The sequence below is a fragment of the Alteromonas gracilis genome (assembly GCF_043642145.1).
GTDB classification, from domain to species: domain Bacteria; phylum Pseudomonadota; class Gammaproteobacteria; order Enterobacterales; family Alteromonadaceae; genus Alteromonas; species Alteromonas gracilis_B.
In genome coordinates this window covers 230,687-346,029 of sequence record NZ_JBHZRZ010000002.1, presented here as the reverse complement: position 1 = coordinate 346,029, position 115,343 = coordinate 230,687, and the positions used below count along the sequence as shown (strand labels likewise).

Genomic DNA, 115,343 nt, shown 5'->3' with positions numbered 1-115,343 from the left:
AGCCAAACAGGAAATGATTAGCATACGTGCCGAAATTACTAAAATAACCACTGAAATGGAGCAAATAGCGGCGGCCAGCATTCAAAACAAACAGGCTATTAAAGAAGTGGATGCTGCTATTTCAGAAGCAAAGCTTGCAACAAGTCATATAAGCGAAAATGCTACGCAAACCTTTGAAAGCGTGGATGGTGTTCAGCATAGAGTAAGAGAGTTCAGATCTATCACGTCTGCGTTTGATGACAATGACTAGGTAAAAAAGCGAGGAAAGCAGTATTCATGTTTTTGCCAATAGCACACGAATACTGCTTTATCTTATTGAGAAGTTTAAATACTAAATTCCAGCAAAACCTACCCAATACTCAGGCAGTAGATTTCTGCATAAAATGCCCGATATAGTCTGTCATTAGTCGAGCTTGTTCCAGCATGGTGTTTGCCTCCTCGTGGCCTTTTTTTACATCACCTAGAAATTGCACCGAGCTATCATTAATAGAATTTGTGTTTCTATTTATCTCTTCGGTTACCAATGACTGTTGCTCTACCGCCGTTGCAATTTGGGTTGCCATATCTGAGATGGCGTCAACAGAGGCCGCAATTTCTTTAAAACTATCCGTGGCTTTTTTAGCATCTGATACACTAATATTGGCTAATTCATGACAGCCGTCCATGGTTTCTACGGCAGACTGTGTACTCGACTGCAAAGCCGTGATCATTGCGGTGATTTCTTCAGTTGAACTGTGAGTGCGTTTTGATAGCACGCGCACTTCATCAGCCACTACAGCAAAACCTCGACCTTGTTCACCAGCTCTGGCCGCTTCTATTGCTGCATTCAATGCCAGTAAATTGGTTTGTTCTGCAATACCACTAATGGTTTGCACAATGCTGCTAATTTCATGACTGTTTTTGTCTAATTCAGATATTATTTTGGTCGCCTGCTCAACCTGTTGGGCAAGCTTTATAATAGATTGTTGGCATGTCTCGGCAATCTCACCACCCGTGTTACTTGTGGTAACAGTTGTGTTAGAGGCATGCGCTGTTTTCTCTGCACTTTCTGCTATTTGCAAGGTTGCTGCCGACATTTCGTTAACCGCACTAGCCACTTGGCTTACTTCACTTTGTTGGTCGCTGGCCCTTTGTGTTCTTTGTAAGCTTGCATCAATGGTCTGCGTTGCATTACTCGTAAGCGTTTTCGCCACTTTACCAATTTGCGCGAAGGTTTTATGAAGCCGTTCAAGGAATTCATTAACATGCTCGATAAGCTCAGAATTCGCTTCTTCATTACTAATTCGAGTGGTTAAGTCGCCGTTCGCGGCTTTCTCAACAGCAATTATCACCAAATTTGATTCTACAAATTTTACGTTGCCTTCATAAATATAATAAGTAGATATAAGCAGCGCCAGCACCGCAAAAACAACGTGGTATATAAATGGTGCAAGTAGCCCTAAATCGGTTTGTCCTCCCCAAGAAAAAATCAACAAAGGCCTTCCCCACAGCTCCACTCCTATGCTCTGGCAATAAGTAAATGTGACATGGTGCACTACTGTTAGGCCAACAAATACCAAAAGGGGAGCAATATCGCGATAACGGATCAGTATTGTAAACCCTAAAAAGAATAGGAAATGCCCTTCGCCCAGGCCGTTAGACTGCTGAACCGTAATAACTAAAAGAACGGTAAGTGCGCTGGCCATAATAATGCGGCAAATTGGTGTGCCCGCTAGTGTTTTATAAGCAAACACGCACACAGCAGCAACAATTCCGCCGCCCACCAAACCCAAAGTGAAGTAACCATGTTGCCAAGGCGTAACTAGCGCCACAATGACGCAACCGGCAAGTATAGAGAAGAGTAAAATCTTGTCTGCGGTTTTAAAATCTTCCATGAATTGTTGGCGGAGTCCTTCCGACAGATGTGATTGATAACAAATAAATAGGACTTTTAGCATGGTAGCTCTCTTAAAATCGCGTATTTTCGGGCTTAAATATCGTTATTGTGTGTTGTTAAATATCGGTGTAACGAGTCATGTGAAAAGTTAGACGGCTGGTATGCACGAACAATTTTCCACTGTTCTTCAAAGCGGCGTAAAAGGTAGGTTTTACCTATATGCGAAATTTGGGTATCCGATTGCTTTATCTGAAGACCAAAATCGAAGCTGTATAGAGCGAGTTGTTCAGAGTTCACGTGAACTCCCTTAATGGCACTGTGAAATTGCTTTGCGTAGTAACTTGCCTCTTCGTCACTACTGTTTGCATCTATATCCACGAATAGGACATGTGGTTGACTGTCTTTAGAAGGCCAGCCTTCTAACATGGTTGCAAACTCTGAAAGGGTTACCGGGCATACGTTACTGCAGCCTTTGAATCCGAAGAAAACCAAAGCTGTATCACTGCCTTTTTGCTCTAAATGCTTAAACTCAATGTCTTTGCTTACAAATTGGGACATAACGGGAACACAAAAAATAAGCGCAACTAAAATTGTCAAAAGCAGACAACCAAATAATACCCTTGCCATTGATACTACTAGCCATTGTGGAACCGAGTTGAAACTAATGTTAGTAGAACTTCTTGATTTTTCCATATTGTTGAAAAAGTCACATTTCAAATGGGGTTGTAAAATTTGCTGCTTTTTCTGTTATTCATTACTGCAAAATGTGGTTTTTGAAGGTTTTCGTTTTGAATGCACTATGTGGTGATTATTGCTGTCATAATTTTATTGTCGCTTTGTCGTTTTTGCTTCACTATGAAAGCAATACAATTCAGACCAACATTGGCGTTTCACCATAGAAGGGCAATGTAGTAGGGCAGCAAGGACAATTATGAAAGGGATAGCAACGTTAAGTTTAAGTGCACAGTGGCTTTTTAATATTATAAAAATTACCGCCATACTTTTTACATTGCCGGTATCGGCGCAAAGTTTAAACCCCGGTCAAGCAGAGCTAGACAATTACCTCACCAGTCTTAGCACCAATAATAAAATGATGACTGCGGTATACGTGTCAAAAAATGGTACTCCGCTTTATGAACATTACGCAGGTTTCGCGTCGGTTGAAAAAGTTGTTCCCATTACTGCTCAAACTCGTTTTAGAATTGGCTCTATAAGTAAAACTTTCACCGCCGTATTAGTAATGCGTTTGATAGAGAAAAATAAGCTTAGCTTGAACACAAAGCTCGATCAGTTCTTTCCTGATATTCCAAACGCATCAGATATCAGCATTAAACACTTACTCAGTCACCGCTCGGGCATTTTTAGCTACACAAACGACCCTGAGTACATGAGATATAGAACAACGCCACAAACAAAAGCGCAAATGCTATCGCGCATTCAAGCGTTTCAACCTGAGTTTAAACCTGGCACTAAGTATAATTATTCTAATTCTAACTATGCGATTTTAAGCTATATCGTTGAATCTCTTCATAACAAATCACTGGCAGAAGTGATTACTGACGAAATTACCAACCCCTTAAACCTTAACAACACTTACGTTGGTAATAACACTGAAACTGAAGAGCATGAGGCGTTTTCGTACCGCTTTAATAATCTTTGGATCAAGCAACCCGAAACACACATGAGCGTGCCGCACGGAGCAGGTTCTATAGTTTCTACGGCAAAAGACACAAATCAATTTTTCTCTGCTTTATTCACAGGCAAATTAGTTTCAACCAGTTCGCTTACGGCCATGATGGCGCTTGAAAACGGTTATGGTTTAGGTTTAGCTGGAGAACCTTTCGGTGAAAAGAGGTTTTACGGGCATTTTGGTGGTATTGATGGGTTTGTTTCGGCTGCGGGTTACAATACAGAAGATGGCCTGAACATAACCGTGCTTAGTAATGCCGTAAATTATAATTTTAACGATGTGCTGATAACCGTTTTGCAGTCTATGTATGGATTGCCAATCGATAAAAAATTATGAACGCTAAACAACTGAACGCGCTCAATAAGTAAAAACAAAAAACCTTATGCTATTTAATTTGCAAGTTGCGTTGCTGCTAATTCTTCTAACGTGGCTTTTCATCTATTTAAGTGAAAAACGCAATGTTTTTAAGCAGTGGGGAATGCCGTTTAAGCAGCGTTGTAAACAATTTATCGCTGGTTTTATTGCTATTGGGGGGCTTAGTTTACTGTCTCAAGCTTTTTTCACATTTATGTTTGAGATTCATTGGACAATCTCTGAATATGCAACATTCGGTAAATTGCTCCATTCCAGCGCTTTAGATTTTATTTCGGTGTTAATTGAAGAACTAGTGTTTCGAGGGGTTCTTCTGTACTTCTTAATGAAATACGTAGGAAGCATTAAGGCATTGGCTATATCTGCTGTCGCATTTGGAATTTATCATTGGTTTACTTTTAACGTGTTAGGTAATGCGGTGGGAATGGCTTTAGTATTTATTTCTACTGGGTTTATCGGCTACGCTTTTGCCGTGGCATTTGTTAAGACTAAATCCGTTATACTTCCAATTGCGCTGCACTTTGGTTGCAATTGGGTCAATAATAGTTTGTTTTCAAATGGGCCAAACGGCACTGGCCTTTTCATCCCTCATCGATTTGCACCTGAAGACACTAGCTTCTATATAGTTTCGTTTATATGGTATTTATTAGTGCCATTACTAATTTTGTTGTTTCTAAAAAGCGGCGCGCTTCGCAATTTCGCGCTACAAAGCAAATGCTCTTAAATGGTTCGTCGGTTATGCAAATTTGTGATGCCGTTGCAGTTAACCGTTAGCCTCAAAAGTATCAATAGATTGATAAAGCTGGCTAATAGCCTCGCGCTCGTCTGCGTCTAAATCTGGGTGCCAAATGTCGAAAATAAGAATATCGCGTTTTTCTTGGCTATGGTTCCATGCTTCATGCTCAATACTGTCATCGAACACCACTAGCTGACCCTTTTGCCATTCGTGGGTTTCGTTACCCACGCGTAATTTACAGTTTTTAGGTACTACCAATGGCAAATGGCAAATTAATCGCGTGTTAAAAAAGCCGTTATGAGGGGCAATGTGTCCGCCAGCATTTAGCCGTGAAAACAGGGCCATGGGGCCGCGGCCGGAAATTGCAGCCAACGGCACTTTTGAAATAATGTCTAGCGTACCGCTACAAGCATCAGCGTAGGGCGCTATGCGCTCTCCATCTTTAAGAAGAAACAATGCCTGCCACTGGTCGCTGTCTAGCAGCGAGTGCACTCGGCCTTTTGGGCCTTGCTGGTGGCGCTGCATGTAAGGCTCGAAACCTTCGCTGTTGGTTATCGACTGCAGTTCACCCAATATGGTTGATGTACCTTGCATTACATCGTCTGCCCAGTCGAAAAGACTATTAGGGTAGAATTGACGATGCGGTAAACCCGGGAAGTAAAACGCTCTGGGTCGCGAGTAGTACATGTCTGCTTCGCCGCGCATAAGCTTCATTGCTTCTTGAAAGCGTGGTAGGTTTTTTGTTTCAGGCGATGAGGTAAGTGCACCGTTGATGTGTTGATTCATGGCCGTTGCTACTTCGTGGTAGCGGCTGTCTATGCGGGGTAATGCACTTTGAATCTCTGCTGGAAGTTGCGTTGCTGACGCCACTATCTTTAGTACGTTGGCATAACACTGCATGGCCAAGCGTTTGCGCTTCGTGTCGTAGTAAATGTCGCCTTTTAAAATTAGGGCCGACAAGTCATGAGGGGAATAGGTAAGCGCTGCATCTAACGCCTCTAAAGCCGCGTCGGCGTCACCGCATCCTCTGCATGCAACCGCTAATGCTAAACCTACCGATAAATCAGGAACGGTTCCTTGGAATCGCTCGTGAATGACCTGACGGGCATTGTTAAAGTGCCCCGCTTGAAGCAGGCGGATAATATCGGCAGGTATAGAGCTTGGCATAGCTGTTAACGCATAAAAGAATTGTTAAAGTATCTTATAAAATAAAAAGAGCAGAGTACATAATTAAAACAGAGGGTTACATTTCACTTTTTGAGTGCACAAAGCACCGTGCTTAGCCTTGAATTTCCATTTTGAGCTTATCGGGGTAAAGCAACGTAGTTACCTTTAATATTAATGCTTTGCGTGGCACATCTTTGTGTTAAGCAGTACGCGAACCTTGAATAAGGTTAACCACCCTCATGCAATTCACTAGAACAACAATACCTACAGCATTTAAAACCGTAACGCGTAAAAAACTGGCTATTGCCGCGGCGGTATTAGCCACTTCATTTACTGCATGGGCGCAGTCGGGCTCAACCATGCAAGTTGAGATGAAAGGTAGCAAAGGCACAATGTTAACGGGCGATGTGCGTTCAACCTTCGATAGCCCTTGGGCGATGACCTTTTTGCCTGACGGGCATAGCTTGGTTACCGAAAAGTCAGGCACGCTTTGGCTTTTAGATAAAAACCAACAAAAGCGTTTTGAAGTGAGCAATGTGCCACGCGTAACAGCCATGGGGCAGGGCGGCTTAGGTGATGTGATTATTCACCCTGAGTTTGCTACCAACGATACAATTTATATTTCATATATTGAGCGCGACAAGCAAAATAATGAGTTTAGCGGCGCGGTAATTGAACGAGCAACGCTTGCGATTACTGATACTGGTGCAAGTTTGTCTGATAGAAAGCTTATTTGGCGCCAGTCACCCAAAATGATAGGCAACGGGCATTATTCTCACCGTATGGCGTTTTCGCCAGATGGCCATTTGTTTATTACATCGGGAGAACGGCAAAAATTTACGCCAGCGCAAAATATGGCAATGAATTTGGGCAAAATTGTGCGTTTAAATGCCGACGGAAGCGTACCTGAAGACAACCCCTTTTATGGCCAAGGCAAGGTTACTGAACAAATATGGACCTTGGGGCACAGAAATCCACTGGGTATTGATTTTGATGAGCAGGGTAATTTATGGGCGCACGAGATGGGCCCCGCCCATGGCGATGAATTAAACAATATTGAACGAGGTCGTAACTATGGCTATCCGGCAGTGTCGCAGGGCGATCATTATTCAGGTGTTAAAATACCGAACCATGAAGACTACCCTGTTTTCAAAGCGCCAGAGCTTGCTTGGGTACCTGCGATAAGCCCTGCTGGTTTCATCATCTATAAAGGCAATAAGTTTGGCGATTGGAAAGGAAATGGGTTTATTGGCGGATTGTCGTCAAAAGCGTTGGTACGTGTAGCCTTTAATAAAGATGAAAAAGGCAAATGGAGTTTAGAAGAAGCTGAACGCTATGAATGGGGCAAGCGTGTTCGCGAGGTCGAGCAAGATGGCGTGGGTAATATTTATGTACTTGAAGACAAAGAAGGTGGGCGCCTGATAAAGCTTAATGAATGAACAGTGGTGCATTAAGAGTGATATAAAACCATTGAGCGGTATGGTACGTTGTGCTAAATATTTAAGTGAGGTTTATTTATACAAACCCTAGGAAACCTATGACTCGGCTTGTCCCAAACTTTAACTTCGAACGTTGCGAAGACGAACTCATACATGTGCCCGAAAGCATTCAAAGTTATGGTTTCCTTATTGCGTTCAACTATGAGGATTTGAAAATCGCAGTTGTAAGTGAAAATTGCGATTCGGTATTTGCCGAGAAGATTATTGGTAAGAACTTTCTAGATATTCTGTCTTCCGATTCAAGTGAGCGCACGTTTCTTGAAGAAACGTTTGATAGAGTGGCTCAAAACAAGATTAGACTGCCCATTAAGCTACACTTGAAAGCACCAATGTTAAAGGACGGGGCGGCAATAGATTACTTAGCGGTTGTCTACGATTCTGGCAATCATTATGTGGTTGAGCTTGAGCCTGCCACTGAATTCAGAGACGCCTACAGCGCAGAGCAGTTTATTAAACTTTATGCCATGTCTATCGCTCCGCGCTTCAAGGAAATGTCGTCGTTAAGAGAAATGGCGCAAGAGATGGTATCCACCATCAGGTATCTGACAAACATGGATAGGGTAGTACTTTATAAGTTCAATGAAGACTACTCGGGGAAGGTGATAGCAGAAGCTAAATCTGACGATATGGACTCTTATCAAGATTTGTATTTCCCTGCATCAGACATACCTAAGCAAGCCAGAGCACTGTATAAAACCAATTGGGTAAGGCTTACGCCAGATACAGAACTACCCGCTGCCAGATTAATTCCTTCTGCCGAGGAATCGGGAAGAGAGCCACTAGATCTCACTCGCTCACTGCTACGAACGTTTTCGCCCATTCACCTTCAGTATATTAGAAATCAGGGGTTACGCGCTTCGTTTTCTATATCGTTGGTGACAGACGGCGAGCTCTATGGGCTTATTTCTTGTCATCACCGAGAGCCATGTTACATTCCGCAAGATGTGAGGCTGCAATGTGAAAACTTAAGCCAGCTGTTTAGTTGGCATTTATTGGCCAAAGAAGAAGAAATTGCCAAGCGAAAGAAAAATGTGACTGACAAAGCCGTTGATGCGATGCTAGACAAAATAGGCCCGGCAAACCCCATTAGTCGCGTGGTTAAAAGCGGTGAGCGGGCATTTTTAGAAGCGCTTAAAAGCTCAGGCTTCGTATATTTTTCGCAGTATGAAACCATCACCCTTGGTGACACCTTACCAATAGACCTTATTAAAACTATCTTTTCCAAAGTGAGCGAAGGGAGTGGCTTCCCGTATACCAACGATTCCCTTTACGACGATTACCCTGAAGCGCGAGAATATGGTATTGCGGGTATCATGGTCATCCCACTGTTTGAAAAAAAGCAGTACTTTACGGCGTGGTTTAGGAAAGAAACCCATCGAATTCAAAAGTGGATTGGTGCAGAAGACGAGAAGTCGGAAGATGCACCGAAGGCTGAACGCCTTAAACCTCGCTCATCATTTACCATTCACACCCGAACTATAAAAGGGCACTCGACCACCTTTGATAAGACAGACGTAGATACCGCCAATCGATTAAATAGAATGTTTCTTGTTTACGCCCTTGATGTACAAGAGCGTATGCATACCAGTATTCAAGAACTTGAAAAGCAAGATAATTATAGGAATGAATTCTTAGCTACACTGGCTCATGAATTGCGCAATCCTTTAGGGCCAATTATGTCAGGGGCAAGTATTCTAGAAACGGTTGATGATGATAAAACACGAAAAAAAGTCACCGCAATCATTAACCGCCAAGCTGAATATATGTCTAAACTGATTAACGATTTAATGGATGTATCTCGTATCACGCGAGGCAAGGTTAAGCTTGAATTTGAAAGATTGAGCATTCAAGACGTGCTGTCTGATTCTCTTGAAATTGTTGAGCAGCAGGTAAAAGCGAAAAAGCACGACATAAGCGTAAATTATCTTGGGGAAGACGTGACGGTTTACGGAGACAAAGCCCGCCTAAGTCAGATTTTCTCCAATATTATTCACAACGCCACCAAGTATACCAACGAGTCGGGTAAGATTGTTGTCGATATCAAGAAAGACGGCGTAATGATCGTTGTTTCTGTTTCAGATGATGGCATGGGCATACCTGAAGATAGGCTTAAAGATGTGTTCAATATGTTCACTCAAATTGAAGCGCACTCTACGCACACAAAAGGGGGCCTTGGTATAGGCTTGACGTTAGTGAGTAAACTGGTGCTTTTGCATCATGGTGAAGTGTCTGTGAAAAGCGAGGGGCTAGGTAAAGGAAGCACGTTTGAAGTGAGGTTGCCTATCTCAAAAACCGCGTATGAGCAGTCTGAAAATAAAGAGATGGAGTCGGTGATTCAAAACAAAACGAAAGTGATGTTTGTTGACGACAACGCAGATCTTATTGATGCTTACTGTTTGTTGACAGAGGCAATGGGCGCGACTTGCTTGGGGGTTACCTCCCCGAAAGAAGCGGTTGCCGAATTCAAAGCTTTTAAACCCGATTTTGTGTTTCTTGATATAGGCATGCCTGAAATAGACGGCTACCAATTAGTTAAAATGCTTAAGCTTTTACCCGAAGCAGACAATGTTAAGTTCTACTCTCAAAGCGGGTGGGGCTCTGAAAAATACGTGGAAGACTCGAAAGCTGCAGGGTTCGACAAGCATTTTGTAAAACCGCTTTCAAAAGAAACGATTCAGTCAGTGATTAGCTAAGAAAATCTTATATGCCTTAAAGGCTAATAGACACCAGAGCCCAAACGCTAAAAAGCTGATGTGTCGATTTAGCCCTTATTTTCGAGGCGAATTTAACCACGTTAAGATACCCAGCGTTCTTGACCGCCAGCTTGGTTCATCGTGGGTGCCGCCTTTTATTACTTGGTAGCGCACGTTTTCAGGCGCAAAACCTGCGGCAAGTAGCGCGTCGTGTACCTCTTGGGTTTCATCTAAAATGTCGTCGCCAAACAAACCAAATTCATTGTCGCCCATGTCCATATGAAAGCGCACCGGGTGGCGTTTAGGCGTGGTGTTTATATAGTCTATCCATTCGTCACCCACTAACTGTTTCACAAAGGCCGATGAGTAACAGGCGGCTTTTGAAAAGGTTTGTTGGTGGCGCAGCGCCGTGTAACAGGCAATCAGCCCGCCCATAGAGCTTCCCATAATAGTGGTGTGCTCGCGTTCAGGCAGTGTGCGGTAGGTTGTATCGATGTGCTGTTTCAAATCATTAGCTAACCAGTCGGCGAATTGCTTGCCTTTGCCTAGCTTTCCTTTATTCCAGTCGAATAATGACCAGCTTGCGCCACCATAGCGAAACGGCAGATATTCCATGGTGCGGTTGTCGCCTGCGTGATCGATAGCTACCACTATCGACAGCAACGCCGAGTTTTGTGCCGCCAGCGACTCCATAAGCTCGTCCATCTGCCATTCACCGGCATTGGCTGTTTTATTGTCAAATACGTTTTGCGCATCGCTCATGTAAATCACAGGGTAGTGCTTACTGCCTGTTGCATAATCGGGCGGAAGGTAAATGCGTAATTGCCTCACGCCAGGGAAGGTAGGTAACTCAATGTCTTGCATAACCACATTGCCGACAATGGTGCTAGGGGCCTCTTTTGTCGACATGTCGGCCCACTCGGCCACGGTAAGTTCATGTTGTTGCACTTCGCGAGTAACGGCAATATTACGGTTATCGCGATTGGCGCCCGAGTCTGCAATTTCTACGGTCTCCCAGCTGCCACGAGTTACTTTAAAATTCAGTACTTTACCCTGCGCAATATTGCTAAACACATAGCGAAAGCGGCCGTCACCCAGCTTAACCATTTGATAGTCGCTAGCTTGTGGGTTCCACCCATTAAAGTCGCCCCCAAGCGTAAGGGTTGCGTCGCATGGCGTATGTTCAGGCACTGTGACTATCAGTTCAACAGTGGCGGCAACAGCATTTGCGCATAGCATACTCCCGCTAATCAACATGGCCATGGCTGCGATTACGGTTTTCATTAGGGCTTTCCTTTATGCAATGTTAAGCATGTCATTATTATTTTCTTACCCTATCAGAGTTGGAAAAATAATCACTCTATTGCATACGTATGATACCGATTTGCAATTTATTCTTTTAAAAAGGGGAAAGCGTCGTACACGCTATTTAGCTTTAATGTGCCGTTTAGCAAATGAACTGCAGCGGTTGCGCGAGCAATGTAGAGAAAAGGCAGCCCACGGCGCTGTGGTAAAAACGGGCGGGTTATCTAGGTGATTATCTAGCAGATTGCGTCAAAGAATCGAGTACACATTTAAATATTAGCCGTGAAACACGTTATAATAATGGGCAAATGAAATTAGGAATTAATATGAAAGTTTGTGGTGTAGATTTAAAAGGTAACGAAGCCATTGTTAGTTTGTTGTCTCTGGCTGATGGTTTGTTTCACATTCCCGAGTGCCGTACTCGCAGGTTAACACTTGCCGATACTAGTGCCAAAGGGCTGAAGAGCTTTCAAAGTACGTTTGCTAAACTTGTCGCCGACTATAAGATTGATGCTGTAATAATTCGTCAGCGCCAAAGCAAAGGAAAGTTTGCTGGCAGTGCTATTGGTTTCAAGCTTGAAGCGGCTATCGAGTTAATCGATGATTTAGACGTTATTGTGTTTAGCCCAACCGATATCAAAGAGTCGTTGCGCCGAAACCCTCTTGCTGTGCCTTTTTCTGAAACGGGGCTGAAGCAATTCCAAGAAACCGCATTTACCACTGCGTATGCATGGTTAATGAAGCAAGAGCACACTTCGCAAGACCATACTTCTCAAGAGTAAAAGACTTCACTCAAATAAAAAGCCTGTGTTTTCAGCAAGTGCAGGCTTTAGCTGCAACTTTTCAAAAGACCTTCAACCTTCGCGTTTATCTCGGTAAGCGCTTCGAACATTGCTGCTAACTTCTTGTTAAAATCATCCATCGCATCATGCTGGTTATGTTTAATCGTTAGCTCTATTGAACTGGTTAACTCGGCCAGGGCGTTAGCGCCAATGTATTTAAGGGATGTGGTGTAAATGTGAGTAATTCTAACAATAGTCGGGTAGTCTTTTTCGTCTATCGCTTTGCGAAGGGTGCTTAGCTCGTCCTCAAGAGCCACGAAATCGCTCAGTAGCTCGTTGTACAACGCTTCATCGTTGAGCAGCGTTTGCATGGCTTTCGGTTTGTCTATAAAAGTGAGTGGCATGGTGGCGGAAAGCTGCGGATTTACCACTGCTGAAGTTGCCGTTTTACCCTTATTGAGTACCTCAACAAGCACATCAAAAAAGCGATTGGGATCTACCGGCTTGTTAATGTGACCATCCATACCCGCTTTTATACTTTTATCAATATCCTGCTGCATAGCATGGGCGGTCATCGCAATGATTGGCAGTGTTAGCCGTAACTCTTCTCTAATACTTTTCGCCGCAGTAAGCCCGTCCATCACCGGCATTTGAATATCCATTAATACCACGTCATATGAATTATCTTTGCGAAGGGTATTCAGGGCTTCTAAGCCATTGTTAACCACTTTAATGGTAGCATGCGTGTCGTTTAACAAACCAAGCGTTACCTTTTGGTTTAAAGTGTTGTCTTCCGCAAAGAGTATTTTAGTGCCGCGAAGGTTGGGAACTGGCGCCGCTTCTGCCGTCGAGCTTTTAGTATTTACGTTTAAGCAAAGTTCTTGAAGCTTATCAACTAGCTCACTTGTGCTAAATGGTTTTTTAATAAAAGTTTGAATGCCAAGTTGTTTGGCCTGTTCTCGCATATGGGGCGATTCAAACGCATACAGCATGATCACCTTGGGCTGTTTAATTAACAATTCCTGATTCATAATGGCTACTACTTCCAAGCCATCGATATCGGGCATGTTCCAGTCTAGAATAAGCACATCATAAGGGCTGCTATTGCCTGCAGCGCTGCGCATTTTAGCAACGGCTTGTTTCCCACCTGTTGCTATATCTGCTTGAATATTGGCAACAGATAGCGATTCACAGATAGCGTCTCGCGAAACGCTAATGTCATCAGCAATAAGCACTTTAAGCGAAGAAAGCTGTTTCGATGGCGACACAATTTGCTGTGAAGGGTCTTCATTTACAACCACAGTGAAATGAAAGCTGGCGCCTTTGCCTAGCTGGCTTTCAACCCAAATTTCACCGCCCATGAGGGTTACTAGCTGCTTACAAATGGCAAGGCCTAACCCGGTTCCGCCATAACGACGAGATATCGATTCATCGCCCTGATTAAAGGGTTGAAACAGCAATGCTTTTTGTGTGCTACTTAAGCCAATGCCGCTATCTTTTACCTCGAACTCAAGCTGTATGTTGTCGGCATTTCTATTACACCGTACGCTCACGGAGATAAGCCCATCTTCAGTAAATTTTAAGGCGTTGCTTACTAAATTACTGAGTACTTGTTGAATGCGAAGTGGGTCGCCAATGAGGTTTAACGGCACTTCTCGAGATATGTGCTGAATCAGCTCTATGTGCTTTTCTTCAGCGCGCCCTAGGTGAAGGCGAATGGTTTGGTTAACAAGGTGGTCTAGGTTAAATTGGGTAGACTCAATATCTAATTTACCCGCTTCAATCTTCGAAAAGTCGAGAATGTCGTTAATTATACTAAGCAGAGTTTGCGACGCGCCTTCAATCTGAATAAGGTTTGTTTGTTGGTCTTTGTCTTCAGCGGCGCGTTGCGACAGCTTGGTTAAGCCAATAATAGCGTTAAGCGGTGTTCGAATCTCGTGGCTCATCCGGGCAAGAAAGTCAGACTTTGCTTTAGTGGCTCTTTGTAAATCTTGGGTAAGATCATCTAACGTCTTTCGTTGTTTTCGCGTTCTAAGCCATAGCCCTATCACTAAACCTAAGCTTAGAATAACAAACACTATGAAATAAAGCTGAAAGGTATTTTGCTTCTTCTGTATGAGGTTTTGTTGCTCTTTTAACTGGTTGTCTTTTTCGAGCAACTTAATGGTTTCTTCTTTCTCGGATATGGCCAGTCGAACGCGATTTAGTGCTAGCAATCTCGATTGCTGTTCATTGAAACTCTCTTCGTAAGTGGTTTTGTAGAGCTTTGAATAATCAAGAGCAGCTTGCCATTTGTTGGCGGTTTCAAGAAGCGAAATTAACTTTTCTAGAAGGTTCAGAACTACCGCTTTATCATTTTTAACCGTATCTTTTTCTAGGCCTGCTTCAAGCTCGCTGATAGCAAGGTCAACCTCTCCCCGCATCACATAAATATCAGCCAAAAGAAGAAGCTTCGACCCCTCGTTATATTTAAACCCTACTTTTCGATCAGATTCTGCCGCGCGATTTAGCATGGTTAGCGCTTCTGTTAAATTTTCTTGAGCAATGTGAAGCTCTGCCATCTTGGTATAAACAATACCTATGAATGGGTAGTTAACCTCTTTAAATATCTCTTCGGCAAGTAAAAGACTTACCTTTGCGTCTTGATTATTACCAAGCTCTGATTGCGCATAACCTTGGTAAAAATAAGCAACGCCTTTGCTCTCCTGATTACCCAGACGCTGCGCCGTGGCAAGATAGCTTTGGCCCATTGCCAATAACATTTCAAAATTTTGAAGCGACATGTACACATTACCCATCGCACTGTACACATGAAGCGCTCGGTCACTATTTACTTCATTGAAAGCTTCAAGCGCCGTGTTCATGGCGGCCAACGCGCGTGCGTGTTCGCCTGAAAAATCTAAAATAAGCCCTTCTAAGCGAAAAGACTCGGCTAGCGCAATTGTGTTGCTGCTGGCCTTCGCGAACTTCCTCGCCTCTAGTAGAGTTTCATAACCGGCAATAAGATCTTGCTCTAGAATGTGTTTGTAAGATTTAAGATTAAGGAAGCGGGCTTGTTCGAAAGCGTTGGGGTTAACATCAAAAAAATAACCCAACTCTGCGATAGTGGCGTCTACCGTATCATCATTGTTCTTTATGCGTTTTTTTAATTCGTCTAGTGACGTAAGTGAGGATGAGGCATTAAGTGGGTCGTTGTGTAGAGCAAAAGTAGGAAGCGCCATCGTAAGACAGACGATAGCGATAAGATATCTTAGACAGCGCTTCATATCTTTGCTTCAATCAGCGTTGATAATTACAAATTTGCGAATTAACACTAATAGTCGATTACGCGAATGGCTTTACTTGTATCATCGAATTGCTTTGCAACGTCATCCCATTTTTTATCTTTAATTAACTGAAGATCTTCTCCAGATAATCCGTATTGTTCAGCTGTGCCAACTGGGTCTTTTTTGTATGCTTCCATTAGTTTGCTGTTGCTGTCTAGCTCTACTAAGAAATCTACAATTGTTTTCTTCGCCATATCGTTTTTTTCCTTTTTAGTTTACGGTTGGAGACCTAAATTTAATGACTTGTTCTTCTGTTAAACCAAGCTTAGCCAGTCTATCTTCACGATAGGCGGGCATGCCAAGTGAGGGTACAACGAGGGTTGAAATTAATGTTGGCTTGGCGTGTTCAAGTTCACATAGCAATATTTTTTGAATTCTGGGTTCGCAAAGGGGCAGGGTAGCTGCTTCGTAAATAATGAGCTCGTGGTCATCAGGGTAGTGCTCGCCTAATACATCGGCCAACATGGCTAGCCCCGACTGGCTGTGACTGGCATCAAGAACGCTTAGCGTTGCTTCTCCTGCCAAGCCAATTTGCCAGATAATCTGCGTCATATGAGGGTCAATACGATAATCGCGAAACAAAAACTGAGTCGCTTCATACGACTGACAACCAAAGCGAGAGGGGTCTATACCTAAATCTGCAATTAAGCAGTCTTCAGCCGACACGCCAGGAAGCATTTGTGCATCTAAGCCTAGTTCTCGAACTCTTCGAATAGCTTCATGAGAAGGCGTAACAAAAACGCCGGGATGACCATAGAAAGCAACGCAAACTCTGTTGCCTTCCTCAACGGCTTGCACAATACGGTCGGCCATTTGAGTATAGGTAAGAGCGCGAGATTTACCTTCTTTATAAAGGTCGTCTAAAGAAATGCTGTTTGGATTAAGGTTGGAAACCACATGTTCGCCAATCTTATTCATAATGCCCATGAAAACGATATCGGCGTTTTCAATGTAGCTTCTTGCTGCAATGGTCATTTGACCCGCAACGCTGATACCCGTGCCAACCACAACTAGCGATCCCTTTTTCGTGGTGTCCATACTTCCTTTACCATTCTCGACACTAAACAGTTGCTAACTATAAAGGAGAATTGAGGTATTTGCTATAATCAAGAATGGTCTCATTGAACGCTAACCTTTTATTTAGTCAAAATTTTGTTAATTTTAAGGTAGCATCTAGTTATCAGAAACAAGCCCGAGCGTTGAGTAGGAACTAAGATGTTTTCAATTCATGTTGAGCGAACTATTAATAAACCGATACAGGACGTTTTCGCGATAATTAGCGACCACGCGAACTATTCACAATTTAAAGCTATCGAACAGTCAAATTTGATTAAAGAAGGCACGCATGAAAAAAACGGGCTTGGTGCAGTTCGCGAGATAATATCAGGCGGTGCTAATCTGCATGAAGAAATTGTTGCTTACGAACCACCTTACAAACTTGGCTACAAAGTTATTAAGTCTAAGCCGGTGCCCTACGACCACCAGTTGGGCGAAATAACGCTTAAGGAAAAAGACGGGAAAACCCACGTAACATGGCGATCTGAAGGCCATATTACCATTTTTCTTTTGGGCAGCCTGTACTTCGATAAGCAAATTCAAAGTGTTGGTAGCCGTGCCTTTGGCAGCATTTTAAAGCAAATTGAAAGCATGGCTTAGTTAGGTACTAGGCGATTAGTTGTTGAGCATTGGGGGCAGGCGCCACGCCCTAATCCCCTAGCCCGAAGCCTCTTGCCCAAAGCCCTTAGTTAGAAGGGAAAATAAACGTAATTTGTGTTTGGATTAATCAACCCCCATTTGTTTGTTAGTTATTTCAATCCAATAGGGCCTCAACAAGAGTTTTGACATCGCCGTACCGACAGTGTTCACAGCTTCCAAAGCCACTTACCTGCCTTACTTTAAGGCGCGTAAATAAAGGCATTGTCATGCCAGTTAAAAAGCGGCAGAAAATAGATGTGGTTAGAGGGCCGTCGACCTTTCCTTCTAAGTGTGCGCGAAGTGCATTCATAGATTCAGAAACTTGCGCCCGGTCGGGCATGGGAATAGGGTTGGAATAGTTTAGTTTGGCAGGGTGTCCGCTACAAACGCTGCAGTGGCCGCACTGTTCAGGCGCTTGCGTATCGTCAAAATAAGCCGACAAACTGTGGCTTAGGCACGACTGGTTTTCGAAAAAGCTGACAAGCGCAGCAATGCGCTCAATTTCTTTGCGTTCGTTTTCTGCAAAGTAGTGGGCTAAGGTATCAGCTAAGTCGTTTTGTTTTAGCAACGCGTAATTTACGCTGTACACGTCGGTGATTAAGCGTGACGCAAGTTCGATATGGTTGTGCTCGTGCAAGTACTCTAGCGCTGCAACTACTCTTGAGCGTTCAGCGCCGTATTGCGAATAAATACTATCGAAATTCACGGTTCCCCACACTTTTTTCATATTTGAGTGGGTAAACACCGCTTCTAAAAATGTTTGTCTTTCGCTTGAAAATAAATTGAGTATGTCGGCTTTATTGGTAATAAACCGGAATTTATACTCTGCAAAATAGGCGTACAAAGGGCGAATAACATTGGCCAATTCAAGTTGTACTAGCAGAGTTTTTAAAGGTAGCTGACGAATATTACTTGCACTACTTAGGCTATTTATCTGCGTTTCCCACTGATAAGACGTGTTGGCGGTCGCAGAGCCAGAATGAAAATTAGCGTTGCTATTGTCGTTCGTTTTTAGTGGTGCTGGTGCTTGCGCTGCAATATCGTCAATCACGCGAGCAATGGCGTTTTTGTCTGGCGTATCACCGTACACGAAGTTTTCAATGGTTACCAAGCCGTCTAAATTTGCCAGCACCGTGCAGTTAGCTGTGTTACCGTCGCGTCCACCTCTACCAATTTCTTGGCTGTAGTTTTCTATCGACTTGGGCAAGTCGTAATGAATAACAAAGCGAATATCTGACTTATCGATACCCATACCAAAGGCAATGGTTGCGACAACAACTTGCAGCTTGTTATCCATAAAATCTTGTTGAATAGCTTGCCTGGTATCACTGCCTAACCCCGCATGGTAAGCGCTTGCGGCAATGCCTTCTTGTTGTAACTGCTGTGCAACGTTTTCAGCGGTTTTTTGAAGCGTTACATACACAATGCCTGCACCTTGTTGGCGCTGAATTTCTTCAAGTAATGCATGTGGTTTATTGGCTTCAGTTACAGGTAGAACATGCAAATTTAAATTAGGGCGATAGAAGCCCGTTTGTATAATGTTGCTAGGTGCGATATTGAAGCGGGCTGCCATGTCTTCTTTCACCATTTTTGTGGCAGTGGCGGTTAAAAGCAGCACAAGCGGAATATTCAGCTCTTTCTTATAAACTGGAAGTTTCAAATAATCAGGCCGGAAATTGTGCCCCCATTCGGAAATACAATGCGCTTCATCTACCACTAGCATGCTTACTTGAACAGACTCTATAAACTGCCTGAAACGTTCGTTCTTAAAGCGCTCTACCGACACCATTAGAATTTTACAGCGACCCGAACGCACATCATTCATGACCTGCTTATTTTGTTCGGCAGTCAGGGTAGAGTCGATGCTAGCGGCAGCAATGCCTTTGCTATGCAAAAACGCTAACTGATCTTTCATCAACGCCAGTAGCGGCGACACTACTAAGGTTAAGTGTGGTAGTTGCGTAGCGACAAATTGGTAGCACAGCGACTTACCAGAGCCAGTAGGAAAAATAGCCAGCGTTGAACACCCACCAAGCAGCGATTCCACCACATCTTGTTGACCCTCCCGAAACGCCGAGAAACCAAACAGCCGCTGTAAAATATTGGGGTCAGAGTACATTTATTAATTCCAGTTGAAGGTGGGTGACTAAAAATTAGGGTCAGAGTACATTTATTTCGTTCAAGTTAGATAACGACTGAAGCTTTACTGCTTAAAAGCGGCCGGCCTACTCTTTCGCTTTTTAATTTGCGGCCAATTAAGCTTTCAATCTGCTGTCTGAATGCTTCGCTACCCAACACTATTCCCTTTCGCGTGCTTGTTTGTATTTTTTTACAACCGAATCCGTCAGCTCATTTTCAAATAAGTCACGATAGACCTTTAGTCGCCGATTTTCTGATTTTCCCAAAGCCAAATACACATCGTGAGGGCTGCATAGCGTTGAGACGGTACCTAATGCATTTATTCGATAGCTAGACCATTTGTATTCAACGGGGCTTAGCACCATGTTTGCTCTAATTGGGTTAAGCTCTATATAACGGTAGACGGTAAGAAGGTATTCGTCGCTGCACACTAGGCTGGAATGAAACCTTCCTTCCCACAGCGTTCCAGAGCGCTCATACTTATAGTTAAAGTAACGAACGTACATGCGCCCCAAAGCTTGCATCATCCTACTTACGCCAAGGTTATCAAGGTTGGGCGTGCAAAGTAAATGAACATGATTGGTCATTAGAACCCACGCATGAATGCTTACATTGAACTTCACAGAGAACTTTTTAAGCCACTTGATGTACGCCATGTAATCACTTTCACAGGCAAAGCAAACCGAGCGATTGTTGCCTCTTTGTATAACGTGTTGCGCAATGCCAGCTGGGCCTAAACGTGGTTTTCGTGCCATATTAATTTGAATACTCTTCTAGTTCTTTTCCCTAAAATGAGCAAGTTCAGCAGCAGTCGCAACCCTGTACCCATCGAATCTGGCCCAAAATGTAGGTAAACAGGGTGGTGCGAACTTTGTTTTTAGAAAAAGTACTCTGACCCCAATTTACCCCAATTTTTGTGACCCCAATTTTTGTGGGTAGGTTAAATGGCACCTAGTACGTTGATGATCCTTGGAGTCCACATCATCATTACTGCTGCAAATACACCAATTAAGGTAATAAGTGCGCCGCTGGTGATAGCAGCTGTGCTTATCCATATTCTTGATACAATCCGTTGCTTTTGCGCCCAGAAATAGAGCTCTGCAATTAGCATTGGCAATAGATAACACGCAAAGGACAAAAATATATCCATAGGACCATCTATATTTGAAGTATTACCATTGGGGCCTTGGTTGACGAAATACCAGCCCATTAAATACAACCTAAAAGTCCATACGCCGTTTACTAGGAAAAAAGCATGCACGGCCGCACGTTTATGTAATTCAAAACGTTTCTTAACGGCAAATCGCCATGCAAAAGCAACTGCAACAATTATCAGTAACCCGTTAAGTGTTATTCCCAAAGACGCGGCGGTATTCGTTTGCCAGCCTTTCGACCACTGCAAATATAAACCTGTAAGTGCGCCAGTTAAGCCGAATAATAAAAACAACCTGCCGTTGATTCGGTGAAAGCGCGGATACTTGTTGCGTATGTTCGGTACAAGTTGAAGCGCACCAAACATCGACAGGTAAACGGCGGGAAGTACGTGGGCAAAAAAGACTAATAACACATGCCCCGTCGCATGCTTTAGGTTAGGCGATGGGCTAAATTTAGTAACATCTAAATTGTAAAATGCGGTTAACGTATAAATAGTTAGTACATAGAGCGCAAATGCCCACTGACCAAATAAAGCCACGATAAACCAGCTTTTTACGCCCAAATTCAGCGCTTTTTTTGCATTAGGTAACACCAATGTAGCACTGCTTACTATCGATTCACTCATTGTTATTCCTTGTATGAAGAATGTGAGTGAAGTGTGCAGTCAATAGAGCAGGGCTTCTCGCCGAATTCGGAATTCGGCGCACAAAAAGTGGTGTGTTTTTAAAAGATTAGGCCGATTCTGTTTGACTGAGACGCTGACGGTACTGATTGGGCGTAAAGCCAGTTGCCGCTTTAAACGCACGCGTAAACGGCCCTACAGATGCGAATCCACTCTCTAAGCCAACAACTAAAACCGTCCACTTTTGCTTGTCTTCATCAGCTAGTAACTTTTTTGCATGTTGAATGCGAAGCGCGTTCACATGTTGATTGAAGTTGCGCGCTTTAAGATTATGACGCAACGCATTGCTAACCCGATACTCAGGGACACCAAGCTTTTGTGCAATATCTGCAATTTTAAGGTTGGCTTTCAAATATAATGCGTCGTTCAAAAGCAATGTCTTTATTTGTTCGGCCAAGACACTTTCATCTAAACTGGCAGTGTTTTCTAGCGGTGGTTTTATTTGTTGTTGGTGTAGTAACGCCTTAGTTGATGCAGAAGTTGCAGCTTCGCTATCGTGGTTTCGGGTTTTATCTTGCCACAGAATTTGCAGTTGCGTGCTTGCTACCACAACGAAAGTGATGCTTGCTAAAGCAAAGTCTTTTGCCATTGGCGTGTCGATAAAGAGGCCCTGGAGTACCTTGCTGCTAGCCACTGCACCACCGAATGTGGCCAAAAACAAAAAACGCTGTGCTTTTTCAGTGTTATTAGCATGCTTGAAACCACGCAAACCCTCCCAAAACGACAGCACAAGAATAGATGATGACAATAAAACGGTTAGTTCTCTAAGCACATGCTTGAACATACTTGTGTCATTGGTTTGAATAAAGCCACTATTGCTGGCAAACAGAAAACCTTGATTTAGCATGATCAATAGTGCGATTGCCCCAGCAAATAGTAAGTGGGGTAATTTGATTGCATTTTCTTTTCTGAATAAAGCACGAGATAACAACCAGTAACCATTACAGGTTATGCACGCTGCCATGCCAATTAAATACTGATAAGTGCCAATGACGTTACCTGATAAGCCTTTGGCAAGTGACATTGCAACCGAGCCACAAAAAATGGCAAAGAGAATGTGAGTGGCGCGTTTATCTTTTACCAGTATTTGGGCAATCATTAACCCTAGACAGGTTAATAAGACGGTTATTTGTAAGCTTTGTAGTTCCATGTTGATTGCACCTATAACTAACTAGTTAAAGTGTAGCGATGCTTAAAAACGGCTTCAAGCAAGAAGATGTTTCAAAACTTTTTAGCGGTCACTAAAAAAAAGCGCCATAGTCCACTTACTGCTTCAGTGAAATTTGGGTAGATCATCAATGATACTGCGCAACGAATCATTGTAGGTAAAGCGGAGCGGAAATCTATCTGCCTCACCCTCATAGGTCTTTTTTCAGATTAGTCTCCGTATCCCCAAGGAGCGCTTGGTGTGTCAATGGGGCTTTCTAAATTGAAATCGACCTGAACTTCTCGTGCTGGTCGAATTAATCGGTAACTAAAGCGATTGGGGTAGATCATTATCTGCCACACGTTATCTGTAGATGCTGCGATACCAGATTCTATGAACAGTTTTTTTGAATACGCATCGGCCGGAAATGATTGTACCTGGGCGTAGCCCTCGTCCACAGTGTGCCCTCCGTACATGGTAGAAGTGTGAAAGCTACCATCTTCATTTCTATGATCGTGCTTAAGCATAAGGCCAGAGCCAGTTTTGGTTAGGATCCAAGTGCGCGATGCATCATCACCTACATGAAAAGGTATCTGAATTTCATTCTCTGAACAGTAACGTACGTGCATCACAAGCGCGGCGCCCCCAAACGTATTTCCCACGTTGTCTTTACTCACCGTTCCTTTAAATGCCTTACCGCAGTGGGCTTTTATCGCATTAAAGAAAGCGTCATGAGTAGGAATTGAAACTAAGGGGGCGCTTTTGCTCAGCGCAGAATGGCTTGTTAAGAGTAGCCCCAAACACAAATAGACATAGCGTATTTTCATTTTTTTAATTCGCTTTTTTATGAGTAGTTACCATGGAGTGTAACTCGAATGCGTTAACCCCTCACCGAATATTGGGGTCAGAGTACATTAATTCGAAAATTAGGGTCAGAGTACATTAATTACTGTCCTAACCGTCTTTAGATAAGCTTTAGTTATAGCAGTTATTGGTGACACGAAAAAAAGTACTCTGACCCCAAAATTCAGGGAAATGTACTCTGACCCCAATTTTTGGTGGTCTATAAGTCATCGGTACGCATATATATTCGCAATATAAATATTACTGATAGTGTTGGCATGTTAGCTTAGCTACACATTCCGTATTTAATCATCAGGGCGAAACACCAATATGAATAAATCAAATCAACTATTTACGTTAATCACGTCAGAGGGTGAACTTCAGGTATCTCTAAAAGAGGTTGATGTACCAGAGCCTAAGCCACACGAAGTTATTGTTCGTATGGAAGCGTCGCCCATTAACCCCTCAGATATGTGGCCAATGTTTGGCCCAGCAAGTCTAGATAAAGCAACCTATGATGCAGACCAACGTGCGTTAGTTGCGCCAGTGCATAAACCTTTGCTTAACCGTATAAAGTCGCGCCTAGATCAAACTCTGCCAATTGGCAATGAAGGCGCTGGCACTGTGGTCGCCGCAGGTGACAGTAAAGAAGCGCAAGCATTAATGGGGAAAACCGTTTCTATTCTTACGGGGGCGTCTTACACAGAGTTTGCGTGTGTGCCTGTACAGGCTTGTCTACCTCATATGGACAGCACCACGCCGCAACAGGCCGCGTCTTCTTTTGTTAACCCATTAACTGCACTAGGCATGGTTGAAACCATGCGCATGGAAGGGCACAAAGCCTTAGTGCACACAGCCGCAGCGTCTAACCTTGGGCAAATGCTAAATAAAATTTGTTTAGAAGAAGGTGTAGAGTTAGTAAATATTGTACGCAGCCAAAAACAAGTGGATATCCTTAAAGGAATTGGCGCAAAAATAGTGCTCGATTCTTCTAGTGAAAATTTTAAAGCCGAGCTATACCAAGCTATCGACAGCACTGGCGCTACCCTAGCGTTTGATGCAATTGGTGGCGGCGAATTAGTAAGCGACATTCTTACCATGATGGAAGCGTCTGGCAGCAAAGACGCTAAAGGCTTTAATACCTACGGTTCAGACACGAATAAGCAGGTGTATATTTACGGTGGCCTAGATTTTTCTCCAACAATTCTAAACCGGGCCTACGGCATGACCTGGGGAATTGGTGGCTGGTTGCTAATGCGTTTCTTAGGCAAGCTTGATAAAAAGCGCGTTGGTGAGCTTTACCAAAAAGTTGCTTCTGAAATTAACACTACGTTTGCGTCGTCATACACTAAAGAGCTGGGCTTAGAAGAAGCCCTGCAGCCTGAGAATGTGGCGATGTACAACGCGAAAAAGACTGGCGAGAAGTATCTGATTGTGCCTAACAAAAGCCAGTAACGTTATTAAGGTGAACGGAGCAATGCTTTGAAGCTGTAACGACTCGAGTTCGCATTAATAAGCAAGGCCTGCTGATCTTTGCTGTACATACTTCGTTTTAAGTGCACATCTTGGATTCGCAGGCCTTTTTGTATTAACCACATAAACGCGGCTGCTACACCAAGGTTCATTTTCGAACTAGTAATAGCTTACCAATAAGCTACAGCAAAAAGATTACAGCAAAGAAGAATGCCTGAAGGTCCTGAAATTCGCCGTGCTGCTGATAAAGTAGAATCGGTTTTAAAAGATACTCCACTTGAAAAAGTGGAATTTGGCTTAGCGCCACTTATCCCATATGCACGCCAGCTAGAGGGCGAGCGTGTGCTTAATATGGAGACGCTCGGAAAAGCGCTTATCACCCATTTTAGCAACGCGCTGTCGATGTATTCTCATAATCAACTTTATGGCGTTTGGCACACCTGTAAACGTAACAATATTCCCGACACAAAGCGCCAACTGCGCGTGGGGCTTCACACCGCTTCCCACAGCGCTATTTTGTATAGCGCCTCAGACATCAGCATTTGGCCAACGCAAACCATACACGAACATCCGTTCCTACAGAGAGTAGGGCCCGATGTTCTGAACAACGCTGTAACGGAAGTGCAGGTGTTAAAACGCCTTCGTTCAAAAGCATTCAATAATCGTGCATTAAGTGCGCTGTATCTTGATCAACGTTTTATGGCGGGCCTCGGTAACTACCTTCGTAGTGAAATATTGTTTGCCGCTGGCGTTCACCCTTCGCTTAAACCTTCGCAATTAAATGACGAAAAGCTAAGTGCGCTTGCACATCACACATTGGCTATTTGCAAGCGCAGTTACGAAACGGGGGGCTACACTGTTTACACCGAGCTGCGTGAAGTGCTAGAAGCACAGGGCAATAGCTATGAAGGTACGCGTTTTATGGTGTTCGATCGTGAAGAGCAGCCGTGCAGAGTATGCGCCACACCCATTCGCAGGCAAACATCTAATGGTCGACGCCTTTATTGGTGCAGCCAATGCCAGACGAAGTGACTAAACTCTCTTATTCTTGATGACTAATTAATAATCTATTTGACTTATTTTCAAAACCGAATAATTATATCCGTAACTGGTTACGGAGTTGGTAAAATGAAAGCATTTAATGAGTTGGGGCACATTGCATTAGGCACTGCTTTACGGCAATTGGCGGCGCAGGTGTCGAAAGATGCAGAGTATACCTACGAGAAATTTGGGTTTGATATAGAGCCTAAATGGTTCCCAGTATTTTATGTGCTTGCCGCTAAAGGCGCTGATTCGGTTGTAAACATTGCCAAAGAGATAAACCACTCTCATGTGTCGGTAAGTAAAATCGTGAAGGAAATGAAAGCCCGCGACTTAATTGAAAGCTATAGATCAAGCGACGATTCACGGGTTACGTTGGTGGCGCTAAACGAAAAAGCGAAGGCTATGGTGCCCCAAATGGAAAAGCAGTGCGACGTCATAGACAAAGCCATGCGTGAGTTGAGGGAAGAAACCGGTATCGATTTATGGGAGGCGGTTAGCGTAGTCGAAAGACATCTGCGTTATCGCCCGATAAGTGCAAGAGTTGATAGTGATACTTCAGATATTAAAGTAGTAGATTTTGCGCCTAAATATCGCGAGGCATTTAAATCGCTCAATGTAGAGTGGATCAGTAAATATTGGGAATTGGAAGCGCCCGATCTAAAAGCGCTGGACAACCCTGAAGGCTACATTTTAAATAGGTCAGGCGTAATTCTAATTGCGTTAGAAAAGGGCGAGCCCATTGGCTGCTGCGCGCTCATCAAGCAAACAGCCGATACATTTGAACTTGCCAAAATGGCGGTTTCACCTAAAGCCCAAGGTAAAGGGGTAGGGCTGCTTTTGGGAAAGAGTATTGTCGAAAGGGCGCAGCTTATGGGGTTGAAGCGACTTTATTTAGAAAGCAATTCATTGTTAACCCCCGCAATTAGCCTTTACAAAAAGATAGGGTTTCAGCACATAAAAGGTGCTTCATCGCCTTATGCGAGATGTGATGTGCAAATGGAACTTTATTTAAACAAGTAATTTTTAAACAGAAGCAACAATAAGCTGTGTCTCATTGCTGCCTCTGTTTTAAAGCTTCTACAAAAAGCTAGCAATCTCGGTTAAAGACTTCTTTTGCATCGCGTGCGCTGGAATTGTGGCGTCTTCAGCTGGGTACCCAGCAATAATAAGCATGTATGCGCGTTCATTGTCTGGTCGCTGGCACACTTCTGTTAAGAAGTTCATGGGCTTCGGCGTGTGTGTTAGCGTTGCCAAGCCCGCATTGTGAAGCGATGTAATCAGCATACCTACGGCTATACCTACCGATTCATGCACGTAATAATTCTGGCTTTTCTCTCCGCTTTCCGTTTCACCAAACTTCTGGCTGAAAACGGCAATCAACCACGGCGCTGTTTCTAAATAGGGCTTACTTGCATCGGTGCCCAATGGTTTTAAATCATCCAACCACTGTTGGCCTGCACGCCCACTATAAAAGCCTCGTTCGTGGGCTTCTGCTTGTTCGCGTATTTGCTGTTTAACGCTACTCGATTGTATAGCCGCAAAATGCCAGGGTTGATGATTTGCCCCGCTTGGCGCGGTGCCGGCGGTAAGGATACAGTTTTCAATAACGGCCTTGTCTACAGGCCTATCGCTAAAGTGACGGATACTGTGACGACGCTGCATTGTTTTTAAAAAATCGGCGCTTCTAGAAAGCATTTCCTGTTCAGGGTGTTCAATGAAGTCGCTAAGCGGTGAGTGGTCGTGAGGTTGCATTTGTTATCTCTTTTCTTATTGGCACTTTACGTCACTGTATCGCTTGTAGGCTTTTATTGAAAATAAAAAAGCGGCTCACTTTGGCAAAAGTGAGCCGCTTTATCGTATTAAATGGCGAATGATTAGTGACGCTTAAACGGTGGGCGTTTACCACGTTTTTGCGTGTCGCTTTGCTCTTCTAATGCTTCAAGCTGAGCAACATCGTACACTGGCATCATAGTCGTCACTCTGCGATAAGGAGGTTTACCGCGCATAACAACCTCTTTTACCTTAACGTATTCAACCGCTTCTTGGCCTACCGACTCTAGTTGCGCAACATCGCTTACCGATAGGCTGACCACTTTGCGTTTAAATGGAGGCTTACCTGAATAGTCAACAACTTGCACATCAACCGTTTCTTCAGTAGATGCAGACATAGCCTGAGCTGCATTAGCGGTAAAGCCAAGTGAAACTGCCGTAATTAATGAACCCAATACATAGCGTAATTTCATGTCGTGTCCTCTTTTTGACAATCTAATATTTATACATTGTATGAGCGAAAAAGTTCGAAACAATGACGATTGGTGATAGGTGTTTGCTATCACGTTGTGGAATATGAGTGATTTGAGCAATCAAGCGAGTAAGCAAGCCTTCAGGCGAAGGGTTAGTTGCGTTGCAAAAAGGTGCTCAAGCGTGGTGCGATTGGCGCTATTTGTTGCACTGGGATGGTGCCGCTGAAAAGAGGAAGTGAACAGAGCTTGCGTAAAATCAATCGCTTACTGTTTGGCTTTTATCTTGCTGCTTAGCTACACCTATTGAAATCAGATGCGCTTTGCGTGGACGGTGTAATTAACAATGAGAACGTCTTTATCAACTTTGCTTTTACTCACGTTGACGTTTGCAGCATCTGTGTCGGCAATAGAACAAAATATTCCACTTTCACAAAGTAGAGGCGGTACCCTTTACCTTGAGGCTACGCTTGAGTCGAATGTGAACGCATCATTTTTACTCGATACTGGCTCTAGCTTGTTAACACTTAATCAAGCCACGTTTGATGCACTTACTCGAAATCAGAAGTTGTTAGCTACACGTACGTCAGCGGCAAGAATGGCAAACGGAAAAATCCTTAAAGTGTCACAGTATCAGCTAAACTCAGTTCGCATTGGCAATACCTGCGAGGTAGGGCCTGTAGAAGTCGCCGTTTTGCCGAAAGGCAATAATATTCTTGGTATCAACACATTATTACGCGTTGCGCCTTTAACGATCACTTCAGACTCTGTGATTTTGGCTGGATGTGAGTAAAACCAGATTTAGGTTGGTGCGGGCTTCAGATAAAAAAGCGAGCCGCTAAGCTCGCTTTAAACATCTAGGCTAAACGGCGTTTAGTTATCGCACTCGCTAACGTCACCACCCATTTGTTCTTTCATTTTCACGCAGGCTTCGTGGGCTTTTTTCGCCGCCGCATCTTTTAACTCACCGGCTTTTTCAGCAGTTGCGTCATACGCATCAGAGGCCATTTTTTTACCGTCTTCATAAGCGTCCGAGGCCATTTCTTTGCTTTCTTCGTAAGCTTCGCTCGTTGCGTTTTTCGTTTTGTCCCACGATTCAGCTGCGTTTTCTTTCGCGCTGTCGTAGGCGTCAGCGGTTGCTTCGCCCGCCTTTTCCATCTCTTTCTTTACTTCGTTTTTAGATTCTTCGCTAGACTCACTGCAGCCCATTAAAGACAGAAGTAGTGCTAACGCCATTGCTTTGGTTTTCATTGTGAAGCTCCTTTTGCAGGAAAAGTGACAGGTTAAACATTGACCAGCCTCAGTCTAACCCACTTATTTTGTAAAGGGTAACTAGACTTTATGAGGAAAGAGGCGTTTTACGCCTCCGGACCTTCGGTTGTAAACACAAGGTGTCTGCGCATATCCTTCAAAACAACGCCTTTCTTAAGAAGTGCTGCGCTTAAACGCCTTTGCCACTTTTTAAGCTCTGGCTCGGCCAGCGCCAGCGCTTCTTCATTTTCAAACTGAAAGCGAAGTAATAATGAACCTGGGAATTGATGATACTGAACGTCAAACCAGCATTGCTGCATGCCATCAAGCTCTTTAAGGCCTTGTGCTTCCAAATTGTCAGCTACGCTAAATACCAGTGCTTGTTGTTTTAGTTGAACGGCAGAAAGCTTTTTCATTACATTAACTTCTCAATAGTAATTTCAACGCTTTCAGTTACGTCGGCCCCTTCAATAGTTAGCCACATTTGCCCATCTTGAATAGTTACCTGAATTTGCATAGAGCGGTGTACGGCGTTTGCGAGCGTTGAAGCAAGCGACTCGGGTAAGGTATAAACCGACAAATTTTTTCTTGTGTGCAGTTTGTTGTGTTCTTTCTTCCACCACACGTCAAAGCTGTTGTCAGCATATGAGTAAATCATCATTTGCTGGCTTTGGTTGCAGCCCTTTTTGATGCGTTGCTCAGACGGCTGACCCAGTTCAATCCACAGATCTATTTCATCGCTGAAACTTTTTTGCCACAAATCAGGCTCGTCGTCATCGGATAAACCTTTAGTGAACTGCAAACGTTCGTGAGCATTCGCGATAAAAGCAACCACGCGCAGCATCATTCGCTCATCGTTTTCAGAAGGGTGACGAGCAATAGTTAAATTATGGTCGTTATAATAATTGCGATCCATATCGGTTATCGATATGTCAGCTTTAAAAATGGTCGCTTTTAGTGCCATGGTTTTCTCATCAATTCAAATTTTGCGTGCTAAACAGTAATTAACGTTAGAGTACAACGACTGCTAGCAATTCTGAGCGCATAGTAACAGTTTGCCAATAGAACACCTCATAAAATTACAGTAGCCTTTTGCTTTGCGTACGAAAATTGAATGAGCATGTCGACGAAGTATTGTTATTAACATTCCTTTACATGCTTTATAAAGGTATGAAATTTTTGCTCTAGTGTCGCGGTCCTTTTAGGGGCGCGCTTTGCGCGAATGGAAAAAATACGAACAATTATTGGAAAACACCATGAAAAAACTTTTCGTTATGGCCGCTTTTGTACTGTCTAGTATTGTTTGCGTTACCTACGCGGCATCGCTAGAACGTGGCGCTATTGCACAAGATGCCAGCTCAGTAACCCCTCTTTTAAATGGGCAACTTGCTCCTAAAACAACCCTTAAAATGGCCGACGGTTCGCCAGTAAGTTTACAAGCGCTTACCATGCAAAAGCCTACCATTGTGCTTTTTTACCGAGGTGGTTGGTGCCCATACTGTAATGAGCAGCTTGCACAGCTTAAAGATATAGAAAACGACCTAGTGGACTTGGGCTACCAAATTCTGGCGATTTCACCTGAAACGCCAAAGCGTTTACAAGAGCAAAAATTGGAAACAGAGTTTCTCGTTACGCTTTTGTCTGATGAAAAGTTAGACACTATTCGTGAGTTTGGCGTTGGGTTTTATTTAGACTCGGCAACAGAAGAGAAATACAAAAAGTACGGCATAAACCTTACTGTAGATAACAACGGTAAGAGCGTGTTGCCTGCACCGAGTATTTTTATGCTTAATAAGAAAGGGCAGGTATTGTTCAGCTATGTGAACCCTGATTTTAAAGTGCGCCCGTCGGCAGACTTGGTGTTAGCGGTTGCGAAAACACTTAAAGAAGAGATGTAAGTAACCGAAAAACCTTATCGCTTTTTTCATTATCGATAAGGCTTTTTGTAGTTTCAAAGTACTTACAATACGCCCAAAACCCATTCAAACGGCACTCAATAAGCAGCAGAATAACGCCTTAAAAACAGCTACGAGGGTTTGAGTTCAACCACCAGTCTCAAGCTATTTTCTTGAGCAATTGTATGAAACGGATAGCAGGTAACTAAATACAGCTTCTGTTCGTTAAGCGTAAGCTGTAGTGCACTCTCTTCTATATCAACAATGCGTTTCGCAGCGACTTTATATGGGTGCCATAGCCCGTTACGGGTTTGCAGTTGTAACGCGTCATCTATATTCACATCGGCGAGAAAGGCAAAGTGCGTATCTTTGTGCCCGCCAATAACGCTAGTAGCACTGCCGAGTTCTCCTGAATTTGCATGTCTGCCAGGCCCAAAGGCTAGCGAGTTCCCTTGCGCGCCCTCAAGCACGTAAAGATCAGTATTGCTATTGGGGTGAACAAGTCTGCCAACAGGCCATGTGTCTGCCCATTGCCATGGCTTAACGTTCTTACCACTTTCTAGGGTTTCTGCCCACGCCTGCTTTATAAGTATTTGTGCCAACTCTGCCTTCACCGCTATCCACCCTGCACGACCAAAGCTTACGATTGCCCCCATCACTAGTAGCAAACCAGCCAGTGTTTTCATTTTAATCATTCCGGCTTGCCCCAGTGAACTGCTGGCTTACTACTTGAAAGTGGCCGCGTGCCCCTTTGGCGCTCGTTTTTGAGTAAATAGGTAACTAAGAGCTCGGCCTTACCTGCGTACATAAGCAGTAAAAGCAAAAGGGCAGTGCTGCCGAAAACAAGGAGAAGGTGTATACCAGCTGATGTTTGCGGGAAACTCACTGCGCGCATTTGAGTACCATCTGGCATCACGTTTTTTAAGTGCTCAAGGCTAGCATCAGCAGATTGAGGTTTTGATACCGACTGTTCAACAGCAGCAAAGCTGGTGTAGGCTGTAATTAGCTTGTGCGATAAGGCAACGTTGAGAATATCGCGTATGACATCTTCTTCATTTCTCCCCAGTGCTTTTTGATCCATTAACGCGGCAACTTTCTTGCGTGCCCACGCAGTTGCAATACCCGAAGACTGCACCGAATCTTTTTCTGTGAGTTGTGCTTGTTCTTGCCCTTGTCCTGAATCTTGCCCAGTAAACACAGCTTGAATACTGCGCTGCCACTTGTGAACATTCCCGTCTTTGTCGTTTAAAACTCCGCTTAACACTACATTGTGATTTAGTTCGCCCTTTTCATCTGCACTGGTAGCACGGTTTTCTATTTCAATAACATGAGGTATTTTTAAATTAATAAGCAACGGCTCACCAGCATATAAATCGGGTAGGCGTTTGGGGTAAGTTTCTATATTTTCTATGTGTTGTACGCTATCAGGTAGCGTTAGCGTAAGGTTACTGAGTACAGGGCTTTCAAGTTTGGTGAATAAACGCTGCATTTCGGTTTGAATATTATTGCTGTTATTAATAAAAACGTAACTGCCTCGCCCAAATTGTGCCGCTCGAGTCATAAAATAGCTGTTAGGGGCGCTGCCAATACCCACGGTAAAAAGCCTAGCGGTATTAAGTTCTTTTTCAATTAAAGAGAAAAGCGCCGGTTCATTCCCTACCGCACCGTCGGTAATGAACACCACTTGTTTAATATGATTTTCATCGGGCGTAGTGGCTAATGCTTCAGCCAGTGCCCCAGCCATTTCCGTGCCTCCATTGGCATTAAGCCCCGCTATAAAATACATGGCGGTGTTTATGTTATGCGCTTGGGTATTAGTTGGTTGGGCAAACAGCTTGGTGAAACCTGAATTAAAGGCAATAACGTTAAATCTGTCTTTTGCATCTAGCCTTTTAATGGCCAGTTTTAACGCCGACTTTGCGTCTTCAATTGGCCGACCTGCCATTGAACCAGAGGTGTCAATTACGAAGGTGACCTCTCTGGGGAAATCTTGAAGATCTTTAGGGTTCACTTGCGGTGGCGTAAGCATCACCAAAGCGTAGTGATCGCCCCCAAAATTCTCTGAAAAATAGCCGGCGTGCGGTGTCATGCTTTGTTGCGGTTGCCAACTTATCCATAAATCTCTATCCATTGTTGTGTAATCACCCTCCAAAGAAACGCTGTATTGGTACTTACTGTTTTCAACCGACTGCCAGTTGAGTTGATGGCTTTTACTTACAATTGATTTAAGCGCCATCCCAGCTTTTAGCGTGGCACTGAAGAAAAGCTTGTTGTTGTTGGTTGGTGTGTTTCGCCAAGTGTCTAGCATGAGCGGCGTAATTTTATCGGCGTCAACCACTTCATTTGTGGGAAAAGCCCAACCTGTGACGGCGGCAGTGTGACCTGTTTTTTCTGAAGCTGTAACGGTTTTGGTATCAGCGTTGTTCGCTACGCGTGAATAAGCACGTTCTTCTAATGCTGTGTCGTTTAAATTTTTTAGAGGAATGCCTGGAATGTACCGAGGGGTTAACGTGGTGGGTAGATGAAAGCTGAATTCACCGTTTTCATACGTAACCTGCTGGATATACTGCAACGTTACTGTTATCTGCTCACCGGGGGCGATATTTGCTAAATGTTGAGTGAATAAGTTAGGCCGCTGTTGCTCTGTAAGGCTGGCTTTTTTACCCGCTTTTTTCGCTGCATTGAAAACTTTTTCAGCGTCGGGCTTAGCTTTCAATTGACCACGAATAATCCTGTCGCCAATGCGCATTTCCATACTATTAATTGCGGCGTTTTCATTAAACGGAAAGGTATACACGGCGTGCTTCCACTCTTGGCTGTTGTTGGTAAATTCTTGCGAGTAGGTAACATGTGCAATCATACCGTTCACATGAAGCTCAACATGGGTGGCGTGTAATAGGGCAGGTGTAGCCTCGCCGTCTTCATTTTGAAGCATAAGTTCGCCAGACTCGGCGCGACTCAGCGGGCTTACCACCACACCAAGTAAAAAACACAGTAAAGAAACAAGAATTAGCAATGTACGATTGCGAGGGCGAGCAGTAGCTTGCCGCTCTTTAAACCATGGTTTGTGAGTGTTGGTAGGCGTGAAGTAATCGCGCTTTGGCGTTCTGGAAAATAACATAATGTAAGCTCGTTATCAGTGACGATACTTACTATTAAACGCCGTAAATAAGGCGAACTATGAACGCCAATTATGGCGAATTAATGAGAAATTATGGCGTTGTTCAAGGAAAAGGGGCGAGAGGTTGATAAATAGCTATCGCCCCAATTGTTGGGTCAGTGCTTTACATCGTCGGGTGTATTGTCGGCTACAAAGGCGTTTCTTTCACCCATGGGCTTGTCTTCACCTACGGTGCTGTCTGCGGTGGTTTGCAGCTCTATGGCTGAATTAACTTCGGCGCCAATTAGAATGATGTAAGCCGTTAAATACAGCCACATCAGCAAAATGATAATACCTCCTACTGAGCCATAAGTTTTGTTGTAGCTTGCGAATTCGTTAAGGTAAAACGAAAAGCCGTAAGACGCCACTACCCATAAAATAGTGGCTAATACAGAGCCTGGCGTAACCCATCGCCACTGTGGCTCTCGGCGGTGAGGAGCATATCGATACAGCGCTGATAGCGCTATGTTAAAAAGCACCAGCATAAACGGCCACGTTATCCACATGGCTTGCTCGGTGCTTATGGAGTTTACTGTCATCCACGCAATTGCCTCTGGTAAAATAGTAATGCATGCAAGAGCCACAATGACGGTTAAAATCATGAATATTGTGCAGGTAACGCGCGCTACAATTCCTTTAAAAAAGTTTCTTCCTTCCGCTTCACTGTAAGTGATGTTGCAGGCCTTTATGAGTGCATTGGCGCCTTTACTGCTGCTCCAGAGCGACAATAGCAACGTGAACAAAAAACTCCACCCCAATGCGGTATTCGATTTTTCAGTAAGGTTTTTAAGCTGTTCTTCAATAATGTAGCGGCTGTCGCTTGGTACAACATTTACCAGTAATGCCATATGGTTTTGTAGCTCAGAGGGCGACACCGCTAGCCCATAAAGCGCAATGGTTGCCGCCAAAAGTGGAAAAATAGCCAGCAAACAATAAAAAGCTACGCCAGCAGAAATAAGTGGAATATTGTCTTTTTGAAGGCTAGTAAAAATACGCTTCAAAATACTCCACCAACTTTTCAAAGAAAGTTCCATTGCAGATTTGGCGTGATCAAAACGTTCCTTGCTCATATGTCCTCGTGTCTTGCCTAATATGAAAAACCTCTACAAGTTGATACATAAAATTCCGTAAGTCGGCTTACATCGTCGGCTAAAAACAGGTTCGTCACTTCTATTACAAGTCATAGGGAATAATAAGCTAAGCGTTCAACCGCTGCATAAACACGATAGCAAACTAAATCAGCCTTTAGAAACTGGCTGAAAGTGCATTGCAGCTAGCTATGTAAATCATTCACACGGTTTGAAGATGTGTACGAGGTTTAACCATGAAGTAACTGTCTTTTGATGTTAAAGCTCAATAAAAGCAATAGGTTATTGAATTTGGGTTTGATGGTTTACAACTTGCAACCTTCACCACAACGCAAACACTGTATGCCAACTGGTTACAGAACGAGTGAATTAATTGTCAGATGTGCTCCAAGGCTTAAATACTTCATGTATTAAGACTACATGTCGGAGCGGGGCACTGATTGACTTTAATTTACGTCTTCAAGAAAGGAGTGAAAACATGAGCAGCACACAAAACCTTAAGGGTAAAAAAGTGGCTATTCTTGCAACGAATGGTTTTGAGCAAAGTGAACTTATTCAGCCTAAAGATATATTAATTGAGCAAGGCGCAGACGTTGAAATTCTGTCAATCGATGATCAGTCAACCATAAAAGCGTGGGACGAAGATGATTGGGGTAAAACCGTAGATGTTGATAAACAAGTTACTGCGGCAAATCCAGAAGACTACGATGCGCTTGTACTGCCAGGCGGTCAGATAAACCCCGACGTGCTGCGCACAAACAAAGACGCGGTGGCATTTATTAAAAGCGCAAACAATACGGCGCGTATTAAAGCAATTGGAGCCATTTGTCATGGCCCATGGCTGTTGGTGGAATCTGGTTTGGCGAAAGGCGCTACGCTTACGTCGTTCCCCAGTATTCAAACCGACCTTAAAAATGCTGGCGCAAACTGGGTAGATGAAGAAGTGGTAGCACATTCGAAATTAGTAACCAGTAGAAACCCAAATGATATTCCTGCGTTCGTGAACAAAATAAGCGAGATGATAGCCTAGCGCTTTCCAAACTAATTTTTAAAGCGGGAACTTTCACGTTTTTTCTTTGATAAATGCGATGTTAAAAAGAAATGAAACAAACTGTGATTTATCGCGTTGAATAAAAGTTTAAAACACAGCGTAGCTAACCGTTGCCGCTGATGATAAGAAGGAGGATTTATGTCTAGTACAAACAACAGTAAAAAGGTTATTGCTATTACAGGTGCGTCAAGCGGTATTGGTAAAGAGACGGCAAAGCAGCTGGTTAATGAAGGCTTTAAGGTCGCGCTTCTAGCCAGAAGTGAGGATAAGCTAAGCTCGCTTGTTGAAGAGTTAGGTAACGAAAATGCGTTTGCTGTGAAGGCCGATGTAAGTAACTATGACGAGGTAAAAACGGCTTTTAAGAAAGTGAATGACCACTTTGGCCGTGTTGACGGCATTTTTGCAAATGCGGGGCGTGGCGCAAAAGCCGCAGGAATAGAAAAGGGCGATGTAGAAGACTGGAACGGAATGCTTGGTGCAAACGTCAACGGGCTACTTTACACAGCGAAAGCTGGGCTTCCTTACCTACACAATACAAAAGGTCACTTTATTATTACGTCGTCGGTGGCAGGTCGTATTGCGCTTAAAGGCTCAGTTTACGGTGCAAGCAAGTGGTTTGCCTATGGCTTTGGGCAAAACTTGGCTGAAGAAATGCGTGAATGGGGCGGCCGATGCACAACTATATGCCCAGGTATGGTCAATACGCCATTTTTTGATGAACCCAAGGAAGACAAGCTTCAACCGGCAGACATTGCTAAATCTGTGCTGTTCGCGCTTAACGCCGACGAATCGGCCTGTATTCGAGAAGTCTACGTTATGCCTGCGAAATAGGCTGGTAACGTCTACTCAAGGCGCTTTACCGAAACGGTTTTGATTCCAACTTAAACAACCTCAAGGGGCAGAATAGTTTTCTGCCCTTTTTTGTATCCACGTTTAAAACAATGAATGGAACTAGCTTATTTGTGCTGTGCATCAAGGATAAGCAGGTACTAGCCCACACCAATTCAATTCAACCAATTAATTTCATGAAGCTATTTAAATTAGCCAAATAAATTATTTTCCTTAGTGCTATCGCTCTACTCTGATTATGTTCAAAAAAACGCTATGTTTTAGCAAACCTCAAACAAGAACAACGCGGTGCTAATTGAATACCCGCGCAGTGTTAAATCGACAGCCGCGATACATTAAAAATAGCGCAGCGGTACAACAATAATAGGAGAGTTGGATGTCTAATGAATTTGCAGGTAAAACCGCCATCATTTCGGGTGCCGCTGGTGGAATAGGGCTAGCATTGGCTGAAGCGTTAGCAACCCAGGGCATGAATATCGTAATGGGGGACATTGATAATACTGCCCTTGTAGAGTCGGGTAATGCACTGCGCGAAAAAGGATTTAACGTATTAACCTGCGCCTTAGATGTAACTGACTATGCCCAATGGGAAGATATTGTTGCTAACGCAAAAGAGCAATTTGGCAAGGTTCATATGGTAATCAACAATGCTGGCGTGGGCGGCACACCAGGGAAAGTGGAAGACTCAGAACATGAAACCTGGCGCTGGGTACTAGACGTTAACGTTATGGGGGTGCTTTACGGGGCCCAAGCTTGTGTGCCTGCAATTAAGGAACACAAAGAGGGCGGCTGGGTTTTAAATGTGGCGTCTATGGCTGGCATGATGGGAATGCCATACGCGGGGGCTTACTGCGCGTCGAAGGCAGCAGTTGTGTCTATGACAGAAAGCTGGGTAGCTGAACTTCAACCGTTTAGCATACACACCTCGGTGTTATGCCCCGCGTTTGTTAAAACGCGCATTCACGAGTCGTATAGAAACCGACAGCAAAAGTATGCGGTAGCGACTGAAAAGCGCATTGATAAAGATAAGCTTAAAGCGGGCGCGCAGGCCGCGACTATGGCGGTAGAGTCGGGCATTCCCGCGTCGATGCTTGCTGAGCGCGTTATTGAAGCGCTTAAATCTAAACAAACCTATATTTACACGCACCCCAATTATCGCAAGGTAACTAAAGGGCGCTTTAAGGCCATTGACAGTGCGTTCGCGGATGCAGAGCAAAGCCCTGTCGTGGGTCAATTGATTAATGACGACATTGTCACCTTTTAATTTAGCACATTAATTCTGGTGTTCTCCGTTTTTAGAGTTATGCAAATGAATGAGTTAAAAATAATGGTATGTTGAATAGGTCTCATGTTTTCGCTAAAACTCAGAATTATCACATGCTCATTATTTTTAACTTTCGTATTGGGCTGTTGGTCGTGCGTTACATTGTAACTTTTTGCATTTGCAAGTAAGTCTATAGAGTTGTAATACTACAAACTCAACTGAGCCTTGCGCTCTTACAAACACACTGGATAACAATAATGAAAAAGCTTTTAAAAGCGGCAGTTGCTGTATCGGTTGCACTTTCGTGCACGGCCTCATTTGCAGATAAAGATGATAAAGCTGACATCTTTAGCAGCTCAACATTTAAAGCCATGGAGCTTAGAAGCATTGGACCTGCATACATGTCTGGGCGAATTGCTGATATCGCAATTGATCAGAATAATCCTTCTACGTGGTACACAGCTGTAGGCTCGGGCGGCGTATGGAAAACGACCAACGCGGGCACGACGTGGACACCTATTTTCGACGACCAACCTGTTTACTCCATTGGCGATGTCACTATTGCGCCAAGTAATTCGAACATTATTTGGGTAGGAACTGGTGAGAACAACGGTGGTCGCCACATAAGCTTTGGCGACGGCGTTTATAAGTCTGTTGATGGCGGACAAACCTGGAAGAACATGGGTTTGTCTAAATCAGAACACGTTTCAGACATTATTATTCACCCAACAAATCCAGACATCGTATGGGTGTCGGCGCAAGGTCCACTATGGACTGGCGGTGGCGAACGCGGGTTGTATAAAACTACCGACGGTGGCAAGACGTGGAAACAAGTTCTTAAACCTGCCGACGAATGGACAGGTGTAACATCGCTACTTATTGACCCGCGCAACCCAGACAAATTATACGCAGCAACTTGGGCTCGCCAGCGCACTATTGCAGCCTATGTAGGCACAAATGAAGGCGCAGGCATTCACACCTCTAACGATGGCGGTGAGACTTGGACAGAGCTTAAAACAGGCTTGCCAACAGGCAATCTTGGCAAAATTGGTATGGCGATATCGCCAATGAACCCAGATGTGATTTACGCCACTATCGAAACAGACAATCGCGGCGGCGGCTTTTATCGCTCAGCCGATCAAGGCGCAAGCTGGAGCAAAATGTCTGACGAAGTAGGCGGCGGCACGGGACCTCACTACTACCAAGAGATTTTTGCTGATCAACATCAGTTTGACCGTGTGTATATTGCCAGTAACTACAGCAAGGTGTCAGACGATGGCGGTAAGACGTGGACGCCAATTAATACCAAGCGCAAACACGTTGATGACCACGCAATTGCGTTTCACCCTACCGATCCTGACTTTGTGTTAATGGGGTCGGATGGCGGCATTTACATGTCGCACGACAGAATGGACAACTGGCGTTTTATGGCTAACTTGCCACTTACGCAGTTCTACAAAGTGGCGCCTGACGATGCTACACCGTTTTACAATGTTTATGCGGGTGCACAGGATAACTCTACACAGGGCGGCCCTTCGCGCACTATGCGTAAAGAAGGGATTAAGAATAAAGACTGGTTCTTGACTTTAGGTGGCGACGGGCACCAGCCGGCTGTTGAGCCTGGCAACCCTGACATTATGTACTCGCAATGGCAGCAAGGTAACTTGGTTCGCGTTGATATGAAAACCCGTGAAGGCGTTTACGTAAAACCACAGCCATTGCCAGGCGACCCAGCAGAGCGATTCAATTGGGATGCACCAATTAATGTATCGGCTCACGACCCTGCGCGAATTTATTTTGCATCGCAGCGCGTTTGGCGAAGCGACAATCGCGGCGATAGCTGGACTGCGATTTCAGGCGACCTGACCAAAAACGAAAACCGCATGCATAAGCCGATGATGGGGCGCACTTGGTCAGTGGAAGCTGGCTGGGACTTATACGCCATGTCAGAATTTCACACCATCGCTAACTTTGCTGAAAGCCCAGTTGATGAAAACATTCTATGGGCAGGCACCGATGACGGTATTATTCAGGTAACCACCAACGGCGGTGAATCTTGGAAGAAAATTGAGCTGGACGATATTAGAGGTATTCCTGAAAATGCGTATATCAACGATATTCGTGCCGACTTGTTCGACCCTAATACGGTGTACGTAGCGCTTGATAATCACAAATATGGTGACTATAAACCTTATCTTATTAAATCGACAAACCTAGGTAAAAGCTGGACTTCACTAGCCGATGACTTACCAGAAAAGCACTTAGTTTGGCGTATAGTTCAAGACCACGTAAATAAAGATTTATTGTTTATTGGTACTGAGTTTGGCGTATTCTTCTCGGTAGATGGCGGTGAAGACTGGGTAGAGTTAGACGGTGGTATGCCAACTATTTCAACCCGCGATGTGAAAATTCAGCGCCGTGAAAATGACCTGGTAGCAGGCACGTTCGGCCGTGGTATTTACATTCTTGATGACTACGCGCCGCTTCGCTCTTTAACAGCAAAATCGATGCAGCAAGAAGCTATTTTGTTTGCACCGAGTCGCCCAGTTAAATGGTTCCAGTTAGATGACAACCACACCGATTCTGACGGTGATGATCGTTTTGTGGCTGAAAACCCAGAACATGGCGCAACGTTTACTTATTACCTTAAAGACAGCTTGCTAACGGCCAAGGAAAAGCGCCAAGAGGCAGATAAAAAAGCTGTTGAAAAGAAAAAGTATCCTAAGTACCCAAGTTGGGAAGCCGTTGAAGCTGAAAACAATAAAGCTGCGCCTGCAGTGTACATTGAAGTGCGCGATAGCGAGGGTGATATGGTTAAGCGTGTTGAAGGCAGCACGAAGAAAGGCCTGCATCGTTTAACGTGGGATATGAAATACACGTTGACCAGCCCGCTTACTGATAAAGACAGCAAAGACAAAGGCCTAATGGCGCTGCCTGGTAACTACACCGCAACACTGTTTAAGCGCGAGGGCACTACGGTAACGGCGTTGTCAGAACCTACGCCATTTGAGCTAGCGTCTATTTACGAAGGTGCGCTTGAAGGTGCGACGTCTGATGAAATTACGGCTTACGGAGAAGCGGTAACCGAAGCTCAAAAGCGTGCAATTTCATCGTCTGCGGTATTGAAGCAGCTTAAAGAAACCTTAGCACTGCTACGCACGGCCATTGACCGCACGCCTAGCGATGTTAAAAATCTTGAAGCGCAATACGCGGCTATTCAAGACGAACTTAACGCTGTGAACGTGGTGTTGTTTGGCTTAGAGTCACGTGAAAAAATGGGCATTAAGCCAGCAAACGTAATGAGCCGTTTAAGCTACGCTCGCTCTGCATTAGGTTCTACCTATGGCCCAACGCAGCAGCACAAAGATCAGCTTGGCTATGCCAAAGAAAGCTTAAATAGTGTCGTTACTCGTGTTAGCACATTGCAGCAAAATACAGTGCCAGCACTGCAGCAAGCTGTTGTTGACGCAGGCGGCCCATGGACGGTGGGACTACCTGTTATTGCGAAATAGCTTTTGCTAAAGCATTAGCATGCTAATTACGCGGCAGTTAAATACTGCCGCGTTTTTTATTGTAATAATCAACCATGATTACCGCTTTCAACTACAATTCACGATGCTTTCTCACTGGCGAGACTGACTTTGTTGTCTTTTGAGTTTGGTTCAATGCCATTTAATCTTTTAAAAATATCTCCACGTGTAGCGATGAGCATTGTCGCTTTTCTACCGCCTGTTTGTTTTGCGCAAAGTGTTTACATTGCTCAAAGCGCGGAAACTGCCCAGAGCGCTGAAAACCCCCAGAGCGATGAAGAACCCCAAAGCGCCAAAACTTCCCAGAATATTCAAAATAACAATGTAGAGCGCTATACCGTTACTGCCACTCGACCTTACTATGACGAAACCTTATCGCGTATTTTTCCGCAGTATCAGTTCGATAAAGCTAATCTGGTATCGCCACTTCACACCAACGATATATTGCTTCAATCTCCATCGGTGTCGCTAAATGGGCAAAGTGGGCAAATTCAAAGTATTAATATTCGCGGCTATTCCAGATGGCGTATTCAAACTTTGTTGGACGGCGTACCTATAGTGAGCGACAGGCGAGCGGGCTCCAGCATTGGTTTTGTCCCCCCAGATTTCATTTCATCGGTTTCGGTTTTGCCTGGTGCCGCATCAACTTATTTAGGTTCAGGTGCATTGGGTGGCGCGGTTAACCTTCTTCTTTCAGACACGCCAACCCCCTATGTAAGAATGGGGTACAGCAGTAATCAACAAATGAAAGCATTGAGCTATGCCGACACATCAAACGATAAAGGAAAGACCGATTGGAATATGTCGCTGCGCAGTGCAAATAATGGAGAGGATGCAAACGGCAATACGCTTTTCGATGAGTTTGAGCAAACTGCACTGTTTGTTCGCCATCAGCCCAAAAGCGGCGTAATTAAAGAAGTATGGACACTGTATACTGATAACAAAGATATTGGAAAATCGAGTAGCGACTTTCCAGAAAGCCGAGTTACCACTTACCCGAAAAATACGCACTGGCTTGGCAAGCTTTCTTTTGCAGCTAAGCAACTATCTGGGGGAATATGGTGGCACCAGTCAAGCCTAGACACTACCGTGTTGCGACCACAAACGCGTATTAATGAAAGTGAAAATTCTGCCTTTGATTACGGTTTCGACATTAAAACGCAAAGTGAATGGCAAGATTGGCTAGTGAACTGGCAACTGCAGGTTTCAGGGCGTGAGGGTATAGTGGCAGATGAAGCTGAGTTTAGCTTAATGCCATCATCAACTGGCTTACTAAACACGTTGCCTGCACGCTCTTTCAACCCTGAATTGGCTTTTGAAACCCGTACGTTGAATGCCAGCGAAATTAACACCGCAGGTATTGTTGATGCTTCAAACCAGTGGGGGCGTTTTTCGATAGCCGTTGGCGGCAGAGTGGACTGGCAACGCCAGTCAAACAACGATGTTACAATTACAGGTGCTAATACAAGCGCCACCGCCACCTCCAAGGCTACAAACCTGAGTGGATATATAGGCACTAACTATCAGCTGTCGAATCACTGGGCCGTAAGCGTGTATGTATCGAGCGCATTTAGAAACCCGTCTTTGACCGAGCGTTTTTTTGCCGGTGAAACGCCGCGAGGCAAAGTGTTAGGCAGCACGGCTCTTGAAACGGAGCAAGCGATAAATACGCAAGCAAGTTTGGCTTACAGTAATAAATATGTGCAGGGCTCTGTTGATATGTTTTACCAGCACATTAACGACTATATTGAACGTATTTCAATAGCCGACGACGTACTTCAATACGCAAACTTAAACAGCGCCACAATAAAGGGCGTAAGCTACCAGCTAAATTGGCAATCGAGAGAGGGGATGCTTGATGCTCGATTAAGCGGCATGTGGATGCAGGGGGAAGACAATAAAAATATGGCCATTGCCGATATACCTGCAAATAATCAGCGCCTTGATGTGGGCTTACGTTGGCATGATACTCGATTCTTCACCGTATTGGCTTATCGGGCAAGCAAATCAGATATAGCCGACGGAGAGCGCGCCCTTGATGACCTCTTTACACTAGATGTAGGGGCCAGTTGGCAGTTCAATGAACGTACTCAATTTCAGGTAAGCTGGAGTAACCTAACCAATCAACATTTTTATACCAGTGCGGATGACAAAGCGGCGTTTGCTCAAGGAGAAAGCGTGCAGCTAGCACTGACTTATTTGCTTTAAGTTTACGAAGCTGGGCAAACTTCAGTTACCAGAATACTTATACCAAAATGCTTTACCAGATTGCTTTTACCAGAACAGTTATACCCGAATATTTTTACCAGAACACTTATACCAAAATACTTAGCTGCGCTGCTTCTGAAATTTATTTTTTCGGTATTTGCTTTTAAGCGTGGTGATTAACATCACCAAACCCGTAAGCCAAAGAATAAACAGCAATATAGCGGCAGGTAGGAAAAGCCACAGTTTTGCGCCTTCAAAAAACCAACTACCGTCGTGAATCGCTTCTATGGTATCTGCGCGTCGGTAGGCCACTTGCAGTACATCACCGGTTTGCGCGTTTAGCTGAACTTCCCAGTGGTTTTTGCCACGCACTTTTATAATGCCTTTGCCTGGGCGCACGTCTAACCGGTCTATGTCATCCCACGTGTTTAGGTTGGCCTGAGGGGCTTTGTTCACGGCATCTAAGACTTGCTCAAACGACAACGTGGGAATGCGGTTTTGCGCTTTTTGAGTAGGAGGCTGAATCCAGTCGACTTCTTTTTTAACCTGCAATAACAGGCCGCTACCAATAACAATGATCACAGGAATAAAAATAACAAGGGACAGCCACAAATGAATACTACGGCTGTACTTGCGAAGGGTAACCGACATGACTAAGCACTTAAAAAAAGAAAAGGTGAAAACGCCCGTTATTATACGTGAAACCTGATATGCAGTAAAAACACCCCACCGTGACGATTGCGCGTTTAAACGGAATCTGTTTCGGGCTCAAGCAGTCGTCGCAAGTGGAAGAGGATAACATCTCATTCAATTATTGGGTGGTTAAAGTGAAGCTTGGTATCGCAAGTAAGTGAAACCACCGATTCTGTTAGTGTAAGCTCGCCAATTTCCTGCCACGTGGCTTTATCTATGCCCTTCTTATGGAAAGGGGCTGCCGATAATATCCAAGTTAACGTGTGATTTGGATAGTGCTGAAGTGACAGCTCATCGCGAAAATCGTCTTTGTCTACCAAAGGTGTACCTGGTTTATGCGATGCTTTCAGCCAGTATGGGCCATTACTGTTTTTAGATGATGTATTTCGCGTGTTATCACTTGCTTTTGAAGCGTTACTTGTCTTTGTTTCTTTAGCTTGTTTTTCGGCGCCTAGGCTCTTTTTAGTTAAGGTAACTACATTTGCTAACTGAGACACTGGCCTAAACCGGGCGTTCGCTTTATTACCGCTGAATGCTTTATCTGCCTCCTCCAAATCACTTTCCAAACGGTATGCAGTAAGCAGCTGGCTAAAAGGTGGAAGTTCGCCAAGCGCTGGTTCATTTGTCATAGGTAAATTAGCGACATATTTTGTTTTGGTGCCGCCTAGCGAGTGCATAAGAAATATGTTTTCAGTGACTTCACTTGTGAGGTCAGGAAAGAGCTTAATAGCAATGCCAAAAGCGCGCTTATCACGCTGCTTAGTGCCGCTTAAGCTAACTGAGGCTCTTACTATTACCGGAACTTCAGTTTGCGCAAGATAAAGCCCAGAATAGGGGCTGTGTCGATTTATTTTCCATGTGCCTGAAAAACAAATTCCGTTTGCCTGCAACAGTTTATGTTCAGTGCCTAAGTCTATAAAGTTTGCGTGTGATAAAAGCGTTCTTTTGGCGTGCTTTAACAGTACGTTTTCATCGTTACTGTCAAAATTATCACGGGTTACTTTGTATTGGGGAAGATAAGGGTAGGGGTCTGAAAATACGCTGCTTTTAACCGTGTCAAATACGTCTTTTTGAGCAGAAGTAGCGAGCGTGTTGATACTAGCCGAGGCGGCCTTTAGCAAGACAAGATGCAAAACCAGAAGCACAAAAAAACAACGCACGTTGAAAGTATTTTTCACGGTGCAGGGTCTTAGTTGATACTGTGAAGTTCTAATAAGGCGCATAACGATGGCGTGCTCCCCTGGTAACACTAGAAATCAACAACTTGCTTTTACTCAAAAGCGCATGGGTGAACACTTCACGCCAAATCAGCTTCTAGGGCGTACCCATACCATCGGCTGTGTAGCTGTTGAAATCACGCAAAAGTGTAATCTTGACTGCACCTTATGCTATTTGTCAGAACATTCGCAAGCAGTTCGTGATATTCCTATTCAAGAAGTATTCAGACGACTAGACAATGTGTTACGGCATTACGGCCCGGGCACAAGCGTTCAAATTACAGGGGGCGACCCCACGCTAAGAAAGCACCGCGAGCTAATTGAAATTGTTGAATATGCCAACAAAATTGGCTTGCACACCGCACTTTTTACCAACGGAATAGCAGCAACGCGAGATTTACTTTCAGCGCTAGCCAAAGTGGGTTTAAACGATGTGGCGTTTCATGTCGATACCACTCAAGAGCGTAGCGGCTTTAAAGGTGAAAAAGCGCTAAATGAAATTCGAAGCGAATATATACAACGCGCTAAAGGCTTGGGCTTGATGGTTATTTTCAATACCACCGTTCACACTGAAAACTTTCATGAACTTCCAATGCTGGTAGACTTTTTTGTGAAAAATGCCGATGCCGTCAGTTTCGCTTCGTTTCAGCTACAAGCGGAAACAGGCCGAGGTGAATGGGGTGCGCGAACCGATGTTGTCGACGCTGTTACTGTGAAAGCCGCCATAGAGCAAACGATCAGCAAAGCGTTACCGTGGGAGAAAGTTCGTATAGGACACAGTGACTGTCATAGCTACATGCCTACCTTAGTTACAGACAACCAAGTTTTCTCGGTTGTTGATGACGAAAAAATGTTTGCGCAATTCATTGAAGATTTCAAGCACATTCAAACCACTCGGCAAAACGGTAAAACAAAAATAGTGTGGGATTACGCGAAAGCTTTGGTTAAGCAGCCGCGCTGGATTTGGAAGCTTACCAAAGCCACATCTATCAAGTTAACTGAAATGCGCGCAAGTTTGCTTAAAAGTAAAGGGCGAGTGCACAAGCTTTCATTTTTCGTACAAAACTTTATGGATGCGAAAAACCTTCAGCAAGACCGAATTGGCGCCTGCTCGTTTATGGTGATGACCACCGACGGCCCAGTTTCTATGTGCAAACACAATGCAGAGCGTGACGAGCACATCTCAAAGCCAATTAGTTATACCAACCACCGTGGCCAGGTTAAGCAATATCAACCTCTTGGTGAGCGCTATAAACAAGATAATGTAATTCCAATTCGCCACATCGATGACACTTCAGCGAACCCAGAGCAAGTTATTAAACGTGTATAAGGACACTGCCGTGCAGAAGATTCAAATTCCCCAATTTAAAAGCGTTTTCACGGTTTTGCTGTCGGTTCTTGTGCTCTCTAGTTGGCCCGTTTCAAAACCTACGCACGCCATTGAAAACCCAACAATACGCAGTACAGAAAAAGCCGATGCCAGCAAGCTGGTGCTTGCTTATCGCAAAGCGCTGCAAGATTGGTCGTATGTGTTGGAAAATTATGTAGATGAACAGGGGAGAACTGACTTTAAAGAACTTTCAAAAGAGATAGCTCCCCTTGAAAACGTTGTTTCATTTATCGGGTTTGCCAGCCCTTCAATGACGCCCGAACTTTTCGATTCGCCACAAAAAGTAATGGCTTACCATATCAACGCTTACAACGCGTTAGCCATGTACGGCGTAATAGAAGAAGGCATCCCCGATGGCTTCACTAACTTCTTTTCTCGTGCGGGTTTTTTTAAGTTTCGCGATGTAGTTATTGGTGGAAAAGTAACGAATTTATATGACTACGAAAATGAGGTTATTCGACCGCTTAACGAGCCCCGCGCCCACTTCGCACTAAACTGCATGGTGAAAGATTGCCCTCGGTTACCACAACAACCTTTCTACTCTGACACCTTGGATGAAACATTAGAACAAGCCACTTACGAGTTCTTTTCTAAAAAGCGGCATTTTTACTTAGATAACGAGAAAAAACGCGCGTATGTTTCGGAAATTCTCGACTTCTACACCGAAGATTTTGTGCCTTCTGGGAAAGCTAAAGACCTACCGCAATACATAAACCAATACCTTAAAACGCCCATTCCAAAGGGATACAAACTTCGTTTTATAGATTATGATTGGAGGATAAATGCGCAACTAGACTAGTCACAGTATGGCCGTTTATCGTTTTTAAGAGTGCGGCCACTAAGGGCCGCTTTCCAGATAGCTAGCCTTGAATTATTTTGTCCATAGTAATAGGAAACGCCCGAACCCGAACACCCGTGGCATCAAATATTGCATTGGCAATAGCAGCGCCAGCGCCAGTTATGCCTAGCTCCCCTATACCTTTTGCGCCAACTGGCGAAGCTGCATAGTCAGGCTCTTCAAGAAAATCCAAGCTTACCTCGGCGATGTCTCGGTTTACTGCAATATGATATTCTCCAAAATCTGGGTTTATAAAACTTGCTGTATCTTCATGGTGGTGAATCCCTTCGGTCAGGGCATATCCTGCACCCCACACCATTCCCCCCTTTATTTGAGAAGAGGCAGTTTTTACATTTAAGATTTGACCAGCGCTAAACATTCCGTATTGACGAAGTAGGCGAACCTCGCCTGTATATTCATCGACTTCAACTTCAGCAAAGTGTGCGCCACAGGAATATTGCTCATCATCGCTGCTATCATCTTCAGATATCTTTCCCGTAGCTGCCAACGGGAACGCAGTGTCTGGTATATAGTCTAAAACGGAAAAGTAGCGCTCGACGTTATTCGTATTACTTGAATCGGCACTGTCGCCTTGATCAGCCTCTGTGTTCGCTCTAGCCTTCAGCTCACCTTCCTCGATAGACAAATTAGCATTACTAAGCTCACTTGGAAGCCTACTACGAATGGTATCGATGAGTGCTTCACATGCTCGCTTAACCGCAGAGCCCGTGCTCGCTGCTCCGAACGAACCTCCTGAACCACATGAGGCAGGATCGCGGCTGTCGCCTAGTTTAACAGTAATGCTATCCACCGAAGTACTCAGCGTGTCGGCCGCAATTTGCGCAAGTATGGTATAAGTGCCGGTACCAATATCGGTCATATCAGTGCGCACAGTAACAGCTCCGTGAGCATCAACTTCAACTTGTGCCGCGCTTTCAACTAAAACATTCATTCGCATGGCACTGGCAACGCCATGACCAATACGTTTTCCAGAGCTTGGTTGCGGCTTATGCTGCCAGTTGAAACGTTGTGCACCTTGGCGAAGGCACTCTCCTAAATTGTGGGTAGTGAAAGGCACGCCTTTCATGGGGTGAACTATAGGTAAATTTTTAATACGGAAGGTAAGAGGATCTACTCCGGCTTTGTGGGCAAGTTCATCTATTGCAGACTCGAATGCTAAAGAGCCAATGGCATCACCAGGTGAACGTGTAGAATCAATAAGTGGTAAGTCTACGTCTTTTACTTTGTGCGAGCTTTCAATATATTGAGACTTATACGTAACACGAGCCCCAGCCCCCGTAGCCTCTGCGAACTCATAGCCTTTCGCCTTTGGCATCGCACTTTTATGAATAATGCTTAAAAGCATGTTTTCGCTATTGGCGGCAAGTTTAATTTTTTGCGTGCTGTGACCTCTATGAGGCGTGTTGTAAAATACTTGTCGTCGACTAAGAACGACTTTTACGGCACGCTTTAAATACCGCGCCCCGATACAAGCAAGAATAGCATCGTAGTGTAATCCAAGCTTAGAACCAAAACCTCCTCCTACAAATGGACTTTTAACTACAATATTATCAGCATCCATTTCTAGCGTAATCGCCAATGCTTCAACGGCAGATGCGACAATTTGCACACTACAAAAGACTTCAAGTTTATCACCGTTAAACTGTGCAATTGTGGCGTGAGTCTCCATAGCGGCAGATATCTGAGACGGGGTAGAGTAGGTACTATCTATAGCATAAGCGATATCATTGGAAGTGGGCGGCTCGCCAGAAGTTGCATCTGGTTCGAAACCTCCATCTAAAGAATCTGGTGTTAGTGTTGCTTCGTCAAAATGTTTCAGCAAATCTGGGGTTTCACTGTCGATAGTGAATTTAACTAAACTTGCCGCATAACGCGCTTGCTCCAGAGTATCTGCAACAACCAATGCCACAGGGGCGCCGAAATGACGAACATATGGCTCATTTAATACCGCGCGGCTTTGGGTGAATCGACTTTCATTTGCTGGCTTACTGAAAGGTTTCAGCGGCCCTGCATTTTTGTATGTAATAACAGCGTGAACACCTTCGGCCTGCTCGGCGTTGCTGGGGTCAAGTGAAGTAATTTTGCCCACGGCAGTGTCGCTTGCCACTAACCATCCAACTAGCGGTTTTCGTTCGCTCAGGTGTTCTGCGGCATATTTTGCTTGGCCTGTAACTTTCTGTGTACCGTCAATACGGTTTACTGCTGTTCCAACAGTGTGTGAGTTAGGCGTTGCCATGCAAAGCTCCTTCGTGATTTGGGTTCTTTCGCTGATACGCTGAAAGTTCAGTGAGCACTTTTACTAACGTGCGGCGCAGAAGCTCTGGCTTGAAGTCGTTACTACCAAAGGTTTTTGCTTGAGACAGTTCAGCTTCAGCTGCCTGTAATATGACATCAGGTGTAACCTCCGCGCCCTCAAGTATGCGTATAGCTTTTTCTGGATACCAAGGTTTGGTACCCACGCCACCAAAGGCAAGATTTATAGTTTTAACTCGGCCACCTTGCACTGTGAGCGCCGCCGCTACTGAAACTAGCGCAAAGGCGTAAGAGGAACGGTCACGCACTTTGTGATAATACTGGGTGCCAATGTTGGCTTTCTTAATACTCACGTGCGTTATAAGTTCGCCGTCGGCCAGAACGCTTTCTTTGTCTGGTGTATCTTTAGGCTCTTTGTAGAATTCTCTTAACGGTATTTGACGGTTATTGCCGTCTGGCTGCTGAGTATTTACAACAGCGTCAAGCGCTATCATGGCAACGGCCATGTCTGATGGGTGAGTCGCTATACAATGTTCACTTGTGCCAAAAATTGCGTGAATACGGTTCATGCTAGTTAATGCCGCGCAACCTGAGCCAGGTTCTCGTTTGTTGCAGCATTTAGTCGTATCGTAAAAGTAATAGCATCGAGTGCGCTGTAACAAATTGCCCGCAGTAGTTGCCCTATTTCGAAGTTGCACGGTTGCTCCACTTAACAGAGCTTGAGCAAGAACGGATAGAGTAGGCTGGGAATGAGCAAACTTTGCTAACGTTGAATTGCTCACCATAGCGCCTATATGGAAGTGTGAGTCGTCTTCAGAGATAGTATTTGCACTTTTCCACTTAGCTAAGTTAATTAAGGTTTTTGGCGTTTCAACCTGAAGCTTCATCAGGTCTATCAAGTTAGTGCCTCCAGCCAAAAAACGGGTTGATTTGTTAAATGGGAAGCTATTAAGCGGTGTATTTTCATTAAAATGATGAAGGTCAAAAGGCCGCATTATTGTTTCTCCAGTGCAATAACATCTGTGATTGCATCAACAATATTAGGGTAAGCTCCGCAGCGACAGAGGTTGCCACTCATACGTTCGCTGATGTCTTCTTTTATTGAAGCGCTACCGCTGTAAGTCACAGCGCTTGGCTCGCCGTTGGCTATTTCTTGAAGTAGCGATACACCTGAACATATTTGTCCAGAGGTACAGTAACCACATTGAAATGCGTCCCTTTCGATAAAGGCTTGCTGCAGAGGGTGAAGGGCGTCGCTTTTACTTATGCCTTCTATTGTTGTCACCTCACAACCTTCAAGTTGGAACGCAAATACTAAGCAAGCGTTCACGCGCTCACCGTCGACGATAACGGTGCAAGCACCGCATTGTCCGTGATCGCATCCTTTTTTTGTTCCAAACATCGCTAAATGCTGGTGAAGAAAGTCGAGAAGTGTGGTTCGTGGATCTTGAGGAAGACTGACGTCTTTCCCGTTTAGGTTGAGTGTTGTCATGGAAGTGTCCTTCTACCAATAAGCGCAATTTCAATACTCCATAGAAATAAGCGCGACGAGATAAAGGTTCCTACGACTAAGTGGCTAGTTTGGTTTTCAATTACGTGCTGATTTAACCCGAGACAACACCTTGAGATAGATGCTGGTGACCAAGTGGTGTAAAATGTTCAAGCAAAGCACAAGAGGCGCAGTTTTACAGTGCAGTTTGCTTAAAGCGATTTCACCGCGTCATTTTTATATTTTTACACTTCAGGCCCACTTACATGATCCACAACGATGTTTTACGTCGCCTTCGCTATGCGTTAGCTATTAACGACACAGCAGCAATCAGCATTTTCAAATTAGTAAATTACGACATGGAGATTGAATATTTACACGCTGTGATGAAGCGAGAAGGTGAGGAGGGGTATTTGCCCTGTCGTGATAAGATTATCGCGCTGTTTCTCGATGGGTTAGTTATAAAAAATCGTGGTCGCCAAGAAGGGCAAGAACCTAAGGAGTTGGGGCCAAAAGAGCGTTTAAGCAATAATGAAGTGCTGCGCAAAATTCGCATAGCCATGAGTTACAAAGACGACGATATGATTGCCGTGTTAAAGCTGGCAGATTTCAGAATCAGTAAAGGTGAATTGTCCGCGTTTTTTAGAAAGCCAGATCACCGCAACTTTAAGCCTGCGGGCGATCAGGTCGTGCGTAATTTGCTACAAGGCATGGTAAAAAAATATCGCCCAGAATCTACACGACAGTCTTCTCAGAAAGCACCTCAGAAAACGTCTCAGAAAGCGTCTAGTGCAGGAAAACCTGCTGGTGCTAAGCCAAGCTCGTTGAATAAAGCGCCTAATAAACCAAGGCCAGCAGATTCAAAAGCGCAAGGCACAAGAAGCAACGCGAAAGCATCGCCTGAAAAAGCGACTCCTTCAAACTCGGTATGGGGAAAGCTTCCCAAAAAGCAGTAACGTACATTCTGCCTGAACGAATCTGCGGTTAAATGCATAGTAGGGGAGACTGAGTGCTGTTGTAGTTAAGCATATCACCCTCACTTTGATGTATTCATGCTGAAGATAGCCACGTTCGTGTACCTTCAGTTGTATTTACGCTAAAGCAAAGCCACAACGCAAAGGATGACTATTATGAGCCGACACTTCGAGCAAGCCGGAGGCCTCTACGAAGAAAAAGATGCTGAGACACAAGGTTTTGTGTTTAACCAAACCATGCTGCGCATTGCCGATCCCAAGCGCTCTCTAGATTTTTATACGCGAGTTATGGGCATGACCCTGTTAAAGCGTTTAGATTTTGAAGAAATGAAGTTTAGCTTGTATTTCTTAGCCGCAGGTGACGACTTTTCTGATGTTTCTGAAGATGAAAGTGAACGCACACAGCAAACGTTTAGTCGTCCAGCTATGTTAGAGCTAACCCACAACTGGGGTGATACGCCAGAATCAGCGAGTTATCACAATGGTAATTCTGAACCGAAAGGCTTTGGTCATATTGGTTTTCACGTTCCTGATGCAGAAGCTGCCTGCGCGCGCTTTTCGTCATTAGACGTGCCATTTCAAAAAGGTTTAAGCGATGGCTCGATGAAAGGTATAGCGTTTATCAAAGACCCAGACGGCTACTGGATTGAGATATTTGACGCGACAAAAGTGGCCGGAACCTGCGCACCACACCTAAAAAAATAGCATAGCTAAACAGGCCTCAATCAAACCGCAATCTGTTTATTTGGCAAACAAAACACTAAAAGGAGCTTCAGCTCCTCTTAGTATTCTGGTGACTATATTATTTATTTACTTGGTTTTGGCGGAATAATAATACGCTCTACTTCAGGGTTGGCGTTCTTCTCTAAACTTGCAGTGTCTAGGGTGTCGCCCAGTTGATAGTCTAGCTGTACTAGCAGCCCAGTTTGCCTTACTCCTTTGCCACCTTGAATACGCGGTTTATATTCCCATTGTTTAAGCGCTACTTTGGCGCTTTTTTCAAATACCCCTTCAGGCTTAGATTTCACAACTTTTACGTTATCGGTTGCACCAGTTTCAGTAATATCGAAAGATAAAACAACAAACCCTTCTACATTTTTTTCAGCCGCCTCAGCTGGATAAATGGGTGGAACGCGTTTAACTGGCGACGCTTCGTTTATCTTGGCTTCTGACTTTTCTGGTGCTGAGGGGCCGTTGGCCAAAGCAGTGTTTACGGTGAGTAAAGCGGCAATAGAAAGCACACCTGCTGCAAGTACTTTATTGTTGCGCATTGGTTGTTTAATAGCATTTAAACGTTTCATCATAGTCCTTTTTTCTCCAAAGGTTGGGTAAAGCCCTTGTGTTCGGTGCAGGGCATTTGAACAATGCTCAGCACACTGCACTAGTGCTTTCGCATAGGTAAGCTTTTCTTTTTCTGTTTTGTTTTTAAGTACAGCGTGGTCACAGGCCAACTCCTGGTTAACCCTGAACGATTTCAACGCAAACCAAACCACAGGGTTGAACCAAAAAACAATGGCAATGATTAGCGCCACCGAATTCCATAGGTGGTCGTTATGTTTGCGATGTACATTCTCATGCTCTAAAACAAGGGCTTGCTGCTGCGAAGAAAACGCACTTTTGAACGTGAAAGGAATGAGCACTTTAGGGCTGATAAAACCAAACAGCATAGGCGTGGCTGCTTTGCTAGAGTAATACGCATTGGTGTGTACAGCGCGGCGCTTACCAATTGATAACCATATCGTAACGTGGTGCAGCAAAATATAGGCGGTGATTGCGCTTACGCCAATTGCCCAAAGGGTAAACCATGTTTCGAAAGCGTTGACGCTAAGTGAGGGCTTAACGCCAACGACATAGCGGCTGAAGTTGTTTGAGGGAATGCTCACTAACGACATTGGAATATTGTTCACTACCAAACAAGCGGGGACTAATGCCCAAAGCTTGTAGCTAAGTGATGCGCCTAACTTAACGGTAAAAAAATGCTCGCACACCATTAGCAAAATAAGTGCAAGTGTAAGAATACCTTGCTGGGCGATGAGCCAATCAATCATTGTTCTTTTCCCATTCTTTAATAAGCGCTTTTAGCTCGTTTACATCTTGTTTTGAAAGCGAGTTTTGGTTAGCAAAACCTGCCACCATAGGCGCAATTTTTCCTTTGAATAAACGACTTACAAAGCTTGTCGTTTCTTTTTTTGTATAGTCTTCCCTAGCAATCAATGGGTAGTACAAGTACTGCCGTTGTTGTTTTTCAAACCCCAGCACATCTTTTTTTACCAGTCGGCCTAACAGCGTTTTCACGGTTTTCTCGTGCCAGTCTTTTTTATCATTTAGACGCGCAATGACTTCATTTGAAGTAGCAGGGTGGTCATCCCAAAGTACATCAAGCACTTCAAATTCGGCGTTTGATATTTCTGGTTTGTCTGACATTTTACTCATAAGATTGCTTTCTGTTTTTATGATTACATTTGTAGTCCATGGTTTAAGATTACACTTGTAATTTAACAATGCAAGGTTTTTCTGTGTGTTTTCTGAACTCGTGCTTTTTTGTTTGATAGCTGCAATTTTTCAGTGGGCGGATTCAGCCGGTGCAAAATTTAATGATTGAAATTAAAAATACTGTATATTTATACATATTGTGAGTGTTAGGATATGACGGAATCTTCATCATTGATACACATGAGTCTGTCTATTGCTTTACATTGAATCGACCGCTTTTGTGTATTCGCAAAAAGTAAGTACGAATTTGCAATGCATGACAAACTGATACAAAAACTCGAAATACTTTCGGACGCAGCCAAGTATGATGCTTCATGCGCAAGCGGGTCAGCAGGCAAGCGAAAGGCTGATAAAAATGACAAAACGGGCATTGGTTCGTTAACTGGTGGCTCGGGCATATGCCACAGTTTTACCCCAGACGGGCGATGTGTTTCATTGCTTAAAATTTTAATGACAAACTACTGTATTTACGATTGTCATTATTGCATTAATAGAGTGTCGAGCAATGTTCGCCGTGCGCGTTTTAGTGTGAAAGAAACCGTAGATTTAACGCTGAATTTTTATAAGCGTAACTATATCGAAGGCCTGTTTTTGAGCTCAGGTATTGTTGGGTCACCAGACCTTACTATGGAGAGCATGGTGCGCATTGCTAAATCGTTGCGTATCGATCACGGATTTAAAGGGTACATCCACCTTAAGACAATTCCCAATGCTTCGCCTGAATTACAGGCTGAAGCTGGCTTATATGCCGATAGGCTAAGCATAAATGTAGAAATGCCAACTCAACCTTCATTGAATAAATATGCGCCCGAGAAAGATCTTGGCGCTATACATGGTTCCATGAACACGCTGAAAGACAAAATAGCTGAACACAAGGTTGATAAAACCTATTCAGGCAAGCGTCTACCCCGTTTTGCGCCTGGTGGCCAGTCTACGCAGATGATCATAGGCGCCGATGACTCAAATGATAAAATCATATTGGGCACGAGTGTAAAACTGTATAGCCAACAAAAGCTGCGCCGTGTTTATTATTCTGCGTTCTCGCCTATACCTGATGCATCTGAAGTGTTACCGCTTAAGCCCGCGCCGTTAATTCGTGAGCATCGCCTTTATCAAGCTGATTGGCTATTGCGTTTTTATGGCTTCAAGCTTGATGAAATAGTGCACGATGACATGCTTGATATGGACCACGACCCTAAACTAGCGTGGGCGTTACGCAATCGTCATATATTTCCTATTGATTTAAATAAAGCTGACAAGCTGCTTTTATTGCGCGTGCCTGGGCTTGGCGCGCGCACGGTTCAAAAAATTCTGGCAATTCGCAGGCACACAAAGCTTAGTTGGATGGACCTCACCAAGATGCGCTTGCCACTTCAAAAGCTGAAACCTTTCATTAGTGTAAGTGATTACTCACCTAATATTCACTTGCTTGATAGCAATAACTTCGAGCTGCAATTCAAACAGCCAAAGCAGTTTGAATTGTTTAGCGCATAGTGAAGCGGCAACATAATGAAAACTATCACTATTACTTCGACACCTGGGTACGACGAGTGGCGAACGGCTGCAAGAGAGTGCTTGGCCCAGTCTATCTCGCCAGAGCACATTATCTGGCAGTGTTCACACACAACACAGAGCGACCTGTTTGGCGATATTGAGCAAGCTCAAGCTACAGAGGTACAAAAAACGCAAGCAATGCACAGCATTCCCAAGTCGGTTTTAATGCTATTCAAATATGCACTGTGTCATAACGATACTAGTCGCTTCGCGTTGTGCTATCGGGTTTTATGGCGTGTTATTTTTGAGAACAAAAACCTTCTTCGGCTGAAAACAGATGACGACGTTATGAAGCTCTATTCCTTGGTGAAAGCGGTGAAGCGCGATGCGTATAAAATGAGTGCGTTTTTACGGTTCAGAGAGATGACGCACAACAACCAAGAGCACTTTATTGCATGGTACGAACCGGAGCATTTTAGCTTAGAAATTAAACTCGACTTCTTCCAAACCCGATTCAAAAATATGCGATGGTCTATTCTCACGCCCTACAGAGCTGCCCATTGGGATACAGAAGCGTTAACCTTGGAAGATAACCCTGACTCAAGCGTTCTTCCCGATAACGATCGCATTGAAGAATATTGGCTTACCTATTACGCAAGTATATTTAACCCCGCACGTATCAAGAAGAGCGCAATGTTGAGCCAGATGCCTAAAAAATACTGGAAGAACATGCCTGAAACATCGTTGATTGATGACATGATACGAAACTCAGAGGCAAGAGCCCGCAAAATGATAACTGAGGGGAATAAGCGTTAGGGTAGGTGGAGAAAAATGAAAAAACAGACGGCACAAAATCCTGTCACCATCGTATTACACTGCTGGAAAACCGCGAACTTGAAAGCGCTAATTTGTGTTTGAGCCGAACGTAACGAGACCCGTTACCGAAAAAAGACTAAGTTCTGATTTAGGGTAAGCGAAGTGCTTGTGGTTTATCGATATTTGACCATACAATTCATTTAAAGCAGACTCTCAGCATGCGGTGTACTATTTCTAACAATTAAAATGCAAATTAACGGACTGATCGGATATTACAGAGAATGCTTTAAGGAAGATTCTTCTGATTTTAATCTTCGGAATCTTCTACGTCTAAAAAACGAAGACGTACTCTTCATTTCTGGACAGGACGAATTAGCAACCGGAGATCTCCATAGATTACCCATCGAACCTCATTACGGGGAATCTCTGTCAAAACGAGTAGAAATTTACCAGCGTGAAAGGATATTGCTCTACGGTTCATTATTTGTTTCGGGAAAATTACGCAACGATGGAGATGCTGTATCCCTGTTTAGCCCGTTAGTCGTAAATGAAGCTCGCATTGAGTCGGATGAGTATGGGCACTATTTTACCGCAGACAACTCTGGCGCTTTTGTTAATGAAGAGCTATTGTCACTGTTGTTGCCCGATTGCACAGAGCTCCCTGTCATTGATGTTAACAGGTTATACGAGCCATCATTTTGGATAAACCTCTTAGCAGAAAGCCCCTATGAAATTGATTGCCTTGAGAGTCTGAAATTTCCTCAGCTAGGAACCAAAGATGACGCATCACGAGCAATGCGCCGCAAGCACCCGAGTTTACTTCCCATTTCTTGTCTAGCATTCGTAGAGCGTTCTGCAAGCAGTCGAGGAGTGATACACGAATTGTCAATGTTGCTTGATCGAGAAAAGCTATCAGCTCCACTTTACGCAATAATGGGTGGGCAACAATCATCAGATACTGACACCCGCCCTAACTACAATCTTGTTCCTAGCACCCTTAGCAAAGCACAGAAAAAAGTGCTTAAAGTGGCTGCCACAGAATCACTCGCCGTTGTATCTGGCCCTCCAGGAACTGGAAAAAGTTTTACTATTGCAGCTGCTGCGGCAGAGCACTTTACCCGAGGAGAAAGTGTTTTAATTGTCGCCAATTCAGACACTGCTCTTGATGTCATTGCCAGCAAACTTGCAGGTGACTTTGGTTTGGACAATTTGTTTGTGCGGGCGGGACAAAAAGCCGTTTTAAAAGAATTCAAGCAGTATCTTGATGACCTACTGGCTGGTTATTACGACCACTCAGAAGCAGACCTCGTAAAAGACCATAAAAAGCAGTTGGATAAACTGATCAACAAAATAGAGTCCGATGAGACTGGTTTGGAAAAATTGAGTGCTAATGCTTTTAAGCAGGGCAACAGAGCACATAAGCTGGCAACTGATTCGGCCAGTCTTTGGGATAAATTGGTCCATAAGTTGAGCACACCAGCCATCCACAAAGGAGAGAAGCTTTGGCAGATATCTCGGCATTTTAACCAAAGAGTACGAGAAAAAGAGGAGTTAGCTACAAGATATTTACGCTCTGAGAAAGCACGAGTCGTTTCTCACCTTTTAAAGTCAGATCGCAAAGCTGTTCAAATTCTCAATAAAGCATCTCGCGCAAGAACATCTTCTAAACAATCGGAATACTATTCTGAAGCTAATTTTTCATCTCTTCTAAGGGGATTTCCTGTTTGGCTAGTTACGCTGAATACGTTGCATAGAGTATTACCGCTTGACTATGAAATGTTTGACCTGGTGATAGTAGACGAGTCAACACAATGTAATATCTCCAGTGTATTACCTGCTTTCGCACGGGCGAAAAGGGCCTTAGTGGTTGGCGATCAAAAGCAATTGAAACACTATTCTTTTATTTCTAGGTCAAAGCAGTTAGCAATAGCTGACCAGTTTGGAGTAAAAGGTCATGATAAAGCGCTGAGTTACAGGGACGCCAGCATCTTGGACATGGCTTTGCAAAGTGTTTTAAACCAAAATCAGGTGGCATTTTTAGATGAACATTTCCGCAGCCAACCAGAACTGATTCATTTCAGTAACGAGCATTTTTATGGTGGTAAGCTGAAAGTTATGCAACATCGTCCATGTTCAACTGTTGGACATGTTTCATTGATTGATATTGGCGGCATTCGAACTGATGCGGGCACAAACGAAAAAGAGGCTGAAGCAATTGTTGCTGAAGTTAAGCAAATCATAAAAAAAGATAGTGAATTACAGCTGTCTAGAACCATTGGCATTCTCTCCCCGTTTAGCAAACAAGCGGCATACCTCTCCACTCTTGTAGAAAAACTCATTCCTCTCGAGTGTATTCAAAAGCATCAAATTAAAGTATCCACGCCCTATGGCTTTCAAGGGGAAGAAAGGGACATCATGCTTATCTCTTTTTGCATAGACGATGACAGTAAACGCGCCGTGGCATATCTTAACAAGCCAGACGTATTTAATGTTTCGGTCACCCGTGCAAGACAATCCACTGTTTTGTTTAAATCGTTTCAACCGACCAATTTGCCAAAGGAAAATTTGCTACGCCAGTATATTGCCTCAGTAGACAGCTTCATCATTAAACACAAGTCCGAGAAACAACCTGATGAATTTCAAGGTGAAGTGATAGAAACGTTGAAGAGTCTAGATATTGATTGTTGGGGAGGTTACGAGATGCTTGGAACCTATATCGATGTTTTGGTAAAAAATGGTGATCGATACCTAGCAATTGATTTAATAGGTTACCCTGGACCTTGGGAAAACTATTTTGAGCTCAACACATATAAAATTATTAAACGTGCCGGTATAGAAATCTTTCCATTAAGCTATGCGCTTTGGAATAAAGATCAGACTCGATGTGTGCAAGCAATCCTTGATGCCCTAGGACGAGGCGACAAAAGTAGAGGTGAATTGAAACACGGAAAACTCAAATGAGCTAGTAGCGTATCTTGTGTTACCAATGTAATTCTGCCTCTGTGACTGAAAAGTACGTGAAGCGGATATTGATGTGAAAAAAACTGCACGGCAGATTTGAGCATCTAAGCGGTCGTTCAATTTTGTGGGAAACGAGAGGTTATGAGTGTCCGAAGTTTGAGGTCAGCTCAATGTCAGATGATCTTTGATCTTTTGTAGATGCCGACTTTCTTACCATCCTACCCCAAAAGGGGAAAGATCTTTCTTTTTTGAGATGCGGGTACAACCTAAGTAAGTTGTTACCCGCTGTTGAGTTAGGGTTTTAATAACAGCCAATCCAGCATAAACCATTTTTGATTTGCTGAACGTATCTCTAGCGGATAGCCTCCTTCAATCCATGATGCTTTATGACGGATGTTAACAAAGCCCTCTTGGTTTGAAAGAGAGATACGAGCAACTAGGTGATGACCTTGCCAGAGTTCAAAAGTGGCTCCATCCTCGCCCCTAACGCGGACTTCAATCATGCCAGTGCCACTTTTTTTACTAGTAAAGGCAAACTTGAGCCATGCAGGAAGAAACGGAAATTGACCCGTTACATAGTGTTTCGGATTGTGCATAAAGCCCACTGCAGTTGCATCATCTTTATCCTGTATCCAAGTAAATTTTTCTGCGAAATATTGCTCGGCTTCGATTTTTTGATTCACTAAAAAAACAGGTGCATTACCCAATTGCGCTTGCCTGCTAGCTGGGCTTTCACCTTGGTTGTTGATTGCATAAACTTTGTAACTCACAAGCCCTTTTCCAGGTCGGTTATCAACGTAGAAATTAGTCTTGATTTTGTCTGCAACTTTTTGCCAATCGCGACTATGCTTTCCGTTGGGGTCCAGATAACTGCGATAGACACTATAATGCTCAGCTTCAGGTTGAGTTTCTTGCCACTCAATACGTGTCTGTGTATCAGAGACAACTGTGGCTGTTACGTGCTTGGGTGCATTCGGCAAAGTCATCATTTTTTCGTGTGTTTTTCTGGCTTGCTTTTGTGCAACATCTAGGTCTTGCAAAAACATTTCCGTTTGCTTGCTAATTGGATATCTTTCTGTACTGTCTAGCACTAGCCGAAAGCCTTCAATACTGCCATAAAAATCAGCCAGTATAGTGTCAGGGACTTTCACACCGCGAGCTTGCCAATGCCAAGCCTCACCCGCAACATCATATTCTAAGCAGTTTTCAGACTTATCATCATCCCACCTAACGCAAGATTCTTGTAACTCTCTGACATTGCCCATCATATCAAACAGGCCCAGTGAATTTGGGCGATACATGCCTACCACTGTCTGATATACAGCGCCATCGTTACATTGTGCACTTATATCGTAGCGGTGACCATGATCGCGTAAAACTCCTGCGACTGAAGCAAAGTCTTCTGTATTCTCGTATTTGCATATTTCGGTTTGCGAGTAGTCTTCACCAAAGTCAAAGCGACTATGCTTACCTTTAGAGGCTGCGTACTGCCATTCATGAAGTTGAGGTAGTCGATAGGGTTTTCCGGTGACCTCTGATAACCATCTTGCGTAGGCTTTGGCTCCTATTACTCCAATACAAGAGACTGGGTTGAATGAGTTTGCGACAAGTTCAGGATGATCCCAATTGGCAGGTGTTTCAGGATCGGGCCAACTAGACGGGCTGAAAAGCATGCATTTCTTCGGTACTTCATATCCTGTGGAAGCAATGAAGCGTTTGTACTCCTCTACAGTGACTTCATATTTTCCCATCTGAATGTTTATACCGCTATCGGCATTTACAATAGGAATCATTACTGGCTCTATGTGCTGCGCGTTTACACCCGCAGTACTCGCTAGGAGCCCCAAAATGGATAGATAAGATCTCACGTTTTCTCCTTTTTACATTGCGGCATCAGCGATATCTGCTAATGCATTTCCTGGATAGTCCAGTCACTAGGATTAATGGCTGGACTTTTGATTGAAAATTAAAAAATAGATGTCGCAGTAACTGATGACTGTGTTACTCCTCTTGATGCTGCTAAGCTTTTCGAGACGATAGCCACTTTACTTTTAGCACCCAATAAATCGCTGATAAGATGACAAAAATTACAGGAGCAATCAGAAATTCAATTGTTCTGATGGCTTCGGGAAAGTGTTTTGCTTGTCCCAAAAAGAAAGCGGCAGTAGACATGAAAAGTGGAAAAAACATACGCCATAAATGGCGCACCAATTTGTCAGTCCCACATAGCCCACCAACTTGTAAATAGCGAAAATCTGCTATGGCACAGAATGCCAGTGCGCAACCAAAAATAAGGTAAGCCCAAATCCCAAAGCCACCTAGTTTACCGTCGGGACTTAGGGTGGTCTGGTATGCAAACCAGGCAAAACCAGCTACAAGCATTATGGCAAAGCCAAATAATACTCTATCAACCAAATTGGTTTGCTTATCCGATTGCCTTACGACATTAATTGCCGATAGCACAAAATAACAAAGTACCAGCCCATTCATGATTGAAATGGGAACCTCTCTCACGACAGCGATAATCGTCCCACTTATTCCAAGTATTAGCATGGACGACACATATAACTTTCCTAGTTTTTTGTGTAAGGCGCCTCCTTTCAGAGTCAGGATAACTGCATACCCAGAAAGCAATACAATGGCTCCGGCTAAGATGTGAATGATTACGGCTATAGAAATCATATTCTTCGTCCTTAACTGTTAATGTGTTGACTGGCTATCAGGCGATAGCAGGAATTCGTCTGACTTAAATCCATATATCAATAGATAAAAAGGCACGACCAGCTGGGTTATGGATAAAGGGAGTTGGATAATGTTGGGAATCGCTGCTTGAAAAAAAGTATGGCCTACCGCGATAAGCTGGCCAAAGACGGCAGCGATAGCAAATACGCATAAAAGCGTTGGTATCATTCGACCTCTTAGCAAGAAAATATAAAAAACAAACAAACTTGTGCTGGAAATAAAAATAGATAAAAAGTGAGCTTCGTTTCGTCCTGCCGCGATTGAGGTTCTAATTAGCTCCAGTGTGGAAGCAGAGGTATCAGGTTGAAGATCGATTACTGTAGTTAAAAATGTCACGTATTTTGAAAGCTGTGCGTATTCGTTCGCACACATAACAATGCCAGCCGTGGCTAATAGCACCAAAACTCGAAAAGTTCGAAATTGACGCTTAATTTGTTGTTTAGGTAACAGTAATCCAAATACTAAATTTAGTGCACTTACTAGCAGCGCAAGCAATGTGGCTACGCCCAAAATAGTGTTGAGTAACTCAATGGGTGTCTCATTGTTATAGGTCAGAATAGGCTTGAGATAATAAAAGTTTAATAATAATCCTAAAGCCATTTGCAATAACATTAAGCAGCCGATGGCCTTAGATGAAGTGCACTTCTTAAATATACCTTGCTCAAATATGTCAAACATACAACCATTCCTCAATTTCGTTTGAAATGATCATACTTAACTATTTATGCAGGCTGGGTAACACAGTGTAACAATCGCGCGTTATTATTTGTTATTGGCACTATGCTAGGTCAGTATTACTTTGGACAAACAGCTACTATGAACGCCCATGACTAAACTTTTGATGATTGATGATGACAAAAGCCTCACCCAGAGCCTTTCACTTTTTTTTCAAAAGCACCATTATCGTTTGATCTACGCAAATGACCCCCATGATGGATATGAATTAATAAAGGCCGAGGAGCCAAAGCTTTTATTGTTGGATGTCACGATGCCGACGATTGACGGCTTTACACTGTGTAAACAAATCAGAAAGACTTACAGTATTCCAATTATCATGCTAACGGCCCGAGGACGACTTGAAGATAAAGTGCACGGTTTTGAGATAGGTGTAGACGACTATTTACCCAAACCTTTTGAGCCTCTCGAGCTTCTGGCACGAGTCCAAGCTTTGTTACGCCGCAGTACACTTCGCGAGGAAACCACTCTTCAACAGAAAGGCGTTATGTTCTATGCAGGTATAACCATTTATCGTGAGCAGCAACTTGTGAAGGTTGATGGAGTCGAAATACACTTATCTGGTATGGAGTTTCATCTTTTAGAGGCTCTCGCATTGCAACCTGAGAAAGTGTTTAATCGAGAGCAAATTACAGGGGTCTTAAGAGGCGTTGAAGTCGATTTATATGGGCGTTCAGTAGACATATTATTGAGTCGACTGCGTCAAAAACTAAATGATTCAGCGGCCTCTCCTAGATTTATTAAGACGATTAGAGGTGTTGGATATACCTTTATTGGGACGCCTTTATGAACTTTTCACACCTTAATTTGTATGCCCGTTTTTTCCTGATATTTACCTTTACGACTATTTCGCTGGCGATTTTAATCATTTTAGGAAGTTTTGCGATTTCTGAAGATGAAGCCGTGGAAATCATAAGAGAAAGAGAGGCATCTTTACATTTGATGATGACAAACCTGGTTTCGGGCCCATTGGATATCGAAAAATTGACGGAGGAAGCCAAGAAAAACCGCGTAGAGATTCAAATTACCCAGAATGAAACGTATTGGCGTACAGGCTCGGTGTTACCTCCTCCCGAAGAGCTAAGGCAAGGTGCGATAAGGATTGGTAGGTTGCATTTTAAAAAGCAAAATTCAAACTACTTCCTCTCTGCAGACTTGCAAGATTACAGCATCACTGTAACGTCGAAAATAGCAAACCTAATCGTTTTCCCGGGTTGGATAATATATTGGCCTTGGGTTGGGATAATCTTTGTCTTTGGATTCAGTTACTGGTTATTGGGGAGTCAACTTGCGCCAATTAATCGAGCTATCATCAGCGCATCAGAGATCAGTGAAGGTAATTTTAAATATCGAATTGATAATCATCCCAAAAATGATTTAGGCACATTAACCAGAGGGTTAAATACAATGGCTGAAAAAATAGAGCAATTGTTTGCGGCTAAAACTGAATTATTACTGTCAGTAAGCCATGAATTGCGTTCACCAATGGCAAGGATGAAAGTTTTACTGGCACTACTAGATAATGGAGACGTGGAAATAAAGCTTAATAAAGAAATTAACCAAATGGATGAGATTGTAGAGCAGTTATTGGAAAGCGAACGCCTCAAGGATGCGGGAAATTTACTTAACATCGATACCTACTATTTACCTAACGTTATGGCTGAAATATTACGCCAGTTTAATGAAGAACCCAAAGTACGAGTAGACGGTCACGTACCTGAAATAGCATTGCAAATAGATTTAGGTCGCTTTAAGTTTTTGATAAAAAACCTCATTGAAAACGCATTGAAACACAGTGGAGTGGATTCTCCTGTACTAATCAGTTGCTCAGAGAAGAACGACTTGCTCGAAATAGGCATCAGAGATTTTGGTAAAGGGATTGATGAGCGGGAAATTGAGAGGATATTTGAACCATTTTCTCAGGCTGGAAATATAGTTAATCGTTCAAACAGCGGAGTAGGATTGGGATTGTATTTATGCCGTCAAATAACACTCGCTCACAATGGTGCTATTGAAGTGCAAAGCGCACTAGGAAAAGGTAGTACGTTTACTGTGCTATTACCTGTCAAAGTCAACTGATAGACCGCTTGTTAACAAATAGAATTCAAATAACACCACTATCTATACTACAATTTGGTTACTTGCAATCTCAGGCTAGACTGATCTTTGTATCAGTCACTTCAAGTGGCCCGATTTACTTTTTTTGCTACTTCATTAATACAAAGTTTAGCTGAATCAGATATAGCGGCGAGCTGAAAAAAACCATGAATTACGCCCAAATAATGGTCCAAACAAACGTCAACACCATGTGACTGCATTAGTTGATATAGTCGTTTACCTTCATCACACAAAGGGTCAAATTCCGCAGTAATTATAGTGGTGGACGGTAGTCCGCCAAAGTCACATTTTAATAAGTCTAACTCGTGTTCGATAACTTCTGAATCCACATTTGAGTATAGCTCAAAACCAGAGAGTAACGTTTTTGCGGTAATGATATAGTCCGTACCGAATTTCTTGTAACTCTGTGAGCGGCCTTTTGGGTCGAGCATAGGATAAATTAAAATCAAATTTCGCGGTAGCCAACTACTAAAGCGCCTTAGTCTAAGAGTCGTGGCTAGAGCTAAATGGCCTCCCGCGCTATCACCAATGAATGATATTTTCTGTGGGTTACCACCATACTTGTTTCCATGCTGTTTGATACCTATCACCGCTTGATAAACGTCGTCATGTGCAGCAGGATATTTATACTCCGGCGCTAATCTGTATTTAATGCAGACAACAATGGAATTAGAAAGACGGGCAAGCTGTCGCAGCTGTGGTTGATGTGTTTCAATCCCGCCACTTATAAAACAACCGCCATGAAAATAAATAATAATAGGGAGGCAGACTCCGCTGGAAGGCTTATATATCTTAACCTGAACGCCGTTCAGAATATCAGTAAACTCACTTTCTAATTTTGGGCTATCTCCACCCAAATACGAGGACGCGATATAGCCAGCGCGGCGCTGGTAAACTGACTGCTTTGATGCACAAGGCTTCCCATTTGATTGAAATTCATCTACCAACCTTTTAATGCCTGCCTCTAACTTTTCGTTCACTCATTAAATCCTTAACTAAATGGTATTGATCTGAGTCGAAACAAACGTTTTTGCGGTAAAAATTAAGACTCTCATAACTCTGGCCGGTTTCTTCTTAGACTTCATTATATACTCTTTGGACTAGATAATGTTTTCAGCCATTGCTGAATTTGCCTCGAAATAAATTCAACTTGCTGAGTGCTCTTGATAATCAAATCGCTATCTTGACGAACTTCATCATTTACTTTTATGTAGATTTCCCGAAGGTAATCATTATATTTATTTAAGTAGTTCGCTAGGGATTCAGTGGAGTAAGAAGGTGAGGAATTAAGATGCCTCATTATGACTCGCGATAAACACACTTCCATAGGAGGCTCTAAAAGGACTACGTGATCGATTAGTGAAGACATGACCTTCCTGCACTTGCCGAATGGCTCTTCTATAAACAAATAATCTTTGTTGGTAGAATTCTTTAGTTTGTGTAGTTCTTCTGTTAGTTCCGGCGTTTTAATCGCTGAAAAATCGATATCCGTTTCAAGCCATAACTCCATAGCTTCAGGGTATGTATTACCACTGACATAGTCATCAAAAAACAAGCTATCACAGAATAACTCTTTAGATAATTGATTAATTAAAGATGTCTTACCACTTCCAGAAATACCGCTTATAGTAATAACTTTCATTTTACAATCTGCTTCATCTTCTATGCATGTTGAGTTAGATACAGTGTCTAGAAAATCTATTCAAATAGAAGATTACGATAGACAAGCGAGTATCTACTTCAACATTTCTCTTGCTAAGAGGCTTTACATTAATACTGCTTAATCGCAGCGTAGGCGGACTGACTAATTACGAACTCCTGTGAACTGTTCTACAAAATCAACATGCTCTCCGATTTTCAGAGGTTGAATAATAAAGTCGGGCTGTACATCTTCTACAACTTTTGCCAGCCGTCTCAGGGGTTCGTTTACATGCTCATACCCAAGAGACCAAGTACCGTAACCCCAGGGAATAAATAATTTGCACCCGAGGTCTTGTCCCGCCTTTACTGCGTCTTCTGGGGACATGTGCATATACCTAGCTGATCCTGGATAGGCAACTATCGGCATCAAGCATATATCAATATTGCCAATGTGTTGGGCTATGTCCTTAAATATAGGGCTATAGCCCGAATCTCCAGCAAAATAAATACGGGTAACACCATCATCAAACAGCCAACTCCCCCACAGGCTTTCATCAATGTCGGAAAAACTGCGGTTTGACATATGATTTGCTGGTAAAAAGTGGATTGTCGTATCATTGTGACTTGTTTTTGTGTACCAATCCATTTCGATAATAGAGCCTTTATCAAAATCTACGTCATCGGCGTTATCCAGCGGCAAATAAAGTCGGGTTCCATTATTAAATCCATCCAAAGATGAGCTATTTAAGTGATCATAGTGATTGTGAGATATCGCCACACCACTTACGAATTCTAACTGTTCAGCTTTTATAGGCGCTGGTCCCAGTCTTTTGAGTGAATCATCTAAAATACTGCCAAGCCACCCGAAACCATCAAATTCTTCAAATACTGGATCTGTTACCAATGCATCTCCATTACCTAACTGAATCAAAAAACTCGCATGGCCTAACCAAGTGACGCGGTTCACTTGGGTTGCATCTATATCAATGTTCGGAAAAAGCATATCGTCAAACCTAAATCCTACGGTTTTATCGAAACCCGAATAAGCAAATCCAACGATAGATTTCTCTACCTTTTTCTTCTCATCAGGCAACAAGAATTCCATTTCGTCGTATTTATTGTGCGGACCTTTACCTTGGTATTTTGAGACATATATATTTTGATATTTCGAGCCTGACCTCTTGAATTGAGAGTTTTCTAATCTCGTAATGTCGGGCTGACAGCCGAAACAAAACAATAAAGTGATATTAAGAACCACAAATTTCCTAGTTATTGTCATGAATTCTTACATCCAGTAATTGTAAAAAAAGGGAATGTACACGTCAGAGATTTTGAGTCTAAAAGCATTTTTCACATATGATGTTTAGCGGAAGTATTAAATGAGTCGCAATTCAAACTTTCTACCGAAGTACAGCTCCATGACTTCTTCGCCTAGATAATAAGTAGTCGAAAGAATGAAGAATACTGACAAGCACACAACTAATGGTCTGGCCGCTAACTCTTTAGTACAAAGCAGCCAGTATAGGAGTAAAGATTACTTGTTAATTAGGCTGAGAATACGATCTTGTTCTTGTCCAAATCCCTTATGTATGCTGAATATTTCGGCCCTCGATGTCCAGGTTTACCTTCACAACTCCCGCCTAGTGCCATCGCTTTTTCATAAAGTCTATTTACCTCATCTTCAGTGCCTACGTTTAATCCGAGCATCGTCCCATTTCCATTTGTAGCTGGCTGCTTATCAAAAGGTATCGCCAATGCGAAGGCAAAATCCTTACTCTCCCAATATGCCATTCTGTCAGTTCTAAGTCCTTGATTCAGAGTTGTTCCTGCAAAAAGAGCACTATAGAATTGGATAGCCCCTTCCATGTTATTGGTCCCGAGTACACAATAGTCTAATTTCATTCTTTTTTGCTCCTTAGAGTTTTACTAAGCTAAATGGCTAACTCAAAAGTTTTGAGGTGATTTGTCATTTTTTTCTTTTTCATATCTCTCTGATTTTCCGAGAGTATTAACGTCAACAGCGTTGTAGGATATCGCCGGAAGAGATTACTGATATGGGATTTCGATTACAACGAAAGGTATTTCATTGTTACGTTATGTTACTTTAGGGGGGGATTAAGGAATTTTTTGATAAAGGCTAAATCATTGTAATTTAGGCATGTTAAAGCTAACGAAAATACAGCCTTTCGCATTCGGATGTGGGGAGGCTCACGCGTTGTAGATGCTAATATAAGTTAAACGCAATTTGTTGTCCCATAATCAGCAATCACAGGGTGCAGAATTCATAATTTATGCGGTCACTCTATCCGGAGCGAAATTTTGGTAACTGAGTACTCAAAAGAATAGATGGTGGCCAGTTAATTTTTACCTAGTGGGCGTATATGTGTTGTTACTAGATTCAAAAAAAGCGACCCTGCCCACGGATTTAGGCAATGATATTAATTGCTTGCCCATTGAGCAGTTGAGTGCAGAACCAGCTTTCTTGTTTACGTAATATTCTTAAGAGTTAGGTAGCACGCTCATTCAGTGAGTGTGCTACCTAACGAAGTTAGCACTCGGCCCAGGTCACGCCGTCAGCCGTACATTCTTTAATAAATGTACCGTCGGCTTGGTAGACCTCACGATACCATTCAAGCTCATTGTTGATTTCACCTTTGTACTCAAGTACTCGGTGTTCACCAGTATCGTCTGTGCGACGCTTATACCAATACGTATATATTCCCCTAGTTACAGGGTCGTCAAATTTGTACGGTAAGGTAGAGAAAAAAGCAATGAGCTCATCAAACGAAAGCGTGTTTGCTTTGTCTCGAAGATCAACCCAGTTTGGAAGGGCCGAATAGTCGGCGTCAAACTGACCAGCAGTAAAACGTGACTCGTAGCTAATACCGTTTTCGGTGTAATCCACAGAGAAATTTCGCTCACTGCCTTCGCTATAACTATCAGGTTGGCAATCTTCCATCGTATCAGCAAACGCAACTGCGCCATCATTAAAAAGGGTGTAGCTATTACCGTCTTGCTCTACACTGACATACTCACCCAATGAGCATTTGTAGTTTCCTTCATTGTTGTGACCCCATTCTACAGCAGTCCATTGACTGGTAAGGTGGCCGACTCCCCATGGCTCGTCTTTCACATCTCTACGGAAGAAAACACCTTGCTCTTGGTCTAAGTCGTCATTCATTCTCATCATTTCGGAATAATAACCCGATGTAAATGTAACCGTGATGTCACGGAACCAGTCATCTTTGTATTGAAAATCGGCAGTTACATCGGGGTGTAAATGCTTATAAGGAGCAAACTCAACGCGTGAATATATAGCGTCAGGGAAGTCCGCTTCTAATTTAGCTTTGTATGTGTAAGCTGCTTGCAACCCTTTAACGATAGTTAACGCCAAAGAATGGGCTTCTTGATCATCGTTAGCGATGTAGTCGCCAAAAATAGTGTCGGCAGATAAATTGTATCGGCTAACCGTCGTATTTACCGCTTCAAGCAGTTTATCCTTAACTTGTTGGCGTAACTGTGCATTATTCTTTAAATCGTTACATGAAACAGGGTCGGCGCTGACACTGCTTAAATCAGATTCAAGTTGAGAGGCTAGAACTGTAGTAAGAGGCGTTATTGAGAATAAATCCGCATTGGCCAGCGGAATAGCATTTTGAAGTCTAGGCGGCAGTACCATCTGGTAAGCTTCTGTCACCTCACCGGAATCTTCATCCACAGCGCCTACAGGAACATCAACAATCATGCTTGCGTAATCAATACAGCTGCGTTGGCCTTCGCTCAACTCCAATGAGTATCTTCCCGCATCACCAGAAACTGCCGATGGTTCGAAGCTATCTAAGTTCCCGTTACCGTTAATGTCTAACCACACAGTAGCGCCTGACACGTAACCGTCTATAACGTTTCCAGAAACTGAAAAGAGCGGTGTTTGGCCAACTTCTTCATCTACAGGCGGGGCATCACTTCCTCCGCCACCACATCCAACTAATGATAATAAACCGAGGCTTAAAACGCCCTTAACCAGAGACGACTGCATAGTGCACATCCTTGCTGACTTTTTTAAAAGATGATTTTTTATTTTATCGATATAGCTGCAATTGAAGCTGGTATCGAATAGCGTATATTTGTTTAAAACGAACGACTTAGAGAGTTCGATTTTGATCAAATACTGATACTACACGAAGTGTATAATTATCAAGAACCCAAGAGAGCAAGAGGAAGGCTCAGCTCTGTAAAAAAGAATGTACGCTCGATTAAGCGTGTCTCATAGAAGCGTCAATGAACAAATAGCTTCGCGCTAATACTTTCAATACAAAACAGTAAAGTCGAGTTCGTTAGACTCTAGAAACTCCCCCAGAATTCGAGACTGCTGATTTCCCCTAGGAACCATCACGTAGCAAGACGGCTTTGGTGTTACCTCTTGTAAGTCGTACCATAAGTTATCAAGTACTTCATCACCGTGTTTTAAGAAAGTTTCGCCCCACGATGTGGTATATAAAATAGACACATCTTCTACTGTGGCTTTTTGGCGCAGTGTAGGGAAATTTACAATGGCAAAGCATGCGGTGATGCGCTGCGGTGCTAGTAAGTCGTTGCGTGGCAATGATGACACTTTAATAGGTGGGAAGTACTTGCACAAATGTTTAAGCAAGTCATTCAAGTCTAACTCGCTTACTTCACCATAGTTATAATCTAGGTAAACCTTACTGTTTGTATCTATGATCTTGCTCGATACCAGCCATACCATTAACGCAATGGCATTAGAGGCTTGAGTAATTTTTTGTGAGTCGTCGATAATGCCTGATTTACTTAGTAAATCACCTGCATATGCCGACCATATTTCGTCGCCATTTTTAAGTTGGCGCATGGCTATGGTAATTTTTTCGCAGTACAAGCTTTCGTCAAAGGCTCTCCGCAAAAACTCAATTTTATCGGCTTTTTTAGAGTAGTAAGTACTTAATCGCCTTCCGAGCACGGTCATGTCTTTTTCGTCCATCACCTGTTTGTGATGGCTAAGCTCTTTAGAAATGCGGCGATAGCACTTTAATAAGAACCGATGAATTCGACGACTAAGCTGCACACGCTCGTTAAAAGTCCAATCTTGCTGATTATCCAGGTGTACAAGTAGCTTTCGACTCCAGCCCCACTGCTTGGCGTATGAAGCTATAATTTTACGCTTAAAGTTGGCTTGCTGGCCTTCTTCAATGGGATGGCTTAGCGCACACCCGCACTTCATATACAGACACTGCTGCAATATGGCAATGTCTTCAGCTTGGCCATTTGCTTTGTAATGGGTAATAAGTTCGTCGAACATCAGGGCATAGGGGTCGATATCGGCTACTTGCCCTGGTGCTTCAGCTCCGCGATGAACGTGCTTTTTAAGCAGATTACACAGTGGTTGTCCGCTAGCAATGTTGGCTAGATAAACTTCTAGCTTCGCCATTTTCAATACCGACTTGAACGGAGAGTCCATGGCTTTACCTAGCTGCCAAATTGCTGCGCCAAATAACTCGCTGGCATCCAATCTATCAAGGTGGCCTAAATCCATAAACCAGTCCACATCGGGTGACCCACCTTTCTCAAGACTATTGAATATGGCCTGATATTGCTTTTCAGTCGTTTTCTCTGGAGTCAGCCACCAAAACGGGGCTTTGCCTGCCACTACAATATTGGTGTTGTAAAACTCGGCTTTTAGAAATAATGCTTGCGCGGAGCCTGCGCTTTCACCTTCTGCCACACCAAAGTCGTTTTGTTTGACTTTGTCTATTTCAGATAAAAAGAAATGCACTTCTATACCGAAAGCATCGTCGGCCCATGTCTCTATTGCGGTAAGCTTTTGTTGAAGTAAAGAAAGCTCAGCGTCGGAAAAAAGCTTGCCGTCAATGCATACCCAAAAGTCGAAGTCTGAATCATCGGTTTGGGCAATTGTGCCCACACTTCCCATAAGAACCAGTGAGTCTACTGCACGCTGCCGTGGCCAAATTTGTTTTATGTCGGCAAATAAGTGACTTTCTTTTGGAAAGCATCGCAACAGAGCTTTTTCTATAGCGGGCCTAAATGAATAGTTATTTATACCAAATGGCACGTTTTCGCCGGACGACAGCGGGGCAACGTAACCAGGAAGGGATTCGTGATTAACGTGCACAAGGAAAGGAAGTACATGAAAAAGAGGCTTGTGTTTTTCAGGCATGAGCGTAAGTGCACGCTCAATTCGTGCCTTATTATACCTTAATACACGCAATAACCTTATGGTGAGGTTTTGCTGAACCGATAGCGGCTGTTGCGCTGCCATTATGTCAATCTGCACTTCATCATGCAGCCAAGCATAGCGCTATTTTGTGTCGACTTCCTCAAATTTCGCTAAGAAAAAGCGAATCTTAACCAACAACGTTTAATCTTATGCTCTTGCCCACGAATTTTCGAAAGTTCTTACTAGCGCCAAGTCATACGCGATTTATCTTAAAACAGCCAAGCCCCAAATTACGTTCAACGCTATCCTATAATTCGGTGTTTGGTATTTATAATTCGCCAGTTTGCTTAAGTGCTTCGCTAAAAGGTGTCCCACATCGCTTTTTAAACCGTATGCTAGGTACAACTAAAGTAGATAAGCGTTTTGCAGGTATCTAGTCGAAGGGCATCGACCGCCTCTAGAATTACAAAACGCAGCTGCATTTTCACAGGGCAAAAATTATGAACACCAAATTAGTAGAGAAAAGTTTTTTAGCAACAGCTATTACTGCGCTTTTCTGTGTTAGCGCGACAGCACAAAGTGCATCTACTGCACAGGTAGAATTGGTGGGCGAAATAAAGGGAACGCAAATTACTGGGGTGACAGTAAGCGAACAGGGCCGTGTATTTGTAAATGCGCCCATCTGGCGCGAGGGCGTTCAATTTTCTGTAGCTCAAATTGGTGAAAACGGGGAGTTTACTCCTTACCCTAACAAGCAAACGAATGAGTGTGTCGCTCAAAGCGAAGTACGAAAAGACTGTTTTTTAGCGGTGCAATCAGTAGTTGCGCACGAAGGTAAACTGTATGTGCTTGATACACGTAACCCGAAGTTTCAAGGTGTTGTTGATGCGCCGCGCTTATTTGTTGTCGATTTAGCAACAAATGAAATCGAGGGCACGTTAATACTTAGTGACAATGCTTATCACCCAGACTCCTACATAAACGATTTACGTATAGACGAAAAAACAAAACGTATATACATGACAGATTCGGCGCATGCTGGCCTTGTGGTTTATAACCTTGATGACAACTCAAGCTACCGAATTCTGAATGATCATGTGACGACAAAAGCTGAAGTGGAGTCTCTCAGCATTCAAGGTAAACCATTCACAATGGTCGTTCAGTCAGACGGCATTGCGTTAGATACGCTAAACGATACCCTTTATTTTCATGCGTTGTCAGGCTATTCACTGTATGCCATTAATACCTCAGACATTAAAAAAGCATCAAATGATGCACTGGCAACTAAAGTGCGTAAAGTTGCAACAACCGGGGCACCCGATGGCATGATTTACCATGTAGGCAATGTGTATTTGGCAGACCTAGAAAAACAGGAAGTGCAGTATCTAACGCCGAGTCTCGATTTACGCACGCTTGTAAAAGGCGACGTAGTGAGTTGGGCTGATACCTTGAGTATTCATGACAACATGCTTTACTACACCAATAGCAAAATACAGGAAGCGGGCAGCGATGTAAGCAATATGACGTTTGAAGTTTACAAAACAGCCCTTCCAGAGAATTAACTTACTTTCTTTTACAGGCAACAACTAAAAACCAGAGGAAACCTGCCCGAATGCAATTATTTTTGTAAAAGGTGTTGTGTCGGGTAAGGTGCCCAGCGTAAAGCCGTAAGTACTACCAAGCCTTGTTTCACAGAAGATGTGGGCAATATCGTTAAGCGTATCTTCGCCGGCAAGTAGGGTGCATGCCTGAAGCGCCAGTGCCACCTGCTCGGTTAAATAGCGGCTGCGCGTTTCCAAATTTTGCGTATTGGAAAGGGCGTCGAGCAATTTACCAAGGTGTAAATCATAGCTTTTGTTTTTGCCAGCCTGCGTTTTAAGTTCGTTAAACAGCGCTTCTTTTACGTTTGGCTCTTTAGCTAGTGCGCGCAATACATCTAAACATTGCACGTTTCCGCTACCTTCCCATATAGAGTTTAACGGCGCTTGACGGTAATAACGAGGCATAGGGTTTTCTTCAACGTAACCAATACCACCTAAACATTCCTGTGCTTCATTCACAAACGTTGGCGTGCGTTTACACACCCAGTACTTCCCAATGGCCGTTGCAATGCGAGCCAGTGCAGCTTCGTGCTTATCTTTGTTTGCATTGTCAACAGCTTTGGCAACGCGCATAGTCAGCGCTGTGGCGGCTGTGCATTCAATGGTGAGGTCTGCCAACACATTTTGCATTAAAGGTTGATTTACTAAGGTTTTATCAAAGGCGTCGCGATGACTCACGTGGTGAAGTGCATGCACTAATGACTGTCGCATAAGTGCCGAAGATCCAATCATGCAGTCTAGTCGGGTAAGCGATACCATATCGATGATCACAGGCACACCGCGCCCCTCTTCACCAAGCAAATATGCTGTAGCCTCTTGAAACTCCACTTCAGATGAGGCGTTACTCCAATCGCCTAATTTGTCTTTTAGGCGCTGAATACGTACGTTATTAAGCTGGCCATTTTCAAGTAACCTTGGCAATAAAAAGCAGCTTAAACCGCCTTCAGCTTGCGCCAGAATAAGGTGGGCGTCGCACATAGGTGCAGAGAAAAAGAACTTGTGACCCACAATGCTGTAACTGCCATCTGGCTGTTTCGTTGCCGTAGTGGTGTTGCGCCTAACATCCGAACCGCCTTGCTTTTCTGTCATGCCCATTCCAATGGTAAGCCCAGCTTTTTGTTCACTAGGCAAAGCGCGAGGGTCATATTCACCGTGTATGGTTTTATCAAGGTAGTAGGTTGGAAGGTGACTGCCGTAGCGCATGGCAGGTATTGCTGCGTGAGTCATGGTGAGTGGGCAAGACGTACCAGACTCTGCTTGATAATGCATATACATAAGTGCCGCTCGAACGGTGTGCGAACCTTCAATCCCCTCGTTTTGCCACGAATAATTGTGCACGTTGTGCTGCATCGCGCTTTTCATAAGCGCGTGATAGCTAGGGTGAAACTCTACGTTATCAATACGACGACCGTAGCGATCGAATGTATGAAGCGTAGGCTTGTTTTTATTGGCAAGCTCTCCGTGAGTCATAAGCGCGTCGCCAGCTAAAGCTCCATACTTAATTAATAACGTTTCGTCATGTTGGTGGTTCTGGGGCAAATGCTGATTAACTAACGTGCGAAGAAGTGCGTCATCACACCACAGATTGTAAGCAGCAGGAATTGTGGGCTGATTTTCCACAACGTGTGTAACAAAGCGATTAGATGATGTCATGACGTTCCCCATTGGTTAAAAGCATGAGTAAGATGAATTACATTAAACATTACATTAAATATTGTAAATAGATAGTTTATGTAATGTTTGTGCTAAAAGAGCGTTTGTATGATGATGGAATTTGTTTTGTCGGTGTGGCCGGTGCAGTGTTTTAACCAAGCTATGTAAGACAGTCGTTCTAGAAAATGCATGCCGTATTCACTGTTTCTTATAATAAAGTATTGGAATACAAGACGATTAAATGGTTATCGCCCGAGAGGGCACTAAAGAAGTAAGGTTAGTTTGCAACAAGTGAAAGAAGAAAAGCCCGTAGCGAGAAAGTTGCTGCTTAAATTGCTTGGGTCCCGTGAGAATATTCAAATGAATGCCAGTGCTGCCGTTCGCGTGGGAGCATTGTTCGGGATATCTGAAAACAATATTCGAGTTACGCTAACTCGGTTGCAGTCTATGCAGTTGATAACGCCCGTTGAACGCGGCTTTTATCAGTTGGGTAGCAGCGGTGTGCGCTTTGCTAAAGAAATTCATCAGTGGCGAGATGATGAGACGCACCTTGTATCTTGGCACCACAATTGGGTAGTTGCGCAAACCAACCTGTTGCCTAAAAGCGATAAAAAGCAGCAAAGAACAAACGAGCGGGCGCTTAAATTGATGGGCATGAAGAAGCTAGCGTGCGACATTTACGTTAGACCCAACAACCTCTCAGGGGGGGCAAGCGAGGTAAGAGGCAAGCTTTATACCCTTGGTCTGTCAAATAAAGTGATGGTTTTTAATGCCAGCGATTTCGATAAAAAGTCGCAAAATAAAGCAATGGGGTTGTGGAGCCACTTAAATTTAGAATCACTGTATAAAGAGGGTTGCAAAGAAATTGAACAGTCTTTGGCCAGATTACCGTCGCTTACCCTTGAAGAAGCGACTAAAGAGTCTTACGTGATAGGAGACAGGGCATTATACCACTTGGTGTTCGACCCTTTATTGCCATCGCCTCTTGTGAATGTTCAGATGCGTGAGCGCTATCGAGAGCTGGTGAAGCACTACGACGACGTAGGGGCAGAAATATGGCATCGCTTTTTGAATCAATCTTAAAGAAGTAACGGTTGATTATACGTGTAACGACTTTGCTTTAACTTGCTAGAGAGACTACAAGGCGCTGCGAAAAAAACCGCGACGCATACAGGCTCAACTGAATTTGAGATGGAAGTAGCCAAAATGGAAGTAAAAATGACCGTATCAAGACCTTTATTTAAACATATTCGCAATCACGCTGCGCTTTTCAGCGAGCTTTCTCAATATAGGAACACGGCAGTAGATTCACTGGGTTACTCGGGTTATGAATTCCATAAAACACCTAAGTTTGTTACAGAAGACGGAAGCAGGTTAACCATAGAACCGGAGCGCAGTATTGTACTGCCGAAAGTAAACACGTTATCAGGCTTAAAGAGTAAACTTACCCAGGCAATTTCTACCTTGCACATGGTTGAGCATAGTGAAATTGGGTATCGCTATCCAACAGCAGCATTAGCGGGCTTAGATGCGCCCTTTATAAAGCGCATGCGTTCAGAGTACTTTCACATGGTTGATGAAGACAGAAGTATTTGTCGACCAGTTAACTTGTCGTATGGCATTAAAAGCCGAGGTAAAGCTGACAATCGATTAGAGTATGAAGTATGGATGCCTGATGAAGCGCCAGATCAAAACCCGCTGCCGCTACTTATTGATGCCTATGGCGAAGACCTTCCTGACGATGTAAGACACTTCGTAGAGCAACCTTCGCAGGTTCACGGTTGGATGGGAGTGAAGCGCGCGGCCTTTGAAGCGCTTTACACTAACAAACAGCACTGTGGCGACTTAATCATTTGCGTAGCAATGAGCGTGGATGCCTACAACATTGGCGCTAAACCCGATTTAGCGTACTCGCCAGAAGCTGAGAGCTCTATTGCAGTAAGCAACGCGGAATTCGAGTGGGAGATAGAGGGCTATTACGCGCCACGCGGGTGGGAGTTCAATCACGATGAGGTATGGGCTGCAATCAATCATACGCTAGAAGCCGTCAACCAGCCGCTAGATGATTTGTATGGAAACGAGATAATTCCTATCGCAGAGAGTAAAACAGAACGAATTTTGTCTACATTGCAGTCTCTTGGGGTTACACAAAAAGAAGTTGATGAACTAAACCTTCAACCGTGGGAATTTATGCTTACCGAAAGCGAACATAGGGTTAAAGCCCATGATCCCAGTCGTTCTGTTAACTTACTTGGTAGGCTTAATCGCCTTTTCTACCAGCCAGAGCAGCAGTTACCTTCGCTAAACTGGATACATGACTTAATTCTTTGATGATGCAAGGCCTACCGTTTCAGCACTACTTATGTAAATGTATTGAAGCGGTAAGCTAGCATTTTCGATTCACTCATTTCATCTAAAATATAAAGATAAAATATTCGTTAAGTGATACAAATTAGGGCTTAATTGTTTAAGTTTGCTTTGTCTTGTTAGGAAGCTTTATCGCTTTTTTAGCAAAATTGAAGTTTATTTTGCACACGATTCACCTTCATTTTTTCGCAAGTATCACTGTTATATTGCCGATTTGCTGCATTTTAACGTGTTTTTCCTCTTGTTTTTTACGAACTTCAATTGTTATTAAAAAGTAAAATCAAAACTGGCTTTTTTCTTCTTAAACATTTAAGGTTGGGTTTAACAATATGTTTACACTAACCTAAGGCGCTCACTGGGGCATCTTGAACAGAGTGCAGATTATGTCAGCAAATGAAACAAGCAAACCTTCCTTGTCTTTTTGGCAAATTTGGAACATGAGTTTCGGCTTTTTGGGTATTCAATATGGTTTTGGACTCCAGCAAGCTAACTTAAGCCCAATTTTTCGATACCACGGTGCCGATGAAGCAAGTCTTCCCGTGCTTTGGTTAGCAGGGCCGGTTACGGGCTTGCTTATTCAGCCGCTTATTGGTGCCATGAGCGACGGTACGTGGACGCGATTTGGCCGACGTAAACCGTACTTTTTGTTTGGTGCGCTAATCGCAAGTATCGCTGTTCTCTTTATGCCATACGCCCCGCATCTTTGGATGGTGGTAGGGCTGTTCTGGATCCTCGATGCTGGTATGAACACGGCAATGGAACCTTATCGCGCCTTGGTGGGTGACAAGCTGAACAAAAAGCAGCGAACCGTAGGTTATGCGGTTCAAACGTCTATGCTTGCTGGTGGGCAAATGCTGGCAGGTTTAATGCCGCTTATTATGTTGGCTGTAGGTGTATCTGCAGAGACCGATGGCCGCTCAATTCCCGATATTGTTAAGTATTCGTTTGTCATTGGGGTAGTTGCAATTCTAGTGTCAATGACATGGACTCACCTTACAACAAAGGAAGATCCACCCGAAGATTTAGAAGCGTTCAGAAAAGAGCACGAAGGTAAGAACCTGTTTTTTAGCGCCATAGGCGATGTATGGAAAGTGCTTTTCACCATGCCAGACGAAATTCGCAGACTGTGGTGGGTGAAGTTCTTCTCTTGGTATGGCATGCCATTGATGTGGCAATACTTGGCGCTTTCAATTGCCAGGCACAGTTACAATGCACCCACACCAGATTCACCAGGGTTTGCAGAAGGTACTGCGCAGGTTGGCTTGGCGTTTACCATTATGAACGTTACGACCGTTATCATGTCGTTCCTCATTCCTTCAATTACACGCAAAATTGGCAAGCGAAACACCTATTCATTGTTTTTATTTATTGGCGGTTGCGGCTTTGTTTCCATGCTAACTTCAGACTCTCTTAACTGGGTGCTAACAGCAATGTGCATGGTAGGCGTAGCGTGGGCGGGTATTATTACCATGCCGTTTGTTATTGCCTCAGATGTCGTAGAGCGCAAGCAAATGGGCATTTACATGGGCTTACTCAACGCGTTTATCTGTCTACCGCAAATCATCAGCATGCTTACAATAGGTTTTTACTACGATTCTATTTTAATGAGCGACCCCCGCAATGCGCTGGTACTGGCGGGCATTTGCTTAATTATTGCCGCATGCTTTGCACTGCGTTTGAAAGACAATCAGCATCAAATTGAAACAGGTGAAGTTTTAAAGTCGGAAGCCGAAGCTAGAACCATGACCGAGCGCTAAGGAGCATTTTAACGTGGCAAAACTAAATGACATTCAACGTGAGTGGTGGAAAGAAGCTATTGTGTATCAAATTTACCCTCGCAGTTTCCAAGACAGTAACGGCGACGGCGTAGGGGACTTACAGGGTATTATTCAGCGTTTAGACTACATCGAAAGTTTAGGTATCGACGTTGTTTGGCTTAATCCGGTATACAAATCACCGAATGACGATAATGGTTACGACATTTCAGACTATCGCAACATCATGGATGAGTTTGGCACTATGGACGACTTTGATGCGCTTTTAGAAGGCTTACATCAAAGAGGTATAAAGTTAGTCATGGATTTAGTTGTTAATCACTCAAGTGACGAACACGAGTGGTTTCAGCAAAGTCGTAGCTCGAGAGACAATCCGTACCGCGATTACTATCATTGGTGGCCCGCAGAAAAAGGAACACCGCCAAAGCGATGGAGCTATTTCGATAAGAAGGGCGATGCTTGGACTTATGACGCAAAGACAGATGCGTACTACCTGCATTACTTTGCTGAAAAGCAGCCTGATTTGAATTGGGAAAACCCGGCATTACGTCAGGAAGTGTACGACATGATGCACTACTGGTTTAAAAAAGGCATAGATGGCTTTCGCATGGACGTGATCACCTTTATCTCTAAACACGATGACTACCCGGAATTTCCAGAACGTTATCAAGGGCAGGCTATGATAGACATTTATGCTAAAGGCCCGCGCTTACACGAGTACTTGCAAGAAATGAATCGCGAAGTGCTTAGTCATTACGATATCATGACAGTTGCAGAAGGGCCTGGTACTAAAACCGACAATGTGCTTGCGCTGGTAGATGAACGTAGAAACGAGCTAAACATGAGCTACCACTTCGATCATCAGGGGATTGGTGTTGGCGACAGATATTTGCTTAATGACGATTTTCAAAACCTAGTAAAGTTTAAAAAAGTGATGTCGTCGTGGGACGCAGTGTTCGATCAACATGGTTGGAACACCGTGTATTTTGGCAACCATGACTTTCCTCGCATGGTTAGCCGCTGGGCTGACGATAGCCCTAGATGGCGAGCCACCGCATCCAAAATGCTTACCACATATTTATTGTCTATGCGCGGTACGCCGTATTACTACATGGGCGATGAAATTGGCATGAGTAATGTCAAGTTCGACAATATTGATGACTATCGCGACTTGATGACAATTAACTGGTATCACCTAACTAAAGCAGAGGGTGGGGATACCGACGCTTTACTTGAGTCACATAAGATGACGGGCAGAGACAACGCTCGCACTCCGTTTCAGTGGGATGAATCTGAGCACGGCGGATTTACGTCTGGGCAGCCTTGGATAAAAGTAAACCCCAATTATGTAGATGTGAATGCACAAGAACAAGAAGCACGGGCGGACTCCGAGCTAAATTACTTCCGTAAAATGGCAAAACTGCGTAAGCAGTCTTTAACACTAATTTATGGAAGCTATACCTTGTTGTTGCCACAGCATGAGTCTGTGTATGCCTATCGCAGAACGCTTGATGACGAAACGCTATTAGTGGTATTAAATTTCAGCGGCGAGAACCAAGCGGTGAATTTACCAGAGCTTGGGCAGATAGATACTGTGTTAATCAATAACTACGACGATTACGAACTAGAGAATGACACCTTATCACTAAAAGGCTATCAAGCAGTTATCTTCAAACTTAAATAAAAGTTTCAAAAAACGATTGGGTAATGGCCTGATTCATTGTGCGTGAAAGCAAAATGAATCGGGCCTTTTTTTGTTGTTACGTTACAGCTTTCTTCTTCTGACACGCATCAACAATAAGCCACCAAATGCAGCTAAGCTTAAAACAAAAGCGCTAGGCGCAGGCACCGGCGTAGTATCAACGAATACATTGATTGCTGTTGAACCTACAAAGTCATTATTCGCGTCAAACGCTTGTAGCTCCACATAAAACTGACCAGCTCCAATTGGCGCCCCTGTTAGAAAGCCCATATTTACTGAGTTTTGAGCAACGTTGAAATTTGATAGCTCAGCCTCAACATGGCTGCTTGCTGGAGTAAATAAAGCGGCTCCATTTCCCGTTCCATTATTACCTAAGTAATAACCAGTGCTAAGGGGACTAAGCGGGTCATACTGCTGAAGAGTTTGAGCCGAAGATGGATCATAGTCTACCAATAGTAAAAAGTTGTACGCACTTAAAGCAGTAGTTCCGTCAGCGGTGTCTGAATTAATTGACCAATCAAAATTCCAAAAAGAGCGATTCACAGGAATAGATGCTCCTGTAGAATCAAAAAGGTAGTTACCTGCACCGTCTTGAACTATACCTACACCAATCTCATCGTTCGGTGCGTAGCGTCTTTTTGCGCGCAATCCCAGTTCAAGATCGCCAAAGGTGTTAACAGTAAATCCTCGATTCGTATTCCCCGAACCGAAAATAATGTCTGGTGTAATAAGCGCAGCATTAGCAGTACCCGCAAACAGAAACGCGATTGAAAGCAGTAATTTCAATTTCATTAAATATTCTCCCCAGAGCGAAGTAGATAGGTTTTTTTATTCAAATCTTTTTGCGCGCTTATACATGCAAGCATAAGGCCTATTAAAATAACGTTTAAAAATTAGAGGGTTACTAATTTTTTAAATGCATTTGTTAACAAGGTGTAAAATTTGGTGACGGTTTAAATGGGTAGGGCTAAAAAGTGAAATGAATTCGACGAAACACGGCAATTCATCGGGTGCGTGAAATTCAATCTGCACTCTGCTAACCAGCTAGCCATTTTTTAAACTCGCTAGTGCGTGTTTTGCTAGTGATGAGAGGGTCATTGATGTGACTTAAGTTTACTGCTAGCGTTTCTTTGCCATAGTTTTCATATGAAGTAATAAAGTGAATATTTACAATATCGCTGCGATTAAGCCTAAAAAAGTGATCGGGGTTAAGCTCGGCCTCAAGTTTGCTCATCGAGTTACTCGATAACAGATGGTGATTACCCGCATTATCGTAAGCCGAAAGTATGCCCGATGCAGCGCGAATACACACAACATCTTCCACATTTAAAATGGTCACGGCATCGACGTGTTTCAGTAAAAAACGCGATTTATAGCGCTTTTTACTTTGATTTTGAATCAGCTGTTTGGTTTGATTTAAATTGGCTTTCAACGATTCATAGTTTGTCATTGCGCTTGTAAAACGCTTATAAGTAAAGGGTTTTAACAAGTATGCGATGCCCTGATTATCAAAAGCTTGGGTCCAAAATGCGTTATACGACGTGGTAAAAATAACAGGGCAAGGTAAATCGACTTCATCGAAGGCACTAAATACTTGACCATCTAGCAATTCGATGTCAGAAAAAATCAAATCAACAGTGGGTTCGGTTTGAAAAAACGCAATGACATCGGCAACTTTATCGCATATTTTTTCCACATTGGCATTGGCATCAAAGCGCGTGATGTAATTAACCAGTTTCTCTGCCGCCAGAGGCTCATCTTCAATAATGACAATATTCATGCAACTTAAACTCCAAGAGGCAATGTGAGTGCGAAATGGCCGTCGATTTTATTTACTAAAATTGATTGATTAAAAATGGCTTGGCACTGCGCATTTAAATGCATCAGACCAATTTTGGCCGATTGTACTTTAAACTCTTTCAGGCGAGTCTGGTTTATAATTACGATGCAATCACTTTGAATATCTATTGTGATCTCAAGCGGGTTATCAAAACTCGCGGTGTTATGTTTTACCACATTTTCAATAGCAAGTTGCAGTGCGCAAGGAATAATTTTTGATGCATTTACTCCCCCGTTTTGCTTTACATTGAGCGTGTAGGCACCATTGAAGCGTGCATTGAGAAGTGCCATGTAATGCTTAGCAAATGCCAGTTCATTTGTCAGAGGCACTAAGTTTTTTGACTTGTTTTCAAGAATATAACGATATATATCGCTGAACTGCGCTAAATATTCTTCTGCCTCATCAGGATCTTTTACTATTAAAGCAGACAACACATTTAAGTTATTAAACAAAAAATGCGGGTCAATATGCTGTTGCAGGGTTTTGACTTGGCTATCGAGCAAAGCTTTTTCTTTTTTTGCCAACACGAGTTGCTGCCTTTGTAATCGTGTTACCAACTCAAAGGCTAGCGAGTAAGCACCCACCAGTGCATGTAACAAAGCGCTCATTCCAAGTGTTGCAACCATGTGCATGCTATCGACTTGCTGAATGCCAATGGCAGTTTCAAGTGCCAAAACAAATGCAGTCATTAAGGTAATAAACAGTAGGTTACTGGCAAAAAACACCCTAGCAATGTGCGCCGTTATTGAGCTATTGCCTTGTTTTACAAAACGATAAACCTTTAGGGTTAGCCACTGGGCAATCACGCATTGTAAAAATATCCAAAAAGGCGCATCTAAATGAATGTTAAGACTTTGCATATTCGGCGCTGTTAATAGTGCTGCGTAGAGCACTATTAACAATGAAAAGACAAACAGAACCAGATAATTAATGGCCTTTGGCACGCGCTTATTCCTATTTTTATTGTTCGGCTGTTTCTGGAAGGCGCATGATAACCTTTCCATTGGCGTCTAAAAACTCTAGTTTGGCATCACCGTCTTTAGTCACTATTAATTGAATTCGTTTTTTACCATCTGCGTCATTTAATTGAAGACGAGAATCACCATTTAGCGTACCGTAAAACGCGCGGCGTGCACCGAGTAGTTTATTCTCGACTAAGTACTTTTCAATTTCATTCATAGTTTCTGTATCACCTGCTTTTTTTGCATCCATAAAGCGGTTAGTCATTTCAAAGTCCATCGCGGTGTCTGGTCTATCCATCACAGTCAGGCCGGTTATCATGTAGTCATCCATTTCGATGTGTTGCATCATTAAGGTTTGGTCTTGGTTGTAGCGATCAAATGACATGTGTAATCCATGATTAACTTTGTCATTCACCTTTTCGCCGCGAAACACAAAGCCACCGTTTTCTGTCCCTTCGTCGTTATAGAAGATCATACCCGGGCGCGGTGTATTGTGTTTGAACACTTCCTTACCCTGCTTTATGGCGCCTGGCGATTTATCTGAATTAGCTAGTACCATACGGTTGTAACCATTTTTCTCTACAATGTTTAAGCGTTCGACACTAATTTCTTCAAACTCAGCAACCGTTGGCTTGGCAAGGCCAACATAGCCCGCTAATGAAACGAGGCCGATGCAAAGTGCAGCGTTAATGCGTTTTTGTACGGTAAGTTGCTTTTCTATGTTGTTGTTATTCATTTTTTTCTCTTTGCTAGTCGTTGCGAGCTGATAGGGCCAAGACTAACCACAAAAACATCGCGCCTTAATGCAAAAACAATAAGTGGGGGAAAACGAGAATTAACAGGGGGAAAAAATCAAATAAATGATTTTACGTAAAAGCTGAATATGAGCTGCTTTACAAAGTGAACCGCCAGCATAGTTCCAATGGTCAGGCATCCCATAGAGTATGAAGAATGTTTTGATTAATGAGCTCTGGTGTATGTTTGTTTATTAGCTGCCTGAGTTAATTATTGCTGATCTTGCAGACAGAAAAGTTTTGTTGTTCGCAAAAACACGCTGCGCGCCTGTAACCAAAACGACTTATATGTAAAATTTTATATTAAACTTGTTATTATTTGTAAATAACTTTCAGTTTTGTCGTAATCTGTCTGTTTATTTCGCTATTTCTGTAATTAAATTACGAAAAAGACTTTATTTTTTGAAAGTTTTGTTCATAATGTACACATCGCTTAGGTGATATCTAATTTAGTTACAAAATAGGAATTCAAAAATGAAACTGTCAACTTTCGCTATTGCTCTTACATTCTCTGTTGCTGCAACTCAGTCTTTCGCAAAAGACGTTGTACTTAAGCCAATTAACAACAACGTTGAAACGCAAGCGTGTTTAACTGCTGCTGAAGAAGGTTTTGGGCCAGCCTTGCGCCTAATTCGCGCAAATGGTTTTAACGTAGAAGAATTTAGTGCATCAGTACGTTGTAACGGCGAATCTCTTCGCAACTTCGCTTACATGTACAAAAACAACAAAGCGACTGAAAACGCAAAAACAGTAGCACTTGTTGCAAAGAACCAAGATGTAGCTTCGCAAGCGTGTTTAGAAGCGCTAACTGTTGGAAAAGATGCCGCACTAGCGAAGTTTGGTTTAGAAGGTGAAAACATTATCTGTAACCACAAATCAATGTCTGATTTCGTACGTGAATACAGTGCAGAAAACGTGGTAGTTCGCACCGCTGCTGAATAAGCCAACGTTTTAGGGTAGCAACCTACTGCTAATATTTTGTACAGTTTCATGGCCTTTCGCTTAAAAAGGCGAAAGGCCTGATACTTTACCTGAAACAGTTAATGCATTGTTGGCGTTAACTACCGCATACACCAACCCCGTTTAAACCTCACATGCTTCTCAAAAAGCATGAAAAGTGCTAGAAAATACCTAATTCTGATTTGTTTGTGAGTGAATCAAATGAAATTCAGTTTGTCTTCCGTCTAAATACGTCACCGACTCTCCATCGAAAAATGCATCTTCTTCAAGCATAATTCTTATTTCTTTGTTCCATTCATCAATGTAGCTGGCTGCATTTAACTCTATGGAATAGGCCGTTTCTGCATACATGGGGTAATCGCCTTTAATAGGTACGCCTTCTTGAGCGTCCCACATGCCAATAGTTGGGCCTGCACCGTGACCGTGAAAACCAAGTGGATGAGTATAAATGGCCGGTGTAATTTCTTGCGCAATGGCTTGCTTACGCGACATACTCAAAATAGTGTTGCCCGTTCTTCCCGTTTTAAAATTGCTGGTAAGAATGTCTTGCAATTGATTACCTGCTTTTAGTGCAGCTTTAAGCGATGCAGGAGCATCTTTCTCTCCGGGCTTTAATACATAAGCGTGTTGCTGCTGGTCGGTGTTTAGGCGCAAATAAGTAATGCCAAAATCCACATGAATTAAATCGCCCGGGCGAATAATGTTCTCTCCAGGGCGTTTGCTAAATGCCGTAACTTGGTCAAATACTTCACTGTCTTCGCGCTGTATCGATACTGTTGGGTGAAACCAATTAGTTAGCCCAAGTGCGCGGGTTTGATCGCGTAGCCACCACACCACATCGTCGGTTGTGGTCACGTTAGGTGTAATCACTTCGTTAGAAAATGCCGTTGCAATAAGCGAATGACCAATTTGAGCCAGAATAGGGTAGTACTGCATTTCTAGCTCGCTGCGGGTTTCTAACCATCCGATTGAAAGCATTTCTCCGCTAACCACGCGGCGCTTAAAATCATCAGACAAAATAGACATAAATTTTTCGTACTCGGTAGACGTCATTCCGTCAGCAAGCGCGAAAGTGTCAGAGGTGTTAATGGCTATTTTCGATGGGTTTCGCGATTCAATGATTTGTTTTAACGCTTCCCATTGATTGGGCTGTGCTTCTTTATCCCACGCCTTTTTAAACAATGAACCCACCGCGTAGCGGGCAACCGCCAATTTCTCTAATGGTTTACCACTTCCTGGGTTGTAAATTACCAGCATGGTGTGTCGCCTCGCTGAAAGCCAAGTAGAAGGCAACATAGTTTTTAAAACGGGATCTTCGTTGTACTCTCGCGACATCAATACCCACATATCAATGTTTTCGCGCTTCATAATTTGTGGGAGTACAGTGTCGAAACGTTCAATGGTGATGTTATCTATCAGCTCACTGCGTTGCTTCATGCTAAGAATGTCATTAGCCAATGTGTTTGTTGATAGCACCAAAATCACAAAGCCAGTAATTACTAATAATGCCTTTTTCATCCATGTTTCCTGTCTATTATTAAAATAAGCGCCTTTGCAAGTTAAGGTATCGAAAGCAAATTTACTCAAACGTGGCTTATCGTTCTTAACTTGCAGCAAGGCGACAATTTTAATCTAGCATTATTTTTATTCATTCAGCTAGGTCTATTCGTTTTGTGCATTTAGGCATAGCTAACAACTTCTATTTCAATATTTTGCTGTGCCATGAAATAAAAACGTCTGCCTGGTTCGTAGTCGCCATGGCTGTAGGTATTGAAATTCAGTGAAAGCACGCGCTGTTCAATATCGTCTAAATCTGGAACCACAATGCCAATGTGATTAATGTTGGCAAGGGTTTTATAATCGCTGGCTATGTCGTTAATTGATTTTGGTCTGTATAGCGCTAGGTAGTCTCTATCATTTCCCACATGCACGCTGTAGCCGTCGTTTTTCGCGCCACCGCTCCATCTCACTTTCCAGCCAAAAAGCGTGCACAGCAAATTTGCCAATTCATCAGGGTTTTCAACAGTAATGTTTGTATGTTCTAAGTATGCGCTGGTCATGTGTTTTTTCCTTTTGTAGATAACCGACGAAAAACAGCTTAGTATCTAAAGCTAACTTTAGATCAAGCACTTTTTTCATTATCAAAATTAGGAAGGGATAGGCATGGCGCCAGAACCCATGGTAAGCATTGGTTTTATTGCGAAACGCACGGGGAATGCTGTTTCACTTATTCGTTATTATGCAAACGAAGGGCTTATTCCGTCGGTGCGAACTAATGGCGGAAACCGAGCATTTCCGCGCTCGGTTATTCGAAGAGTGTCATTTATTCTGATTGCTCAAAACATGGGGTACTCCCTAGCACAAATAAAAAACTTGTTGTCTTCGCTACCCGATAACAGAACGCCAACTCAGGCAGATTGGGCAAAGCTAAGCACTGAGTTCAATCAGCATATTGAAGCTAAAATTGCTGCGCTAACTAGCCTTAAAACATCGCTAGAAGGGTGTATTGGTTGCGGATGTTTGTCTTTAGAGCGCTGTAGGCTATACAATACCGACGATAAAGTGGCGGCCCAAGGTAGCGGTGCCCAATTGCTCGATGAAAACGTGCAATCTCAGTTTTTAGTTTCTCACAAAAAGTAGTGCGTTATGCATCCTAGAAATCTCCATAAGAACGGCTATCCAATGGATGCGCTGTGTCAGTCTTTCCCGGCACTTAAGCCGTTTGTGGTGCGCGCAAAAAGCGGTAACGCCAGCATAGATTTTACTAACCCCAATGCGGTTAAAATGCTAAATACTGCGCTGCTGCTTCATTACTATCAGCTTCAATATTGGGATATTCCAGACGGGTATTTGTGCCCGCCTGTTCCAGGAAGAGCTGACTATATTCACGGTATTGCAGACTTGCTTAAGCTGTCTGAAAGAAGTGATGAGACCATTCGGGGGTTAGATGTTGGCGTAGGAGCGAATGCGATTTACCCCATTATAGGCGCAACCACTTACAACTGGACATTTGTTGGAAGTGATGTCGACGATAAGTCGATTAAAAACGCCAAGGCAATAGCAAGTAAAAACAGAGCGCTAGCAAATAAGTTTAGCGTACGTAAGCAAGCAGATAGCACATGCATTTTTAACGGCGTGATTAAAAGTGATGGACGTTTTACATTTACCATGTGTAACCCTCCTTTTCATAAATCTGCAAGTGAGGCACTAGCAGGAACGCGTCGTAAAACCTCAAATCTAGCGCGTAATAAACAAAAGCGTGGTAGTGGTAATCAAGCACCCGTTAAAAACGCAAACTTAAACTTTGCGGGCCAAGCCAATGAACTGTGGTGTGAAGGCGGTGAACTAGCTTTCATTCAACGCATGATAAAAGAAAGCGTTGATGTGAAAGATAACGTTGAGTGGTTTACCTGCTTAGTTTCTAAAAGTGCCCATTTAAAGCCAATTAAAACCAGCATCAATTATTATCAGGCAGCGCAGTGTAAAGTTGTTGAAATGGGGCAGGGCAGTAAAGTGAGTCGCTTCGTGGCTTGGAAGTTTTAAAAAAACGTGCTCATTCCCCAAAGGCAAAGAGCACGTTTATGGTTTACATCGCTAACGTTTGAGCAAGCTGTGTAGGCTTTTACTAAAAGCTGAACGTTTTAGTTACGCCAAAAACAATGCGCTCGTCTGCGGTATCCCTATCTAAGTTGGTGTTTTCTGCCGCAACTTCGAAATCGAACCCGGCATAACTTGTTAGGTATGCTAAGCGGTAGTGATAAAACGAGGTTTTATCTTCACGCCAAATCCACGTTTCGCTATCAAATGAGTTTGATAAGTCAAAGCTAGCACGCAAGTTATGATTTGGGGCCAGTTCAAAGGTATGAGCTATCATTGCTACAGCGTGTCTTGACCCTGTGCCAAAGTAGTCCCAGGCATACCAAAAGTTAAGCTCTGAGTTACCGTAATCGCTAGCATAGCCGAATTTTGTGTACACTTCTGGGTAGTTGTAATCGCTTGAGAAATCATCTCCGTGATACGAGTAATAGGCAATACCGTAATCAATGCTTATTGCTTCGGTTAGCATTTGATAACGGCCTACATAAACATCCCATTCCAGATTGGTTTCATCACCTGCACCAAAATCTACGTTAGACGCCCACGTTCCAACATAAGTACCGTTTTTAAATGCTTTATCAACACCGCCTTGAATCGCTGGGTCGTTTTGCGTAAGGCTTAATCCGTTAAAGGTGTAATCTGATACCGCTGAAATGTTTGCACTCCAGTCAGCATATGATGCACAAGAGTACAGCGCTGCAACAAAGGCGGCTGCAAAAATGCGAGTTGTAGTAACAAAAGAATGTGGTTTGTTCATTATTAATACCTGTTGTTTTTGTTCCTTTATTGCCCCGAAGTCTCTGTTAAACCTAGTTGTGAAATTCCGTTTGAGCAATAATTAACCTCGTTGGCCCATTGCTGAGCCAATTTAGAGCAATTTTTGAGAAAGTTAGGTTCGACGTTCGTTGACTAGTTGAGGTTTTCTATTTTCGTAAAGTCGATTTTGTTTTCTTTCGGCGAGGTTTTGATAGCCGTTACTGACTTAAACTTCTGACTTAAAATGAAAGCAAAGCAGCTAAAGAAGATAGCGATAACCAATGCGCCAACCCATTGAATTTGTAAGAAATCAAGCTTAAACAATAGCGTGAGCAAAGAAAGCGCAACAATGTTTAGGGCAATATAATTTCCTTTGCCAATACGCTCTACCGTCATGTTTAGATTGTCGGTATAAAGTCTTATTAGTGAATCAAGCGAATTGATTACAAACACTATTCCCACGCACACCATCGCGAAGTTCGTGATTCCTTCAGTGGGAATACCCGCACTATGATAGTGATAAAGTACTGAAAACCATGCGGCAATTGGAATTGATGGAATGATCATCATTGCCATAAGTACTTGATAGGTTTTTAAGCCGCCCACAAAACGCGAAGTAAACTGGCCAATCATGATGCTCCAGCTAAACCACCAGAATAAATAGAATTCGTGATACTCGTTAATAGGAAGCACAAAATGATCGATGTTGGCAAAATAACCGCCGATAAGGCCTAAGTTTGAGAAATAGGCTGTCATTTTGCTTTCGCCAAATATAAAGGCTCCAGCCCACATACCAACAATAAGCGCCAAAAACACCCACGTAGTCGTTATGCTTAGAATGCGCACATATTTAATGCTTGTACTTGAGTAAACCGCAAAGGCTATGGCAGCAAAAACAATGAGGTAAAATGCTGGAACCACCGATTCTCCGTCGCCAACAGTGGGTAAATACCAAGGCAAATTCGACAGCAATAAGAACGCCGTGAACGCACAAGTGCCGATAATTACCACGTTGTTTACGAATTTTACCAGCGGTAGCTCAAAAAACTTAACCTTGGGTTCGATTACACAGAAATAAAAACAAGTAAGAAAATAGAACCCCCAAATTAAGAAACCCCAAAATCCAAATTCAATGGCAAGTGGATTGGTGAATGCATATTCAGGACTTGCGCTTATGTCAGCATAACCCGCAAATTCAGTAAGTGGGAACATGATTAAGCCCACGTCTAAACCCGAGGTGAAAAGAATAGCAATAAAGGTAAAGGTTCTAACTGGCGTGACACCTACCACTTTCATGTTGCCCCATTTAAGTAAAATGTAGGCCACGGAAAGTAAGGTGAAAATAATGCCCGCACTAAGCCAAACTGTCATTATCACCCTCCCAATATTGATAAAAATGTAGCATGTTTTTTCCTTTTTCTAGTTATAAATGTGTCCACCCCATTACACGTTTAGGCATAAAGCTAGCCATGTGTAAGCACTGTGGACGGCGCGCTGCTAAATAACACAGCGCAGCTGGTGCATATCTTCTATGTAGCTAGCGCTGCTCGGTTTGCCAATTCGGATGAATGGCTACTGGCACATCTTGCGACGGCAAAGCAGGTTTACCCAAAATCATATCTGCGGCCTTCTCAGCCACCATAATGGTTGGTGCATTCAAGTTTCCGTTCGGAATAGTAGGGAATATTGATGAGTCCACTACACGCAGCCCTTCAATGCCATGAACGTTGGTCTGAGAGTCAACCACTGCCATTTGGTCTTCACCCATTTTGCACGAGCATGATGGATGGTAAGCACTCTCTACCGCTTCACGTACAAAGGCGTCAATCTCTTCATCTGTTTGAATGTGCTCGCCAGGCTGAATCTCGCCGCCTCTGAATTCGTCGAACGCCGACTGAGCAATGATTTCTCTTGTAAGCCTGACGCAAGCTCTGAAGCCTTCAATATCATCCTGATGCTGCAGGTAATTGAATAAAATCTTTGGCGGCACGGATGGATCGGCAGACTGGATAGTTACACTGCCTCTGCTTTTAGGCTTGTTGTGGCCTACGTGCACTTGGAATCCGTCGCCGTCAAATGCCGATTTACCGTCGTAACGGATTGCGGCAGGCAAGAAATGGTACTGGATATCAGGCCATTCAACGTCTGCTTTTGAGCGAATAAAGGCACAAGATTCAAAATGGTTGGTCGCGCCTAACCCAGAGCGGTTTAGCAACCAGCGAGCACCAATAAGGCCTTTTGATAAAAGACCTAGCTTTCTGTTTAGGGTAATAGGCTGTTTGCACTTGTACTGGAAGTAAAACTCCAAGTGGTCTTGCAAGTTCTGACCTACACCTGGCAGGTGATGCTTAACGTCTATGCCGGCCTTCTTCAGCATGTTTTTATCGCCAATGCCTGATAACTGAAGAATATGCGGCGAACCAATTGAGCCAGCACTTAAGATCACTTCATTGGTTGTTTGAGCGGTGTTTTCTTTACCGTTAACCACATACTCGACGCCTTTTGCTACCTTGCTTTCTAGCAAAACTTTTGTAACCAATGCACCAGTGACAATAGTAAGGTTTTTGCGCGATTTAACGGGGTCTAAGTATTCGCGGCTAGTTGAACTACGCACACCGTCTTTCACGGTCATATGCATGGGGCCGAAACCCTCTTGTTGCTTGCCGTTATAGTCTTGCGTAATGTCGTAACCGGCTTGTTCTCCCGCTTTAATAAAAGCCGTGTAAAGCGGGTTTTTCATTTCGTTGCCGTTGTTTACGCCAAGCTCACCATTACCACCTCGGTAGGCATCGTTACCTTTGTACCAGGTTTCCGACTTTTGAAAATAGGGTAGGCAGGCTTGATAATTCCAGCCTTCTGCGCCGTGGGCTTCCCATTCGTCGAAGTCTTTAGCGTGGCCGCGAACATACACCATGCCGTTAATTGACGACGAACCACCTAGCACCTTACCGCGTGGGCAATGCATTTCGCGATTGTTAAGATACGGCTCTTTTTCAGTGTGAAACTGCCACGCGTATTTGTCGGTATTCATTGGAATAGATAAGGCCGTTGGCATTTTAATAAAAATGCTTTTGTCTGAGCCACCGGTTTCAAGCAGTAGCACCTTGTGTTCTGGGTTTTCCGACAGGCGATTTGCCAGCACACAGCCAGCAGATCCTGCACCTACAATAATGTAATCAAATGTCTGCATATGTACTCCTTGATTGATGGCTTAAAACGGACTCTCAATTTGGCTCATACCCACGTACACCGACTTGGTGTGGGTGTAGCTATTGAGCGTTTCAACACCGTTTTCACGACCTATGCCTGACTGCTTGTAACCACCTACAGGCATTTCGGCTGGTGAGTTTCCATATGCATTAATCCAGCAGATACCTGCTTGTAGCTGGTGAATAACGCGGTGAGCGCGCTGAATGTCTTTACTGAATACACCCGCTGCAAGGCCTAATTCAGTGTCGTTTGCGCGAGTAATTACTTCATCTTCATCATCAAAAACCAATACGCTCATTACTGGGCCGAAAATTTCTTCTTTCACAATGGTCATGTTATCAAGGCAATCGGTGAAAATTGTCGGCTCAACAAAGAAGCCGTTAGGTGCCGATTCAGGTGATGCGGCATTACCACCTGTTAAAAGTGTTGCCCCCTCTTCTTTACCTTTGGCAATGTAGCCAAGCACTAATTCTTGATGCTTCTTAGAGATGAGGGCGCCTAAGTTCACGTTAGGGTCGAGCGGATCGCCCATAACAATATTGTTTTCAGTACGCGTTTTTAGCTCATCGATAAAGGCTTGGTACACAGAACGCTGAACATATACTCGTGTGCAGTTTGTGCAAATTTCGCCCTGCGTGTAGAAGTTTCCAAGCATAGCGGCGCTTACCGCTTGACTAATATCGGCGTCTTCGAAAACCACTAGCGGTGATTTTCCGCCAAGTTCCATAGTGACATCTTTTAAGTTTGATGCCGCTGCGCTTTGCATTACTTTTTTGCCCGTTCCGACTTCGCCGGTAAACGACACTTTTTCAATGTCTGGGCTGGTAGTAAGCCATTGGCCCACTTCGGCTGCGCCCTGAACTACATTGAAAACACCAGCTGGCACGCCAGCTTCAACAAAAATTTCAGCAAGCTTTAGCGCACCCATAGGGGTTTCTTCAGAAGGTTTGAAGATAAATGCATTACCCGCAGCAAGTGCAGGGCCTGATTTCCAGCAGGCTATTTGTAGTGGATAGTTCCAAGCACCAATACCCGCACACACGCCAAGCGCTTCTTTGCGCGTATAGAAGAAGTCGCCGCCCACGGGTTGTTGTGTGCCTAACTGTGTAGGGGCAAGGCCAGCGTAATATTCAATAACATCAGCACCCGTTTCAATATCAACGCAATAGGCTTCTTGAATGGGCTTACCTGTATCTAGTACTTCGTATTTCGCTAGCTCGTCATTACGCTCACGAAGCAATGCCACAGCCTTATTCAAAATACGCGTTCGCTCTATTGGCATCATTGCTGACCAAGCGGCAAAACCTTCTTTGGCGCTTTTTATTGCTTCTTGTTGAATGAACTCATCAGCCACTTCTACGTGGTAAATTGCTTCACCGGTTGCTGGGTTGGTTACTGCAAAGGTTTCTTTGCTTTTGTTCGCCATTGGCTTGCCGTGAATGAAATTCTGATAAGTTGGTAATGACATGCATAAACTCCTACTTTAATTTGTGCTGAAATCGCTCGCCAATGTGTAGGTATCGCGAGTTAATTAAAAGTACGTGCAACTTAATACGTACCAATGGTTTCAAAACGATGAATAGTGTTGAAACTATTTTTCTCACTGACCTGTGAAACAATTCGAGTTAAATGCTTCACGCCACACTTAAATCATCCTCTTACACCTTGCAAAATATGCCAAAATACAGTGATGCGGGCGCTGAAATAGCGGCCTATCTTTGGATGATTTTATTTTGATTGGTCGTTCAATAAAAATAAATTGTATAGTGTTCTAATTATTGTTTCAACGTTGAGGCGGCGCTGAAAAGCGTGGAAAAGATAGATTTGTAAGTGGATTTGTTGTCTAAGTTTCTGATTTTAATGTGCAATAATTGAAATATTAAATAAGTTAAGAAATGGTTAATTTTGGCGTTGTTGCAGTATTATTCGCCTGTTAATGTGTAGAAAATGTTTAGTTGAAACTAATTGCTTGGGAAGGTTTGAATTAAGGCGCTCGAAAGAGCGCTTTTAGATTATGAAGTAAGGCTACACTGATAAAACCCAGAATTTATTGACAGGGTGGCCTCATCGCCTTTGTTCCAAAAAACTACCCCTTTGTTATTAGTGTATTTAGCGCCCGACGCCGAACGTGATAGCTGCACAATGTGATGCACATTATTCAGCGAAAGCGCTAGGGTGTTTGAACTTAATGTGTTCACCGTCATTAACGCAATGTTAGCCGTGGGCGTGCGACATTCGTATTTCTTAGCGCTGGGTTGAATGACGTTATTAGTCATAGTTTGTGTATCAGTTGAGTTATCGTTTGACACATCGCGCCTGGGGCTTGGCTTTTCGACGCTTTCGTTTTCAGTTTTTGCTGACGTGCTTTGCAAGGATTGCGTGACTACTGCTTTAATTCTTTCATTTTTGTCATCGTCGTAAACAACCAACCATGTGTTTTCAACAATTGCATAATGTGTCGCGTTAAGTAGCGCCTGCACAAACTTTTGTTCCTGCTTCATAAGTGCGGGAGCACACAGCTTTTTCGTAAGACTAATTCTATCGACCTTTAGCGAAAGTAACTGGCTTTTCTCATTTTCATCTTGCAAAGCGCCGCTAGTATTTAACGCACCTGTAAACTGATTGCACCCTGTGCTGCCGCTAATACGAACATTTTCACTCGTTGAATTAACACTGACAGAAACGTGGCTAAAATCGATGATGCCGCTTTGGTTAATGCTCTCAACCTGCCAGTGACTTGCTTTGAAATCTACTCGTTCAAGAGGCGTATTAGATTCATTGCTTGTAGAGGTGTTTGAAAAGCTCTGAGAAACTGAACTGCACGCAGAGAGAGAAAGTAGTGCTGTACCTGTTAACGCCCATAAGTACTTGCTGTAAGTCATGAAATCTCCATTATTTTTACATTATGAGCAATAAGAGTATTAACGGTTTACTAAGTTCATAGAAAAGTCACACGAGGCAAATGAGGCATGGAGTAGGGCAGGGCAAGAGGGAAGCAAAAGCAAGCTAACTTAGGTTTGTCGTCAAGGCGACAGTTTAAAAGTGTGAGTAGGGAGTAAACTGTTCAAACAATGAAGTTGATGGGTGAACGCCACATGAAAAATTTAGAGCAACATTTAAGCGAATACGCAAAATACCATCGAGATCAGCGAAACATTTATACCCATTACGTTGGTATTCCCCTTATTGTGTTTTCGGTGTTTTGCTTGTTAAGCAAACCATCCTTTTTAGTGAGTTTACCTGTGTTAGGAACTATTATGGCAAGCCCTGCTTTGCTTGTGTGGTTAGTAGGCAACGCATTCTATATTAAGCTAGATGTAAAACTTGGTGCGGTAATGGCATTAATCACAGGTTTAATGGTGTACTGGGCGCAGCCTATTGCACAGTATGGCGTAGGCCTGTGGCTTGCTATTTCGCTTGGCATTTTCGTTGGGGGGTGGGCCCTACAGTTTGTTGGCCATCACTACGAGGGTAAGAAACCCGCGTTTGTCGATGACATCATGGGCTTAGCCATTGGCCCGTTATTTGTTCTGGCAGAATTAAGCTTTGAGTTTGGTCTTCGCGATGCGCTTAAAGAAGAAGTTGAGCGCCGTGCAGGCCCTGTTAAGCCTAACTAACAAAAGCCAAACTAATAGCGAGTACTTTGGTTAAACAATAGCGCGAGTTGAGTAGCAGCTCGCGCCAAGGTTTGACAGTGTTAAATTGCAAAACTGCAAATACGCCGTGTTAGCCTTTCATCTTCTCTAAGGTTTCTTGGCGCAACTGCAGTTTAGATGCTGCGAATGCCTTGGTAGGCAGCATTTTCAGCTTTTCTGCATATCCCATGGCGGTAGCAAGTACTTGCTCTTGTGGCACTGCTGCATCAAGAAAACCAGCTTTTACCGCTTCTTTTCCTTGGTAAATTCGCGAAAACAGCAGTGCTTCGGTTAGGCTGGTATTGGCAAGTCTGGCTTTAGCTAGCTCCATACCAAAAGGTGGCAGCACCATTCCAATAGCCGTTTCGTTCAGTCCATATTTGGTGTCTGCATCTTTACCTATACGCAAATCTGCCGCCATTAACATAATAGCGCCTAGTGCAATACTGTGGCCTTCAGCCGCAACTATCACCGGAAGTGGAAAGCTATAAAGGCGCACTATTAATTCAGCCCCTTTCGAAACAAGTTCATGTTGCTTGGCTTTATCGTCAGCCTTCATTACTGATAAGTCGAAACCGCCACAAAACTTGCCTTCACCACCGTGAAGTACCACCGCTTTCGCATTCTTTTCGGCTTCATCAAGTGCATCGTTAAATTGCTGAATAAGCGTAAAGCCGACGGCGTTGACCTTTCCATCGTCGAAAGTGATTACTGCAATTTCATTATTAATAGCTAAATTAAACGCCATTGTGTGTCCTGTCATTTTTGTAGGGATAAATCTAAATCTACGTCACACTAGTTCAAGTGCAACTTACAAGCAGTGATTGTAGGTAATTGATATATTTTATGATAGTAGTTTTGGCGTCATCTTCGGGATACGTGCTCTGAATTTGGGCGCTTATTCGTGGAAGTTATGCAATAAGCTCTTTTTATACTTGCGTAGCGCTGTCGCATTGAACGCTCTTGACTGCGCGCGTTTATCTTTCATTATGCGCTCTAAATCCTGTGCTTGGTCAAATTAGGTTTGCATCGCTTGATGATGCGCGTTTCGCCATATTAAAGGTCCAGCCTAAGCTGCTTTTTCCGCCAGTGTTTAGAACGCTCGTTAAGCGTGTGTATTGATACGCTTTCACTTGCTATCTGCTTGGCTAGGCTCAGTGCGGCGCCAGCTTGTTCAGGGGTTAAATGCTTATAGGCGGGAGAGGGAATAAGGTCATACCAAGCGCATTTACAAATATTGTCTAAAATAACGCGCATAAAACAGTGATCGTGATGAATAGGCCACGCCTGCTTTTTTCCCTTTGCGATAGAAGGCAACACGGTTTTCGCGTAGTGTAAGAGTTCGTTAACGTTTTGCGAGTGATTATGTGGTTCACAAGAGGTTCGGTGGGTCGTCATCGCGATTATGGATCATCCCAAAACTATTCCTAACGATAGTGGGAAGTTTACACGACACCAAGCCAATTCAGCGTTACACTAATTTTAGGTTCTTGGATTAAAGAGCGGAATGCTCACAATTTACTACATGGTTGTTGAATGCGCCCACACTTGAAAATTCTTGTTATAGAAGATGCTGTTGATTTACTGGAACAAATTACCTCTAGCATAGGTAACACCATTACGTACTTTGACAGAAGCGATGTTGAGATTAGCTTGCTTGAAGCCAACACGGTGGCAAAAGCACTGCAGTTTGTTCGCGAAGATGGCGACATTCAAGCGGTAGTTTTTAGCTGGGATGTGGTTGCCAAAGTGGAAGAGCTGTCAGAAGGCGCGCTATTTGACCAACTATCTGGCGAAAAGGGCCTGCTGGCTGACAATAATGCTGAGCCCAACGGTGAAAGTGAAAAGTATGCAACGGTAGCGAAGAGCCAATCTCCTGCTAACGCAACGGTAGAGAACAACGCAAGAGTGATCGATGCAATTAAGCGCATTCGCCCAGAGTTGCCAGTCTACGTACTAGGTGATGCAGTGAAAGGCTTAGACATTGTAAATCAAGCCAACGGCATTGAGTCTTTCTTTTATCGCAACGACATTATTTCAGACCCAGAATCTATTCTTGGTTATATCATCAACGACTTCGACGATCGCAACGAAACACCGTTTTGGACTGAATACAAAGACTATGTTGTAGAGTCGAATGACTCGTGGCATACGCCTGGTCACAGTGGTGGCGCGAGTTTTAGAAACTCGCCGTATATCAGCGATTTTTACCGCTTTTTTGGGCGCAACGTTTTTGTAAGCGACCTTTCAGTAAGCGTCGACTCATTAGGGTCGCTGTCAGATGGCACCCATGCCATAGGTAAAGCGCAGGCCGCAGTTTCAAACACCTTTGAAGTGCGCCACTCCTACTTTGTGACCAACGGCTCTTCAACTTCAAACAAGATAATCTTGCAAACGCTTCTGCGCGAGGGCGATAAAGTGATAGCCGACAGAAACTGTCACAAGTCGGTGCACTACGGGATTATTCAAGCGCGTGCTATGCCAGTGTATTTAGACAGCGTGTTTAACCCTGAATACGGTATATTTTCACCGCCTAAAATGGCGCAGATAAAATCACTTATTGAAGAGAACACGGATGCCAAGCTTATCGTACTTACAGGCTGTACTTACGATGGTTTGCTTACCGACTTAAAGCAGGTGGTGCAACTAGCGCACAAGCACGATATAAAAGTGTTTATTGATGAAGCATGGTTTGCGTATTCCCTGTTTCACCCTGCTTTGCGCGACTACTCAGCCATTGCTGCTGGCGCAGACTACATAACGCATTCTGCTCACAAAGTAGTGTCTGCGTTCTCGCAAGCATCATTTATCCATGTGAATGACCCAGACTTTGACAAAGATTTCTTTAAAGAGGTTTTTGCCATACACACCAGTACATCACCCAAGTATCAGCTCATTGCGTCTCTTGATGTGTGTCGCCAGCAGTTGGAAATGGAAGGGTACAAAATCCTTAATGAGTTGCTAAGCAACGTAGCAGAGCTTAAATCGCAAATGGAGAAATTCAAGCGGCTTAAAATACTGTCGCCAAGCGATTTTAAAAATATGTTCTCGCATTTTGAAAGCGACAATATTGGCCACGATCCGCTTAAAATTCTTATTGATGTGTCGGCGCTAGATTACTCCAACCAAGAAATTCATCGATTCTTAATGGACGAAGTGGGGCTGGAGATTGAGAAATTCACCCACAGTACAATTTTGGTGTTGCTCACACTAGGTGGAATGCGCTCAAAAATCGTGAGGCTTTACAATGCATTGAAACGCCTTGACGATGGGGCGGTGAATTTAAATAAGCGCAAAAGCAAAAGCCCGCTTCCGGCAGACATTCCGCCAATTCACTTAGACGATTTGCCGTCAAAAGCGTTTTTCAGCCCTCGTGAAGCTATTGCGTGGCAAAACAGTGTTGGGCGAACTGCCGCAGGGCTTATTACGCCTTACCCTCCTGGCATTCCTTTAATTGTTCCGGGGCAAAAAGTTGAACAAGCGCACATTGATTACCTTCAAGCACTGGCAAGTCAAAAGCTTACCGTACAAGGCATTTACGACGGTGAAATTTACGTGGTTGCTGAAGAATAAGCGCATGCCGATGTTGGCAAGATGCAATGTCATCTTGCCTTTTACTCAACTTACCTTACACTTGCGCCGAAATTGACGAAAAGGGCAGTGCAAATGAAACTAAGTGATGTGAAAAAGCTCCATCAAAAGAAGTATAGAACGCAGTTCGGATACTATTTGGTAGAAGGTGAGCACTTAGTATTAGAGTTGCTTAATGTTGCACAGCAAAATAGTCAACAGATCGGCGACATCACGCTTTACGTTACGGCCGACTACGCGTCTTGGCTAGAACAACACGGTCGCACGAGTTTTCAACAAATGCGTGTTGAAACCGTATCGTCGCAACAAATGCAGCAACTAAGCGATACCAAATCCCCACAAGGGATCATTGCCCGGGTTCCGCTTCCACCTGCAATTATCAGCACTGAGCCTGGCGAAAAAAACAGTAGCGGGGAAAGCCAATGCAAGAACCTTCGCAAGTACATTTATCTTTATGAAGTGCAAGACCCAGGCAATTTGGGCACGATATTGCGCACCCTTGCCTGGTTTGGCAACTTCACGCTGCTACTAAGCCCAAATAGTGTAGACCCTTATAATTCTAAGGTGGTGCGCTCTAGTATGGGGGCTATCTTTCATGTTGATCTTGAGCTAAACGTACCACTAGAAAATTTAGGTGAGCGGTTTGAACGGTTCGCCTTTTTAGATATGAATGGTGAAAAAATCACTTCAAAAACGTTTAGCGATTATCAGTGCTACTTGTTTGGTAATGAAGCGCGTGGCGTGCCAAAAGAAGCGCTCTCGCAACTTAACGCTACGGCTTATACCATTAAAGGGAGTGGCAAAATAGACTCTTTAAATTTAGCCAGCGCCGTCAATATTTGCACTTACGAATTATGCCGCTAGATACAGCGTTTAGAACACGATTACGATAGGAAATAAAACCATGGCACTACAATGGTTCCCTGGGCATATGCATAAGGCCCTAAAAGAGATTAAAGAGTCGCTAAGTCAGGTGGACATTCTTATAGAAGTCCTTGATGCGCGTATTCCTTATTCAAGTGAAAACCCTGAAATAGCGAAAATTCGTGGCGACAAACCCTGCATTAAAATTCTAAACAAATACGATTTAGCAGACCCAGAAATAACCGCACGTTGGCAAGAAAGCTTAGAGAAAGAGCGCGGGGTTAAAACTATCACTACATCCAGTGATAACCCAGGCAACAGTAAGCAAATTATGCAGCTAATTCGCAGTATTTGTGGGTACAAAGAAGGCCAGCCTAAAGCAATTAAAGCAATGATCACGGGTATTCCGAATGTGGGGAAATCAACGCTTATCAACATTTTGGCCGAGCGTATTATTGCTAAAACGGGAAACGAGCCTGCGGTAACGAAAAGTCAGCAGCGTATTAACCTTGGCAGTGGAATCATTTTGTTCGATACGCCAGGGGTACTATGGCCAAAGCTTGAAAATCCGCATTCTATTTATCGATTAGCCTCCTCTGGAGCGGTAAAAAACACTGCTATGGAATACGACGATGTAGGTTTTTTTGCCGCTGATTATCTAATTAAAGCCTATCCTGAGGTAATGAAAGAGCGCTACAAGCTTGATGAGTTGCCCGATACAGAAATTGAGTTTTTAGAAGCCGCTGCGAAAACCCGTGGGGCCATTCAAACTGGTGGACGGGTCAATCTTCATAAAATTTGCGAGATTCTGCTTAAAGAACTGCAGTCGGGTAAGTTAGGGCGAATAACCCTTGAGACCCCAGAAATGCTAGAGGTTGAAAAGGAAGAAATGGCCTTAGCAGCAGCGAAAAAAGCAGAAGCAAAAGCCAAACGGAAAGCTAAGTTTAAAACGGGTTCGTTAACACCAGATAAAAAAGACCGAAAAGAGAAGCGAGAAGAAAAACGGCAAGAGCAAAGTCGCAGAATGCGCAAAAAGCCGCGCTAAAAACACGCAACACTTTCCCTTTTGGAAAGTTATTGCTATTGCTTCCTGCCATGGTATGGTTAAGGATAGTTGCTACAGGGTGTTTAAGGTATTGAGATACCGCAGCCTTTTAATCGACTCATTTACGGGTAAAGTAAGTTAACTTAAAGACTTCGGTTTAGTCATGCAGCGTTAACGAAAACGCCGTTAGTACAAGTACATTGTGAAAAGAGAATTATCATGCAAAACGTTTCAACAGGCTATTTTTATAATTTTAATTACTGATTGCACCTGACCGTCGGTGTTCAGGGGCAAGTATTGGCTTCTGGGCACTGCAGATAGAACGTTTCGCAAAAGCCCAGAAGGTATCACCATCTGGGCTTTTTTAATGCCCGAAATTCTCGGTAAAAAACAATGAAAGAACTCACATTAGGTGACATTAGAAAGCAACACAGAGTGAAGCAAGAAGTCGTTGCAATGGCGTTATCAGTGACAGCGTCTGGAGTTAGCAAATTAGAGTCGAAACGCATACAAGACGTTTCATTGCAGCGGGCTGCAGCTTACTTAGCTGCGGTTGGCGGAAACATGAAAATTGAAGTAACCATGCCAGATGGCGCTACCCTACAAGTAGGGTAGCGTTAAACGTAAAGTGTGCGCTCAACAGTGCTGCATTAGGTGGCTATCGCAGCAGCATTTTTTAAAGCGAACACTCTACTTTAAGGTAAGTTTGGCATTATTGATGCCAATGCTTACTGATAGTAAGCCGCACTATTTTCTCTGAATCGGCGCGACGTGGCGAACGTGTGTAGCCACTCATTGAATGAGATTCCACGTGCACTTTGCTCGTTATAAAATGGGCTAGGTGAAGATACAGGGAATGCGTTGTCTTCACAGAAATCGTTTAGCACCATGTGACATGTTCCCGCGCCTAAATAAAATTGATAGTTCCAAGTAAATGCAGAAAGAGCATGAACTGACGCATTTGCCTGAAGCTGCCAGCCAAGTATGTAACCTAAATCAGATTCTGTAACGCCCCAAGTGGTTGGGTCTAAATTCCCTTTCGATACTTGATCAGATATTTTAGAGAATTGAATTTGAACAAAATCAGTGCCGGTTGAGTATTGTGCAAAGCGATTCCATGGGTATTGGTAGGCCAATCGCAACATTACCTGCTTATTAAGTTTAAAGTGGTTAAAATTACCAATTAATGATTGGAGGTTGCGAGGAAACGAATTCTCGATTCCCCATGGGCCATGATAATTTAGAACAGTTTGTACAAATCCTTTGGAAATAACACCAAGTGATGCATCTGTAAAGAGAGCAACTTTAGTGCGGCCAAACAACGATTGAAAGTAAGGGAAGTTAAATGTGGCTCCGTAGCCACCGGCACTACTTCCGCTCAATAATACTTTTTTCGGTTTAAGCTCGTCACTTTGCAACTTGTCTTTAATCCACTGCATAACAACCAACGCATTATCGTGACCACGGTGTCTTAGCGTCACTTCTGCTCCAGGAACACCTGTAACAATGCCAAGCTCGTCAACATAATCGGTGTCCTTAGAACCTAAGTGTAGGTCGCCAGTACAGTAGGGAATGAAAACTTTCGACCATGACTGGAATGGGTTTTCTTCGGTATCTTCGAAAATGCCACCTGATATAAAAGGGGTATTTTCAATGACTGCCGATGGGTTGTAAGCCGCGCGCGACATGGGGTTGTCGTCGAACTCTAACTGCATCGAAGCCAAACAGGTAGCGCTATCCCAACACGCACCACCGCCGTTGAAATAAATAAGTAAATTGTCACTTTCGCCCTGCTCATAGTAAAACGAGAACGGGTTAGGCGTTAAACCTTCTGGCCCAGGTAATGCGGGAAGCGAACATGATGGATAAACTGTCTTTTCGCCTTCGCCGGGAACAGAAACGGTAACTTCATTATCGGGAATCACCTGCTCCCATTGAGCAAAGGCGTTATGGGCAGAAAAACTGAGTGCCACGGCAGCAAAAAATCGAATACGTTTAGCGTAAGAATGCATAAGCAATTCCTTTTGAAAAAGGTCAACATGGGTTGGAAAAATGAGTTTTAGTTGGGCTTGGATGAATGAGCTGAACTTCCTGATGCTCATTCAAATGATCTTTTTAGCACCTATTTGTGTTGCAAACGGCGGCACTAATAATGACTCGATCGGGTTAGACACCGTTAGATGTGACATGCGATTGTCTATAGCCTAGGCTCTAGATTAAAGCATTTATTAGCGCTGTCTAGATGTGTGGAGAGGATTTTAAAGCAACGAGTACGCATATTTTTACGACTAATCGCTTTAACAAAAATACACCTTGGGTAAAATATAGCTAAATCGATTACAAGGAGTCTCACATGGCTGTTCACGAAATAACACACCCGCTCATTGCGCATAAATTAGGGCTCATGCGATACGCCAAAATCAGCAGTAAGGATTTTCGCGAGCTTGCATCTGAGGTGGGAAACCTTTTGACTTATGAAGCTACGCGAACCTTGCCAACTGAGCGCGCTACGATTAAAAGCTGGTCAGGTGATGATGTCGAAGTAAGGCAAATTAAAGGTAAAAAAATCACTGTTGTCCCTATCCTTAGAGCGGGGCTAGGCATGCTCGAAGGGGTACTTGAGTTAATTCCTAATGCAAAGATAAGCGTGGTAGGGCTTTATCGTGATGAAGAGACACTTCAGCCTGTCGCTTATTTTGACAAAGTAGTGAAAAACATTGACGAGCGAACGGCGCTAATTGTAGACCCGATGCTTGCGACTGGCGGGACGCTTATTGCCACAATAGACTTGTTGAAAAAGAAAGGGTGCCGCAGAATTATGGGGCTTTTTCTTGTTGCCGCGCCAGAAGGAATAAAGGCGGTAGTTGATGCTCATCCCGATGTGGAAATTTTTACTGCTGCAATTGATGAGAGATTAAATGATAAAGGCTACATTCTGCCTGGGTTAGGGGATGCTGGTGACAAAATTTTCGGAACTCGATAAGTTTGGGGTTTTCTGAAAATTAAGTTGTTAAGCATTTTGTTACATATCTTTGTCAATAAACAGCAAATTTAATAAATTAAACGTTTAAGTTAGTGGTATAGTCAAAGGGTGGTCAGAGCGCACGCTTTCTACCCTTTGTTGTTCTTGAATTAGGGTATTGAGTTTCGTGAAAAGAGCTAATAATGAACAAAACAAAACTTACCCTAAAGGATGTTGCCGAGCAGTTGGGCGTCTCGACAGCAACCATTTCTAATGCTTTCAATCGTCCAGATCAATTGTCTAAAGCGAAGCGCGAAGAGATTTTAGCCCAATGCAAAAAGATTGGGTATAGCGGACCCAACAAGGCAGCGCAAATCCTTAGAAAAGGTAAATCTAACATTGTTGCGTTGGTGTTAGCTGATAGCATCTCATATATGGTGAGTGACCCTGTCGCCAGCACCTTCATAAAAGGCGTATCTTCCGCGCTTCAAAATACAGGCAAACATTTACTTCTATACGCCGGTGACTCTGAAAGTATTTTAGATGTTGTCGACTTTGTAGATGGTTTCATTTGCTATGGCCAGCCTCGAAATAACAACCTAGTAAAAGAGCTAGCTGTGTTGCCCAAACCTGTTGTAACCGTCGACTTTGATATTGAAGATAAACCATCCATTAATATCGACAATGAAGAGGCGGCTTATCGCGTTGCGTGTCATGCGTTAAACGAAGGTGACAATGTTGCTATATTTGGGCTTCGCCTTATCGACTCTCCCTCTACTTGCCGTGTTTACGATAGCCCGCTTATCGCTATTGAAAGCTCAATCGCTAACAGAAGATTGGATGGCTACTTAAGAGCAGCAAAAGAGAAGAATACCCCCATCAGTAATGAGCGAATATGGCATCTGCCAGAAAGTGATAGACACTTTGCAAGGCAAGCTGCTAAAGAAGCGCTTACGTGCTCGCCTAGACCCAATGTAGTGCTGTGTATGAGTGATATAATTGCTTTAGAGTTGCTACATCTGGCACTTGATATGGGCATTAAGGTTCCCGAGGAACTTAAAATTACTGGCTTTGATGGTATTGAAGAAGCTGAGCGAGCACGTCCAAGCTTAACAACGGTTTGCCAGTCGAGTATTGAAAAAGGTGTTGAAGCAACGAAAGCGCTTCTCGAACAGGTATCAACGAAGAGTATGCTTTCTTTCGAGTTGAGAGAAGGCGAAACGGTTTAAGTCGAACTCCTTGCGAGGCAAGCTCTTACGTAATAAACGCAAGAGCTTGTACGCACTAGCTTTTAGCTTGCATTAAAAAGTGATGATTGCTTCTCGAAATTCAGTGAGCAGCGGTTAAAAAACGCGGCGAGTTTCTTTTCTTCAAAAAGGTCGCCTTTTTCTTTTAATGTAGCCGGTTGGTTCGGTGCCGGCGGTGGAAAAATACCGTATCCAGACAACAAGCAGTGCCACGAGGTTGTACTGAAATGTTTGCCTATACCCTGTCGTTTTATTTCCTGTACCACGTCTCCTTTCCGGTACCACACGTCTAGTACGCTAAGTAAAGATTCGGATAGATTCATATTCGCTCTGTTATCTACCCAGTATTGGCTGTCGTTTCTTCCGTTTAGCTTGTAGTGACAAACGATGTAGTCTCTCACGCGCTCAAAGCGCTCAGTTATTTCTTTATTGAACGCTTTTTGTTGTTGAGAGTTGTCTGAGCTTAACGAATAGTTGCCTAGAAATAATTCTATGCTTGTTTGAACAAGGTGAAGTGCGGTTGCTTCTAATGGCTCAATAAAGCCTTGTGCAAGGCCTAAAGCTAGGCAGTTTTTCTCCCAATGCTTCTCACACTGGCCCACTCGCATGGTCAAATGCTTTGCCTCAATATCTGCATCTTCAAGGCCTAGCGTTTGACGAAGTTCAAGTTCAGCATCGTCTTTATTCTGATAATGCTGGCTATACACATAGCCGTTTCCTGTTCTGTTGCGAAGGGGAATTTGCCAGCGCCACCCATTTGACATCGCGATGGACTCGGTCTCAACGGGTAGGCTAGAAATTGGAGGGGTAGGTAGCACCACAGCGGCATCGTTAAACAAATTACTTTTGAACTCGTTAAAGGGTATACCTAGTGTTTTTTGTATTAACAGGCCTGTAAACCCTGTGCAGTCTACAAAAAAGTCGCCGTGAACTTGTTGTCCATCTTGGCAAGCTAAATGTGAAATTGCGCCTGACGGAGCAGTATGCACAGCTTCAATGTTCCCCACTATGTGAACAACACCAAGTGACTTTGCGCGTTCTCTTAAAAACTGACCTAGTTTTAACGAGTCGAAGTGGTAACCATATTCAATGTCAAAGGGGAAATTGTGCGAGGGCAGTGGAGCAAGGTGTTTCTTAGCTAAATACCCCGCGATAAGAAACTTTTCAGGATCGGTTTCGACATCTAAGCCAAGTCTCCTGGTTAAGGAGTTAATGTGAAAAGCGCGTTCGCTAAACACATCAAGTTGGCTCATAAATGGGTGAGAATAACTTTGTTTATCGTTGCCAGACCAGCCCGTAAATTTGATGTTTACCTTATAGGTTGCCTGACATTGCTCCATCCATTCGTACTCAGGTATGTCAAGTGTTTGAAAGAAGCGCTTTAACGTTGGAGTTGAGCCTTCGCCAACGCCCACGGTTCCTATATCTTCTGATTCAATTAGCGTTATCGAGACAGGTTTATTTGCCCAATGATTGGCTAATAAGTTTGCAGCCATCCAGCCCGCGGTGCCGCCTCCAGCGATAACAATTCGGTGTGGTGTTGTCATTTAAGACTCTATAAAAGTGATAGGTGAGAATTACAATAACAAAGAAAAGTATCGCTGCCATGCTAATACATGGCAGCGGTTAACTACATTAATAGAAAGAGTAGTTAAGGTTTAGCATGTAGTAAGGGCCAAACTCCCGTCGAAGTGTCACAATACCATTACCATCAATGGTTTCTTCTTCTTCATCGGTAAGGTTTACGCCTTGTAGAGCTACCCTCAAGCCTTGCAGATATTCAATGCCGCTATCAGCAAAATCGTAGCTGATTTGCGCATCTACCTGCGTTACCGCATCTCGGGTAGCTGCCTCAATTTTATTTGAGCCACCACGCTGATAAGTTAAGAATTCAGAACGGTCAGTTGCCGCAATCCTAAATTCAAACCCATCCATTTCATAGTATGCGGTTACACTGTAGGTATTGTCAGATTGTCCTGGAATGGCAGTGCCATCCTCAAGCTCTGCATCGAGGATAGTGGCAGACGCAGCAAAACCAAAACCATCCAATGAATCTGATAGCATTCTTAATGGAATATTGGCGGTTAGCTCAACCCCTTTCATTTCACCTTCAAGGCCATCTTCAAAGAACGAGAAGAAACCTAAGTCAGGTGGCGTTACCACATCGCCTGCTTCATACGGTGTGTCTTCTGGGCCATAATTACCTGCGGTGTCGATGACTCTGTCATGGAAGCCTGGTATGAAGTAGTTGGCTCCGTCGCTTGTCGCGTCATTTGTGAAGTCAATGAGCTGGTTTCCATCACGAGTCCAGTTAACTAAGTCTTTGTAGAATAGCGCTACAGACACATAGCCTTCGCCTTCAAAGTAGTTCTCAAATGAAATGTCGAAGTTGTTTGCTTCTAAAGGGCGAAGGGTTGGGTTACCCGCAAATTTAGACCAAGGCGAGCCATATTCGTTAACGGCAGCTTCAGTGTTAGGCGTGGCGATTAGCTCGATGTTTTGGTCGAACTTAACAAAACCAGACGCTTTCATTTGGTCGATACGTGCGCGGCTAATGGTTTTGGACGCGGCTAGTCGTAGATAACGGTTTTCTTGAAGTTCTACGCTTACGTTTAAACTTGGTAAGAAGTGAGAGTACTCGTCGCCTTCTGTAATAATACAGTCAGCGTCCACAACTTGGTTGTTATCGTCATCGCATACCGCAAAGTTTTCACCAACAATGCCGATAAAGCCCGTAGAACTTTGATCGGTCTCTACGTACTGTGCACCCACGTTACCTTTTACATTAAAGCCCTGTACTTCAGTTTCAAAGTCTAACTGCGCGTATAGCGTTATGACTTCTTCATCTACGGTATAGGTGTCGCCTAAGCGATCCGGCTCTAACAAGCCAGCATCATTAAGGGTATATTCGCCGTCGTTATATGGCGCAAAACCATCATAAGCAACAACGTATCCCATGCCTGCCCAGGTAAGGTCGGCTAAACCGTTGTAAAGATACTGCTCTGGAATACCCTCAGATAACGGGTAAGACGATGCCGTGGCGAAAAAGCCTTTGTTGTCTTTGGCTTTGAATCTGTCGCTGTAGTTCACACCCGCGGTAAACGTGTTAAAGATACCCCAATCAACGAAGCCGACAGTTTCAAGGCGAACAGTGGTGAGTTCTTCTTCGAAATCGGCAAAGTTAAGGAAGCCATCTTGAGCGTTTAAGAAGTTATAAGGTTGGCCATTGGCTTGCAGTACGTCGGTAGCAAATTGGTCTGCAATGTTAGCCATACCGCCGCCCCATGCTTGTGGGCCAGCAAGCTGAAGTAGGTTAGGGTCTGAAAACGCATCAAGACCACTGCTGCCGGTAAAGTTAATACCGCTTGTGCTCATTTGGAATTGACGAGAGCCAAGTTGATCTTCAGTAAGTGCGCCTGAACGAGCTAGGCCTGCATAAGATTCGCCGCGCAAGTCTCGCTTTTCAGACTGGCTATCTGCAACATCTAATGAAACAGACCAATCATCGCTTACGTCATACTGAATGTTCAAACCAAACGTTTGAAGTTCACCGTCTTTCTGCGCTGGGTCGGTACGCAGTACCGGGTTAGCGTTAATTTGCGTGCCTGAATTGTCAGTGCCAGTACCTGTTATATTCGCCGCTGCAAAGGGTTCGATAAAACCACGAATAACCCCTGAATCTGAATAATCGATGTCTAGCGCATCAAATACAATATCTAGGCGATCAGTAGGGCGCCATTGTAAAATAGCTGAGATTGTATCTCGCTCGAGTACGCGGCTAATGGCCTGCGTGTCTAACCCTGTTGGGGTAACTTGGCCTTCATCGTTTTCACCATAACCCCAAACGCCATATTTTCTCTCGTTTCTAGGTGATTCTGTAGACGCTATGGCAAGTGCTAGCCCTACCGTGTCGTCGGCGAACTTCTCTACGAACGAAAGAGCAAAGCGATTTCCTGTGTTATCAAATTCAGGGTTATCTGAATCGTTACCGCCTAACTCATAAACACCCGTTACAGTAAGGGTTTCTTGCGCTGCAAGAGGGCGTACGGTTTGTAAGTCAACAGTACCACCAATACCCTGAACAATAAGCGATGCATCGGTGGTTTTGTAAATAGTTGCACCTGTCATAATTTCTGCAGGATACAAATCGTATTCTACGCCTCGGTTATCGCCTATACCGATAAGCTCACGGCCGTTTAATGACGTACCGGTAAAATCTTCTTTGAAGCCACGAACCGATATACCAGACGTTCTTCCGCCTACTCGCTCACCAGACAAACCAGGAAGACGCGCTAGTGATTCTGCAATAGAAGCATCTGGGAGTTTACCAATATCTTCAGCAGACAATGCTTCGACGATTGAGTCGTTGTCCATTTTTACTGCTTGAGCACGCATTAACGAGCCGCGAATACCTGAAACTTGAATGACCTCTACTTGTTCATCATCTGTAGATTCTTGTGCAGTTACAGCACCACTGTGCAATGCTGCTGTTATAGAAATAGCGATTAACGCAGGTTTAAATGTACCGGTGTGCTTCATAGCTTGTACCTTGCTGAGTGTGTTAAACAAAGGTTTTATTATTTACAACGCATTAACAATAGTAACTATTGGAGGTATAAGCAAGACTTTTCTTAATTGTTTAAGAAAAAAATTTAAACGATTACTGCCGTAGCTATGGCTAGAGTTATAAATTCAGCTTAATGGTTTTACAGAAAGTTAAAACGACGGAGAAATTTCAAGATGAGCAATTTAATGGGTAAAGAAATAAGCGTACTTGAAGATTAATCTAGGCTATCACGGTGTATAGCCTAGTAGTTGATAGTTGTATTCAATGAGAAATTAAATTTTTGGTTTTATAACAAACTAGTTCCAAACCAGCTCTTTGAAGTGTTTTCGACACATCGATTCATAGGTGTCGTTACCGCCAATCTGCACTTGATCGCCATCTTTGACAGCATTGCCATTTTCGTCTAACCGCACCACAAAGCTTGCCTTCCTGCCGCAATGACATACTGTTTTCAGCTCAGATAACTTATCAGCCCAAGCAAGTAAGTAATGACTTCCTTCAAAGGTTTCCCCTAGAAAGTCCGTTCTTAAGCCATAAGCGAGCACAGGAACATCAAATTCATCAACAACTTCTACAAGCTGCCTAACTTGTTCCTTAGTTAAAAATTGTGCTTCATCAATGAACACACAGTCGGGTTTACGCTGTTCGCAGTCAAGACGGATAGATGTATATAAGTCATCGTCTTTTGCATAAAGTTTTGCATCGGCTTGCAGACCGATACGAGATGTTACTTTTCCTACACCGTAACGATCATCTAGAGCAGCAGTATAAATAATAGAGTGCATACCGCGCTCACGGTAATTATAGGCCGATTGAAGGAGTGATGTAGACTTTCCTGCATTCATTGCAGAGTAATAAAAATAAAGTTGAGCCATGGTTATGAGTAGTTTTCGTTATACCAAGAAATAAGGTCGTTGGCGCTCATGGGTTTGGCAAAGTAGAAACCTTGAAGATAATCAGTGCCGAGCTGAGAAAGATGAAGCTTCTGTTGCTCGGTTTCTATGCCTTCTGCAATGGTTTTACAGCCAAACTCTTTCGCCATCAAAAGTGTTGCTCTTATTATGGTATCACTCTCTTCGGAGCTATTCTGTATAAAAGAACGGTCAATTTTAATAAAGTTAAATGGCATAGACTGAAGTCGGTTTAAAGAGGAGTAACCAGTGCCAAAGTCATCTATTGAGATTTTGACATCGCGCGAGACCAGCTCGTTTACTCTTTTGTTGACTAATTCGGTGTCGGTTGCAAATACGCTTTCAGTAATCTCAAGATAGAGCCGTTCAGGGCTAATCTGCGTTGACTTAAGTGCGCTGTCTAACGTTTTGAAAAAGCTGTCGTCGAGTAATTGTGCAACCGACACATTGATTGACATGGCAAGCCCAGATTTAAATTGCCAGTGAGAGAGGTCTATAAGCGCTCGGTTTAACACCCATGCGCCTATTTCAGGCATAAGTCCGCTTCGTTCAGCAAGCGGGATAAACAACGCAGGAGAGATAACTTCGCCATCGCAGTTCCATCTCAGTAGTGCCTCTACCGAGGAAAGCGAGTTACTGGCAACGTCTATTATGGGCTGATAAAAAACGGTAAATTCTCGGTTATCTATGGCCGAGCGCAAACGCTCGCAAAGGCGCTGTTCTCGTTTAATTTCCTCGTGGAGTGTTTCGCTAAATACCCCAATAGAGCCACGATGCTTGCGCTTCTGATCGTACATGGTTAAGTCGGCTTGTTGTATCAAGTCAACAGCACAGTCTCCGTGGGCCGGAAACATGGCAATTCCAATTGTGGCGTCTAACGTCACTTGATTGTCATGGGCGATGATTGGAATTGTTACCCCACTGCGCATAGCGTGAGCTACCGCTTTTGCTGTGTCGACGTTAGCGTAGGGGATAACGGCAACAAACTCGTCGCCTCCCCACCTACCTAAATGATTTTCTTCCGTGTAATTACGCAGTCTTGCAGCAATTTCTACAAGAACAACGTCACCAACTTTATG

At 43.5% G+C, this 115,343-nt stretch carries 95 protein-coding genes and 1 pseudogene (2 of these 96 running past the window's edge); 41 read left to right on the top strand and 55 right to left on the bottom strand.

Annotation, left to right across the window (positions count from 1 at the left end; genetic code table 11):
- A protein-coding gene (locus ACHUFN_RS05615) for a methyl-accepting chemotaxis protein (protein ID WP_394221325.1) crosses the window boundary here: on the top strand, positions 1–250 show its 3' end. It extends 1,286 nt beyond the left edge of the window; 250 of the gene's 1,536 nt are visible here — the last part of the coding sequence; its start codon lies beyond the left edge, outside the window; the stop codon is at positions 248–250.
- A 109-nt stretch (positions 251–359) separates the two neighbouring features.
- On the opposite strand, the gene ACHUFN_RS05610 is transcribed toward ACHUFN_RS05615, so the two are convergent.
- Positions 360–1,874 (bottom strand): methyl-accepting chemotaxis protein, encoded by a 1,515-nt coding sequence (locus tag ACHUFN_RS05610; protein WP_394221324.1) that lies wholly within the window; start codon positions 1,872–1,874, stop codon positions 360–362.
- Between the two features lie 95 nt (positions 1,875–1,969).
- On the bottom strand, positions 1,970–2,434 hold the full coding sequence (locus ACHUFN_RS05605) for an SCO family protein (RefSeq protein ID WP_394221323.1): 465 nt from the start codon (positions 2,432–2,434) through the stop codon (positions 1,970–1,972).
- Between the two features lie 373 nt (positions 2,435–2,807).
- Between ACHUFN_RS05605 and ACHUFN_RS05600 the strand changes: the two genes are divergently transcribed.
- Positions 2,808–3,902, top strand: coding sequence for a serine hydrolase domain-containing protein (locus ACHUFN_RS05600; protein ID WP_394221322.1), 1,095 nt, complete (start codon positions 2,808–2,810; stop codon positions 3,900–3,902).
- Positions 3,903–3,948: 46 nt separating this feature from the next.
- A complete protein-coding gene (locus ACHUFN_RS05595; protein WP_394221321.1) occupies positions 3,949–4,662 on the top strand; it encodes a CPBP family intramembrane glutamic endopeptidase in 714 nt (237 codons plus the stop codon).
- A gap of 39 nt (positions 4,663–4,701) precedes the next feature.
- On the opposite strand, the gene ACHUFN_RS05590 is transcribed toward ACHUFN_RS05595, so the two are convergent.
- Positions 4,702–5,841, bottom strand: coding sequence for an aspartyl/asparaginyl beta-hydroxylase domain-containing protein (locus ACHUFN_RS05590; protein ID WP_394221320.1), 1,140 nt, complete (start codon positions 5,839–5,841; stop codon positions 4,702–4,704).
- Between the two features lie 239 nt (positions 5,842–6,080).
- On the opposite strand from ACHUFN_RS05590, the gene ACHUFN_RS05585 reads away from it, so the two are divergent.
- The gene (locus tag ACHUFN_RS05585; RefSeq protein WP_394221319.1) at positions 6,081–7,280 is read left to right on the top strand and encodes a PQQ-dependent sugar dehydrogenase; all 1,200 of its coding nucleotides are present in this window, start codon (positions 6,081–6,083) and stop codon (positions 7,278–7,280) included.
- Positions 7,281–7,378: 98 nt separating this feature from the next.
- Positions 7,379–10,033, top strand: a complete 2,655-nt coding sequence (locus tag ACHUFN_RS05580) for an ATP-binding protein (protein ID WP_394221318.1) — start codon at positions 7,379–7,381, stop codon at positions 10,031–10,033.
- A gap of 75 nt (positions 10,034–10,108) precedes the next feature.
- Here ACHUFN_RS05580 and ACHUFN_RS05575 read toward each other — a convergent pair whose 3' ends face one another.
- Entirely contained in the window at positions 10,109–11,317 is a 1,209-nt protein-coding gene (locus ACHUFN_RS05575; RefSeq protein ID WP_394221317.1) for an alpha/beta hydrolase, read from the bottom strand.
- Positions 11,318–11,664: 347 nt separating this feature from the next.
- On the opposite strand from ACHUFN_RS05575, the gene ACHUFN_RS05570 reads away from it, so the two are divergent.
- Positions 11,665–12,120: a DUF3010 family protein gene (locus ACHUFN_RS05570; protein WP_394221316.1), complete on the top strand. Its 456-nt coding sequence runs from the start codon at positions 11,665–11,667 to the stop codon at positions 12,118–12,120.
- 47 nt (positions 12,121–12,167) lie between these two features.
- Here ACHUFN_RS05570 and ACHUFN_RS05565 read toward each other — a convergent pair whose 3' ends face one another.
- From ACHUFN_RS05565 to ACHUFN_RS05555, 3 genes are read right to left on the bottom strand one after another with little or no spacing between them, the layout of a single operon-like run.
- Complete coding sequence (locus ACHUFN_RS05565) at positions 12,168–15,386, bottom strand: tetratricopeptide repeat-containing hybrid sensor histidine kinase/response regulator (protein WP_394221315.1); 3,219 nt, start codon at positions 15,384–15,386, stop codon at positions 12,168–12,170.
- A 47-nt stretch (positions 15,387–15,433) separates the two neighbouring features.
- Complete coding sequence (locus ACHUFN_RS05560; protein ID WP_394221314.1) at positions 15,434–15,640, bottom strand: hypothetical protein; 207 nt, start codon at positions 15,638–15,640, stop codon at positions 15,434–15,436.
- A gap of 16 nt (positions 15,641–15,656) precedes the next feature.
- Positions 15,657–16,484 (bottom strand): SAM-dependent methyltransferase, encoded by an 828-nt coding sequence (locus ACHUFN_RS05555; protein WP_394221313.1) that lies wholly within the window; start codon positions 16,482–16,484, stop codon positions 15,657–15,659.
- Positions 16,485–16,661: 177 nt separating this feature from the next.
- Here ACHUFN_RS05555 and ACHUFN_RS05550 point away from each other — a divergent pair, with 177 nt between their 5' ends.
- Positions 16,662–17,102 (top strand): SRPBCC family protein, encoded by a 441-nt coding sequence (locus tag ACHUFN_RS05550; protein WP_394221312.1) that lies wholly within the window; start codon positions 16,662–16,664, stop codon positions 17,100–17,102.
- A gap of 154 nt (positions 17,103–17,256) precedes the next feature.
- Here the strand turns inward: ACHUFN_RS05550 and ACHUFN_RS05545 are convergent, their stop codons facing one another.
- From ACHUFN_RS05545 to ACHUFN_RS05525, 5 genes and pseudogenes are all read right to left on the bottom strand, one after another.
- A complete protein-coding gene (locus ACHUFN_RS05545; RefSeq protein WP_394221311.1) occupies positions 17,257–19,260 on the bottom strand; it encodes a RecQ family ATP-dependent DNA helicase in 2,004 nt (667 codons plus the stop codon).
- A gap of 65 nt (positions 19,261–19,325) precedes the next feature.
- Positions 19,326–20,035 (bottom strand): annotated as a pseudogene (locus ACHUFN_RS05540) (transposase).
- 185 nt (positions 20,036–20,220) lie between these two features.
- Positions 20,221–21,060, bottom strand: coding sequence for a DUF2306 domain-containing protein (locus ACHUFN_RS05535; RefSeq protein WP_394221310.1), 840 nt, complete (start codon positions 21,058–21,060; stop codon positions 20,221–20,223).
- Between the two features lie 106 nt (positions 21,061–21,166).
- Entirely contained in the window at positions 21,167–22,267 is a 1,101-nt protein-coding gene (locus tag ACHUFN_RS05530; RefSeq protein WP_394221309.1) for a helix-turn-helix domain-containing protein, read from the bottom strand.
- Positions 22,268–22,494: 227 nt separating this feature from the next.
- Entirely contained in the window at positions 22,495–23,091 is a 597-nt protein-coding gene (locus tag ACHUFN_RS05525) for a hypothetical protein (RefSeq protein ID WP_394221308.1), read from the bottom strand.
- A gap of 346 nt (positions 23,092–23,437) precedes the next feature.
- Between ACHUFN_RS05525 and ACHUFN_RS05520 the strand changes: the two genes are divergently transcribed.
- The 3 genes from ACHUFN_RS05520 to ACHUFN_RS05510 all read left to right on the top strand — a co-directional run bounded on the left by ACHUFN_RS05520 (position 23,438) and on the right by ACHUFN_RS05510 (position 26,644).
- The gene (locus ACHUFN_RS05520) at positions 23,438–24,562 is read left to right on the top strand and encodes a zinc-binding dehydrogenase (RefSeq protein ID WP_394221307.1); all 1,125 of its coding nucleotides are present in this window, start codon (positions 23,438–23,440) and stop codon (positions 24,560–24,562) included.
- Positions 24,563–24,790: 228 nt separating this feature from the next.
- Positions 24,791–25,612, top strand: a complete 822-nt coding sequence (gene nei / locus ACHUFN_RS05515) for an endonuclease VIII (protein WP_394221306.1) — start codon at positions 24,791–24,793, stop codon at positions 25,610–25,612.
- Between the two features lie 96 nt (positions 25,613–25,708).
- Positions 25,709–26,644, top strand: coding sequence for a GNAT family N-acetyltransferase (locus tag ACHUFN_RS05510; protein ID WP_394221305.1), 936 nt, complete (start codon positions 25,709–25,711; stop codon positions 26,642–26,644).
- A gap of 57 nt (positions 26,645–26,701) precedes the next feature.
- Here the strand turns inward: ACHUFN_RS05510 and ACHUFN_RS05505 are convergent, their stop codons facing one another.
- Both ACHUFN_RS05505 and ACHUFN_RS05500 read right to left on the bottom strand, forming a co-directional pair.
- A complete protein-coding gene (locus ACHUFN_RS05505; protein ID WP_394221304.1) occupies positions 26,702–27,376 on the bottom strand; it encodes a nitroreductase family protein in 675 nt (224 codons plus the stop codon).
- Positions 27,377–27,498: 122 nt separating this feature from the next.
- Entirely contained in the window at positions 27,499–27,867 is a 369-nt protein-coding gene (locus ACHUFN_RS05500; RefSeq protein ID WP_394221303.1) for a hypothetical protein, read from the bottom strand.
- Positions 27,868–28,210: 343 nt separating this feature from the next.
- Here ACHUFN_RS05500 and ACHUFN_RS05495 point away from each other — a divergent pair, with 343 nt between their 5' ends.
- Complete coding sequence (locus ACHUFN_RS05495) at positions 28,211–28,657, top strand: aspartyl protease family protein (RefSeq protein WP_394221302.1); 447 nt, start codon at positions 28,211–28,213, stop codon at positions 28,655–28,657.
- Positions 28,658–28,737: 80 nt separating this feature from the next.
- Here the strand turns inward: ACHUFN_RS05495 and ACHUFN_RS05490 are convergent, their stop codons facing one another.
- The 3 genes from ACHUFN_RS05490 to ACHUFN_RS05480 all read right to left on the bottom strand — a co-directional run bounded on the left by ACHUFN_RS05490 (position 28,738) and on the right by ACHUFN_RS05480 (position 30,079).
- The gene (locus ACHUFN_RS05490; RefSeq protein ID WP_394221301.1) at positions 28,738–29,115 is read right to left on the bottom strand and encodes a hypothetical protein; all 378 of its coding nucleotides are present in this window, start codon (positions 29,113–29,115) and stop codon (positions 28,738–28,740) included.
- 107 nt (positions 29,116–29,222) lie between these two features.
- A complete protein-coding gene (locus ACHUFN_RS05485) occupies positions 29,223–29,531 on the bottom strand; it encodes a hypothetical protein (protein WP_394221300.1) in 309 nt (102 codons plus the stop codon).
- The gene (locus tag ACHUFN_RS05480; RefSeq protein ID WP_394221299.1) at positions 29,531–30,079 is read right to left on the bottom strand and encodes a YaeQ family protein; all 549 of its coding nucleotides are present in this window, start codon (positions 30,077–30,079) and stop codon (positions 29,531–29,533) included. The genes ACHUFN_RS05485 and ACHUFN_RS05480 overlap by 1 nt, the downstream gene beginning before the upstream one ends.
- 292 nt (positions 30,080–30,371) lie before the next feature.
- On the opposite strand from ACHUFN_RS05480, the gene ACHUFN_RS05475 reads away from it, so the two are divergent.
- The gene (locus ACHUFN_RS05475; protein WP_394221298.1) at positions 30,372–31,013 is read left to right on the top strand and encodes a peroxiredoxin-like family protein; all 642 of its coding nucleotides are present in this window, start codon (positions 30,372–30,374) and stop codon (positions 31,011–31,013) included.
- 128 nt (positions 31,014–31,141) lie between these two features.
- On the opposite strand, the gene ACHUFN_RS05470 is transcribed toward ACHUFN_RS05475, so the two are convergent.
- The 3 genes from ACHUFN_RS05470 to ACHUFN_RS05460 all read right to left on the bottom strand — a co-directional run bounded on the left by ACHUFN_RS05470 (position 31,142) and on the right by ACHUFN_RS05460 (position 35,240).
- Positions 31,142–31,705: a class GN sortase gene (locus tag ACHUFN_RS05470; protein ID WP_394221297.1), complete on the bottom strand. Its 564-nt coding sequence runs from the start codon at positions 31,703–31,705 to the stop codon at positions 31,142–31,144.
- Complete coding sequence (locus ACHUFN_RS05465; protein ID WP_394221296.1) at positions 31,702–34,131, bottom strand: marine proteobacterial sortase target protein; 2,430 nt, start codon at positions 34,129–34,131, stop codon at positions 31,702–31,704. The genes ACHUFN_RS05470 and ACHUFN_RS05465 overlap by 4 nt, the downstream gene beginning before the upstream one ends.
- A gap of 155 nt (positions 34,132–34,286) precedes the next feature.
- Positions 34,287–35,240 (bottom strand): YihY/virulence factor BrkB family protein, encoded by a 954-nt coding sequence (locus ACHUFN_RS05460; RefSeq protein ID WP_394221295.1) that lies wholly within the window; start codon positions 35,238–35,240, stop codon positions 34,287–34,289.
- Between the two features lie 496 nt (positions 35,241–35,736).
- On the opposite strand from ACHUFN_RS05460, the gene ACHUFN_RS05455 reads away from it, so the two are divergent.
- From ACHUFN_RS05455 to ACHUFN_RS05435, 5 genes are all read left to right on the top strand, one after another.
- Positions 35,737–36,288, top strand: a complete 552-nt coding sequence (locus tag ACHUFN_RS05455) for a type 1 glutamine amidotransferase domain-containing protein (RefSeq protein ID WP_394221294.1) — start codon at positions 35,737–35,739, stop codon at positions 36,286–36,288.
- A 159-nt stretch (positions 36,289–36,447) separates the two neighbouring features.
- Entirely contained in the window at positions 36,448–37,140 is a 693-nt protein-coding gene (locus tag ACHUFN_RS05450; protein WP_394221293.1) for an SDR family oxidoreductase, read from the top strand.
- Between the two features lie 394 nt (positions 37,141–37,534).
- Positions 37,535–38,422: an SDR family NAD(P)-dependent oxidoreductase gene (locus tag ACHUFN_RS05445; protein ID WP_394221292.1), complete on the top strand. Its 888-nt coding sequence runs from the start codon at positions 37,535–37,537 to the stop codon at positions 38,420–38,422.
- A gap of 257 nt (positions 38,423–38,679) precedes the next feature.
- Positions 38,680–41,934 carry a WD40/YVTN/BNR-like repeat-containing protein gene (locus ACHUFN_RS05440; protein ID WP_394221291.1) on the top strand — a complete coding sequence of 1,085 codons (3,255 nt, stop codon included), beginning with the start codon at positions 38,680–38,682 and terminating at the stop codon, positions 41,932–41,934.
- 153 nt (positions 41,935–42,087) lie between these two features.
- On the top strand, positions 42,088–44,160 hold the full coding sequence (locus ACHUFN_RS05435; protein ID WP_394221290.1) for a TonB-dependent receptor: 2,073 nt from the start codon (positions 42,088–42,090) through the stop codon (positions 44,158–44,160).
- Positions 44,161–44,280: 120 nt separating this feature from the next.
- Here the strand turns inward: ACHUFN_RS05435 and ACHUFN_RS05430 are convergent, their stop codons facing one another.
- Both ACHUFN_RS05430 and ACHUFN_RS05425 read right to left on the bottom strand, forming a co-directional pair.
- Positions 44,281–44,811 (bottom strand): PepSY domain-containing protein, encoded by a 531-nt coding sequence (locus tag ACHUFN_RS05430; protein WP_394221289.1) that lies wholly within the window; start codon positions 44,809–44,811, stop codon positions 44,281–44,283.
- Positions 44,812–44,963: 152 nt separating this feature from the next.
- Positions 44,964–46,031, bottom strand: a complete 1,068-nt coding sequence (locus ACHUFN_RS05425; protein WP_394221288.1) for a hypothetical protein — start codon at positions 46,029–46,031, stop codon at positions 44,964–44,966.
- A gap of 49 nt (positions 46,032–46,080) precedes the next feature.
- Between ACHUFN_RS05425 and ACHUFN_RS05420 the strand changes: the two genes are divergently transcribed.
- Both ACHUFN_RS05420 and ACHUFN_RS05415 read left to right on the top strand, forming a co-directional pair.
- A complete protein-coding gene (locus ACHUFN_RS05420; RefSeq protein ID WP_394221287.1) occupies positions 46,081–47,400 on the top strand; it encodes a radical SAM protein in 1,320 nt (439 codons plus the stop codon).
- Between the two features lie 10 nt (positions 47,401–47,410).
- A complete protein-coding gene (locus ACHUFN_RS05415) occupies positions 47,411–48,259 on the top strand; it encodes a DUF547 domain-containing protein (RefSeq protein WP_394221286.1) in 849 nt (282 codons plus the stop codon).
- Positions 48,260–48,320: 61 nt separating this feature from the next.
- Here the strand turns inward: ACHUFN_RS05415 and ACHUFN_RS05410 are convergent, their stop codons facing one another.
- Genes ACHUFN_RS05410 through ACHUFN_RS05400 form a run of 3 tightly spaced genes read right to left on the bottom strand, consistent with a single transcriptional unit; the run spans position 48,321 to position 52,064 of the window.
- Complete coding sequence (locus ACHUFN_RS05410; protein WP_394221285.1) at positions 48,321–50,555, bottom strand: xanthine dehydrogenase family protein molybdopterin-binding subunit; 2,235 nt, start codon at positions 50,553–50,555, stop codon at positions 48,321–48,323.
- Entirely contained in the window at positions 50,542–51,567 is a 1,026-nt protein-coding gene (locus ACHUFN_RS05405; protein WP_394221284.1) for an FAD binding domain-containing protein, read from the bottom strand. Before ACHUFN_RS05405 ends, ACHUFN_RS05410 begins: the two co-directional genes overlap by 14 nt.
- Positions 51,567–52,064 carry a (2Fe-2S)-binding protein gene (locus ACHUFN_RS05400; protein WP_394221283.1) on the bottom strand — a complete coding sequence of 166 codons (498 nt, stop codon included), beginning with the start codon at positions 52,062–52,064 and terminating at the stop codon, positions 51,567–51,569. The genes ACHUFN_RS05405 and ACHUFN_RS05400 overlap by 1 nt, the downstream gene beginning before the upstream one ends.
- A 263-nt stretch (positions 52,065–52,327) precedes the next feature.
- On the opposite strand from ACHUFN_RS05400, the gene ACHUFN_RS05395 reads away from it, so the two are divergent.
- Together ACHUFN_RS05395 and gloA are read left to right on the top strand one after the other, a co-directional pair.
- Complete coding sequence (locus ACHUFN_RS05395) at positions 52,328–53,017, top strand: YehS family protein (protein WP_394221282.1); 690 nt, start codon at positions 52,328–52,330, stop codon at positions 53,015–53,017.
- Between the two features lie 174 nt (positions 53,018–53,191).
- Positions 53,192–53,740, top strand: coding sequence for a lactoylglutathione lyase (gene gloA, locus ACHUFN_RS05390; RefSeq protein WP_394221281.1), 549 nt, complete (start codon positions 53,192–53,194; stop codon positions 53,738–53,740).
- Positions 53,741–53,841: 101 nt separating this feature from the next.
- On the opposite strand, the gene ACHUFN_RS05385 is transcribed toward gloA, so the two are convergent.
- The gene (locus tag ACHUFN_RS05385) at positions 53,842–55,083 is read right to left on the bottom strand and encodes a M56 family metallopeptidase (RefSeq protein ID WP_394221280.1); all 1,242 of its coding nucleotides are present in this window, start codon (positions 55,081–55,083) and stop codon (positions 53,842–53,844) included.
- Complete coding sequence (locus tag ACHUFN_RS05380; RefSeq protein WP_394221279.1) at positions 55,076–55,468, bottom strand: BlaI/MecI/CopY family transcriptional regulator; 393 nt, start codon at positions 55,466–55,468, stop codon at positions 55,076–55,078. Before ACHUFN_RS05380 ends, ACHUFN_RS05385 begins: the two co-directional genes overlap by 8 nt.
- A 312-nt stretch (positions 55,469–55,780) precedes the next feature.
- Between ACHUFN_RS05380 and ACHUFN_RS05375 the strand changes: the two genes are divergently transcribed.
- The 3 genes from ACHUFN_RS05375 to ACHUFN_RS05365 all read left to right on the top strand — a co-directional run bounded on the left by ACHUFN_RS05375 (position 55,781) and on the right by ACHUFN_RS05365 (position 60,799).
- Complete coding sequence (locus ACHUFN_RS05375) at positions 55,781–57,022, top strand: putative DNA modification/repair radical SAM protein (protein WP_394221278.1); 1,242 nt, start codon at positions 55,781–55,783, stop codon at positions 57,020–57,022.
- 15 nt (positions 57,023–57,037) lie between these two features.
- Positions 57,038–57,838, top strand: a complete 801-nt coding sequence (locus ACHUFN_RS05370) for a TIGR03915 family putative DNA repair protein (RefSeq protein ID WP_394221277.1) — start codon at positions 57,038–57,040, stop codon at positions 57,836–57,838.
- A gap of 246 nt (positions 57,839–58,084) precedes the next feature.
- Entirely contained in the window at positions 58,085–60,799 is a 2,715-nt protein-coding gene (locus tag ACHUFN_RS05365) for a DEAD/DEAH box helicase (RefSeq protein WP_394221276.1), read from the top strand.
- A 293-nt stretch (positions 60,800–61,092) separates the two neighbouring features.
- Here ACHUFN_RS05365 and ACHUFN_RS05360 read toward each other — a convergent pair whose 3' ends face one another.
- The 3 genes from ACHUFN_RS05360 to ACHUFN_RS05350 all read right to left on the bottom strand — a co-directional run bounded on the left by ACHUFN_RS05360 (position 61,093) and on the right by ACHUFN_RS05350 (position 64,219).
- Entirely contained in the window at positions 61,093–62,667 is a 1,575-nt protein-coding gene (locus tag ACHUFN_RS05360; protein WP_394221275.1) for a formylglycine-generating enzyme family protein, read from the bottom strand.
- Positions 62,668–62,818: 151 nt separating this feature from the next.
- Positions 62,819–63,481: a DUF2306 domain-containing protein gene (locus tag ACHUFN_RS05355; protein ID WP_394221274.1), complete on the bottom strand. Its 663-nt coding sequence runs from the start codon at positions 63,479–63,481 to the stop codon at positions 62,819–62,821.
- A gap of 18 nt (positions 63,482–63,499) precedes the next feature.
- Positions 63,500–64,219, bottom strand: coding sequence for a hypothetical protein (locus ACHUFN_RS05350; RefSeq protein ID WP_394221273.1), 720 nt, complete (start codon positions 64,217–64,219; stop codon positions 63,500–63,502).
- Positions 64,220–64,367: 148 nt separating this feature from the next.
- Between ACHUFN_RS05350 and ACHUFN_RS05345 the strand changes: the two genes are divergently transcribed.
- Both ACHUFN_RS05345 and ACHUFN_RS05340 read left to right on the top strand, forming a co-directional pair.
- Entirely contained in the window at positions 64,368–65,066 is a 699-nt protein-coding gene (locus tag ACHUFN_RS05345) for a response regulator transcription factor (protein WP_394221272.1), read from the top strand.
- Positions 65,063–66,355, top strand: coding sequence for a HAMP domain-containing sensor histidine kinase (locus ACHUFN_RS05340; protein WP_394221271.1), 1,293 nt, complete (start codon positions 65,063–65,065; stop codon positions 66,353–66,355). The genes ACHUFN_RS05345 and ACHUFN_RS05340 overlap by 4 nt, the downstream gene beginning before the upstream one ends.
- 101 nt (positions 66,356–66,456) lie before the next feature.
- On the opposite strand, the gene ACHUFN_RS05335 is transcribed toward ACHUFN_RS05340, so the two are convergent.
- From ACHUFN_RS05335 to ACHUFN_RS05310, 6 genes are all read right to left on the bottom strand, one after another.
- On the bottom strand, positions 66,457–67,374 hold the full coding sequence (locus tag ACHUFN_RS05335) for an alpha/beta hydrolase (RefSeq protein WP_394221270.1): 918 nt from the start codon (positions 67,372–67,374) through the stop codon (positions 66,457–66,459).
- Positions 67,375–67,478: 104 nt separating this feature from the next.
- Positions 67,479–68,036: a nucleoside/nucleotide kinase family protein gene (locus ACHUFN_RS05330; RefSeq protein WP_394221269.1), complete on the bottom strand. Its 558-nt coding sequence runs from the start codon at positions 68,034–68,036 to the stop codon at positions 67,479–67,481.
- 162 nt (positions 68,037–68,198) lie between these two features.
- Positions 68,199–69,293: an MBL fold metallo-hydrolase gene (locus ACHUFN_RS05325; protein WP_394221268.1), complete on the bottom strand. Its 1,095-nt coding sequence runs from the start codon at positions 69,291–69,293 to the stop codon at positions 68,199–68,201.
- A gap of 287 nt (positions 69,294–69,580) precedes the next feature.
- Positions 69,581–69,937, bottom strand: coding sequence for a VOC family protein (locus tag ACHUFN_RS05320; protein ID WP_394221267.1), 357 nt, complete (start codon positions 69,935–69,937; stop codon positions 69,581–69,583).
- A 646-nt stretch (positions 69,938–70,583) separates the two neighbouring features.
- A complete protein-coding gene (locus ACHUFN_RS05315; protein ID WP_394221266.1) occupies positions 70,584–72,071 on the bottom strand; it encodes a hypothetical protein in 1,488 nt (495 codons plus the stop codon).
- A gap of 270 nt (positions 72,072–72,341) precedes the next feature.
- Positions 72,342–74,327 (bottom strand): class I adenylate cyclase, encoded by a 1,986-nt coding sequence (locus tag ACHUFN_RS05310; protein WP_394221265.1) that lies wholly within the window; start codon positions 74,325–74,327, stop codon positions 72,342–72,344.
- Between the two features lie 398 nt (positions 74,328–74,725).
- Between ACHUFN_RS05310 and ACHUFN_RS05305 the strand changes: the two genes are divergently transcribed.
- On the top strand, positions 74,726–75,787 hold the full coding sequence (locus tag ACHUFN_RS05305; protein WP_394221264.1) for an L-dopachrome tautomerase-related protein: 1,062 nt from the start codon (positions 74,726–74,728) through the stop codon (positions 75,785–75,787).
- Between the two features lie 24 nt (positions 75,788–75,811).
- Here ACHUFN_RS05305 and ACHUFN_RS05300 read toward each other — a convergent pair whose 3' ends face one another.
- Positions 75,812–77,479 (bottom strand): acyl-CoA dehydrogenase family protein, encoded by a 1,668-nt coding sequence (locus ACHUFN_RS05300; RefSeq protein ID WP_394221263.1) that lies wholly within the window; start codon positions 77,477–77,479, stop codon positions 75,812–75,814.
- 282 nt (positions 77,480–77,761) lie between these two features.
- Between ACHUFN_RS05300 and ACHUFN_RS05295 the strand changes: the two genes are divergently transcribed.
- From ACHUFN_RS05295 to ACHUFN_RS05280, 4 genes are all read left to right on the top strand, one after another.
- A complete protein-coding gene (locus ACHUFN_RS05295) occupies positions 77,762–78,562 on the top strand; it encodes a PaaX family transcriptional regulator (RefSeq protein ID WP_394221262.1) in 801 nt (266 codons plus the stop codon).
- A 135-nt stretch (positions 78,563–78,697) separates the two neighbouring features.
- Entirely contained in the window at positions 78,698–79,810 is a 1,113-nt protein-coding gene (locus ACHUFN_RS05290) for a hypothetical protein (protein WP_394221261.1), read from the top strand.
- Positions 79,811–80,229: 419 nt separating this feature from the next.
- Complete coding sequence (locus ACHUFN_RS05285) at positions 80,230–81,603, top strand: MFS transporter (RefSeq protein ID WP_394221260.1); 1,374 nt, start codon at positions 80,230–80,232, stop codon at positions 81,601–81,603.
- 13 nt (positions 81,604–81,616) lie between these two features.
- On the top strand, positions 81,617–83,305 hold the full coding sequence (locus ACHUFN_RS05280; protein WP_394221259.1) for a glycoside hydrolase family 13 protein: 1,689 nt from the start codon (positions 81,617–81,619) through the stop codon (positions 83,303–83,305).
- 81 nt (positions 83,306–83,386) lie between these two features.
- On the opposite strand, the gene ACHUFN_RS05275 is transcribed toward ACHUFN_RS05280, so the two are convergent.
- The 4 genes from ACHUFN_RS05275 to ACHUFN_RS05260 all read right to left on the bottom strand — a co-directional run bounded on the left by ACHUFN_RS05275 (position 83,387) and on the right by ACHUFN_RS05260 (position 86,861).
- Positions 83,387–84,115 (bottom strand): hypothetical protein, encoded by a 729-nt coding sequence (locus ACHUFN_RS05275; RefSeq protein ID WP_394221258.1) that lies wholly within the window; start codon positions 84,113–84,115, stop codon positions 83,387–83,389.
- Positions 84,116–84,359: 244 nt separating this feature from the next.
- On the bottom strand, positions 84,360–85,103 hold the full coding sequence (locus ACHUFN_RS05270; RefSeq protein WP_394221257.1) for a LytR/AlgR family response regulator transcription factor: 744 nt from the start codon (positions 85,101–85,103) through the stop codon (positions 84,360–84,362).
- 5 nt (positions 85,104–85,108) lie between these two features.
- On the bottom strand, positions 85,109–86,023 hold the full coding sequence (locus ACHUFN_RS05265) for a sensor histidine kinase (RefSeq protein ID WP_394221256.1): 915 nt from the start codon (positions 86,021–86,023) through the stop codon (positions 85,109–85,111).
- Positions 86,024–86,123: 100 nt separating this feature from the next.
- Complete coding sequence (locus ACHUFN_RS05260) at positions 86,124–86,861, bottom strand: hypothetical protein (RefSeq protein WP_394221255.1); 738 nt, start codon at positions 86,859–86,861, stop codon at positions 86,124–86,126.
- A gap of 532 nt (positions 86,862–87,393) precedes the next feature.
- Between ACHUFN_RS05260 and ACHUFN_RS05255 the strand changes: the two genes are divergently transcribed.
- Positions 87,394–87,861 (top strand): DUF3718 domain-containing protein, encoded by a 468-nt coding sequence (locus ACHUFN_RS05255; protein WP_394221254.1) that lies wholly within the window; start codon positions 87,394–87,396, stop codon positions 87,859–87,861.
- Positions 87,862–88,050: 189 nt separating this feature from the next.
- Here the strand turns inward: ACHUFN_RS05255 and ACHUFN_RS05250 are convergent, their stop codons facing one another.
- Both ACHUFN_RS05250 and ACHUFN_RS05245 read right to left on the bottom strand, forming a co-directional pair.
- A complete protein-coding gene (locus ACHUFN_RS05250) occupies positions 88,051–89,397 on the bottom strand; it encodes a M24 family metallopeptidase (protein ID WP_394221253.1) in 1,347 nt (448 codons plus the stop codon).
- A 161-nt stretch (positions 89,398–89,558) separates the two neighbouring features.
- A complete protein-coding gene (locus ACHUFN_RS05245; protein WP_394221252.1) occupies positions 89,559–89,939 on the bottom strand; it encodes a VOC family protein in 381 nt (126 codons plus the stop codon).
- A gap of 103 nt (positions 89,940–90,042) precedes the next feature.
- Between ACHUFN_RS05245 and soxR the strand changes: the two genes are divergently transcribed.
- Positions 90,043–90,519 carry a redox-sensitive transcriptional activator SoxR gene (soxR, locus tag ACHUFN_RS05240; RefSeq protein ID WP_394221251.1) on the top strand — a complete coding sequence of 159 codons (477 nt, stop codon included), beginning with the start codon at positions 90,043–90,045 and terminating at the stop codon, positions 90,517–90,519.
- 6 nt (positions 90,520–90,525) lie between these two features.
- Entirely contained in the window at positions 90,526–91,422 is an 897-nt protein-coding gene (gene rlmF, locus ACHUFN_RS05235) for a 23S rRNA (adenine(1618)-N(6))-methyltransferase RlmF (protein WP_394221250.1), read from the top strand.
- Positions 91,423–91,504: 82 nt separating this feature from the next.
- Here rlmF and ACHUFN_RS05230 read toward each other — a convergent pair whose 3' ends face one another.
- From ACHUFN_RS05230 to ACHUFN_RS05210, 5 genes are all read right to left on the bottom strand, one after another.
- Entirely contained in the window at positions 91,505–92,233 is a 729-nt protein-coding gene (locus tag ACHUFN_RS05230) for a TorF family putative porin (protein ID WP_394221249.1), read from the bottom strand.
- Positions 92,234–92,385: 152 nt separating this feature from the next.
- On the bottom strand, positions 92,386–93,603 hold the full coding sequence (locus tag ACHUFN_RS05225) for a BCCT family transporter (RefSeq protein ID WP_394221248.1): 1,218 nt from the start codon (positions 93,601–93,603) through the stop codon (positions 92,386–92,388).
- A 166-nt stretch (positions 93,604–93,769) separates the two neighbouring features.
- Positions 93,770–95,422, bottom strand: coding sequence for a choline dehydrogenase (gene betA, locus ACHUFN_RS05220; protein ID WP_394221247.1), 1,653 nt, complete (start codon positions 95,420–95,422; stop codon positions 93,770–93,772).
- 21 nt (positions 95,423–95,443) lie between these two features.
- Positions 95,444–96,910, bottom strand: coding sequence for a betaine-aldehyde dehydrogenase (gene betB / locus ACHUFN_RS05215; RefSeq protein WP_394221246.1), 1,467 nt, complete (start codon positions 96,908–96,910; stop codon positions 95,444–95,446).
- A gap of 544 nt (positions 96,911–97,454) precedes the next feature.
- On the bottom strand, positions 97,455–98,324 hold the full coding sequence (locus tag ACHUFN_RS05210; RefSeq protein WP_394221245.1) for an META domain-containing protein: 870 nt from the start codon (positions 98,322–98,324) through the stop codon (positions 97,455–97,457).
- A 213-nt stretch (positions 98,325–98,537) separates the two neighbouring features.
- Between ACHUFN_RS05210 and ACHUFN_RS05205 the strand changes: the two genes are divergently transcribed.
- Positions 98,538–99,059 carry an Mpo1 family 2-hydroxy fatty acid dioxygenase gene (locus ACHUFN_RS05205; RefSeq protein ID WP_394221244.1) on the top strand — a complete coding sequence of 174 codons (522 nt, stop codon included), beginning with the start codon at positions 98,538–98,540 and terminating at the stop codon, positions 99,057–99,059.
- Positions 99,060–99,168: 109 nt separating this feature from the next.
- Here the strand turns inward: ACHUFN_RS05205 and ACHUFN_RS05200 are convergent, their stop codons facing one another.
- A complete protein-coding gene (locus ACHUFN_RS05200) occupies positions 99,169–99,825 on the bottom strand; it encodes a crotonase/enoyl-CoA hydratase family protein (protein WP_394221243.1) in 657 nt (218 codons plus the stop codon).
- Between the two features lie 308 nt (positions 99,826–100,133).
- Positions 100,134–100,475 (bottom strand): hypothetical protein, encoded by a 342-nt coding sequence (locus ACHUFN_RS05195; protein WP_394221242.1) that lies wholly within the window; start codon positions 100,473–100,475, stop codon positions 100,134–100,136.
- Positions 100,476–100,613: 138 nt separating this feature from the next.
- Here ACHUFN_RS05195 and ACHUFN_RS05190 point away from each other — a divergent pair, with 138 nt between their 5' ends.
- The 4 genes from ACHUFN_RS05190 (at position 100,614) to ACHUFN_RS05175 (ending at position 105,192) form a co-directional block, all read left to right on the top strand.
- Positions 100,614–102,650, top strand: coding sequence for an aminotransferase class I/II-fold pyridoxal phosphate-dependent enzyme (locus ACHUFN_RS05190; protein ID WP_394221241.1), 2,037 nt, complete (start codon positions 100,614–100,616; stop codon positions 102,648–102,650).
- A 93-nt stretch (positions 102,651–102,743) separates the two neighbouring features.
- Positions 102,744–103,532 (top strand): TrmH family RNA methyltransferase, encoded by a 789-nt coding sequence (locus ACHUFN_RS05185; protein ID WP_394221240.1) that lies wholly within the window; start codon positions 102,744–102,746, stop codon positions 103,530–103,532.
- 40 nt (positions 103,533–103,572) lie between these two features.
- Entirely contained in the window at positions 103,573–104,577 is a 1,005-nt protein-coding gene (gene ylqF / locus ACHUFN_RS05180) for a ribosome biogenesis GTPase YlqF (protein WP_394221239.1), read from the top strand.
- 393 nt (positions 104,578–104,970) lie between these two features.
- Positions 104,971–105,192, top strand: coding sequence for a helix-turn-helix domain-containing protein (locus ACHUFN_RS05175; RefSeq protein ID WP_394221238.1), 222 nt, complete (start codon positions 104,971–104,973; stop codon positions 105,190–105,192).
- Between the two features lie 113 nt (positions 105,193–105,305).
- Here the strand turns inward: ACHUFN_RS05175 and ACHUFN_RS05170 are convergent, their stop codons facing one another.
- A complete protein-coding gene (locus ACHUFN_RS05170; protein ID WP_394221237.1) occupies positions 105,306–106,589 on the bottom strand; it encodes a pectin acetylesterase-family hydrolase in 1,284 nt (427 codons plus the stop codon).
- 341 nt (positions 106,590–106,930) lie between these two features.
- On the opposite strand from ACHUFN_RS05170, the gene upp reads away from it, so the two are divergent.
- Together upp and ACHUFN_RS05160 are read left to right on the top strand one after the other, a co-directional pair.
- Positions 106,931–107,560: a uracil phosphoribosyltransferase gene (gene upp / locus ACHUFN_RS05165; RefSeq protein WP_394221236.1), complete on the top strand. Its 630-nt coding sequence runs from the start codon at positions 106,931–106,933 to the stop codon at positions 107,558–107,560.
- Positions 107,561–107,742: 182 nt separating this feature from the next.
- A complete protein-coding gene (locus ACHUFN_RS05160) occupies positions 107,743–108,768 on the top strand; it encodes a LacI family DNA-binding transcriptional regulator (protein WP_394221235.1) in 1,026 nt (341 codons plus the stop codon).
- Between the two features lie 62 nt (positions 108,769–108,830).
- On the opposite strand, the gene ACHUFN_RS05155 is transcribed toward ACHUFN_RS05160, so the two are convergent.
- From ACHUFN_RS05155 to ACHUFN_RS05140, 4 genes are all read right to left on the bottom strand, one after another.
- Positions 108,831–110,333 carry a tryptophan halogenase family protein gene (locus tag ACHUFN_RS05155; RefSeq protein ID WP_394221234.1) on the bottom strand — a complete coding sequence of 501 codons (1,503 nt, stop codon included), beginning with the start codon at positions 110,331–110,333 and terminating at the stop codon, positions 108,831–108,833.
- A gap of 88 nt (positions 110,334–110,421) precedes the next feature.
- Positions 110,422–113,325: a TonB-dependent receptor gene (locus ACHUFN_RS05150; protein ID WP_394221233.1), complete on the bottom strand. Its 2,904-nt coding sequence runs from the start codon at positions 113,323–113,325 to the stop codon at positions 110,422–110,424.
- A gap of 324 nt (positions 113,326–113,649) precedes the next feature.
- Complete coding sequence (locus tag ACHUFN_RS05145; RefSeq protein WP_394221232.1) at positions 113,650–114,228, bottom strand: thymidine kinase; 579 nt, start codon at positions 114,226–114,228, stop codon at positions 113,650–113,652.
- A gap of 2 nt (positions 114,229–114,230) precedes the next feature.
- Positions 114,231–115,343: the 3' portion of a putative bifunctional diguanylate cyclase/phosphodiesterase gene (locus tag ACHUFN_RS05140; protein WP_394221231.1), read on the bottom strand. Its footprint extends 909 nt past the window's final position; the window shows 1,113 of its 2,022 coding nt (coding positions 910–2,022); the start codon falls outside the window, past its right edge; the stop codon is at positions 114,231–114,233.

Bases quoted from the DNA above. Each gene is read 5' to 3' on its own strand.
- ACHUFN_RS05610 (WP_394221324.1), bottom strand. From the start codon at position 1,874: ATGGAAGATTTTAAAACCGCAGACAAGATTTTACTCTTCTCTATACTT.
- ACHUFN_RS05605 (WP_394221323.1), bottom strand. From the start codon at position 2,434: ATGTCCCAATTTGTAAGCAAAGACATTGAGTTTAAGCATTTAGAGCAA.
- ACHUFN_RS05600 (WP_394221322.1), top strand. From the start codon at position 2,808: ATGAAAGGGATAGCAACGTTAAGTTTAAGTGCACAGTGGCTTTTTAAT.
- ACHUFN_RS05595 (WP_394221321.1), top strand. From the start codon at position 3,949: ATGCTATTTAATTTGCAAGTTGCGTTGCTGCTAATTCTTCTAACGTGG.
- ACHUFN_RS05590 (WP_394221320.1), bottom strand. From the start codon at position 5,841: ATGCCAAGCTCTATACCTGCCGATATTATCCGCCTGCTTCAAGCGGGG.
- ACHUFN_RS05585 (WP_394221319.1), top strand. From the start codon at position 6,081: ATGCAATTCACTAGAACAACAATACCTACAGCATTTAAAACCGTAACG.
- ACHUFN_RS05580 (WP_394221318.1), top strand. From the start codon at position 7,379: ATGACTCGGCTTGTCCCAAACTTTAACTTCGAACGTTGCGAAGACGAA.
- ACHUFN_RS05575 (WP_394221317.1), bottom strand. From the start codon at position 11,317: ATGAAAACCGTAATCGCAGCCATGGCCATGTTGATTAGCGGGAGTATG.
- ACHUFN_RS05570 (WP_394221316.1), top strand. From the start codon at position 11,665: ATGAAAGTTTGTGGTGTAGATTTAAAAGGTAACGAAGCCATTGTTAGT.
- ACHUFN_RS05565 (WP_394221315.1), bottom strand. From the start codon at position 15,386: ATGAAGCGCTGTCTAAGATATCTTATCGCTATCGTCTGTCTTACGATG.
- ACHUFN_RS05560 (WP_394221314.1), bottom strand. From the start codon at position 15,640: ATGGCGAAGAAAACAATTGTAGATTTCTTAGTAGAGCTAGACAGCAAC.
- ACHUFN_RS05555 (WP_394221313.1), bottom strand. From the start codon at position 16,484: ATGGACACCACGAAAAAGGGATCGCTAGTTGTGGTTGGCACGGGTATC.
- ACHUFN_RS05550 (WP_394221312.1), top strand. From the start codon at position 16,662: ATGTTTTCAATTCATGTTGAGCGAACTATTAATAAACCGATACAGGAC.
- ACHUFN_RS05545 (WP_394221311.1), bottom strand. From the start codon at position 19,260: ATGTACTCTGACCCCAATATTTTACAGCGGCTGTTTGGTTTCTCGGCG.
- ACHUFN_RS05535 (WP_394221310.1), bottom strand. From the start codon at position 21,060: ATGAGTGAATCGATAGTAAGCAGTGCTACATTGGTGTTACCTAATGCA.
- ACHUFN_RS05530 (WP_394221309.1), bottom strand. From the start codon at position 22,267: ATGGAACTACAAAGCTTACAAATAACCGTCTTATTAACCTGTCTAGGG.
- ACHUFN_RS05525 (WP_394221308.1), bottom strand. From the start codon at position 23,091: ATGAAAATACGCTATGTCTATTTGTGTTTGGGGCTACTCTTAACAAGC.
- ACHUFN_RS05520 (WP_394221307.1), top strand. From the start codon at position 23,438: ATGAATAAATCAAATCAACTATTTACGTTAATCACGTCAGAGGGTGAA.
- nei (WP_394221306.1), top strand. From the start codon at position 24,791: ATGCCTGAAGGTCCTGAAATTCGCCGTGCTGCTGATAAAGTAGAATCG.
- ACHUFN_RS05510 (WP_394221305.1), top strand. From the start codon at position 25,709: ATGAAAGCATTTAATGAGTTGGGGCACATTGCATTAGGCACTGCTTTA.
- ACHUFN_RS05505 (WP_394221304.1), bottom strand. From the start codon at position 27,376: ATGCAACCTCACGACCACTCACCGCTTAGCGACTTCATTGAACACCCT.
- ACHUFN_RS05500 (WP_394221303.1), bottom strand. From the start codon at position 27,867: ATGAAATTACGCTATGTATTGGGTTCATTAATTACGGCAGTTTCACTT.
- ACHUFN_RS05495 (WP_394221302.1), top strand. From the start codon at position 28,211: ATGAGAACGTCTTTATCAACTTTGCTTTTACTCACGTTGACGTTTGCA.
- ACHUFN_RS05490 (WP_394221301.1), bottom strand. From the start codon at position 29,115: ATGAAAACCAAAGCAATGGCGTTAGCACTACTTCTGTCTTTAATGGGC.
- ACHUFN_RS05485 (WP_394221300.1), bottom strand. From the start codon at position 29,531: ATGAAAAAGCTTTCTGCCGTTCAACTAAAACAACAAGCACTGGTATTT.
- ACHUFN_RS05480 (WP_394221299.1), bottom strand. From the start codon at position 30,079: ATGGCACTAAAAGCGACCATTTTTAAAGCTGACATATCGATAACCGAT.
- ACHUFN_RS05475 (WP_394221298.1), top strand. From the start codon at position 30,372: ATGAAAAAACTTTTCGTTATGGCCGCTTTTGTACTGTCTAGTATTGTT.
- ACHUFN_RS05470 (WP_394221297.1), bottom strand. From the start codon at position 31,705: ATGATTAAAATGAAAACACTGGCTGGTTTGCTACTAGTGATGGGGGCA.
- ACHUFN_RS05465 (WP_394221296.1), bottom strand. From the start codon at position 34,131: ATGTTATTTTCCAGAACGCCAAAGCGCGATTACTTCACGCCTACCAAC.
- ACHUFN_RS05460 (WP_394221295.1), bottom strand. From the start codon at position 35,240: ATGAGCAAGGAACGTTTTGATCACGCCAAATCTGCAATGGAACTTTCT.
- ACHUFN_RS05455 (WP_394221294.1), top strand. From the start codon at position 35,737: ATGAGCAGCACACAAAACCTTAAGGGTAAAAAAGTGGCTATTCTTGCA.
- ACHUFN_RS05450 (WP_394221293.1), top strand. From the start codon at position 36,448: ATGTCTAGTACAAACAACAGTAAAAAGGTTATTGCTATTACAGGTGCG.
- ACHUFN_RS05445 (WP_394221292.1), top strand. From the start codon at position 37,535: ATGTCTAATGAATTTGCAGGTAAAACCGCCATCATTTCGGGTGCCGCT.
- ACHUFN_RS05440 (WP_394221291.1), top strand. From the start codon at position 38,680: ATGAAAAAGCTTTTAAAAGCGGCAGTTGCTGTATCGGTTGCACTTTCG.
- ACHUFN_RS05435 (WP_394221290.1), top strand. From the start codon at position 42,088: ATGCCATTTAATCTTTTAAAAATATCTCCACGTGTAGCGATGAGCATT.
- ACHUFN_RS05430 (WP_394221289.1), bottom strand. From the start codon at position 44,811: ATGTCGGTTACCCTTCGCAAGTACAGCCGTAGTATTCATTTGTGGCTG.
- ACHUFN_RS05420 (WP_394221287.1), top strand. From the start codon at position 46,081: ATGGCGTGCTCCCCTGGTAACACTAGAAATCAACAACTTGCTTTTACT.
- ACHUFN_RS05410 (WP_394221285.1), bottom strand. From the start codon at position 50,555: ATGGCAACGCCTAACTCACACACTGTTGGAACAGCAGTAAACCGTATT.
- ACHUFN_RS05405 (WP_394221284.1), bottom strand. From the start codon at position 51,567: ATGCGGCCTTTTGACCTTCATCATTTTAATGAAAATACACCGCTTAAT.
- ACHUFN_RS05400 (WP_394221283.1), bottom strand. From the start codon at position 52,064: ATGACAACACTCAACCTAAACGGGAAAGACGTCAGTCTTCCTCAAGAT.
- ACHUFN_RS05395 (WP_394221282.1), top strand. From the start codon at position 52,328: ATGATCCACAACGATGTTTTACGTCGCCTTCGCTATGCGTTAGCTATT.
- gloA (WP_394221281.1), top strand. From the start codon at position 53,192: ATGAGCCGACACTTCGAGCAAGCCGGAGGCCTCTACGAAGAAAAAGAT.
- ACHUFN_RS05385 (WP_394221280.1), bottom strand. From the start codon at position 55,083: ATGATTGATTGGCTCATCGCCCAGCAAGGTATTCTTACACTTGCACTT.
- ACHUFN_RS05380 (WP_394221279.1), bottom strand. From the start codon at position 55,468: ATGAGTAAAATGTCAGACAAACCAGAAATATCAAACGCCGAATTTGAA.
- ACHUFN_RS05375 (WP_394221278.1), top strand. From the start codon at position 55,781: ATGCATGACAAACTGATACAAAAACTCGAAATACTTTCGGACGCAGCC.
- ACHUFN_RS05370 (WP_394221277.1), top strand. From the start codon at position 57,038: ATGAAAACTATCACTATTACTTCGACACCTGGGTACGACGAGTGGCGA.
- ACHUFN_RS05365 (WP_394221276.1), top strand. From the start codon at position 58,085: ATGCAAATTAACGGACTGATCGGATATTACAGAGAATGCTTTAAGGAA.
- ACHUFN_RS05355 (WP_394221274.1), bottom strand. From the start codon at position 63,481: ATGATTTCTATAGCCGTAATCATTCACATCTTAGCCGGAGCCATTGTA.
- ACHUFN_RS05350 (WP_394221273.1), bottom strand. From the start codon at position 64,219: ATGTTTGACATATTTGAGCAAGGTATATTTAAGAAGTGCACTTCATCT.
- ACHUFN_RS05345 (WP_394221272.1), top strand. From the start codon at position 64,368: ATGACTAAACTTTTGATGATTGATGATGACAAAAGCCTCACCCAGAGC.
- ACHUFN_RS05340 (WP_394221271.1), top strand. From the start codon at position 65,063: ATGAACTTTTCACACCTTAATTTGTATGCCCGTTTTTTCCTGATATTT.
- ACHUFN_RS05330 (WP_394221269.1), bottom strand. From the start codon at position 68,036: ATGAAAGTTATTACTATAAGCGGTATTTCTGGAAGTGGTAAGACATCT.
- ACHUFN_RS05320 (WP_394221267.1), bottom strand. From the start codon at position 69,937: ATGAAATTAGACTATTGTGTACTCGGGACCAATAACATGGAAGGGGCT.
- ACHUFN_RS05315 (WP_394221266.1), bottom strand. From the start codon at position 72,071: ATGCAGTCGTCTCTGGTTAAGGGCGTTTTAAGCCTCGGTTTATTATCA.
- ACHUFN_RS05310 (WP_394221265.1), bottom strand. From the start codon at position 74,327: ATGGCAGCGCAACAGCCGCTATCGGTTCAGCAAAACCTCACCATAAGG.
- ACHUFN_RS05305 (WP_394221264.1), top strand. From the start codon at position 74,726: ATGAACACCAAATTAGTAGAGAAAAGTTTTTTAGCAACAGCTATTACT.
- ACHUFN_RS05300 (WP_394221263.1), bottom strand. From the start codon at position 77,479: ATGACATCATCTAATCGCTTTGTTACACACGTTGTGGAAAATCAGCCC.
- ACHUFN_RS05290 (WP_394221261.1), top strand. From the start codon at position 78,698: ATGACCGTATCAAGACCTTTATTTAAACATATTCGCAATCACGCTGCG.
- ACHUFN_RS05285 (WP_394221260.1), top strand. From the start codon at position 80,230: ATGTCAGCAAATGAAACAAGCAAACCTTCCTTGTCTTTTTGGCAAATT.
- ACHUFN_RS05275 (WP_394221258.1), bottom strand. From the start codon at position 84,115: ATGAAATTGAAATTACTGCTTTCAATCGCGTTTCTGTTTGCGGGTACT.
- ACHUFN_RS05270 (WP_394221257.1), bottom strand. From the start codon at position 85,103: ATGAATATTGTCATTATTGAAGATGAGCCTCTGGCGGCAGAGAAACTG.
- ACHUFN_RS05265 (WP_394221256.1), bottom strand. From the start codon at position 86,023: ATGCAAAGTCTTAACATTCATTTAGATGCGCCTTTTTGGATATTTTTA.
- ACHUFN_RS05260 (WP_394221255.1), bottom strand. From the start codon at position 86,861: ATGAATAACAACAACATAGAAAAGCAACTTACCGTACAAAAACGCATT.
- ACHUFN_RS05255 (WP_394221254.1), top strand. From the start codon at position 87,394: ATGAAACTGTCAACTTTCGCTATTGCTCTTACATTCTCTGTTGCTGCA.
- ACHUFN_RS05250 (WP_394221253.1), bottom strand. From the start codon at position 89,397: ATGAAAAAGGCATTATTAGTAATTACTGGCTTTGTGATTTTGGTGCTA.
- ACHUFN_RS05245 (WP_394221252.1), bottom strand. From the start codon at position 89,939: ATGACCAGCGCATACTTAGAACATACAAACATTACTGTTGAAAACCCT.
- soxR (WP_394221251.1), top strand. From the start codon at position 90,043: ATGGCGCCAGAACCCATGGTAAGCATTGGTTTTATTGCGAAACGCACG.
- rlmF (WP_394221250.1), top strand. From the start codon at position 90,526: ATGCATCCTAGAAATCTCCATAAGAACGGCTATCCAATGGATGCGCTG.
- ACHUFN_RS05230 (WP_394221249.1), bottom strand. From the start codon at position 92,233: ATGAACAAACCACATTCTTTTGTTACTACAACTCGCATTTTTGCAGCC.
- ACHUFN_RS05225 (WP_394221248.1), bottom strand. From the start codon at position 93,603: ATGACAGTTTGGCTTAGTGCGGGCATTATTTTCACCTTACTTTCCGTG.
- betA (WP_394221247.1), bottom strand. From the start codon at position 95,422: ATGCAGACATTTGATTACATTATTGTAGGTGCAGGATCTGCTGGCTGT.
- betB (WP_394221246.1), bottom strand. From the start codon at position 96,910: ATGTCATTACCAACTTATCAGAATTTCATTCACGGCAAGCCAATGGCG.
- ACHUFN_RS05210 (WP_394221245.1), bottom strand. From the start codon at position 98,324: ATGACTTACAGCAAGTACTTATGGGCGTTAACAGGTACAGCACTACTT.
- ACHUFN_RS05205 (WP_394221244.1), top strand. From the start codon at position 98,538: ATGAAAAATTTAGAGCAACATTTAAGCGAATACGCAAAATACCATCGA.
- ACHUFN_RS05200 (WP_394221243.1), bottom strand. From the start codon at position 99,825: ATGGCGTTTAATTTAGCTATTAATAATGAAATTGCAGTAATCACTTTC.
- ACHUFN_RS05195 (WP_394221242.1), bottom strand. From the start codon at position 100,475: ATGACGACCCACCGAACCTCTTGTGAACCACATAATCACTCGCAAAAC.
- ACHUFN_RS05190 (WP_394221241.1), top strand. From the start codon at position 100,614: ATGCGCCCACACTTGAAAATTCTTGTTATAGAAGATGCTGTTGATTTA.
- ACHUFN_RS05185 (WP_394221240.1), top strand. From the start codon at position 102,744: ATGAAACTAAGTGATGTGAAAAAGCTCCATCAAAAGAAGTATAGAACG.
- ylqF (WP_394221239.1), top strand. From the start codon at position 103,573: ATGGCACTACAATGGTTCCCTGGGCATATGCATAAGGCCCTAAAAGAG.
- ACHUFN_RS05175 (WP_394221238.1), top strand. From the start codon at position 104,971: ATGAAAGAACTCACATTAGGTGACATTAGAAAGCAACACAGAGTGAAG.
- ACHUFN_RS05170 (WP_394221237.1), bottom strand. From the start codon at position 106,589: ATGCATTCTTACGCTAAACGTATTCGATTTTTTGCTGCCGTGGCACTC.
- upp (WP_394221236.1), top strand. From the start codon at position 106,931: ATGGCTGTTCACGAAATAACACACCCGCTCATTGCGCATAAATTAGGG.
- ACHUFN_RS05160 (WP_394221235.1), top strand. From the start codon at position 107,743: ATGAACAAAACAAAACTTACCCTAAAGGATGTTGCCGAGCAGTTGGGC.
- ACHUFN_RS05155 (WP_394221234.1), bottom strand. From the start codon at position 110,333: ATGACAACACCACACCGAATTGTTATCGCTGGAGGCGGCACCGCGGGC.
- ACHUFN_RS05150 (WP_394221233.1), bottom strand. From the start codon at position 113,325: ATGAAGCACACCGGTACATTTAAACCTGCGTTAATCGCTATTTCTATA.
- ACHUFN_RS05145 (WP_394221232.1), bottom strand. From the start codon at position 114,228: ATGGCTCAACTTTATTTTTATTACTCTGCAATGAATGCAGGAAAGTCT.